Source organism: Rathayibacter sp. AY1F2, assembly GCF_002930885.1.
GTDB lineage: Bacteria > Actinomycetota > Actinomycetes > Actinomycetales > Microbacteriaceae > Rathayibacter.
On the sequence record NZ_PSVG01000015.1, the window covers coordinates 1 to 82,720 of the forward strand.

Sequence of the window (82,720 nt, forward strand, 5' to 3'; positions counted from 1 at the left end):
GCGATGAAGAGGACGTTGCGGCGCGCGGTGATCTCGCGGACGGCCGGGAGGTAGTCGGCCGGCGGCACGACGATGCCCGCCTCGCCCTGGATCGGCTCGATCAGCACCGCCACGGTGTCGTCGTCGATCGCGGCCTCGAGGGCTTCCGCGTCGCCGAACGGGACCGTGCGGAATCCGGGCGTGAACGGAGCGAAGCCGTCGCGCGCCTCCGCGTCGTCGCTGAACGAGATGATCGTGGTCGTGCGACCGTGGAAGTTGCCCGCCGCGACGATGATGTTCGCCCGGCCCGGAGCGACGCCCTTGACCCGGTAGCCCCAGGCGCGGGCGACCTTGATGCCCGACTCGACCGCCTCCGCGCCCGTGTTCATCGGCAGGACCATGTCCTTGCCGGCGAGCGCGGCGAGCGCCGTGACGAACGGGCCGAGGCGGTCGTTGTGGAACGCGCGGCTGGTCAGGGTGACGCGGCCGAGCTGCTCGCGGGCCGCCTCCAGCAGCACCGGGTGCGAGTGGCCGAAGTTCACGGCGGAGTAGGCGGCGAGGCAGTCGAGGTAGCGGACGCCCTCGACGTCGGTGATCCAGGCGCCGTCGCCGGTGGCCGCGACGACGGGCAGCGGGTGGTAGTTGTGGGCGGCGTGCTCCTCCTCCGCGGCGATGAGGGCGGCGGAGCGGGCGGTGTCGGTGTCGGTGATGCTCATGTCGTTCCTCCTGAGGGGACGATCGACTCTCCAGGAGTCGTCGCACTCGGCGTCGAGTGCGACGGATCGTGGACAGTGGAGGGTGGGTCGGCGCTGCTGGTCGCCGACCACGGGGAGTGGGTCAGCGGCGCAGCTCGAGCGTGCAGCACTTCACGCCGCCGCCGCCGAGCAGCAGCTCGGACAGGTCGACGCCGATCGGGTTGTAGCCGCGCTCGCGCAGCTGGCGCTCGAAGCCCGTCGCACGGGACGCGATGACGACGTTGAGGCCGTCGGAGAAGGAGTTCAGCCCGAGCACGGACGCGTCCTCCTCCGAGACGAGGATCGCGTCGGGGTAGAGCTCGCGGAGGGTGCGGTTGCCCTCCTCGCTGAACGCGCTCGGAAGGTAGGCGATGTTCGTGTCGTCGAGCACGGCGATCGCGGTGTCGAGGTGGTAGAACGACGGGTTCACGAGCTCGAGCGTGACGACCTCGCGGCCGAAGACGCGGGCGACCTCGGCGTGCGAGTCGGAGGCGGAGCGGAAGCCCGTGCCGGCGAGGATCCGCTCGCCGACGAGGAGGAAGTCGCCCTCGCCCTCGTTGACCTCCTCGGGGACGCGGACGTCGAAGCCGGCCGAGCGGAACCAGTCCATGTACGCCGGGCCCTCGGGCTGGCGCTCGGGGTAGGTGAAGGAGGCACCGTAGGCGATGCCGTCGATCACGAATCCGCCGTTGGCTGCGTAGACCATGTCCGGCAGTCCGGCCTCGGGCTCGATCAGCTCGATCGTGAAGCCGAGGTCGGCGTAGGTGTCGTGGAGGGTCTGCCACTGCCGGACGGCGAGGGAGGTGTCGGTGGGGACCTGCGGGTCCATCCACGGATTGATGCGGTAGACGACGGTGAAGTGCTCGGGACGGCACATCAGGATCGTCTTCGCGACGGGGGTTCGGGCGGGTGCCTCGGCGAGCACGGCGGTATCGGTCATTCGAGTCCTCCTGCGAAAGGATGCGGATGAGCGGACCGGGTCCAGTGGCTCCGTGCCCCGCGCATGACGCAACGGGATGGAGCACGCTCGCGCCCAGTCTTGCACGCGCCGATCGTGCGGTTCTCGCCGCGGGGCGCACGGAACGCGCGTGAACGGTGGGTGCGGCGCGGGAAATCACCGCCGGTCTTCCGCGGGGCGCTGTGATGCCGCCGCGACTCTCGCCTTGAGGCGGCTTCCGGAGGGATGACGCGGCGCCTCTCGGAGGAAGAGCCTTATCCCTCGCTTGTCATCGCGCTGATGACATCTGTGGAATCCGTCGAATTCCGCCCTGAATGGGGGACTTAGGGCAGCGATAAGCGGCATGGGACGATCCCTCCGGCCCGACAGTCGTCGGCCTTCTCGCTCCGACGAATCCGGATGCCCTCCTCCATGCGAACGAAGACCCTCAGCGTCTCCCTTTTCCTCGCCCTGCTCCTCTCCCTCTTCGTCGCGACCCCGGCCCAGGCCGCGGGTTCGCCGGCTGCGCCGACGAACGTGACCGTGACCGACAACGACTGCACCGATGCGGTCACCGTCTCCTGGACGCCGTCCGCGTCGGCGACGGCCGGATATCGGATCCACGTGTATAGCCAGTATTCGGGTTACTACGAAGACGGTGACGTCTACTCCGCAAAGCTGATCGAGACGGGGCGTACCACGACATCGACGTTCGACCTTCCGCGGTCCTGGGACTACTACTACATCGAGGTGTCCAGCGTCTCGGACCTGAACGCTCCATACTCCGGCGGGACGGACGGGGAGTCTCTGGTCGCCTCTTCCACCCAGAGCGCCCCCGCCGAGGAGTCGCTCTACCACTTCTGGGACGTCCCCGCGCCGGGCGATCTGAGTGTCGCGGCAGATCCGACCTCGTCTCTTGCCACGGCGCGCTGGGAGAGGCCTTCCGCCGGTGGTGAAGACTGCAATTTCGACCGGTACTACTACGACCTCGACAACCTGAACTCGCAGTACGACTGGGACCAGTACCCCGATTACGATAGCTACCTCGACGCCGACGCCACGTCCGTCGACCTGAATATCGCCCCGTTCCAGCGGTACAAATTCTGCGTGTGGGCAGCGTCGCTCAGCGAGCGCCCTTACAACGAGTCTCCTGATTTCTCGCACTCCCCGGAGTCGTGTGTCACCTTCGGCACCGGAACATCGGCGGCTTTCTCGCCCGACTACGTCGATGGGTACTCCTCGGGCACCGCGATCACCGTCACCTGGGCTGCCCCCTGGAACGACGGCGGTAGCGATATCACCGGCTACCGGGTAGCCCGCAACGGCACCGATTCGTCCGGCAGCGGCCCCTGGTCGACCGTCGTCTCCGCCGACCGCCGCTCGCAGACGTTCACGAACCTCCGCCCGAACACCTCCTACACCTTCACCGTTCAGGCGATCAACGCGATCGGCACCAGCGAAGCGGCAACGGTCACCCGCACCGCCGACCCGTACGAAGCCCCGTCCGTTCCCACGCGCGTCGCCGGCACCACGAACGACAGCGTGCGATCCGCGACGATCTCATGGTCTCCTCCGGAGTCGGCCGGCAACCCGGCGATCACCGGCTACCGCGTCTCGCGCAACGGCGTCGACAACGCGGGCGCCGGTCCGTGGTCGACGACGGTCGCCGCCACCGCCCGCTCCTTCACGTTCACGCACCTGGCGGCGGGCGCCACCTACACGATGAGCGTCAGCGCGATCAACGCCGGAGGCGACAGCGGGGCGGCATCGACCGTCGTGCGCATCGGCGGCACCGCCCTCACCGCCGCGACGCCGACCGTCACCGGCACCGCCGCGGTCGGCTCGACGCTCACGGCGAGCGCCGGCACCTGGGGTCCCTCCCCCGTGGCACTCGCGTACCAGTGGCGCGCGAACGGCACCGCGATCAGCGGGGCGACCGGCACCACGTACCGTCCGGTCGCGGGCGACGCGGGCAGGGTGATCACCGTCGCCGTCACGGGCTCGAAGTCGGGCTACGTCTCGACCACGCGGGTCTCCTCCGGGACCGCTGCCGTGACCGGCGGCGCGATCACCGCCGCGACGCCGACCATCAGCGGCACGGCGAAGGTCGGCTCGACCCTCACCGCGAAGCCCGGCACCTGGGGTCCCTCCCCCGTCGCCCTCGCCTACCAGTGGAAGGCGAACGGCACCGCTCTGAGCGGGGCGACGTCCGCGACGTACACGCCGACCGGCGCCACTCTCGGCAAAACGATCACCGTGACGGTCACGGGGTCGAAGTCCGGATTCACCGCTGTGACGAAGACCTCCGCGAAGACGAGCGCCGTGGTGGCGGGCACCCTCTCCGCCGCGACCCCGACGATCACCGGCACCGCGAAGGTCGGCTCCACCCTGACCGCCAAGCCGGGCACGTGGGGTCCCTCGCCGGTGGCCCTCACCTACCAGTGGAAGGCGAACGGCACCGCGATCTCCGGGGCGACCTCCGCCACCTACAAGCCGACCAGCGCCACGGTGGGGAAGAAGATCACGGTGACCGTCACCGGCAAGAAGGCCGACTACACGACGGCGACGCGCACCTCCGCCGCCACCGCAGCGGTCGTCAAGTAGGGGATCCGACCCGGGCCGCCGGGGGAGCCTGCTCGCGCGGACTCCTCCGGCGGCCCCGGGAATCCACCACCATCGTCCCCCGGACGGGGGCCCATCCCGCCGACACCCGCCCTCGCCCGGAGGCGGGCGGCGGCTAGCATTCAGACACCGTGTCCGCCGCGGCCTCCCGCGGATCCTGCCGAAAGGCCCGCCGTGCCCGCACGCCCCCTCGCCGCGATCGGCGTCTCCGCTCTCCTGCTGGCCGGCCTCGCCGCCGGTCCGGCCGTCGCCGCCCCCGATCTCCCGGGCGCGAGCGCCGCGCAGGAGGCGGCCGCCGAGGTCGTCCTCTCCGGCACCATCGCGCTCCGCGACGCCGACGAGGAGCACCCCGCCCCCGAGAACCCGTACTTCTACGTCCAGGTCGAGGACGCCGAAGGGGACGTGGTCGCCCAGGCGAACACGGGCGCGGACTTCTCCCTCCCCGTTCCCGGCGGCGAGCCCCTCACCGTCCGCGCGAACCTGATCGGCAGCGACGACTGGTACCCGACCTGGTTCGGCGACACCCCGGTCGCCGAGGCCGCGAGGACGACCCGGGGGACCGACGAGTCCGTCGCCATCTCCCTCCTGCGCACCGCCGAGCTGTCCGGATCGGTCACCGCCGACGCGGTCCCGGGCGTCTCCTCCCCCTCCTTCGACGTGCAGGCCTGGTGGGTCGACGGAGGGACGTACTCGCTGCTCGACACCGTCCCCGTCACCGGAGCCCCCGACGCCGCCCGCGCGTGGGACACGGGCGACCTCGCCCTGCCCGCCGGCGACTACCTCCTGCGCCTCGTGGAGCCGGGGTACCCCGCCTACGACGACCAGTACTTCTCGCGCCTGGCCCGCCTCGACGAGCGCGCGGTCGTCACCGTGCCGGCGGGCGGCCGCAGCGGCATCGACTTCTTCCCGTCGGCCTACTCCTCCGACGTCGCCCGCCTCGCCGGGACCGACCGGTACGCGACCGCTGTCGCGGTGACCGCCTCCGGATTCGCCGACGGCGCCCCCGTCGTCTACCTCGCCAGCGGAGCGAACTGGCCGGACGCGCTGAGCGCCGGCCCCGCCGCCGCGAAGCAGGGCGGCGCCCTCCTGCTCACCGACCCGAGCGTCCTGCCCGCCGTGGTGGCGGCCGAGCTGCGCCGCCTCGCCCCGCAGCGGATCGTCGTGGTCGGCAGCGCCCTCTCCGTGAGCGAGTCGGTGCTCCAGCAGGTGAAGGCCCTCGGGATCCCGACCGAGCGCATCGAGGGCGTCGACCGCTACGACACCTCGCGCCGGATCGTCGAGGACGCCTTCCCCGACGGCAGCTACGAGAACGTCTTCGTCGCGACCGGCACCAACTTCCCGGACGCCCTCTCGGTCGCGCCGATCGCCGGCCGCCGCGCCGAGCCCGTCCTCCTCGTCGACGGCGCCCGCTCGCGCCTCGACCAGCCGACCCGCGACACCCTCGCCGGACTCGACCCCTCCTCCGTGCAGCTGCTCGGCGGCGCGCCGTCGATCTCGACCGCCGTCGAGGCCGACCTGCGCGCCGCGAAGATCGCCGACACCGTGTCGCGCATCGCCGGGACGGACCGCCACGACACCAGCCGACACCTCAACGACGTCTTCCCGCCGTCCGAGCTGGGCGACACCGTCTACCTCGCGACCGCCACCGGCTTCGCCGACGCGCTGGCCGTCGGCCCGGTCGCCGCGAAGCAGGGCGCCCCGCTCTACCTCAGCGAGCCGACCTGCCTGCCGCGCAGCACCCGTGTGAAGATGCAGGGCCACGACCTCGATCAGGTGCTGCTCCTCGGCAGCCCCCTGACCCTGTCGGCGCAGGTGCGCTCGCTGTCCGCCTGCTGAGACCCGAGACGCACCGCACGAGCCCTGGAGATCCATGAGCGCCACCGCCGACCGTCCCCTCCTCGTCGGCATCGAGACCGGGGGCACGAAGGTCGTCGCGGCGGTCGCCGACGCCGCTGATCCCGAGCGGATCCTCGCGACGACGACCCTGCCGACCCGCGGGCCCGCCGAGACTCTCGCCGATCTGGCCGGCTTCGTCAGCGGCCACGGAGTCGACGGCACCGTCGCCGCGGTCGGCGTCGCCTCCTTCGGCCCGCTCGACATCGACCCCGGCTCGCCGACCTATGGGCACCTCACCTCCACGCCGAAGCTCGGCTGGGAGGGCACCGACGTTCTCGGCCCGATCGGCGCGGCCGCACCGGGCGCCCGGCTCGCGCTGGTCACCGACGTCAACGGAGCCGCCCTGGGCGAGGCCCGCTGGGGCGCCGGGGCCGGAGTCGACGACTTCGTCTACCTGACCGTCGGCACCGGAGTCGGCGGCGGCGTGATCGCGGGCGGACGGCTCCTCGCCGGCAGCGGCTGGCCCGAGGTCGCGCACCTGCTGCCCCGCCGCCACCCCGAGGACGGCTTCGCCGGCACCTGCCCGTTCCACGGCGACTGCCTCGAGGGCCTGGTCGCCGGTCCCGCGATCTCGGCGCGCTGGGGCGTCGACGGCTCCCGCCTCGGCACCGAGGAGGCGGCCGCGAACCTCCGCTTCAGCTCCTACTACCTCGCGCAGCTGGTCACGACGCTCGCCTACGTCGCGGGCGTGCGGCTCGCGGTCGTCGGCGGAGGCGTGTCGAAGACGCCGGGGCTCGTCCCCGCGGTCGAGGCCGAGGTCGAGCGGCTGATGGGCGCGCCCGGAGCGACGGGGACGGGCGGCGGGCGGATCCGCATCGTGCGCCCGGCCCTCGGCGACGAGTCCGGGGTGCGCGGGGCGATCTCGCTGGCGGAGTCCCTGCTCGCCTGAGCTCTACCCTCGTCCCATGAGCGACCGACCCGTCGACCCCTCCGCCCCCGACTCCGGTCGCGACGAGACGGTGGAGGAGCGATCCGACCGCAACTGGAACGAGATCCTGCAGGAGCTGCGGGTCGTGCAGACCGGCACGCAGATCCTGGGCGGCTTCCTGCTGACGCTGTGCTTCCAGCAGCGCTTCGCCGACCTCGCGCCGCCCGACGTGGCGCTCTACCTCGTGCTCGTCCTGCTCGCCGCGTGCGTCACGATCCTGGCGCTGGCGCCCGTCATCGCCCACCGGCTGCTGTTCCAGCGGCGGAGGAAGGCCGAGCTGGTGCGGTTCGGCAACCGGGTGGTCACGGTGTGCCTCGCGGCGGGATCGCTGCTGTTCGTCGGAGTCGTGGGCTTCGTGTTCGACGTCGTGCTGGGCGGGCCGGCGGGCCTCTGGGCGGGCGGAGGCGTGCTGCTGCTGCTCGCCGTGGTCTGGGCGACCGCGCCGGTCCTCCTGCGGAGGCGCTGAGGGCGGTGGAGTCTGCCCGCCCCTCCCCCGCGAGTCAACGGGGTACCCGGGTCCGCCGCGCTCTTCCTACCGTGGCCGCGAGGCGCGCACCGCGCCGACGCGAGAGGAGCACCATGACCGACCGGACCGAGCAGCCGCAGGAGAACCCGCAGAACCACGACCACGTCGACGACGCGGGCGTCGACAAGCCCTCGCAGGCCGAGGGCGACGACACCGAGGGATCGGCCGGCTGATCGCCGCCTCGATCCCCGTCCTCCCCGCGATCGACAGCAGCGCGGCCGTCCTCGCCGACGGCTACCTCTTCGGGACGCGGCGCTTCGACGACGTGGGCTCGGACGCGTTCCGCACCCGGATCCTCGGACGGCCCGTGATCATGGCGCGCGGCATCGAGGCGGCGCGCTTCTTCTACGAGGGCGGGCGCTTCGACCGCGAGGGCGCGCTGCCCGGCTCCGTGCTGCACCTCCTGCAGGACGAGGGCAGCGTGCAGACCCTCGAGGACGAGCCGCACCGGAGGCGGAAGCGCATGTTCCTGGATCTGGTGGAGACGCCCGAGCAGCGGTCGAGGCTGGTCTCGGCCTTCGCGCGGGAGTGGCAGGCGTCCGCCGCCCGGCTGACGGGCGAGCGGGTCCGCCTCCAGGACGTCGCCGCGGAGGTCCTGGGCCGCGCGGTCCTGTCGTGGGCCGGCATCGAGGCCGACGAGGAGGAGGTGCTGCGGCGCACGGACGAGCTCCGGGCGATGATCGACAACGCCGGGCGCTTCGGCCCGCCCAACTGGGCCGCGCGGCTCCGCCGCCGCTCGACCGAGCGATGGGCGCGCGGCCTGATCGAGGCGAGCCGGACGGCCGGACCCTCCCCGACTCCCCTGCACCGGATCGCGCACGAGAAGGAGGACGGCGGCCTCCTGCCCGTCGAGGTCGCCGCGGTGGAGCTGATCAACGTGCTGCGGCCCACGGTCGCGGTGGGGCGCTTCGTGGTGCTGGCGGCGCTCGCGCTGCACCGGCATCCGGAGTGGCGCGAGCGGCTCGCCGACCAGGAGGAGCGCGTCGCGTTCGCGAACGAGGTGCGGCGCTTCTACCCGTTCTTCCCGATGGTCGGAGGAAGGGCCCGCCGGGAGCTGGACTTCCGCGGCGAGACGCTTCCCGCGGGGCAGTGGATGCTGCTCGACCTCTACGCGACGGACCACGGCTCGCACTGGGAGGTGCCGGGCCGCTTCGATCCGGAGCGGTTCCGGTCGCCGGTCGACCGCAACGGCTTCATCGCCCAGGGCGGCGGGCACTACGGAGGCGACCACCGGTGCCCGGGCGAGCCGGCGACCGTCGACCTGCTGTCCGCGGCGCTGGAGCTCCTGGCCGCGGGGCACCCGTACGACGTCGAGGACGGGCAGGATCTGCGCGTGAGCCTGCAGAGCTTCCCGACCGGGCCGGAGGACGGCTTCGTGGTGAGGTTCCGCTAGGGGCGGGCGGGCCCGGCTCGCGGCCTCGGCGGGCGGCCTCGGTCGGCGGCCTCCGCGGGGGCGGTCCTCCTCCACAGGCCGCGGTTCCGCGCGCTCTCCCCGGATCCGCTCGGGCACTCCCCGCCCGCCTCGCCCGACGAGCACGCTCGGGGGATGCAGAAGCCGAGTCAGTCCTCCGGAGCGTCGAGCTCCTCGAGCGCCCGCAGCGCCTCGCGGGCGCGCTCGAGCCGATCGGCCTCGGGCTCGTCCCACCATGCCGGTCCGCGCTCGCCCAGCCCGTGCTTGGCGAGCCCGACCCTCCTGCGCGCCAGCGCCTCCGCCTCCGCGTCCTCGTGCATCCTGGCCGAGCGCACTCCCGAGCGCCCGCGCCCGAGGTGCGAGGTGAGGACGGCGACCACGTCCTCCGGCAGCGAGGGGTCGGTGCGCCGCCATCGGCGGCCCTTCACCACGAGCCAGCGCTCGTCGTCCTCGTCGCTCACCCCGTCACCGCCGCCTCGGGTTGAGCCGGTCACCGGTGCTCGTGAGGTCCACCTGATCCGGCAGGAGGAGCGCCTCGATGCGCCCCGCGGCGGAGAGCCGCAGCAGGTCGTCGACGAGGGCGCGCGAGCCGCCGATCAGCGTCGAGTCGAAGTCGACCTCGCTCGCGAGGTACCAGGCCCGGTCCTCCGGCCAGAGCGCGAGCGGAGTCTGCACGACGAGCCCGGAGGCGTCGGCGAAGCCCGCCGCGCGCGCCCACGCGGTGTCCTCGAGCACCCTGACGTCGAGCGAGAGCAGAGGCCCCTCCCGCCCCGGCAGCTCGACCGTCGCCGCGGCGGCGGTCTCGGGGTGCTCCCAGCCGGTCGGCCGGGTGTCGCTCATCCACTCGGGCAGCTCCTCCGAGGCGTCCGAGCGGGAGATCAGGATCCGCGACCCGCCGCTCAGCACGCCGAACCCCTCCCAGAACACGGCGAGGCAGTCGTCGGGGGTGCTCGTGTGCTCCGCGAGCACGGCGGCGACGGCCGCGAGCTCGTCGAGCGGGAGCACTCCGAGGCGGGGCTCCGGGTACTCGTCGGGATGCTCGCCGGTGAGCGAGTACCACTGCGCGAGCGGATGCAGGAGCGTCCCCTCCCGCTCGGCGACCTCGCGCCAGCGCCGGGGCGGGTCGTCGGAGGGGTGCAGGATCCGCACGGCCGCCTCGAACAGCGGAGGGACGATCCCCTCGAAGCGCCCGAACGCACCGAGAGCGCCCAGCATCGGCTCCGCCCGCCCAGCGTCCCGCTCGGCGCGCAGGGGCGCGTCCTGGGGTGTCGGCTCGACCATCGGCCCAGGCTAGCGCTGGACTGTCGCTCCGCTCAGGGCGGAGAGGGCCCGTTGCGGCCCCGTCTCGCGGGCGAGGCCCTCGGCGAGCGCCGTCAGCCGTTCCCGGGCGGGAGCGTCGAGTGCGAGCATCCGCCGCGCAGCCTCCGCGAGCTGTCCCGCGGATGCGGCGTTGGGGTCGAGCACGGCGGCGAACCCGGCGTCCTCGAGCGCGGCCGCCCCCGCGAACTGGTCCGTCGAGAACGGCAGGACGACGAGCGGCACGCCCGCGGTCATCGCCTCCGTGACGCTGTTGTTGCCGCCGTGGCTGACCGCGAGCGCGGCCCGGCGCAGGAGCGCGACCTGCGGCAGGAAGCCGCGGACCAGCCAGCCCTCGGGGATCTCGCCCAGGGCCGAGCGCTCGGTCGCGCCGGAGGCGAGAGCCACGCGGACGGGCCTGCCCCCGACCTCGACGCAGGCCAGGGCCTCGACGACCCGGGCGAGCACGTCGTCGCGCACCGAGAGGAAGCTGCCGAAGCTCACGTAGACGACCGGATCGTCGGACGCGGCGAGCCACTCCTCGACCTCCGCGTCGTCGGGCTCCTCGCGGACGGCGGAGCCGAGGAACGCGTGCGGCGGCAGCTGAGCGGTGCGGGCCGAGTCGTGGAGCTCGCCCGGGTAGTTGAGCAGCAGGACGTCGCCGCTCTCGGCGAAGGCGTCGGCGCTGGGCGCCGCCCCGGGGTCGAGGGTGGTGAGGGCGGCGTTCCACTCCGCGGTGAAGGAGTCGCGCACCTGCTCGCAGAGGGCGCGGAGCGCATCGAGGTCGTCGGGCTCCGGAGCGAAGGCGTCCGGCCAGACCGGGGGGAAGCCGTAGACTTCGCCGGGCACCGTGAGCGCGCTGGGGTGGCCGAGCACGACGTCGCCGTAGGGCACGCGGAGTGCCTTCAGCGCCACGCGCGCGGTGAAGGCGAGGTGGTCGACCACGATCGCGTCGGGCTGCACCTCGTCGAGGATCACGCGCAGGCGCGCGGCGACGCCGGCCGGATCCCAGAGCAGGTCGGTGAGCCGCTCCCGCGCCTGGTAGGCGAGGGTCGGGACCATCCCGCGCCGGGTGGCGTCGAAGAAGCCGCGGAGGGACGCGCCCTCGTCGGGCGCCTGCTCCTCCGCGCGGATCGTGCCCGGGTTGGAGCCGCGCCCCAGCCGGAGCGCGATGTGCTCGAATCCGAAGCCGTCCACGATGGAGCGCGTCGCGTCGCCGGTGGCCACGACGACGCGCTCGCCCGCCTCCTGCCACGCCGTGCCGAGGGTCGCCAGCGGCAGCAGGTGCGACGCGTAGTCGGGGCTGATGATCAGCAGGGTCACGAGGCCCCCAGCACGAGCGGCGAGCGGAGGGGACGCTCCTGGTCCGCGGTCGCGTGCGCGTAGACGCCCGAGAGGGCATGAGCCATGGCCTGCACCGTGTAGCGCTCGGCGACCATCGCACGCCCGCGGGCCGCGGCGTGCTCGCCGAGAGGCCCTCCTGCGAGATCCAGTGCGGCGGCGGCGCCGGCGGCGAGTGCCGCGGGGTCGGCGGTGTCGACCAGGAAGCCGGTCTCCCCCTCCTCGACGTAGGTCGCGGGCCCGCCTGTCGCCGGAGCGACGACGACCAGTCCTGCGGAGAGCGCCTCGAGGAGGGCGATGCCGAACTCCTCCTTGACGCTCGCGCAGACGTAGGCGCCTCCCGGAGCAGAGAGCCCCGGTCGGCCGTGCCGGATCGCGCCGAGCCAGCGGGCCACGGTCCCGTTCGGGCGGTGGCCGGCCAGGAGCAGCCCGTCGGACGCGACGGCGCGGACGCGGTCGAGCTGCTCACGTTCGTCGGGGCTCGGGTCGGCGAGGTCGCCGCCGACCAGGAGCAGGTTGGCGCGCTCCCGGAGCGAGGGGTCGGACGCCCAGGCCTCGGCGAGCGCCGCCATCCCCTTCACCCGGTGCAGGCGGCCCACGCTGAGCAGCAGCGGGAGGCCGCGGCGGTGCTCGGGCAGCTCCTCCAGCAGGAGGTCGAGCGAGGCCAGGTCCCCGCCCTCGTCCAGCGCGACCGGCTCACCGGCGGCGGAGGCCCGTGCGGCCGCCTCGCCGCGCTCGACCAGGCCGACGTCGATCCCCTCCGGGACGATCGTGTGCCGCTCCGGGTGCGCGGTGATGTCGACGCCGATCAGCTCGCGGATGGTCGCCGCCAGCTCCTCCCGCGGGAACAGGACGGTGTGCGCGGCGTCGGCGGCCAGGCGCTGCACCAGGCGCACGCGGAACCAGAAGTGCTCGGCGGCGTCGCGCTCACCGAAGTCCGCGCGGGTGAGGGCGCCGGAGGCGTCCAGGCCCGCGATCAGGGCGTGCGGGTCCGGAGCGAGGGTGAACACGACGGGGATCTCGAGCTCCCGGGCGACCGCGGCCGCCGCGAGGGATCCGACGTCCGCCATGCGCAGGTGCAGCACGTCGACCCGGCCGGCCGCGCGCAGGATCCGGCGGATGCCGCGCTCGGCGGCGATGCGACGGCTCCACGCCTGAGGCATGGCCACGGGCGGCCCCACGAACGGGACCGGAGCGAAGCCGTGGCCGGAGTCGGGCAGCTCGCCGAGCGCGCGCTCGGCCTCGGCCGGAGTCCCGCGCGAGAGCGTGAGCACCCGGTCGATGCCCTCCTGCTCGACGAGCGAGTCGCCCAGGCGCACCAGCAGGGTCGCGATGCCGCCGTTGTCGCCGGCGCCCACCCGCGTCAGGGTGCCGTCGATGTCGGCGTGGACGAAGAGCTGCGCGACCGTCGGCCCTGCCTCCACGGCCGGTGCGGGGGCGAGGTCGCCGAGGGCGAGCCGGGCGAGGGGCCCGATGGGCGCCGCCTCCTCGGCCAGGCCGGTGAGCAGGAGCTCGGCGTCGTCGGAGCCGCGCTCGCCGAGCGCGTCCGTCGCGGCGGCCCGCGCCTCCAGCCCCTCCGCGCGATCGGCGGCCACGTGCAGGAGGGTGCGCTCGGCGATCGTGCCGGGCACGAGGCCCAGGGTCTCGACGAGCCGTGCCCGGGCCGCCGCTTCGCGCTCGCCGAGCAGCGCGCCCTCGAGCGCGACGGCGACGAGGTCGGGGGTCGAGGAGGCCCAGAGCAGGACGGTGCGCTGCGCGAGCATGCCCGAGAAGCCGCCGTCGCGGACCAGGCGCAGCAGCGGTCCGAGCGCGGCGGGGCGGGGCAGGCGCCCGCCGAAGGCCCAGGCGGCGTGCTCGCGGAGGTACGGGCGCTCGTCCTCGAGCAGCATCAGCAGCGCGAGGTCGGCCTCCTCGTCGAAGACCTGCGCGAGCGAGTGCACGGCCGCGATCGCAGTGAGCTGGTCCGAGGGGTCCAGGGCTGCGCGGGTGAGCAGGCGCACCGCGCGGCCACCACCGTCGCTCACCGCGGCGACCGTCAGCTCGTCCGCCATCCGGACGGCCTCGAGCAGAGTGGGAGCGGCGCGCACGGCGTCGAGAGCGGTCTGCGTGGCCATGGTTCACCTGGTCTGTCGGAGCGGAGAGTGCGACGGAGCGCGACTCCCGACCGCTGGAGCGGCCCAGGAGGAGCGGACCGGTACCGAGCATGCCGCGTGGGCGGCTGGGATTTCGCCACTTGCGTCGGATCTCCTCCCGCGGTACGGCCTCCTGTCAAGGGGGTGATGGCCGCAGTTCGTTTGCGCAACGCGCGAGGATCCTCAGCCGCGGGTCCACTCCAGGAGCCGCTCGACCGGCCAGGTGGTCACGATCCGCTCCTCCGGGACGCCGAGCCGCTCCGCCCGCTCGGCTCCGTAGTCGAGCAGGCCCAGCTGGCCCGGAGCGTGCGCGTCGCTGTCGATCGAGAACAGGCAGCCCTCCTCGAGCGCGAGCGCGATCAGCTCGTCCGGCGGGTCCTCGCGCTCGGGGCGGGCGTTGATCTCGACCGCGGTGGAGTGGTCGGCGCACGCCCGGAACACGGCCCGGGCGTCGAAGGTCGACGGCGGGCGGGTGCCGCGCTCGCCCGACACCAGCCGCCCCGTGACGTGGCCGAGGACGTCGGTCCGCGGATCCGAGGCCGCCGCGACCAGCCGGGCGGTCATCTCGCGGGAGGGCAGCCGCAGCTTCGAGTGGGCGCTCGCGACGACCACGTCGAGGCGGTCCAGCAGCTCGTCCGTCTGGTCGAGCGCGCCGTCCTCGAGGACGTCGACCTCGATCCCGCTGAGCAGCCGCAGGGTCCCGGTGTCGAGGCCCGCGAGATGGGCCAGCTGCTCCTCCAGCCGCTCCGCGCTGAGACCGTGGGCGACACGGAGCCGCGGCGAGTGGTCGGTGAGCGCCAGGTACTCGTGGCCGAGCGCGCGGGCCGCGTCCACCATCGCGAGGACGGGCGTCGCCCCGTCGGACCACTCGCTGTGGCTGTGGAGGTCGCCGCGCAGCCGTCCCCGCAGCGCGCTCGCGGGCGGAGGAGCCGAGCCGCGCAGCTCCGCGAGGTAGTCGGGCACCCGGCCCGACCGCGCCTGCTCGATCACCGTGAAGGTCGTGTCGCCGATCCCGGAGGCCCGCCGCACGAGGGCGAGGTCGTCCCGCTCGGCGGACGCCATCCCCTCCAGCACCGCGGCCGCCCGGCGGAACGCCTTCGCCCGGTAGCGGGAGGCCCGCTCCCGCTCGAGCAGTGCGGCGATCTCCTCGAGTGCCGCTATCGGGTCCATGCGCCCGGTCTACCACGGCGCCCGCCGCGCCCTCACCCCCTCGACGGCGGCCTCGGCTCCGGCCCCCGGCCTCATCCCGCCTCGGCCCCGCCCCGGTCCCGGCCCCTCGACGCTGGGAACCGGCCGAGCCCCGTTGCCGGCCGCAGCGATCGAGATATATCGTGACTCTCGTCCACTCGCGATGTATCGCGTTTCAGAAAGGCACCCCGGTGCAGGAGGAGGAGCTCATGTCCCTCGAGAAATGGCTCGTACAGGCCGGCGAGACGAAGGTCATCGACCTCGACGTCGTCCGCTCGGTCAAGGTCGCCCTCGTCGGCGGCCAGATCGACGTCATCGCCCACGACGAGCCGACCGCTCGCGTGGAGGTCCACAGCGTCGACGGTCGCCCGCTCAAGGTCTCGATGGACGGCGACCGCCTCGAGATCGACCACGTCCAGCTCCGCTGGGACACCATCGTCGATGTCGTGAAGGGTCTCGGCCGCCGCGGCGACCGCGCCGACATCAGCCTCCTCGTCCCCCGCGGCGTCGACCTCAAGTTCGACACCGTCTCGGCCGACGGCCTGGTCTCGGGTCTCCACAGCGACGCCCGCGTCTCGACGGTCGGCGGCGACATCGTCGTCGACGGCCTGCACGGCGACATCGAGGTGAACACCGTCCACGGCGAGCTCTCGGTCCGCAGCCACACCGGCCGCGTCACCGCGCGCACCGTCTCCGGCGACGTCACCGCGACCGGCGAGCTCACCCGCTTCACCGTCGACGGCGTCTCGGGCAGCGTGTTCGTCGACGCCGAGGGCACCCCCGACCGGATCCAGGCCAACACCGTCAGCGGCGACCTCACGATCCGCGTCGACGAGGGCCTCGGCGCCCGCTACCGCATCAACACCGTCTCGGGCACGCTCCAGCTCGACGGCTCCGTCGTCAAGGGCACCTTCGGCCGGGGCTTCACCTCGACCACGGGCTCGCTCGACTCGAAGTGGGTCGACGTCGCCGCCAACTCCGTCTCGGGAGACGTGGTCGTCGTCCGCCGGTCCGTCGCCGCGTCCTCCGCCTCGGTGGGCGAGGGCTGGGGCTCCCCCGGCGCCGGCCCCGCCGACGGCCGCCGCCCGATGGACGGGAGCTCGCTGTGAGCCCCGTCTTCGCGCACGGCCGCCTGCGCCTCTACCTGCTCAACCTCCTCGCCGAGTCGCCGCGTCACGGCTACGAGCTGATCCAGGCGCTCAGCGAGCGCTTCGGCGGCACCTACGCGCCCAGCGCCGGCACGGTCTACCCGCGCCTCGCGAAGCTCGAGGAGGAGGGACTCGTCACGAAGGAGGCCGACGGCCGCAAGACGGTCTACTCCATCACCGACGCCGGCCGCGCCGAGCTCGCGAACCGCGCGACCGACCTGGGCGACATCGAGGAGGAGCTCACCGACTCCGTCCGCCGGCTCGCCGACGAGGTCCGCCTCGGCGTCGCGGAGGCGATGAAGAGCCTCCGCGCCGACCTGGCCAGCGCCGCCCGCGACTCGCGGGAGCCCGGACGCCGACCGGAGCACTCCGCCGAGGAGCCGCGCCCGCAGGACACGTCCGGCACCCCCTCCGAGCAGCCCGCGCCGGAGCAGGCCGCACCGGCCTCGCCCGACGCGCGCACCGCCTCGCGGATCGCCCTGCGCGACGCCGAGGTGCTGCTCACCGAGTTCCGCGACGAGCTGCGCGCGGAGCTGCGCTCCGCCGCCTCCTCGGGATCCGTGACGACCGCGAGCGTCGACGCCCTGCGCGCCGCGCTCGACGAGGCCCGCGCCTCGGTCCGCTCCACCCTGGACTGAGCCCGGACACCGTACCGCCGGGAGGGCGGGGATCCCGCCCGGGGTCCCCGCCCTCCCGGCGCTACTGCCGCCCGACCGCCAGCGCTTCCTCCTCCACGTCGAGGAACGCCAGAGCGCTCACCACCGCCGGCTCCTGGTACCGCCCCTCGGAGCGCGCGCGGAGCACCGCCTCCCGCTCGGCCGCGATCATCACGCGCCGGAGCCGGTTGTAGGCCTGCGGGAGCGGCTCCACACCCTCGCCCTCCGGCGGGTTCTCCAGGGCGTCGGCGAGGAACGTCGCGTTCCGCCGCAGCCGGTCGAGCACGCGGTCCTCCACTCCGTCCTGCGGCTCCGCGTCGAGCCGGGCGAGCCCGGCGGCCTGCGCCTCGGCGAGCAGCATCTGCTTCTCGACGTGCTCCTGCATCTCGTTCGGGGCCGGCAGCTTCAGGGCGCGGACGAGCCGCGGGAGCGCGAGCCCCTCGACGAGCGTCCCCGCCACCACGATGAAGGCGAGGAACTGCAGGAACGCGCGCTGCGGCGTCTCCGCGGGCAGGAGGAACGCGGCGGCGAGGGTGACCACGCCGCGGATGCCCGCGAACGACACCCCGATCGCGGTCGGCCAGGTCCACCCGCGCTGCTGCAGCCGGCGCGGACCGTGCCGGAACAGCAGCGTCGTCATGCACATCCAGGCCACGCGGCTCCCGACCAGCGCCGCGAGCACGGCCGCGCCGATGCCGACCGTCTGCCAGACCCCGATGCCCGAGTCGGCCGTCGCCTCCACCACCGACGACAGGCTCAGCCCGATGAAGAGGAACACCGCGTTCTCGAGCAGGAACTGGATCGTCCGCCAGTTGAGCGACTCCGCGATCCGCGCCTGCGCCGACTGGATGACCGGCGCCCGGTAGCCCAGGTAGAGCCCCGCGACCACGACCGCCAGCACCCCGGAGCCGTGCAGCAGCTGCGCCGGGATGAACGCGACGTAGGGCGTCACCAGCGAGAGGCTCGTGTCCAGCACGGACGACTGCACCTGCTTGCGCACGAACCCGAGCAGCACGGCGATGCCGATCCCGACCCCGCCGCCCACCGCCACGGCCAGCACGAAGTCGAGCGCGATGCGCCCGGGAGTGACCGTGCTGACGATCGCCAGGAGTGAGGCGTTCAGCGCCACCAGTGCGGTCGCGTCGTTGAGGAGGCTCTCGCCCTCGAGCACCGTGAGCATGCGCCGCGGCAGGCGGAGCCGCCCCGCGATCGCCGTGACCGCCACCGCGTCCGTGGGCGCCACGATCGCGCCGAACGCGAGGGCCGCGGCGACCGTGATCGCCGGGACGACCATCCAGGCCACCGCGCCGACCACCGCGACCGTGAAGACGACGAGCCCGACCGACAGCAGGAGGATGCTGTCGCCGCGGGCGCGGACGTCGAGGACGGAGGTGCGGATCGCCGCCGCGTAGAGCAGCGGCGGCAGGATCCCGAACAGCACCACGTCCGGCTCGACCACCACCTCCGGGATCCCGGGGACGAAGGAGGCGAGGGCTCCGACGGCGACGAGCGCCACGGGAGCGGACCAGTTCACCCGCCCCGACAGCCCGGTGACCAGGACGGTCACCACCACGAACGAGACGATCCAGACGATCGCGACGACGGGCTCCTCCATCGCGTCACTCCTCCCGGGCGTCCGCGCGCCACGGCCCCATTGTGGCCGCCCGGAGAGCAGCCCGGACAGCCGCCGGGAGGATGCGGCTAGCGGCCGGCCTCGTGGATGTCGCGCGCCTTGGTGACCTTCGCCGGGTCCACCGGGTTCATGCCGAGCACGATCTTGCCGCGCGAGTGCCGCTTCTCGAGGTCGTCGAAGGCGTCCTGCACCTGGTCGAAGGGGTAGAAGCCCGAGACGAGCACCCGCAGCTTCTGCTCGCCGACGAGGCCGACCAGCTCGCCGAGGATCTCGGTGTCGCGCTGGGCGGTCTCGGCGTCGGGCCAGACGGCGCGCAGCTCGATCTCCTTGCGGTCGTCGCTGGAGTGGAAGCGGCCCGCCGCGATGCCGAGCTCGTCGGCGAGGGCGTCGTTCTCCCCGCCGAAGTTGTCGAGGAACACCGTGACCCCGCCGGGCGCCGCGGCCCGGATGCGGTCGGCGATCCCGTCGCCGTAGACCACCGGCTTCACGCCGATCTGGCGGAGGTAGTCGAAGTTGCGCTCGCCGCAGGTGCCGATCACCGTCGCGCCGCGGAGCTTCGCCAGCTGGATCTCGAGACTGCCGACTCCTCCGGCCGCCGCGGAGACGAGGACGGTGTCGTCGGGTCCCACATGCGTGGCCTCCAGCGCGCGCCACGCGGTCACTCCGGCGAGGAACAGCGCGCCGCCGACCTCCCAGCTCACGGAGGCGGGCTTGGCGACGAGGTTGCGGCGCGGCACCACGACGTGGGTCGCGTGGGAGCCGACGAGCGCGTGGCCGACCACGTCGCTGCGGAGCTTGATGTCGGTGACGCCCTCACCGAGGGCGACGACGACGCCCGAGAAGTCGGTGCCCTGGCGCATCGGGAAGGCCGCGGAGTGGTCGGAGTCGAACTGGCCCTGCCGGATGAACGCCTCCATGTGGTTCACCCCGGCGGAGAGCACCTCGACCAGCACCTCGCCCGCCCCGGGCTTCGGCCGCTCGACCTCGGCGATCTCGAGGACGTCCGCGTCGCCGAAACGGCTGTACTGGACGACGCGGGCGGCGGTGGGGCTCAGACGGGACATGCGCTCATCATCCGCCCCCGCCGCCCGAAGCCCCCGACCCCCGAACGGGGGCGTGCGACTCAGGAGGGGTCGCTCGGGCAGTACAGCTGGGTGCGCGGACCGGAGCGGTCGATGACGTGCTCGGACATCGGCCGGCCGCAGAGCGGGCATGCCTGCCCCGCGGGCGCCTCCTGCTCGGGCTGGTCGTACGGGCCGAGCGGCGGCGGGCCGATCCAGGGGAACAGCCGCGCGTTGAAGCGCTGGTAGAGGGAGCCGGTCTTCTTCCGCGTCATATCCTTAGTGTACTAACCATCAGGGCACGATGAGAGGATGACGCCGTGGAAACCGACCCGCTCGCCCTCCAGAACCAGGTCTGCTTCTCCCTCGCCGTCGCGGCGCGCACCGTCATCGGGCTGTACCGCCCCGTGCTCGAGCCGCTCGGGCTCACGCACCCGCAGTACCTCGTGATGCTCGCGCTCTGGGAGCGGAGCCCCCGCTCGCTCGCCGACCTCGGCTCCGCGCTCCGCCTCGAGCCGGCCACGCTCAGCCCGCTCGTGAAGCGCCTGGAGGCGAGCGGCCACGTCACGCGCGCCCGGAGCAGCGACGACGAGCGCCGCCTCGACGTCGCGCTGACCCCCTCCGGAGCGGCCCTCCGCGAGCAGGCCCTGCAGGTTCCTCCGCAGATCGTGGAGCGGCTCGACGTCCCCCTCGAGGAGCTCACCGCGCTCCGCGACAGCCTCACCGGCCTGATCGGAGCCGCGACCCGCGACGGCCGCTGACCCCCCGCTCGGGGCGCCGGCCGCGAGGACGCCGGCCGTCGCTCCCCGCCGCACCGGGAAACTCCCGGTCACAGCGCGGGATCAGCCTCCGCTCGGCCCGCTCCCGGCCGTCTTGACTGCCCCCTCGCACGGAGTAGTGTCATCGCTCGTGACACACGAGGGCCCCCCGTCCGCCGCGGACGGATCATCGGCCGACGCGACCGAGCTGCGCACCGCCAAGCACTTCTTCATCGGCGAGCCGCTCCCCAGCGACAAGCTCGAGGGACAGCTGCTGCAGAAGCGGCTCGCGCTCCCCATCTTCGCCAGCGACCCGCTCTCCTCCGTGGCCTACGCGCCGCAGGAGCTGCTGATGATCCTGCTGCTCGGCGGACTCTCCTTCCTCACCTTCGCCCCCTGGGTGGCCGCGTGCGTGGTCGTCCTCCTCGTGGTGGTGGTGCTGAGCTACCGCCAGCTGATCCGGGCCTACCCGTCCGGCGGCGGCGACTACGAGGTCGCCCGCACCAACCTGGGCGAGACGGCGGGCCTCACGGTCGCCGCCGCCCTCCTCGTGGACTACGTGCTCACCGTGGCCGTGTCGGTCGCCTCCGGAGTCGACAACATCATCTCCGCGGTGCCCGAGCTGGCGCCGCTGCGGGTCGAGCTGGCGATCCTCTTCGTCGTGCTGCTGGCGGCCGTGAACCTCCGCGGCGTCTCGGAGTCGAGCCGCGCCTTCGCCGTCCCGACGTACCTCTTCGTCGCGAGCGTCTTCGTGATGGTCGTCGTCGGCCTGGTCCGAACCGCCTTCGGCGACACCCCGGTCGCGGAGTCGGCGGGCTTCACCGTGCAGGGCGAGCAGCTCACGCAGGCGGCCGTCGTCCTCCTGCTGCTGCGCTCCTTCGCGAGCGGCTGCGCGGCGCTCACGGGCGTCGAGGCCATCTCGAACGGTGTGCCCGCGTTCCGCGCCCCGAAGGTCAAGAACGCCCAGCGCACCCTCGTCGCGATGGGCACGATCGCGATCGTGCTCTTCGTCGGCCTGACCGCCCTCGCCCTGCTCTCGAACGTGCACTACGCCGAGAACGCCTGCCACCTGGTGGGCTTCGCCGACTGCGCCACGACCCCGCAGCGCTCCGTGATCGCGCAGGTCGCCGCCGCCACGTTCGGCAACAACACGATCCTGTTCTTCATCATCCAGGCCGCGACCGCCGCCGTCCTGCTCCTCGCGGCGAACACCGCGTTCAACGGCTTCCCGCTGCTGGGCTCCGTGCTGGCCCGCGACGGCTACGCGCCCAAGTCGCTGAACACCCGCGGCGACCGCCTCATCTACTCCAACGGAGTGATCATCCTGGCGCTCGTCGCCGCGATCATCCTGCTCGTCTACCAGGCCTCGCTCACGAGCCTCGTGCAGCTGTACATCATCGGCGTCTTCGTCTCGTTCACGCTCGGGCAGTCGGGCATGGTCAAGCACTGGGTCCGGATGATCCGCAACGGCGAGGGCTCGCGCACCGTCTACACGAGCCTGGCCATCAACCTGTTCGGCGCGACGCTGACGTTCGCGGTGCTCGTCGTCGTCACGATCACGAAGTTCACCCACGGCGCCTGGCTCGTCTACCTGGTGATGCCGATCCTCGGCGTCCTGATGGCCGGCGTCTACCGCTACTACCGCGACGTCGAGAAGGAGATCGAGGTCGACCCGACCACGACCTTCGGCGCCAACGGCGACCACGCGATCGTGCTGGTGGGCCGGATGAACAAGCCCACGCTGAAGGCGCTCGACTACGCCATCGCGGCACGGCACGAGACGCTGGAGGCGGTGCACTCCTCCATCGACGACGCGCAGACCGCGCAGCTGAAGGCCGACTGGGCGCAGATGGACATCGAGGTGCCGCTGCGCTGCGTGGCCTCGCCCTACCGCGACATCTCGTACCCGCTGATCAAGTACATCAAGGCCCACCGCCTCGAGCACGGCTCCGAGATCACCACCGTCTACATGCCGCAGTACATCGTCGGGCACTGGTGGGAGGCGTTCCTCCACAACCACAAGTCGCGGCGGATCCGCCAGAAGCTCCTGCTGGTGCACGGAGTGACGGTGGCGCTGGTCCCGTGGCTGCTCGACTCGTCCGAGCTCATCTACGGGCGCCGCTCCCGGCCGATCCCCGGCCAGACGCGCCGCGGCGAGCCGGTGCGCCCGGTGACCCGCCGCCCGATCCCGCCCGCGTCCTCGCTCCCCCAGGGTGCCGCCGGCGAGGGCGCTCCGCGCATCCCGCAGCGCCCGGCCGCGCAGAACCGGCCGCGCTCGAAGCGGCGCTGAGGCGGCGGGAGCTCCCGGCCGGCGGGGCCCGGAAACGGGTAGAGGGCCCGCGGCGTGTGCCGCGAGCCCCCGATTTCCCCTTAGTGCCTTCCCCCGAAGGCGGCCCGCCCCAACGGGCCGTGTCCGACGCTATCGGTGGGCTATGCACCGGCGCATCCTCCTCGCGACGGATGCCCGTGCTCCCTTCAGACGACAGGCTCGTCCTCCGCCGTCTCAGACGACGGCCCCGCGCGCCCCTCGGCCGGTGAGCCACCAGACCGCCGCGACGGCGACCGCGGCCGCCGCGCCGCCGCCCACGAGCAGGATCGCCGCCCGCACCACGTGCGCCCGGTAGGCGGCGTCGAGCGGATCGATGCCCGCCCCCGCCAGCACGATCCCGGCGGGAACCACCGCGGCCGCGAGCACCACGGCCGCGGCCGCGATGCGCACCGGCTGCCGGCCGTCGGAGCGGAGCTTCCGGGGACGGCGACCGACGTACCAGACCACCGCGCCGATCCCGAGCCCGAGCAGCCCGAGCACACCGCTCGCGTACTGCGCCCACCGGAAGCCGGGGAAGGGCCCGAGCTCCTGTTGCAGCAGCGGGATCGCCGAGACGAAGAGGCCGCCCCGGTGGGTGAAGCCGTCCCACATCACGTGGCTGGCGGCTCCGATGGCGATGCCGGCGGCCGCGAAGACGAGCACGCGGATCCACGCGGCGGCCCCGCGGGGCGGCGAGCGCCGGGGACGCAGGCGCGAGCGGACCAGCGCGGGCGCGAGGTCGCGCCAGGCCGGAGCGACGACCGCGCTCCACAGCGCGAGGCCGAGCATCCCGAGCAGCAGGTCGACGGTGACGACGCCGAGGAGGGAGTGGGTGGACTCGCGGGCGACGGCGATCGGGAGGTACATGCCGATGTCCGGGACCATCGCGCCGATGGCCACGGCCGCGGCGGGGATCCGGCCGTTCGAGAACGCGAGCGCGACGACGGCGTGGCTCGGCGTGAAGGGCATGACACGCACGCTATCCCGGCGACGCGACCGGCGAGTGTCCGCGTCGCGAAGCGCGCGTCACCGATCGCGGTCCGGCTCCTGCGCTCCGCTCCGGCTCGTCGGCCTCCCGGGGCCGGCAGCCCGAGGAACGTGATCCCCAGGACGAGGAACACCGGCCAGACCGGATTCCCGAGGACCGCGAAGACCGCTCCCGCCGCGAGGAACAGCGGACCCGTGACCGCGTTCCAGCGCCGGGACGCCTCCTCCGACGAGATCCGACCCGAACCCTTCCCGTGCTGTGCGCGCGCCATCCCTCACGCTAGATCGCCTCCGCGGGGCCCGCCTCCCCCGTCCGGCGGAGCCGCGCGCTCGGGGAGCTCCGAGCGCGGCGACCGTAGAATCGTCCGGAAGTCCGGCCCTCCGGGCCCAGCGGCGACGGATCGGAGCGGGTGTGCGGAAGGCGTTCGCGATCCTCCGCCTGGCCCTCGCCGGGCTGGGCGCGGTCGGACTCGTCGGCGACTTCTTCTACACCCTGGGCTTCCGCGCGTTCCAGATCGACAACTTCTTCGCCTACTTCACGACGCAGTCGAACATGGCCGGGGTCGTGGTGCTGGGCCTGTCCGGCCTGGTCGCCCTCGCGCGCGAGCGGGAGCCGCGCTGGCTCAGCACAGTGCGGGCGCTCGTGCTCACCTACATGGTCGTGTCGGGGATCGTCTTCGGGCTGATCGCGGTGGAGGCCAACAACCGCGGCGTGCGGGTCGACGTGCCCTGGTCGAGCGCGCTCCTGCACTTCGTGATCCCGACGCTCGCGATCCTCGACTGGATCCTCGGACCCGGCCGCCGCCCGGTCGCCTGGCGCGGGGCGCTGACCGTGCTCGGCTTCCCGATCGTCTGGGGCGTCATCACCCTGGTCCGCGGGGCCCTCATCGGCTGGTACCCGTACTTCTTCCTCGACCCCGGCCAGGTCGACGGCCCCGTGATGTTCGTGCTCTACGACGTGATCGTGCTGAGCCTGATCTCCGGCATCGCCGCGTTCGTCCTCGCGCTCAGCCGGGTGCGGCCGCTCGGGGCGGCGCACGCGTCGGAGTGGCGGGGCCCGCTGGCGCGGCTCCGCGAGCTCGTCAGCCGGGGACGACGGCGAACGGCTCGAGCGCCGTCTGCGCGAGGGTGACCAGCTCGTCGTCGCTGAGGTCCTGCAGCGAGAGGGCCTGATCCGCTCCGACCAGCCCGACGAGCACCGCCTCGCCGGTCGACGGCTGAAGATTGAGCCACTCGGTGATGCCCGCCTCGGAGCCGACGAGCGACCAGCGCGCGGGGGCGTCGGCCTCCCAGAACGCCTCGTCGAAGCGCAGCCACAGCGTCTCGACGACACCGGAGCCGAGGGCTGCGACGGCCGCGCGCTGCGCGAACGGGAGCGGCGGGTCGAAGGCGATCGCGTCCGTCTGGAGCACCCCGATCGGCACGGTGACCAGCACCCGGTCGGCTGTGAACGACTCGCCGGTGCCCAGGCGGATGCTGACGCCGGTCTCCGTGTAGCCGATGCCGCTCACCACGGCGCGCAGCGAGACCTCGACGTCGGCGAGCAAGGTGTCGACCAGGGGCGCGAGCCCGTCGGTCAGCAGCGCGTCGCCGGAGTCGTCGCTCAGCTCCTCCGCGGTCGTGGCGGCGGAGGCGTCGCCCAGTCCGTACCAGGAGGAGAGCTCCTCGGGAGCGGCGCCGGTGCGCAGCGCGGTCGTCCCGGCGAGGTGCGCCGCCACGCGGACGGCGTCGCCGTCGCCGGAGCCCGGCTCGGCCTCGGCGGGATCGGGCGCTCCGGAGCCGGCGAACGACTCGGCGAGCGCCAGATCCTCCGGCTGCTCCGCTCCCCACTCGAGAGCACGGGTCAGGGCGTCGGCACCCGTGGTGCCGGTGTCGAGAGCCGCGCCGTCGGCGTCGCTCGAGCGGACGTCGGCGAGGTCGACCGCGGTCGTGACCACGCCCGCGTCCGCGATGCTCTCGCGCAGGGCGGCTCCCGCGCCGGTGAGGGCCCAGGCTCCGGTCTCGACGGCGATCGGCCAGCCGTCCGGAGTCGCGGTGGCGATGCGGCCGCCGGTGCGCTCGCGCGCCTCGACCACGGTGACGTCGAAGCCCGCGTCGGACAGGCGCCGCGCGGCGACCGCTCCGGCGAGACCGGCCCCGACGATCGCGATCCGCTCGCCCTCGTCGGCGACGGCGCTGATCTCGGCGGCCGCGCGGACCCCGGAGCTCCAGGCGCCCTGAAGCGTGCCGGGCGCCTCCGTGTCGGTGGCCTCGCCCGCGAGGAAGACGCGGTCGAGGACCGCGGTGCCCAGGTCGGTGCGGTGCTGCGGCGTCGCGCCGACGGGCAGGTAGGAGACGGAGCCGAGCGCGTACGGATCCTCGGCCCAGGCGGAGCGCACGAAGGCGGCCGGCGCGGGGACGGCGGTGGTGCTCGGCGTGGGCACGGGGGCCTTCGTGACCGAGCGGGTCGGCGTCGGACGCGACGGCGTGCAGCCCGCGAGGGCCAGGAGCCCGACTCCCGTGGCGGCTCCCGAGAGGAAGAGGCGGCGTCCGATCGTCATCCCGGACATCCTACGTTCTCGGCGTTCGGCCGGGGCGGCGCGGGCGGCGTGGTGCTGACGCCACCCTGGCACGCGGCCCGCTTCGAGGTGCGGGGTGACGGCGGAACGGCGAGCGGATAGCGTCGGGGCAGCGCGGACCGGGCCGCGGCGACGGGGGACGCGGCATGGACACGACACGGACGCGGACCGCGACGACGACGACCGGGGCCCCTCCCCGCAGTCACCTCCATGCGGTGCTGCTCGGCGCACTGGGGATGATCGTGGCCCCGCTGCTCATCGTCCTCGCGACCACGGCCTGGTCCTCCCCCGGACCGGAGGAGTACGTCCGCATGGCGCTCGGCTCGGTGGTCGCGGCGTGCGTCTCGGTGGTCGGCGCCTGGTGGCTCGCCTTCGAGCGGCGCAGCGCCGGGGCACCCGGTCGCACCTGGTTCTGGGGAATCGCCTGCCTCGTCACGGTCAATGCGGTCTCGACCGTCGGAGCCGCCGCCGACCGCCTCACCGGCCTGATCACGGGCTGAGCGGGTGGACGTCCAGGCGCGGTCACCGCGCTCGCCTCACTCCTCGGCGACCGCCCCGATGGCCCCGAGTCCCGCCTCGAGCGAGCGGCAGCAGCATCGGCGCCGGTGATCGCCCCGACGAGACGACCGAGCGGCTCCGGCTGTTCCGTCCCGCCGAGAGCGATCTGGACGAGCTGTGGCGGCTGTACTCCGACGAGCGGATCGCGGCGGGCGACCCCCTCCTCCGACACGGCTCCGTCGAGCAGACCCGGGCGGTGCTCGCCCGCCGGACGGCGCAGTGGGAACGGGACGACCTCAGCAGCTGAGCCGTCCGGCTGCGGAGTCCCGAGGGCGGCGCGGACGGTGCGATCGGGATCGGCGGATGCACCCTCCTCACCGACACGGCCTGGAACGTCGCGTTCACCGTCCATCCGGACCACTGGGGCAGGGGGTACGCCCAGGAGGTCGCCTCCGCAGGGATCGCTCGGGCGCGGCGGCTCCGGCCGGAGCTCCCCGTGACCGCGGTCGTCGCGGAACGGAACGAGCGATCGCACCGCACGGTCGCTCGACTCGGTCTCGAACGGAGGTGGGCGGGCCCCGACGCGCACAGCCCTGACCCCGCGGCTCGCATCGTGCTCTCCTCCGACCGCCTCCTCTCCGACGATGAGATCGGCCGCCTCACGAGCTGAAGGCGCCGCGTAGCGCTGATCGCCGCAGGCAGCAGCGGAGCCGAGACGCCTGCGCGAGACCGGGACGTCACGTTCCGGTGCGCCTCCTGGCCCCATCTTTCTTCCCGGCGGGCGGCGCTGCGCACGAGTGGGTGGGTGGGCGGCGCGGCACTCGCGCTGACCCCTCTCGCGATCGCGCTCGGCTGGCGAGTCGGGGCAGGAAGGGCGCGGAGGTACTCGCCGGACCGGGCATCCGAAGCCGGTCGCCTCGAGGGGCATTAGCGTCGTCGGATGGCGAGCATCACGTACCCCGCACCCCTCCGCGCCGGAGGCCGGGTGGAGGTGCCCGCGCCCTCGATGGGAGTCCCCGCGCACCTGCACGACCGGCTGCAGGACGCCGCGCGCCGACTCGGCTCGGCGGGATACGACGTCCGGGTCCGGCCGCACGCCCTCCTCGGCGGACTCGCTCCGGCGTCCGCCGCGGATCGGGCGGCCGACCTGCACGACGCCTTCCGGAGCGGGGACGCGGTCCTTCCTCCATGGGGCGGCGAGCTCGCCGTCGAGCTGCTGGAGAGGCTCGACTGGCACGCCCTCGCGGAGGCCCGGCCCTGGTTCGTCGGCTGGTCGGACGTCTCGACGCTGCTCCTGCCCCTGACGACGACGACCGGGCTCGCGACGATCCACGGCGCCAATCTGATGGACGAGCCGTGGGAGCTGCCGGTCGGGTTCCACCGCTGGACGGAGGTCGCCGGCCTCGAGCCCGGAGCCGCGTTCACGCAGCACGCCGCGCCGCGACGCCGGAGCCGTCCGTGGGGTGCGTGGGCGGACGAGCCGCTCGACCGCGATCGGGCCTACGAGGAGCCGGCCCGCTGGCGCTCGCTCGACGGGGCAGCGGACGCGGCGATGTCCGGCCGCTTGATCGGCGGATGCCTCGAGACGGTGTCCCTGCTCGCGGGCACGCCCTACGGCGACGTGCCGGGCTTCGCTCGCCGCTACGCGCCGGAGGGCACCGTCGTCTACTTGGAGGCGGCCGGGTCCGACTCCGTCTCGGTGCTCCGGATGCTCACCTCCCTCCGCCTCGCGGGCTGGTTCGAGCAGGCGACCGGCGTCCTGATCGGCCGGACCGAGGGCGCGTCCCTGCCCGAGCTGAGCCAGGAGGACGCGGTGCAGCGCGCTCTCGGCGATCTCGGCGTGCCGGTGATCCTCGACGTCGACACCGGGCACCAGCCGCCGCAGATGCCCCTGGTCAACGGCGCGCTCGCCGAGATCGCGCTGAGCGGGCCGACGGCCTCGATCACGCAGCGGCTCGTGCCCTGACGGCGCGTGCGGAGAGATCCCGTCGAGCAGTGCCAGCGCCTCGCGGCCCGGTCGTTGCCGCTCCCGGCCCTCCTCCGCCCGCCGAGCGCAAGGCCGAGCGGCGGGGAGGCGCCGAGTGGTAGACCTGGGGGCATGAGCAACGACATCCGCGCACTCGCCGAGGGCGAGAGCTACCTCGCCTTCTTCCAGGGCGGGCCGTTCGACGGCCAGACCGAGAACCGCGTCAGCACCGAGGGGGGCTACGAGAAGGAGGTCGACGTCTACGCCGCCGTCGACGGCCAGGAGACGCACCTCGTGTACAACGCCGTCTCCGCGAAGGAGGTCGGCGAGGCGGTCCACGTGACCTACTCGATCGACACTCCCGACTCCGACCCGATCGAGGACCCGGAGGACCGCGGCGGCGGATTCCAGTAGTCCGCACCACCCTTCGGATGCCGCTCCGGCGTCGCGCTCAGCGCGGCCGGGGCGGCATCGGCATGTGAGGACGCGCCACTCCGGAGACCACGCCTCCCGCCGCTCCTAGGATGATGGTTCCTCACTGTCTCGGCCGATTCAGGTCCGCGTTCCTCGGGAGCCGCCGTGTCCGATCCGCTGATCCGCCCGATGCCCCTCCGCGGCGACTCCGCCCGGCACTGGCTGCGGGCCCGCCACGCCGAGGCCGGGCCCGACCCCGCGTTCGCCGTCACCGGGCAGGAGGCGGCCGCCGAGGGCGTGCTCCTCCGGCGGATCTGGCACACGGCCGGCACGATCGACTTCCGCCCGAGCCCCCGCGCCGACCCGGGGTCGGTGGTGCTCCTGCTCCCGCTCGAGGGCGCGTTCACCGTCACCAGTCGGGAGGAGCGGGAGTTCGTCGGCCGCGGCACCCTCGCGGTGCTGCCCGCCCGATCGGGAGCGTCGATCAGCACGAGCGCACCCAGCTCCCGGCTCGTCCTGGTCGTGCGGCCCTCGGGCGACGCGGATCCGCCCGCCGGCCTCACCGTGGTCTCCTCCCCCGCAGCACCGGTGCTGGTCGCCGCCGCGAACGCCGTGCTCGACGCCGGGCTGCCCATGAGCCCCGGGCTGCACACCGCCCTGCGGGGCCTCGCCGCGGCCGTCGTCGCGGAGTGACGGGAGCTGTCAACCCTCCCCGCCCCGGCCATCCGCTCGCAGGGACGTCCTCGAACATCATGTGACGCCGATCGTCGGCGCCGGAAGGAGCACTCGCCATGGCCGAGATCACCGCCCACCACGGACTCTTCAAGGACACGGACCTGCACGTCGACGACACCGGCGGATCGGGCCGCCCCGTGGTCCTCATCCACGGCTGGCCCCTCTCGGGCGAGTCGTGGAAGGAGCAGGTCCCCGCGTTCGCCGAGGCCGGCTACCGCGTCGTCACCTACGACCGCCGCGGCTTCGGGCGCAGCGACAAGCCGCTCACCGGCTACAGCTACGACACGCTCACCGAGGACCTGCACACCCTCCTCACCGAGCTCGACCTGCAGGACGTCACCCTGGTCGGCTTCTCGATGGGCGGCGGCGAGGTCGCCCGCTACTTCACGAAGTACGGCGCCGATCGCCTGCACAGCGTCGTCTTCGCCTCGGCCGTCCCGCCGTACCTGATGAAGACGGACGACAACCCGGACGGCCCGCTCGAGAAGGCGCAGGCCGCGCAGATGACCGCGGGCCTCACGAAGAGCGAGGACGACTTCTACGACCAGTTCACCACCGACTTCTTCTCGGTCGACGGCGTGCTGAAGGTGACGGAGGAGCAGCGCCAGGAGGCGATCGCTCTGGCGAAGCAGTCGGCCAAGCACGCGGCCCTCGCCTGCATGACCGCGTTCGCGACCACCGACTTCCGCGAGGACCTGCCCAACGTGTCGGTGCCCGCGCTCGTCATCCACGGCGACGGCGACGGCACGGTTCCGTTCGAGGGCTCCGGCGCCCGCACCCACGCGGCGATCCCCGGCTCCGAGCTGCACGTCGTCCACGGCGCCCCGCACGGAGTGACCGTGAGCCACCCGGAGGAGTGGAACCGCGCCGTCCTGGAGTTCCTCGCGAAGTAGCGGCGGCACTCCCGCATGCTGGTCGAGCAGCCCCGCAGGGGCGTATCGAGGCCCGTCGCACGGACACGGATCTCGATACGCGCCCTGTGCGCTGCTCGATCAGCAGGAACCGGTCACCCACGCGCGATGCTCGCTCAGCAGGAGCCGGAGCCCCCGCGTCAGCCCTTCTCCGCGCCCTCGGTCGTGTTCATGATCCGCCGCTGGAAGACGAAGAACAGCACGGCCACCGGGATCGACATCAGCACCGCGGCCGCGAGCTGCAGCGGGTACTGGTTGCCGGTGCCCAGCTGCCCCGACACGAGCGACGCGACTCCGGTCGTCAGCGTGTTGAGCTCCGGCGACTGCCGAGACACCACGAAGTGCGAGAACTCGTTCCACGAGCCCTGGAACGACAGGATGAACAGCGTCACGATCGCCGGACGCGCCATCGGCACCACGATCGAGCGGAAGGTCCGGAACACTCCGGCCCCGTCGATCCGCGCGGCCTCCTCGATGGAGAGCGGGATCGAGTCGAAGAACTGCTTCATGATGAAGATCCCCGCCGCGTCCACGATCAGCGGGACGATCATCCCCGCGTAGCTGTCGTAGAGGCCGAGCTGCTTGAGGATCAGGAACCGCGGGATCAGCAGCACCACCGCGGGCACGCTCATCACTCCGATGAACAGCGCGAACAGCAGGCCCCGTCCGCGGAAGCGCAGCCGCGACAGCGCGTAGCCGGCCAGCGAGTCGAAGAAGACCCGGCCGACGGTGACGAACACGGTGACGATCACCGAGTTGAGCGTCCACAGCGGCAGCGGGACGTCGGTGAACAGCCGCTCGTAGGAGGCGAACGACCAGGTCGCGGGCAGCAGCGACAGCGGGTTCGCGGTGGCGTCGGCGTCCGACTTGAACGACGACGCGACCGAGATCAGGAACGGGTAGATGTACACCAGCGCCAGCGCGATCAGCAGCAGGTAGCCGCCGATCAGCGACGCGCGGCCGCGGGCGCCGAGGCGGATGCGGCGGTGCGGCACCGGTGCGGCGGGCTCGGGGCTCTCGGGGGCGCGGGTGCCGGGCTCGGTCAGCGTGCTCATCGGATGCCTCCCGTGGTGAGGGTCGTCGCGGCGTCGGCGCGGGCGGCGCGGCGGGGGCGCCGGCGCGGCTCCCCCTTCTCGCGGAGGAGCGCCCTCTGCAGGAGCGTCAGCACGACGATGATGAAGAAGAGGATGAAGGCGATCGCGGCGCCCTGACCCCAGCGGAGATCCGTGAACGAGGACTCGTAGGCGAGGTACGCCGGGGTGAGCAGCGTCTTGCCCGGCGCCCCTCCTCCGGTGAGGTAGATCTGGTCGAACACCTGCCAGGTGCCGATCAGTCCGAGGGTCAGCACGGTGAAGAGCGTGGGCTTGAGCATCGGCAGAGTGACCGAGAAGAACTTCCGGAGCGGGCCGGCGCCGTCCATGAGCGCCGCCTCGTCGATCTCGGCGCCGATGTTCTGCAGCGCCGCGAGGAACAGCAGCATGAACGTGCCCGAGGTGGTGAAGATCGCCATCGTGATCAGCACGCACATCGCGACGGACGGGCCGGACAGCCAGTCCCACCAGGTGAGGCCGAGCGGGGCGCCCGCGGCCAGCGGCCCGGAGCCGTCGACGCCGACGGCGCCCAGGAGCGAGTGCAGGACACCGGTCGGGTCGGCCATCCAGGTCGGCCCGTCGGCGCCGAACCAGCCGAGCACCGCGTTGACGACGCCCGAGGCGGAGAAGAGGAACAGGAAGATCACGGTGATCGCGATCGAGGAGGTGACGGAGGGGAAGTAGAAGGCGGTGCGGAAGAAGCCCCGGCCCCGCAGGATCCGCCGGTTCACCTGCACGGCGAGGAAGAGCGCGAGCGCGGTCTGCAGCGGCACCACGAGCAGCACGTAGTAGACGTTGTTGCGGATCGCGGTGCCGAAGTCCTTCTGAGCCAGGCCGGAGTCGGTGAGCACCGCGCGGTAGTTGTCGGCTCCGACGAACTGCGCGGTCGGCCCGAGGGGCGAGCCGAGCCCGTTCCAGTTGCTGACGCTGACCCAGAGGGCGAGGCCGATCGGGACGACGAGGAACACGCCGATCACGACGATCGCCGGGAGGGTGAAGAGCCAGCCGTAGCGGGCCTCGTGCCCGCGGATGCCGGAGCGGCGGCTCCGGGGGGCGGCGGTGGTGCTCATCGATGCGTCTCCTTCGACTCACGTGCGCGGGGTGGGCGTGCCGGTCGGGCACGGGGAGGCGGCGGTCGGGTCCGCCGCCTCCCGGCCGGGCTACTTCGCGTTCGCGGTGTCGAGCGCGTCCTGCAGGTTGGTCTGCAGGTCGCCGAGGATCGACTCCGGGTCGCCGGTCGCGAGGCCCTCGAGCGCCGAGTTGAAGTCGGTGATGACGGTCGCCGCGCCGGCGAAGGCCACGGGGCTCACCGCGTAGTCGTTGCCGGAGACGAAGGCGGCGTTCTCGGGGTACTTCGTCGCGTACTCGGCGGCTCCGGTCTCGGTGGAGGGGATGACTCCGAAGGCGTCCGAGAAGGCGAGCTGCTGCTCGTCCGAGGTCAGGGCCGACACGAGCGACTCCGTCTTCTCGGCCGTGGCGCTGCCGACGGGGATGCCCCAGCAGTTGCTGAAGGTGAAGGTCGACTTCCCGCCGGGGCCGGCGGGGAGCTCGGCGACGCGGTAGTTCACGTCGGGGTAGTCGGCCGCGAGCGCTCCGTTGATCCACGGGCCCTCGATGACCATCGCCGCCGCGCCCTTGCCGAACGCCTCGCCGGACCAGCCGGAGTCGAGCGCGGCCGGGAACTTCAGCACGCCGTCGGTGAGCAGCGTCTTCACCTCGGTCAGGCCCGCGACGTTCTCGGGGGTGTCCGCGGTGACGGTGGTGCCGTCCTCCGAGAGGAGCGATCCGCCGGCCTGGTTCATGAAGGTGCCGATGCGCGCGTACTCGGCGCCGAAGGAGAGCCCGGTCACTCCGTTCGCGGTCAGCTTCGTCGCCGCCGACTCGAGCGAGGCCCAGTCGGTGGGGACGTCCGCGTCGGTGAGGCCGGCCGCCGCCCAGAGGTCCGTGTTGATCACGAGGCCGAGCGTGGAGAAGTCCTTGGGCTCGCAGTAGAACCGGTCGTCGTAGCTGAACGCGTCGCGCAGCGCCGGGTAGAAGGCGTCGGCGTCCCCGGCGTCCTGGGCGTACGGCTCCAGGTAGCGGTTGCTCGCGTAGGTCTGGAACTGGTCCCAGCTCATGTAGAAGAGGTCGGGCGGGTTGCCGCCGGAGAAGCCCTGGCCGAGCTGCTGCGTCAGGTCGCTGGCGGCGACCACGTCGACCGTCGTGCTGTTCTGCTCGCCCCAGGCGTTCACGGCGTCGGTGACGGCGGTCGTCTCGGCGTCGCCGGACGAGCCGATCATCACGGTGAGGGCGGAGTCGCCGCCCGCGTCACCGGAGTCGGAGCCGCTCGAGCAGGCGGCGAGCGGGAGCAGCAGGCCTCCGGCGAGGATCGCGGCACCCCAGCGTGCCGCGCGGTGGGTGGGGGTCATGGTCTGGCCTTTCGTGGGGAGGGGCGCCGGTCGGAGTGACGGCGCCTCAGTCGGCGGGGTGGTGGAGGGGTGTTCGGAGCACGAGGTGGGGCTCGATCAGGCGGTGGGCCTCGCCCGGCGCGAGCGAGCGGTGGACGACGTCGTCGCCGCGCTCGCCCAGCAGGAGCTCGAGCGCGCCCGCGGCCACCGCGTCGAGGTCCTGCTCGATGCTCGGCAGGCCGACGGCCGCGGCGACGGGGGTGTTGTCGAAGCCGACGATCGGGAGGGAGGGCCGGCCGACGGCCACGGCTGCCATCGAGGCGCCGAGCGCGAGCGAGTCGGAGACGCAGACCAGCCCGTCGAGCTCCGGGGTCGAGCGGAGGAACTCGATGGCCGCGATCCGGGCCTGCTGGACGTCGTCCTCGGAGGAGGCGGCGAGCAGTGGCGCGTCGCGGAACCGCTCGCGGTGCACCCGCTCCCAGCCGCTGCGGCGGTCGTCGCCGGTCGCGGATCCGCTCGGCCAGCCGAGGAAGCCGATGCGGGAGCAGCCGCTGTCGGCGAGGTGCGCCGTGGCCTGGGCGAGCCCGGCGGCGCCGTCGACGTCGACCCAGAGGTGCTGCGGGTCGTTGCGGTCGTCGACGCCCCAGGGACGGCCGAAGGTGACGAAGGGCACGGCCTGCTCGATCAGCCAGGCGGTCCGGGGGTCGCCGTAGAAGGTGGAGGTGAGCACGAAGGCGTCGACGTCGGCTCCGTCGCGGAGGCGCCCGATCCGCTCGATCTCCTCCTCCGGGCTCTTCGCCGTGTAGAGGAGGATGCGCATGCCGCGCGCGTCGGCCTGCTCGGTGACGGCGTGGAGGAAGCGGTCGAGCAGGCTGCCGGAGATGCCGTCGAGCACGCGGTCCATCCGGACGCCGATGGTGCCGGACTTGCGGGTGCGGAGGCGGCGGGCCGAGGCGTGCGGCCGGTAGTTGAGGTCGCCGATCGCCTTCTCGACGCGCTCGCGGGTGCTGTCGCGGACGATGTGCGGGCTGTTGAGCACGTTCGACACGGTCTGGCGCGAGACGCCGGCGGCACGGGCGACGTCCTCGACGGTCGGCAGTGCCATGCGTCCTCCTCGACGTGCTCTTGATCGTTCCAATCCGGCGGGATCCACCGGTTTGATCGATCAAATCCTTCGGTAAGGTTACCTCCGACGACGCCGCTGTCAACCGTCCGCCACGCTCCGGCACCTCCGGGGCCGGCGGAGGACGATCGGCGGCACGCCCCCAGCACCGACGATCCAGTGAGGAGTCGACCGTGACGACCGAGCGCGACGACCGACAGACCCCGCCCCGCCAGCCCCTCCTCCACGACTCCCTCGTCCTGCTCCTCGCACCCGTGCAGCTGTGGTCGGACGAGGCGGGCGAGGTCGGCTCCCGCCCCGTGCACGGGCTCTACCTCGGCGACGTGCGCGTGCTCGCGGGCGCCTCCCTCCGGGTGGGCGGCGCGGCGCTCGAGGCGATCGCGACCGGCCGCGACGGCGCCTCCTCCGCCCGCTTCACCGCGCTCGCCCGCCATCTCGACGACGCCGCCGCGGACCCGCGGATCCGCGTGGTCCGCTCGCGGGAGGTCTCCGCCGGCGGCGTCCGCGAGAGCATCCGCCTCGAGTCGGCGCTGCCCGACGAGGTCGCGACCACCGTCGAGCTGACCCTCGACCCCGACTTCTCGCTCGTGCACGTGGTGAAGGCGGGGCTCCGCGACGAGCCCTCCTTCGCGACCGCTCTGGTGGACGGCGGCCTCGACTGGACCCACGGCCCGGTCCGCGCCGAGCTGCGCGCGCCCGGCGCCTCGATCTCGGGCACGGTGCTCACCTGGAGCGTCGTGGTCCCGGCCCGCGGGAGCGTCGAGGTCGTGTGGAGCGTCGCCGCGGAGGACGCCTCCGCCGTGGTCGCCGCCGCGTCCGGACCGGCCGAATGGGCGGGGACCGCGCTCGAGACCGGCGACTCCCGCCTCGCCTCCTGGTGCCGCGCCGCGCTCGACGACCTCGACGCCCTGCGCATGGTCACCGTGGAGCGCCCCGGCGAGCCCTTCCTCGCCGCGGGAGCGCCGTGGTTCTTCACCCTCTTCGGGCGCGACTCGATCTGGGCGGCGCGGATGCTCCTCCCCCTCGGGACCGGGATCGCCGCCTCCACCCTCCGCGTCCTGGCCGGCCTGCAGGGCACCCGCCACGTCGCGGACACCGCCGAGCAGCCGGGCAGGATCATGCACGAGCTGCGCGCCACGACCCTCGAGATCCCCGGCGAGGGCGTCTCGCTGCCCCCGCTCTACTTCGGCACGGTCGACGCCACCGCGCTCTGGGTCTGCCTCCTCCACGACGCCTGGCGCTGGGGGCTCCCGGACGACGAGGTCGAGGAGCTGCTGCCCGCTCTGGAGGCGGCGCTGCGCTGGCTCCGCGACGACGGCGACTCCGACGGCGACGGGTTCCTCGAGTACGTCGACACCACGGGGCACGGCCTCGCCAACCAGGGCTGGAAGGACTCGGGCGACTCGATCCAGTGGCGCGACGGCACGCTCGCGGAGGGTCCGATCGCGCTCTGCGAGGTGCAGGCCTACGCCCACGAGGCCATGGTCGGCGGAGCGGCGCTGCTCGAGCACCTCGGCCGTGACGGCTCGGAGTGGCGCGAGGCGGCGTCGACGCTGAAGGCGCGCTTCGCGGAGGCGTTCTGGATCGACGACGCCGACGGCGGCTACCCGGCGATCGCGCTCGACGCGGCCGGGCGCCCGGTCGACACGATCACCAGCAACCTCGGCCACCTCCTCGGCACCGGCATCCTCTCCCCCGAGCACGCCGCCCGGGTCGCCGAGCTGCTGGTCTCTTCCGGGCTCGACTCGGGCTTCGGCCTGCGCACCCTGGACACCGGCTCGGGCGGCTACTGGCCGCTGTCGTACCACGGCGGCTCCGTCTGGGCCCACGACACCGCGATCGCCGTCACCGGGCTCGCCCGGGAGGGCTTCGGGGCGGAGGCGACGACCCTCTCGCGCGGACTGATCGCCGCGGCCGAGGGCTTCGGCTACCGGATGCCCGAGCTCCACTCGGGCGACCCCGCCGCCGAGGTGCACGCGCCGGTGCCGTACCCGGCGGCCTGCCGACCGCAGGCCTGGTCGGCGGCCGCCTCCGTCGCCGTGCTGTCGGCGGCGCTGGGGCTCGCTCCCGGAGGCGACACCCTGGTCGTCGCGCCGCTCTCGCCCGCGCTCGCCGGGCCGATCCGCGTGGACGGGATCCGCTACCGCGGCTCCGTGGTGCCGGTGGACTGGGACGGCAAGATCTGAGGCGCCGCGCCGCTCAGGGCGGACCGGCTCAGATCAGGCCGGCTCAGGGCAGGCGCGCTCAGGGCAGGCGCGCCACGACCGCGCGCGCGATGCGCCGGCCCGAGCGGTTCGCCCCGATGGTGGAGGCCGTCGGGCCGTAGCCGGCGAAGAAGACGCGCGGATCCGTCAGCGAGGCTCCGTCGGCGACCGCGATGCCGCCCTCGCGCTCGCGCAGCCCGAGCGGAGCGAGGTGGCGCAGCTCCGGCCGGAAGCCCGTCGCCCAGATGATCGCGTCGGCGCGCGTGAAGGAGCCGTCCGGCCAGCGCACGCCCTCCTCCTCGATCGACGAGAACATCCCCCGCTCGTGCAGGAGCCCGCGCTCGATCCCGGCGACCACCCGGCGGGTGCGCTGCACGCCCGTGCCGCCGACGATGCTCGGGAGGGGCAGCCCGGCGCGGGCGGCGCGGTCCTGCTCGGCCACCGCCTCCACCGCCGACTCCATCGCCAGCTGCTCGCCGTCGTGGTAGACCACCGGTCGCCGCGTCGCCCACGTCAGTGAGCGCGCCACCCGCTCGAGCTCCAGCAGGAAGCCGATCGCCGAGGTGCCGCCGCCGACCACGAGCACCTGCTTCCCGGCGAAGTCCTCGGCGCGGACGTACTCGGTCGGGTCGATCTGCACGCCGCGGAAGCGGTCGCGCCCGGGGTAGTGCGGTACGAAGGGCGATCCCCAGGTGCCGGTCGCGTTGACGAGCAGGCTCGCGCGCTCGACCGCGCGGTCGGACTCGACGACGAGCGGCGACCCCGTGTCGTGCGGCGTCGCACTCGTGACGCGCCGCACCGACTCCGGACGGCGGATCTCGAGACCGAGCTCCTCCTCGTAGCGCCCGTAGTACTCGCGGACCACGTCCCGTGCCGGTCGCCGGTGATCGGCCGTGCGGAACGACAGCCCCATCCGCTCCATGCCCGGGAGATCGTGCACGCGGTGCGCGGAGCCGAGCCGCAGGGCCTCCCAGCGGAACTGCCAGGCCCCGCCGGGCTCCGGACCGCGGTCGAGGACGATCAGGTCGCGCCCGGGGACGAGGCCGAGACGGCGCAGGTAGTAGGCCACGGACAGACCCGCCTGGCCCGCGCCGATCACCACGACGGGACGCGGTGGGGCGACGCTGTCCACGGTGCTCCTGACGCGGTCGAGGATGGGCGGCCGTCCGGCAGATCGAGGCCCGGGGTGGCGTGTCCCCCGTCTGCTAAACTACCGCGTAGATTTCAACTTTCCCTGTCTGCTCTTTTCCCCAGCCGGCTCACTGCCCGTCTGGCCTGTCATCGTGAGGGGGTCACCCATGGGGCGCGGCCGTCAGAAGGCGAAGAACACCAAGATCGCCCGTGAGCTGAAGTCGTTCAGCCCGGCGGTCGATTACAGCGCGCTCGAGCGCGAGCTCAGCCACCCGGACGAGCCGGACTACTCGAAGTGGATCGACGCCGAGGACGACGGCGACGACACGGACCTCGTCGAGGAGCCGCACCAGAAGCGTGCGTGACTCCTCCCGTGAATCGGGGCCGCTCCCTCGGGGCGGCCCCGATTCGCGTGCGGGCGACGATCCGGCGGGTGAGGGACCCGACCTGGAGCGCGGGTCGCTCGGCTGAGCACGTTCTCCCGCTTTCCGCCACTGAGTGCAGAATGTCGGTGCCCCCTGGGACACTGACCGGATGAGCACTTCCCCGTCCGCACGGCTGCCCGTGTGGCAGTCGGAGCGTCGCGGGAACGACCTCGACGAGGCGCGCGACTTCTACGCCGGCTCGTACAACGGCTCCGGCTTCCGGGCCGAACGCTCGGTCGTGCCGTTCGCGTTCCGCTACACGACGACCGGGCCCGGGCCCGTCAGCCTCCACTCCGCCTCCTTCCTGGGCCGGGTGCGCGGCACGGTGGCCCCGAGCGACGTCTACGTCGCCCTCTGGCTGACCGCCGGGCGCGCCTCCCTCGATCTGGGGCGCGACGAGCACCGCCTCGTCGTCGGCCGCCCGGCCATGTTCCCGAGCGGCCGGCCCTTCGGCTTCGAGGCCCTCGAGTACCGCGACGCGCTCGTGCACTTCGAGGCCGCCCACCTCGAGGCGATCGCCGCGGAGCTGCACGGCACCGAGCCCGGCCCGCTGCGGTTCGCCCCTGTGGCGCGCGACACGACCGCCTGGTGGGCGGCGATCCGGCTCCTGCGCGACACCCTCGCCTCCGCGCACACGCCCACCGTGCTGCAGCGCGACGGCGTCGCCCGCATCGCCGCGCTCGCCGCCCTGCAGACCTTCGCCCACCGCATCGCCCCGCTGCCGGCCGTGCCGCCCTCGGTCAGCGCGCGGCGCCTCCGCCGGGCCGTGGAGTTCGTGCAGGCCAACGCCGATCTGCCCCTCGGAGTGGCCGACATCGCCGACGCAGCGGGGCTCACGGTCCGCGGCGTGCAGCTGGCGTTCCAGCGCGCCTTCGGCGAGACCCCGCGGCACTACCTGCGCGACGTCCGCCTCGAGCGCGCGCACGAGGAGCTCGTGTCCGGGTCGGCCGGCTCACTGGTGGTCGGCGACGTCGCCGCCCGCTGGGGGTTCATCAGCGGTGGCCGCTTCGCCCAGCACTACGCGACGCGCTTCGGCGAGCTCCCGAGCGAGACCCTCCGCCGCTAGTCCCGCCGATCCCCGACGGCGGTTCCGCCGAGGGGCGTTCGGGCGTACTGTCCGAGGACCGCCCGCTGCCCCGCGGGCCCGCGTCGATGGAGTCGCGAATGTTCGAACCCGGAGGATCCGCGCGGCCTGTCGCGCGGGTCGGCTACGTCACCGCCGCCCTGCTGGTCGGCGCGATCCTGGTGGGCGGCGCGGTCGGCGCCGCCGTCGCCCTGGTCCTCTACCTGCCCGGCGTCCTCGCCGCCGACGGCCCGCCCGGGCTGGTGAGCTTCGGCCTGCTCATGGGAGCGGCCTCCGGCGCGGGCATCGGAGTCGTCGGAGGCGCGGGAGCGGTCGCCGGCATGGTCGCGGTGCGCGTCGCGAGCCGCCGCGACGGCCCGTTCGTGCTCGGCACCAGCGCGGGCGCCGGTCTCGGCGTGCTGGTCGCCTCCGCGAACCTGCTCGTCAGCCGCGACGCCCCGACCTGGGCGACCGCCCTGCTCGCCACCGCGGCCGCCTGCGCCCTCTGCGCGGCGGGCTCGTGGCTGCTGACCCGGCACGAGCACTCCTGGGAGCGCGCGCACGCCGCACCGCGCTGATCCGCGGCGCCTCCGGGGATCAGCCCGCGTAGGACCCGACCAGGCGGACCGCTCCGCCGTCGACGCCCTTCGCGCCCTGCTCGAAGCCCTCGAACCCGCGCGCGGCGGTCGAGACGCGGCCCGCGACCCACGACGGGACGCCCGAGCGCTCGAGGCGCGCGATCACGCCGTCGGCCGCCTCCGCCGCGACCACGGCGAACATGCCGATGCCGAGGTTCCAGGTGCCCTCGGTGCTCTCGAGCGTCGCGCCGGACATCGCGGCGAGCGCGCGGAACACGTCGGACGGGCTCCAGCTCGCCCGCTCGACCTCGACCCAGGAGCCGCGCGGCAGCACCCGCGCGAGGTTCGCCGCGATCCCGCCGCCGGTGACGTGGCTGATGGAGTGGACGGCCGGGCCGAGCTCGACGTCGTCGAGCAGGTCGAGGAGGGGCCGGGTGTAGAGGCGGGTCGGCTCCAGCAGCACCTCGCCGACCACGCCGCCCAGCTCCTCGGAGCGGTCGGTGAAGCCGATGCCGCGCTCGGCGAGGATGTGGCGCACGAGCGAGTAGCCGTTCGAGTGCAGTCCGGAGGAGGCCATCGCCACCACGACGTCGCCGTCGCGCACGCGGTCGGCGCCGCGCACCTGGTCGGCCTCGATCGCGCCGACCGCCGCGCCCGCCACGTCGTAGTCGTCGGGTCCGAGCAGGCCCGGGTGCTCGGCCGTCTCGCCGCCGACGAGCGCGGTGCCCGTCTCGGAGCAGGCGCGCGCGATGCCGGCGACGATGTCGGCGATGCGGGCCGGGACCACCTTGCCGCACGCGATGTAGTCGGTCATGAAGAAGGGGCGGGCGCCGACCACGACGATGTCGTCGACGACCATGCCGACGAGGTCCTGCCCGATGGTGTCGTGCTTGTCGATCGCCTGGGCGAGCGCGACCTTGGTGCCGACGCCGTCGGTCGAGGTCGCGAGGAGGGGGGCTCGGAAGTCGCGGAGGAAGGAGACGTCGTACAGGCCCGCGAAGCCGCCGACCCCGCCGAGGACCCGGCTGTCGTGCGTCGCCGACACCGCCGACTTCATCAGCTCGACGGCGAGGTCCCCCGCCGCCGTGTCGACTCCTGCGCGGGCGTAGCTGCTCGTCTCATCACTCACGCGACGACCCTACCGACTGCCCTCTCCCGCCGCGGCGCGGATCCGGGTCCGCCGCACCGGCGGCTCCCGCTCCGCGCCCGCGGTCACGCGTCCCAGGCCACGTAGTGCAGCTCGGCGCGGTCGCGGCTGCGGTGGAGGTCGAGGTAGGACCGGGCGATGACCTCGGCCGCCGCGTCCGGGTGGCCGCCGTCGATGAGCGCGGTGATCGCCACGTGGGCGGCGTAGACGCCCCGGGGCTCGAGCGCGGAGTGGAGGTTGAGGACCCAGTTCCGCAGGCCCGCGGCGGCGATGTTGATGTTCGCCAGCGCCGCGTGCGGGGAGACGGAGCCGCCGCCGGTGGTGACGAGGATCGTCCCGCTGCCGGCGGCGATCATGTCCGGAACCACCTCGCCGACGGCGCGGAGCGCGCCGCCGAGGTAGAAGTCGATCTGCGGCTGCAGGTTCTCGGGCGTGACGTCCAGGACGCCGACCGGGGTGAGAGCGGAGTCGGCGGGGGAGAACTCGAGGACGTCGATCGGACCGAGGTCGGCACGGATCGCCCGCAGCGCGGCGGTCAGGGTCTCGGGCTGCGCGGTGTCGGCGGCGAACCCGTCGCCTCGATGCCCTCCTCGGCGAGGCGGGCGGCCAGGCCGTCCAGCTTCTCCTGGTTCCGCGAGACGAGGGCGACGGTGAAGCCGGCCCGGCCGAAGACGCGGGCGATCTCGAGGCCGAGGCCGGGGCCCGCGCCGACGACGGCGAGAAGGGGCATGGGAGGTCCTGTCGTCGTGCGCCCCGGGGCGCGATGAGCGGGGCTGCTAAGTTGAGGTCAGCCTCAAGACTCATTGGACCATAAGTTGAGTGGCACCTCAAGATCATCGGGAGGATCGCGTGGACGAGCAGAAGGTCCTGCGCCGGGACGCGCAGCGGAACGTCGAGAAGCTGCACGCCGCCGCCCTCGAGGTCTTCGGCTCCCGCGGCCTCGCCGCCCCCCTCGAGGACATCGCCCGTCACGCCGGCGTGAGCATCGGCACCCTCTACAACCGCGTCGGCTCCCGTGAGGAGCTCATCGACGCCGTCGTCCCGGCCGTCGCCGGCGAGAAGCTGAAGGGCCTGACCGAGCGCGCTCTCGCCGAGCGGTCCTCCCGCGGACGCCTGGAGCGCTTCGTCTCCGGGATGATCGACCTCCAGCTGGAGGACCCCGCCCTCAACGACGCGATGCTGCGCCGCTTCCCCGACGCAGTCGCCCTCATCGAGGCCTGCGACCGCTCGATCGAGCTCGGCCGGGATCTCGTCGAGGCCGCCCACCGCGACGGATCCCTCTCCCCCGACTTCACCCACGACGACCTGATGGCCCTGCTCTGGATGGCGGGCACGACCAGCCGCGAGTCCGCGGCTCCGCAGGGCTGGCGCCGCGTCCTGGACCGCAGCCTCGCCGGAGCCTGGACGGCTCCGAGCAGCTGAGCGGCCGCGCGGCTCCCCGACCGACCGACCGGCCGATCCGCCGGTCGACGCCGCCCTGAGCACCCCCGCGACCACGGATCCGCCCACGGCGAACCATTAGGGGATGAGTCCCCCGCGTGCCAGGATGGACCGTCAAACCCCCCTGCTATCCCCTTGGGAGCCCCTCCGGCATGTGCGGAATCGTTGGGATCGTGTCCTCCGGACCGGTCAACCAGTCCATCTACGACAGCCTCTCCCTCCTGCAGCACCGCGGCCAGGACTCGACCGGCATCGCGACCGCCGACGGCAGCACCCTGCACATCAAGAAGGCCGCGGGACAGGTCCGCGAGGCGTTCCGCACCCGCGACATGCGCTCGCTGCTCGGATCCATGGGCCTCGGCCACGTGCGCTACGCGACGAAGGGCAACGCCGAGCGCGAGGAGGAGGCCCAGCCGTTCTACGTGAACGCGCCGTACGGCATCATCCTCGTTCACAACGGCAACCTCACGAACACGCGCGAGCTCACCGAGGAGCTCTTCCGCATCGACCGCCGCCACCTCAACACCACCTCCGACACGGAGCTGCTGGTCAACGTGCTGGCGAACGAGCTGCAGGCCTCGATGTCGGGCCGCGACCTCGACGCCGACGAGGTGTTCGACGCCGTCGCCCGCGTGCACGAGCGCGTCGAGGGCTCCTACGCCACCATCGCGCTGATCGCCGGCGTCGGGCTGCTGGCGTTCCGCGACCCCTTCGGCATCCGCCCGCTCATCGTCGGCCGCCGCAGCAACACCGGCGCGCCGGACGACTGGGTCGTCGCCTCCGAGTCGCTCGTGCTCGAGGCGCAGGGCTTCGAGATCGTCCGCGACGTCGCTCCCGGCGAGGCGGTCTTCATCACCCCCGACGGCCGGATGGCCAGCCGCCAGTGCGCGAAGGATCCGCGACTCATCCCGTGCTCGTTCGAGTACGTCTACCTCGCCCGCCCCGACTCCGTGATGTCCGGCATCTCGGTCTACGAGGCGCGCCTGCGCCTGGGCGACCGGCTCGCCGACACCATCGCGCAGTACACCCCGGGCGGAGCGATCGACGTCGTCATGCCGATCCCCGACTCCTCCCGCCCCGCCGCGATGCAGGTCGCGCAGAAGCTCGGGATCGAGTACCGCGAGGGCTTCTACAAGAACCGCTACGTCGGCCGGACGTTCATCATGCCCGGGCAGGCGGTCCGCAAGAAGTCGGTGCGGCAGAAGCTCAACGCGATGTCGAGCGAGTTCAAGGGCAAGAACGTCCTGATCGTCGACGACTCGATCGTCCGCGGCACCACCTCCAAGGAGATCGTCGACATGGCCCGCGCGGCCGGCGCGAACACGGTCACCTTCGCGTCCGCCGCGCCTCCCGTGCGGTACCCGCACGTGTACGGGATCAACATGCCCTCGCGCCAGGAGCTCGTGGCCCACAACCGCCGCATCCCCGAGATCTCGGAGGCGATCGGCGCCGACCAGCTGATCTACCAGGAGGTCGCCGACATGAAGGCGGCGATCCTCGAGGGCTCGGACGTCACCGACCTCGAGACCAGCTGCTTCACCGGCGAGTACGTCACGGGCACCGTCACCCCGGAGTACCTCGACTGGGTGGAGCGCACTCAGCTGAGCTGAGCTCTGCACAGCGCCGGGCGCGGCGCAACGGGTGCCGCGGATCCGTGCGCCGCTCCATGATCGGAGGGTGCGCGGCCCCGCGCGCATGCACCCGAGGAGTCCCCCGTGATCTACCGAATCCTGCCGTTCCTGCTCACCTTCGTGGCCAAGAAGATCTCGAAGTCGCAGAAGGCCAAGCGCGCCGCCGCCAAGCGCCCGACGTCCACCCCGAGCAGCAGCCGCCGCTCCTCGTCGCGCCGCGGACGCTGACGCCGCGGTCCCGTCCACGAGCGCGAGCCGCGGGCGGGACCCTCAGCGCAGGGCGGAGTGCCGCGGCCGCAATGCGGCCCGCCTCCGCCGGCTAGACCCGGTCGGACCCCGTCCGCGGGTCGTCCTCGTCGGACGTCGTGCGCACGTCGGGCAGGGCCTCCTCGGCCACGGGCTCCTCGGCCGCGTCCTCGCGCTCGACGATCCGCTCGGCGGTGGTCCGGACGACCTTCCGGCCGACGACCCGGTCGAGCAGCACCACGACGAGCCCCGCGAGAGCGCCGAACAGCGTCACGAAGAGCAGCAGGCTGAAGCCGAAGACCTGCCCGCGGGAGAAGCCCTGAGTCTCGGGCAGCGCGAAGGTCAGCACGAAGGCCGCGATCGCTCCGAGCCCGACGCCGAGGGTCAGGATGCGCCAGACGCGCGGGGAGCGGCGGACGTCGACCTCTTCGCGGGTGACCTCGGGGCGGGCGGGATCGCTCATGCCTCCATTCTCCCCCGCGCGGGCGAGGGCGAGGCACCGTGATCGCTCAGAGCGCGTGCACGAGCCGGCCCGCCTGGGCGCGCAGCTCGCGGACGACGGTGCGGACCGAGAGCCGCTCCGCCCGGTCGGGCCGCATCAGCGCGACGATGTGCCGCACGGAGTTCACTCCACGGAGCGGCTTCACCACCACTCCCGCGCCGCCCGCCGTGTAGCGCGGGAGCACCGCGATGCCCAGGCCCGCCGCGACGAACGCCTCCGTCACGCGGGTCGACGCGAAGCGCTGCTCCACCCGCACCGCCTCGCCGGACGCGGTCTCGATGTCCTGCATCACGCGCTCGAACGGGAACCCGTCCGGGACGCCGATCCAGGTCTCGCCGACCAGATCCGCCGCCGAGACCGTCGCCCGGTCCGCGAGGCGGTGCCCGGCCGGCAGGCCGATGTCGAGAGGCTCGATCATCAGCTCCGCCATCGCGAGGCCGCGGCCGGCCCAGGCGCTTCTGCCGGTGGGCGAGTGGGCGAGCACGATGTCGAAGTCGGCGGTCAGGTCGGCGAACTCGTCGGTGCCGGGGTCCGCGTCCTCGCATTGCACGACGAGTCCCTCGACGCTGCGGAGCGCGACCAGCGCGTTCGGGAGGAGCATCTGGCCCGCAGTGGGGAAGGTCGCGATGGTGACCTCGCCGATCGGGTTGTTCTTGAACGTCTGCCAGACGGCGTCGGCCCGCTCGAGCGCGATCGCGATCTCGGTGGCGCTCCGGGCGAGCTCGCGTCCCGCCGCCGTGAGCACCACGCCGCGGCCGGAGCGCTCGATCAGCGGCACGCCGGCCTCGCGCTCGAGCACCTTGAGCTGCTGCGAGACCGCGGAGGGCGTGCGGTGCGTCGCCTCCGCCACGGCCGTGATCGAGCGGCGCATCGAGAGCTCGCGGAGCAGTTCCAGCCGTCGCACGTCCATGTAGAGAAACTACACGTCAGGGCAAGAACAGTTCGATTGTCCTACGGAACACGGGGCCGGACACTGGACGTTGTACACAGCATCCCGGCGGATGGATCAGAAGCCGCCGCAACGAAAGGCAGAACACTCATGAGCATCGCAATCCTCGTCGTCCTCAGTGGCCTCGCCGCATGGGGCACGGTGTCGACGGTGCTCGTCGCCAGCCGCGACGGCTACCGTCAGGTCCCCGCGCAGCACTGAGCCCCGCCGCTCCGCGACAGCACCTCATCGCGTTCCGACGCCGTCTCCCGACCGGGAGGCGGCGTTCTCGCGTCTCCGGGGGCTGGTGCCGCTCCTCGGGGAGCGCCTCCCCGCCGCGGCTCCCGGGGGTCGACCATCGGCTCGCCCCGCACACGACGACGGGCCCCCGACCGGAGTCGAGGGCCCGTCGTGCGCGCGGTGCGGCTACTTCGCGGCGGTGCGGCGGCGCAGGCGCGCGACCGTCATGCCCAGACCGAGCAGCAGAGCGGCGATCCCGGCGGCGAACGCGGGGGTCGCGTCCACTCCGGTCTCGGCGAGGTGGTGCGAGCCGGCGACCGGAGCAGTGGTCGGCGTCGGCGCGGGGCCCGTGGTGGGCGGCGTGGTCGGCGCGGGCGTCGGCTCCGTGGTCGGTCCGGGAGTCGGGGTGCCCGCTCCGGCACCGGCCGCGACGGCGAAGCCGACGCTGATCTCGGTGCCGGTGGTGTCGAGCGCGAACGTCGCGGTGTGCGCGCCGCCCGCCAGGCTCTCGTCGATCGGGACCGAGAACGAGGCGCGGCCGGTCGAGTCGTCGGTGACGGCCCGGGTCGGATCGATCGTCGCGGTGCCGACGACGGTGCCGTCGACGCTCGCGGTCACGGTGGTGTCGGCCGCGGCTCCGGTGCTGAACAGGAGCGAGGAGAGGTCGACGGTCATGGTGTCGCCGACCGCGTACTCGCCCGAGTCCGGGACGTTGTCGGTCAGGCCGATCGTGCGCTGCACGGGGTCGGGGCTGACGGTGCCGAGGTCCTGGATGTAGCCGACGAAGGCGTCCAGGTCGATGCGGCCGGAGTCGGCCGTGCCGGTGCCCTCGGTGAAGGTGCTGAAGCCGTCGCCGCCGCTCGCGAGGAAGCTGCTGGTCACGACGGTGAAGGTCGCGGCCGGGTCGATCGGCTCGTTCTGGAAGAACACCTGCGAGATGCGCGAGCCCTCGGGCGCCGTCGCGTCGAAGACGTAGGTGAGGTCCTTCGAGGTGGAGAGGTTCAGCTGCGGGTGGCTGGAGCTGCCCACCCACTGCTCCTCGAGCAGGTCGGAGATCTGCTCGCCGGTCAGCTGCAGGGTCACCAGGGTGTTCGCGAAGGGCTGGGCGTCGGAGGCCTCGGCGTAGGTGACCACGCCGTCCGCGTCGCCGGGCTGGTCCGGAGTCGCGGTGTAGGAGAGGTCGTCGCGCAGGCCGCCCGCGTTCGAGAAGGCGATCTGCGTGCCGAGCTCACGGGTGGCCCAGAGCTGGGCGTCCGAGACGAGGTTGCCGAGGGTCGACTCCGAGCCGCGGTTGGTCGTGGTGCCGTCCGGGCGGTAGGCGCGCGAGATGTCCTCGGTGATGGTGCCGACCTTCACGCTGCCCTCGCGGACGGCGACGGCCTGGGCGTCGGCGACGATGGTCTCGACCTCGGGGTCGGGCTCGAAGGCGCCGACGACGATCGTCTTGGCCGGGTCGTCCGAGGCCGGGTCGTCGACGACCTTCGTCAGCGGCACGACCTCGCTGGTGAGCGAGGTGAGCTGCTTGGTCGCCGGGTCGACGGTCAGGGACATGCGGCCGATGTTCTCGGCGTAGCTGCCGGTCTGCGACACGACGGTCGGGAAGGCCCGGCCCGCGTCGATGCCCGCGTCGTACTCCTGGTGGCTGTGGCCCGAGACGATCGCGTCGACGTTCGGGGCGACCGCGTTGACGATCGCGCCGAACTTGGGGTCCGCCTCCGGAGTGTTCAGCTCGGCCGCGTCGGCGTCGGCTCCCTCGTGCAGGAGCAGGACGACCACGTCGGCCTCGTCGTTGGCGGCGTCGCCGTCCTGGAGCTGCGCGGCGACCTCGTTGACGTTCTCGGCGATGGGCTCGATGGAGAGCGTCGAGATCGTGGCGGGGCTGACGAGCTTGCCGAGGTCCTCGGTGATCGCGCCGATGAAGGCGACGGAGACGCCGTCCTGCTCGGTGATCACGTACGGGGAGTAGGCGCGCTCGCCGGTCGCGGTGTCGTAGAGGTTCGCGTTCACGTAGGGGAACGCCGAGGCGTCCACGACGCGGCCGTCGACATCGGCGCGGCCCTGGTCGAACTCGTGGTTGCCCAGGGTGCTGACGTCGAGGCCCATCGCGTTCAGCGAGTCGAGCGTGGGGATGTCGCCCTGCACCTTCGACACGAAGGTCGAGGCGCCGATGTTGTCGCCGGCCGAGACGAACAGCGTGTTCGGGTTGGCGGCGCGGTAGGAGTCGACGGCACCGGCGAGCACGGCGGCTCCGGCGACGGCGCGGTCGGCGGCGAGCCGCCCGTGGAAGTCGTTGATCGAGAGGATGTCGATGGCGACATCGCCCTCGGCCGCCGCGGCGGGCGTGGCGCCGAGGAGGGCCGCTCCGGCGACGGCGCCGACGGCGGTCGCGGAGAGGAGTCGGGTGAGGCCGCGTCGGCCCGGGGAAGTACTGCGCATCGTGAAGGGGACTCCAAGCATCGAGCGGTGGATCCGGAGAGGATTCGTGCCGCGTGAGGGGGTTATTCCCAGACAACCCGACGGCGGAGCCCAGGTCAAACGTTCTGGAGACGGCTCGCCGCCGCGTTTACGAGAAGTTAACTCGCCGACGCTCAGCCGACGCGCAGGATGGGAAGGAACGGCGTGAGGTCCGCGCGCACTCCGGAGGCGTGAATCCGCCCGCTCGCGAGACCCTCGCTCCACGGCAGCGAGCCGGTCGCGAGCGGCAGCCAGGTCGCCGCGTCCATCTCGATCACGTTCGGCGGAGTCCCGCGGGTGTGGCCCGGGCCCTCGACGCACTGGGCCGCGCCGAACGGCGGAACGCGCACCTCGACGCTGCGCCCGGGGACGTTCGTCTCGATGATCTGCAGGAGGAACCGCACCGCCGTCGCCGTCGTGTTCCGGTCCGCTCCTCCGGCGAGCGCCGCCCGCACCGCGGACTGCCCGCTCGCCTCGTCGATCCTGCCCTTGGCCATCCACCCATCCTGCCGCCGCCGCTCGCTCCCGGAGGCCTCCGCGGGGCTCCGCCCGGCGTGTCGGCGTCCGCAGCGCCGCCCTGCGGAGGAGGACGTCACAGGGACCAGCCCCGGCGCGGGGCGCCCTATCCTGTCAGGGTGAAGATCCTCGTCCTCGGTTCGGGTGCCCGTGAGCACGCCATCATCACGGCTCTCCTCGCGGAGGAGGAGCACCACGAGATCATCGCGGCGCCCGGCAACGCCGGCATCGCGCGCGACGTCGAGGTCATCCACTTCGACACGAACAGCCCCCGGCTGGTCAGCGACTTCGCGGTGGAGCAGGGCATCGAGCTCGTCGTCATCGGCCCCGAGGCGCCCCTGGTCGCCGGAGTCGCCGACGCGCTCCGCAAGCGCCGCATCCCCACCTTCGGCCCCGACCGGGCCGCCGCCGCACTCGAGGGCTCGAAGACCTTCGCGAAGCGCGTGATGGACATGGCCCGCGTGCCCACCGGCCGCGCGACCCGCGTCTCCACCCTGGTCGACGCCACCCGCGCCATCGACGAGTACGGACTCCCCTCGGTCGTCAAGGCCGACGGCCTCGCCGCGGGCAAGGGCGTCCTGGTGACGGAGTCGCGCAGCGCCGCGATCGCGCACGCCGAGTTCTGGCTGCAGTCCGGCGACGTCCTCATCGAGGAGTTCCTCGCCGGCCAGGAGGTCTCCCTCTTCCTCCTCTCCGACGGCCACGACGTCGTCCCCCTCTCCCCCGCGCAGGACTTCAAGCGCCTGAGCGACGGCGACGAGGGGCCGAACACCGGCGGCATGGGCGCCTACTCCCCGCTCCCCTGGCTCGCCGACCGCTGGGAGAGCGAGCGCGCCTTCGTCGACGAGGTGATCGACACGGTCGCCATCCCGACCATCCGCCAGCTCGAGCGCGAGCGCACCCCCTTCGTCGGACTCCTCTACTGCGGCCTCATCGTGACCGACGCGGGCCTGCGCGTGATCGAGTTCAACGCCCGCTTCGGAGACCCCGAGACCCAGGTCGTCCTCCCCCGCCTCGCCTCCCCGCTGTCCGCGCTGCTGCACGCGGCGGCCACCGGCGCGCTCGCCTCCGTCCCGTGGCCCGCGTTCACGGACGAGGTCGCCGTCACCGTCGTCCTCGCGAGCGAGGGCTACCCCGAGAACGCCGTCACCGGACGGACCATCACCGGACTCGACGCGGCGGCGGACGTCCCCGGCGTCACCATCGCCCACGCGGCGACCCAGCTGGTCGACGGGAGCTTCGTCGCCACCGGCGGCCGCGTGCTCAACGTCGTCGCACGCGGCGCCGACTTCGCCGAGGCACGGGAGCGGGCGTACCGCGCGCTCGACCTGATCCACCTCGACGGCGGGCTGTATCGGAGCGACATCGCGTCGAAGGTCGCGCAGTAGCGCGACCTTCGACGTGATGTCGGCCACGCCGATCCCTGCGCGGCGTGGCGCGGTCGGCTCCGAGGGCGGCCGGGTCTCGGAGACCGGGGAGCGTTCGGCGCGTCCGAAACGCTCGGCACGCGTTCCGGTCGACGCCTCGAGGGTGGCCGGGGGTGGGGTGGATCCGCGCTCGGACTCGGACCTCCGCAACACGGGCTCGCGGCGGAGGTCGGTCGCCTCGCGGGGGGCGGGTCAGGCCAGGGTGCGGAGGGCCTCGGCGAGGTGGGGGTGCGCGAAGGTGAAGCCGGCGTCCTCGAGGCGGGCGGGCACGACCCAGCGGGACTTGAGCAGGAGCTCGGACTCGGTGCGGAGCAGGAGCGTCGCGGGCTCGAGGACGAAGCGCGGAGCCGGCACTCCGATCCGGCGGCCCACGGCGGCGCGGAGCAGCCGGGAGAGCTCGGTGTTGTCGCTCGGATTCGGCGACGCGAGGTTCACCGGCCCGTCGAGGGTCGACTCCTCGAGGAAGCGGATCGACCGGTGGACGTCCTCCACGTGGATCCAGCTGAAGTGCTGACGGCCGCAGGTGCGCCGGTGCTCGTGGTGCACACCGGCCTCGCGGCGCGCGCGCGTCGAGGGCCACGGCCCGTCGAACTGCGGACCGCCGAGGCCGAGCCGCGCCAGCCGCAGCAGGATCGCCGTCGCCGGACCGTCTCCGAGCACGATGGACATCCGCAGCGCCACGCGCCGCACGCCGGGCGTCTCCCCGGCGAAGAACTCCGACTCCCACGCCCGCGCCACGTCGACCGAGAAGCCCTCGCCGAGCACGCCCTCGTCCTCGGTGTTCGCCCGCTCCTCCTCGTGCCGGTAGATCGTGGCCGTGCTCGCGTTCATCCAGACCGGCGGAGGAGTCGCGGCCGCCTCGACCGCGCGGTGCAGCTCCGCGGTGGTCGCCACGCGCGAGCGGAGGATCTCGGCGCGGTTCGCCGCGGTGTACCGGCAGTCGACGCTCTTGCCGGCCAGGTTCACCAGGAGGCGCGCACCGTCGAGCACGCGGGTGATGCCGACGGTGTCGCCCCAGCGCGCGTCCGGCCCGGAGCGGCCGATCCTCCGCACCGTCCAGCCGTCGGCGGTGAAGCGGCGGGCGAGGTCCGTCCCGAGGAATCCGCTCGCACCGGCGAGGACGACGACGGGGTCAGCGGTGCTGCTCATCGCCCCATCGTGCCGCACGGCGCCGGAGTCACGGGGAGGACTCGTCGCAGGCGCGCTGCCGGGACGCGGAGTGGGTGGAGGCGGGCCTCGATCAGCCGCCGAGCGACCCCGCATCGCGGAGGAGACGCGCCGCGGCGAGCGCCCCGGCCAGCCGCTCGGCGAACCCCGGCGGCACCTCGGCGGGCAGCGCGTCGACCGGCCACCAGGCCACGTCGTCGCTCTCGTCGCTGACGGTCACGGGAGCGTCCGGATCGGCGATCGCACCGTAGCCCACGTCCCAGTGGCGGGAGCAGCGGCCGAAGCCGTCGCCGAGCGCGTGCCGGTCGAGGTCGAGGGGCAGGACGCCGAGCGGCTGCAGTCGTGCCGCTCCGCTCTCCTCCTGCGCCTCGCGGAGGGCCGCGTCGGCCGTGGAGTCGTCACCGGGCTCGACATGACCGCCGAGCTGCACCCAGAACCGGCCCTTGCGGTGGAAGCAGAGCAGCACCTGCGCCAGATTCGGCGAGAACACGAAGCAGCTCGCCGTGACGTGCTCGGGGCCGCCGTCGCGCTCGAGCGCCGGCTCGCCGCGCTGCTCGAGGAACGCCAGGTACTCGTCCCGCAGGTCCGCGAGCGCGCCCGCGTCCCACTCCCGCAGCTCGTCCGCCAGCCGCGTCCCTCGCTCCCCCGTCACGCGATGGACCCTACCTCCCCTCCGTGAGCTGCCCCTCCGGTGCGCGACACGGCGTGCGTGGCGTACCGGAGCGGCAGCTTCCGGGGAGGGAGGAGGGACGGGAGCGTCAGACGGAGAGGCCGGAGAGGCCCTCGCGGTCGACGCGGCGGTGGAAGCGCATGCCGGCGAGACCGCCGAGCACGGCGCCGACCAGCGCGACGACCAGGGCGGCGAGCGCCGTCACGACCGCCGCGGCCGTGGCGTCGCCGGCGTCCAGGGGGATCGTCGGGAAGCCGCTCACCGCGGAGAGCGCCTGGCTGCCGCCGGTGATCGCCGAGACGATGCCCACGACGATCGCGACGACGACCGCCCAGGCCCACACTCCGACGCCCTGCTTCGCTCCGCTGAAGCGGGCCATGCGGCCGGCCACGTAGCCGCCGCAGTAGTAGGCGACGAGGAGGATGACCAGCAGTGCGATCGCGCCCGCCCAGCCGAACGCGGCGGGGTCGGCCGCGAGGTCGCCGGTTACGTCCTGGGTGCCGATGACGGCGGCCCCGATCGCGGTGACGAGGGCGGTCAGGAGGACGGCGAGTCCGGTGGCGGCGAGCCAGCCGAAGAAGGCGCAGCCGATCTTGAAGCCGCCGAAGCGGTCGCGCTCGCGCTGGTGGATGTCCTTGCGCGCGGCCGCACGGGCCTGCTTCGCCTCGGCGGAGTCGGGGTCGACGGGCGCGCGGTGCTCGGGAGCCGAGTGGGCCGAGTCGGATCGGTCCGTCGAAGCGGAGCGGTCCGTCGAGGCGGAACGGTCCGAGGAGGCGGAGCGGTCCGGAGTCGCGGAGCGGTCCGTCGCCGCAGCCGCTCCCGTGTCCCCCGCCGAGTCGATGCGCGCCGTGCCGCCCGCCGCCGAGCCCTCTGCGCGTCGCGGCAGTCCGCCGTCAGCCGGATCCCTGTCTGTCGTGCTCATGTCGAACCTCCTGGCCGAGCGCCCCGAAGAAGGGCGACACGCTCAGTCAATACCCAGGGAGCCCTCGGTGTCGCGGGCTTGACGACAGGACGGAGCGGTCCGGGCGTCAACCCCCTGCGCCCCCTCCCTCCCACCCGCTTGCATGGAGGCACCGACCGACGACACGAGAGGGAGAGTCATGACTCCGGAATCCCCCGAGCAGACACCGCCCGGCACCGAGGCCGAGCTGACGCCGAAGGCCGACCACGGCGAGACCAGCTACCGCGGCACCGGCCGCCTCAGCGGCAAGGTCGCCCTCATCACGGGCGGCGACAGCGGCATCGGAAAGTCCGTCGCGATCGCGTTCGCGCGCGAGGGCGCCGACGTGGCGATCTCGTACCTCGACGAGCACGACGACGCCGAGGACACCGCGACGTGGGTCCGGGAGGCCGGCCGCGAGGCGCTGCTCCTCCCCGGCGACCTGCAGGACCCGGCGCACTGCCGCGCCGTCGTCACCGAGACCGTCGAGCGCTTCGGCCACCTCGAGGTGCTCGTCAGCAACGCCGCCTTCCAGATGAGCCGCGAGAGCGTCACCGACATCCCGGACGAGGAGTGGGACCGCACGATCGCGACGAACATCAGCGCCTACTTCCACCTCGTGAAGTCGGCGCTGCCCCACCTGAAGGAGGGCGCGTCGATCATCGCGACGAGCTCGGTGCAGTCCGACCAGCCGTCGTACCAGCTGCTCCCCTACGCCGCCACGAAGTCGGCGATCCTCAGCCTCACCGCCTCGTTCGCGCAGGCGCTCGGCGAGAAGGGCATCCGCGCCAACTCGGTCGCGCCCGGCCCGATCTGGACGCCGCTGATCCCCTCGACCATGCCGGAGGAGGCCGTCGCCGAGTTCGGCGAGCAGGTCCCGCTGGGCCGCCCCGGGCAGCCGGCCGAGGCGGCCCCCGCCTACGTCCTCCTCGCCTCCGACGAGGCGAGCTACATCAGCGGGTCGACGATCGCCGTCACCGGCGGGAAGCCGATCCTCTGATCACGCTCCAGGGCACCGCTCACCCGCAGGATTCCGCGATAGGTTCCTGCGGGTGAGTGTGCACATCCGCAGCATCGAGACGGCGGTGCCGACCACGGTCCTGCGCCAGTCCGAGGTGCGCGACCTCTTCGCGTCCCAGCCCGCGATGACCCGGCTCGGGTCCCGCCTGATCGGCGCGGCCTTCGACGCGTCCGGGATCGACACCCGCAGCACGGTGGTCGACGAGCTCGACCGGGTCGAGCGGGAGGGTGCGAGCGTCTTCTACGACGCGGGGAGCGGCCTGGTGCTCGACCCGGGGACGGCCGCGCGCAACGCCGTCTACACCGAGCGCGCTCCCGAGCTCTTCACGGAGGCGGCCCGCCGCGCCCTCTCGTCCGCGTCGATGACCCCCGAGGACGTCACCCACGTGGTGACGGTCTCCTGCACCGGCTTCTACGCCCCGGGGCCCGACTACCAGCTGGTCCGCCGCCTCGGCCTCGCACCCTCGACGCAGCGCTTCCACCTCGGCTTCATGGGCTGCTACGGCGCCTTCCCCGGCCTGCGCGCCGCCCGCCAGTTCTGCGAGGCCGACCCGGAGGCGGTCGTCCTCGTCGTCGCGGTCGAGCTGTGCACCATCCACCTCACCAGCTCCAACGACCCGGAGCAGATCGTCGCGACCTCCGTCTTCGCCGACGGCGGTGCGGCGGCCGTCGTCACCGCCCGCGAGGCCGCGCCCGGCACCCCGGTGCTCGAGCTCGACGCGCTCGCCACGACGCTCACCGACGAGGGCGAGACCGAGATGGCGTGGACGATCGGCGACCACGGCTTCTCGATGCGGCTGAGCACCTACGTGCCCTCGATCATCGGAGCGAACATCGAGGCGGCCGTCGCCCCGCTGCTGGCCGGCGCCGAGGTCGAGCGGAGCGACGTGCAGCGCTGGGCGATCCACCCCGGCGGCCGCAGCATCCTCGACAAGGTGCAGGCCTCGCTCGCCCTCAGCGACGAGCAGCTGGCCCCGTCGCGCGAGGTGCTGCGGACCAACGGCAACATGTCGAGCGCGACCGTCCTCTTCATCCTGCGGCGCCTGCTGCACGGCGAGGCGGCCGACGGCGAGCGGATCGGCGCGATGGCGTTCGGGCCCGGACTCACCGTCGAGCTCGCGCTGCTCACCAAGCGGGGCGGGGAGTGACTCCGCGCGCCCCTCTCGCGCCGGATCTGCGCCACCGCGAGGTCTCCGAGCAGGAGCTGATGGACGACCCGGACTGCGACCGGGCCCTGCTCGATGCCACCTACGCCCGCTTCGGCACCGTGAACCGGCTGGTCTCGGGGTGGCGCGGCCTCTACCGCTCGCGCCTGCGTCCGCTGCTGCGGCCCGACGAGCCGTTCCGCCTGCTCGACATCGGATCGGGAGGCGGCGACGTCGCCCGGTCCCTCGCCGGCTGGGCCCACGAGGACGGCCTCCGCCTGGCGATCACCGCCGTCGATCCGGACGAGCGCGCCTCCGCGTTCGCCACGTCCACGCCCGCGCCGCCCGGAGTCGAGTTCCGCCGCGCGAGCAGCGCCGACCTGGTCGCCGAGGGCGAGCACTTCGACCTGGTGACCTCCAACCACGTGCTGCACCACCTGTCGCCGGAGTCGCTCGCCGACCTGCTCGCCGACAGCGAGCGCCTGGCCCCGCGCGCCCTCCACAACGACATCGAGCGCTCGCGGCTGGCCTACACGGCCTACCTGCTGGCCACGCGACCGATCGCGGCCGGCTCGTTCCTCCACTACGACGGGTCGCTGTCGGTGCGGCGCAGCTTCACCGCCGCCGAGCTGCGGGCTGTGGCGCCCGAGGGGTGGCGGGTCGAGCGCGCGGCGCCCTACCGGCTGCTGCTCGCGCGGGGCGAGGTATGAGGACGCGGCGGAGGGCGAGCGCTTCCGGTCCGCTCTGGCTGCGCGCCGCCGCCGTCAGCTACTCCGCCAACTGCGCCCTCGGCACCGCCGTCGCCACCGGCGCTCTCCGCACGGGCCGCTGGCACTGGATCCATCACGCGCTCTACATCTGCACGTCGACGCTCACCGCTCTGGCCTGGGCGACGCTGCGACGGTCGGACACCCGCGCCGCGTCCGCGCTGGCTCCCGCCGCCGTCCCGCTGGCGGTGATCCCCTTCGCGGGGACGCACGGACGTCGGCACCCGGCGATCGCGCTGGCGGCGGCTCCGTTCGTGCTCGCCGCTCTCGGGCGGACGCGGCGGCCGGCGCGGCGCCGAGGAGTGCTCCAGCGTCTCAGAGCCGGGTCAGCCCTGCGCTGACGCGCCCCGGCTTCTAGCGCGGGGGCTCGACGTCGCGGTCGGGGTCGGAGCGGTACGAGCGCAGCGCCTGCCAGCCGGCGATCGCGAGGATCAGCGCGCCGCAGAGCATCGTCAGCAGGTTCGGCACCGAGAAGCCGCTGCCCACGACCGAGTTGATGCCCGCGCCGAGCACGAACACACCTCCGAGAAGGTAGAAGATGACCCTCGTCTTCACCGTTCCACCGCTTCCCTCGAGCCTGCACAGGACCCTCGATGCTACCGCGCGCGCCCCGGGCCGCCGCCGCTCCCCCCTCTGCGCGATCGATCGGGGCAGGATCGAGGCATGGAGTTCCTCGATGTCGTCCGGCGCCGGAAGACCACCAACGGCGCGTTCCTGCCCGACCCCGTCTCCGAGGAGCACCAGCGGCTCCTGATGGAGGTAGCCGGCCGGGCGCCCTCGCAGCTCAACAGCCAGCCGTGGCGGTTCGTGCTCGTCGAGGAGCGCGAGACGATCGACCGGATCGCCGCGATCAGCGGCGAGAGCATGACCACCGCGATGTCGAACGGCACGTTCTTCGAGCGCTACAAGCCCTACTTCCGCTTCAGCAGCGAGGAGATGGAGCAGCGGCGCGACGGGATGCTGTTCGACAAGCTGCCGGCTCCGCTCCGCCCCTTCACGAAGCAGGTCTTCACGAAGCGCGGGCAGTTCCTGATGAACTCCCTCCGCGTCCCGCAGACGCTCGGCGAGGAGAACCGCCGGCTCGTCGCGGGATCGCCGCTGCTGCTCGGGGTGATGCTCGACCGCTCCGAGTACCGGCCGGGCGAGCTCTCCTCCTTCTACTCGGTGTTCAGCATGGGCGCCGCGATGGAGAACGTCTGGCTGAGCACGGTCGAGCTGGGGATGGGGATCCAGTTCGTGTCGTTCCCGATGGAGGTGCCGGGAGCGTGGGCGCGGATCGAGTCGCTGCTCGCCGTGCCCGACGAGCTGGAGCTGATGGCGGTGTACCGGCTCGGCTACCTGCCTCCGGAGCAGCGGCGGCCGGCGATCGACTGGTCCTCGCACCAGCGGAAGCTTCCGTCGCAGTACGTCTTCCGCGGCACCTGCGCGACTCCGCAGGAGGGGTGGGACGCGCCGGCCGGGCCGTGACGGGATCCTGAGCGGCGCGGCCGGCAGCCGGAGGTGCCCGCGCTCGCTCCCGGGCCGGCCCCGGCCGACGGGAGATCCGCGACGGAGCATCGACTCTCGCTACATGCGTCGGCTAACGTGGCGCCCAGCACGCCCGGCAGTGCTACGTCCCGTCCGCGGGACTGTCAATGGGGGTCCGGCGTGTCTCCCGCCCGATTCCCCGCACCGGGGTCCGAGCGGATACCGTCCCCCGAGGAGCCGTCCGCCAGGGCCGGCCCGATGAACGAAGGGGGCCCGTGGCCACGCTCATCTACGGACCGCAGAACCTCGAGATCGAATTCGAGGAGCGCGTCCTCGCGCACCTGAAGGTCGCCGTCCTCTCGAAGCTGCGCCGCAACGAAGCCTTCTCGCTCTCGTGGATGGAGGACGCCTCCACCGGACACGGCCGGAGCTCCGTCTGGCTGCACCCGTCGGTGCCGCTGCACTTCCGCTTCACCGAGGCGCACCAGCCCAAGCTCAACCGCGCGTGGATCGAGCAGATGCTCAGCGTCGCCAGCATGCACGGCGAGCTCTCGGTCCTGCCGGAGCCCGAGGAGCAGCGCCAGGGCTCCTGAGCTCCGCCGCTCCTGGGCCCCGCTGCCCCCTGATCGCACGGCCGTCAACCCCGTCCCCTCTGCGGGGGACGCGAAGTACCGTCGAGAAGACGTCCCCGGAACCATCGGCGGACGTCGACGGACGGAGACGACCATGACGGACACCGCGCGAGCGACCGGCCTGCCCACCCTCACCCCGGTGCGGACGCTCCGCAAGGAGCAGCCGATCGAGCCGCGCCGCGTGCCGGACTCCGTCTCCGTCGGCTCCCAGCCGGTCATCGGCTGCCGGATCGACGTGAGCGGCCGCTCCTTCGTCGTCGAGCTCGACATGGCCGGCATCTTCCTGCGCCAGGTGCGCCGGAGCCTGCGCGAGGGCGAGGGCGGCCTCGTGCTGCTGCGCCACGTCGACGGGATCGAGATGATCCCGTTCTCGCGCGCGACGCCGTTCGACGTCTCGGACATCGTCTGCCCCGAGGGCGTCGAGCCCGCGGACGCCCGCTCGGCCCTGGGGCTCCGCGACCGCTGAGCCGCGACGGGTGGCGTGCTCCGCCCCGCGCCCGCCGCTGAGCGGGATCAGGCGGGGAGCGACGCCTCGATCAGGTCGACGATCCGCGGGTCGTCGGGCTCGACCGTTGGGCGGAACCGGTGGACCGTGCCGTCGGCCGTGATCAGGAACTTCTCGAAGTTCCACTTCACCCGGCCGGCCTTGCCGTTCTCGTCCTCCGCCTTGGTGAGCTCCGCGTAGAGCGGGTGCGCCGAGCGGCCGTTGACGCGGACCTTCTCGAACATCGGGAAGGTGACCCCCCAGGTCGTCGAGCAGTACGCCTTGATCTTGTCCTCGTCGCTCAGCTCCTGGAGGAACTGGTTGCTCGGGAAGCCGAGGACCGTGAATCCGCGCTCCCCGTAGCTCTTCTGCAGGGCCTCGAGCTTCTCGTACTGCGGGGCGAGGCCGCAGCGGGAGGCGACGTTGACGATCAGCCGCACGGGCGGGTAGTCGGCGAGGGTCGACGTGGTGCCGTCGATCGTGGTGAGGGGGATGTCGGCGATCGTGTCGGGCACGGAGGGCTCCTTCGGACGTGGTGCGTCGACGCTACTCCCCGCCGCCGAGGGAACCCCGAGTCGTGGAGGCGGCTCGCTGCGGGTTCCCGCGACGGTCCGGGGTTCCCTCGGCGCGCACCTGCCTCCACCATGGGGGGATGGCCGCCTCGCAGCAGATCGTCTCGGTCGGCGGGCGGAGGCTGCGGCTGACGAACCTCGACAAGGTCGTCTACCCGGAGACGGGCTTCACCAAAGCCGATGTGCTCTCCTACTACGCCTCCGTCGCCTCCGCGATGCTGCCCCATCTCGCGCGCCGCCCGGTCACCCGGAAGCGCTGGGTCGACGGAGTGGGCACCGCCGAGCATCCGGGCGAGGTCTTCGTCGAGAAGAACCTCCCCTCCTCCGCCCCCTACTGGCTGAGCCGGACCCGGCTCGCGCACTCGTCGCGCGACGTCGAGTACCCGCTGGTCGACGACGTCGCCGGGCTCACCTGGCTGGCGCAGCAGGCGGCGCTCGAGCTGCACGTCCCGCAGTGGCGGGTGGGCTCCGACGGCGAGCGCCGTCCGCCCGACCGCCTCGTGCTCGACCTCGACCCGGGCGAGGGGGCGGGCCTCGCCGAGTGCGCCGAGGTCGCGTTCCTCGCCCGCGACCTCCTGGAGGGGATGGGGCTGGCTCCGCTGCCGGTGACCAGTGGGAGCAAGGGGATCCACCTCTACTGCCCACTGGACGCCTCCGCCTCCAGCGACCAGATCTCGGCGGTCGCGCACGAGCTGGCGCGCGTGCTCGAGTCGGACCACCGCGACCTCGTCGTCTCGGACATGAAGAAGACCCTGCGCGAGGGCAAGGTCCTCGTCGACTGGAGCCAGAACAGCGCGGCGAAGACGACCATCGCCCCCTACTCCCTCCGGGGGCGCCTCCGGCCGGCCGCCGCCGCGCCCCGCACGTGGGAGGAGCTGGGTGCCGACAACCTGCGCCACCTGTCGCCCGACGAGGTGGTGGAGCGGCTGCGGAGCGACGGCGACCTCCTCCGCCCGCTGCTCGCCGCCCGGGGTGCCGGGCTCGAGCCGACCCCGGAGCGGATGGCGGGCTTCGCCGCGACGGACGCCTCCTCCGACCGCCTGGCGACCTACCGCAGCATGCGCGACGCGTCGAGGACGCCGGAGCCGGTGCCCGAGGCGGGGTCCGCGGGCTCCTCCTCGGGCGACTCCTTCGTCATCCAGGAGCACCACGCGCGGCGCCTGCACTACGACTTCCGGCTCGAGCACGACGGCGTCCTGGTCAGCTGGGCGGTGCCGAAGGGCCCGCCGCTGGAGGGCGACCCGAACCGGCTCGCGGTGCAGACCGAGGACCACCCCCTCGAGTACGCGACCTTCGAGGGCACGATCCCGGCCGGCGAGTACGGCGGCGGCGAGGTGCGCATCTGGGACGAGGGCACCTACGCGCTCGAGAAGTGGCGCGAGGGGAAGGAGGTGATCGCGGTGCTGACCGGCCGCCCCGACGGCGGGCTCGGCGGCGAGCCCCGACGCTACGCCCTGCTGCACACGGGCTCGAGGGAGGGCGCCGAGAAGAACTGGCTCCTGCACCTGATGGCGCCGGGTCCCGCTCACGGGCACGGGACGCAGCGACGGGGCCGGGCGGCCGCGTCCGCCGCGTCGCCCGCTCCCCGCCCCGCACCCTCCGCAGACCGCCCGGCCGAGGACTCCCCTCCGCGCCGCCACCGCCCCATGCTCGCCACGGCCGGACGCCGCGGCGACGTGGACCCGGGGGCCGCGATCGAGATGAAGTGGGACGGCTACCGCGCTCTCGTGCGGGTGCAGGGCGGCACCGCGACCCTCACGAGCCGCAACGGCAACGACCTGACCGCGGCGTTCCCCGACCTGCTCGCCCCGCTCGCCGAGGCCGCCGCCGACGCCGTGCTCGACGGCGAGATCGTCGCCCTCGACGCTCGCGGGCGCCCCGACTTCGGCGCCCTGCAGACCCGCGGCGGGCTGACGAAGCCGCGCGAGATCGAGGCGGCCGCCCGGTCCACTCCGGTGCACCTGATGGTCTTCGACCTGCTCGAGCGCGCAGGAGAGGACCTGACCGGGAGCGACTACGACACCCGTCGCTCGGCACTGGTCGAGCTGGTCGCCGAGAACGAGCGCGTGCACGTCCCATCCGTGTTCGACGGCGACCTGGAGGAGGCGATGGCCACCAGCCGCACCCTCGGCCTCGAGGGCGTGGTCGCTAAGCGCCGCGACTCGCGCTACCAGGAGGGCAGCCGCTCGCGCGACTGGATCAAGCTCACCCACCACCGGCTGCAGGAGGTCGTGATCGTGGGCTGGCGCGAGGGCGAGGGCGGCCTGCAGGGGTCGGTCGGGGCGCTGCTGACCGCGATCCCAGGCGAGGACGGGCTCGCGTACTCCGGCCGTGTGGGCACCGGCTTCAGCGACCGCGAGCGCCGCGGACTGGTCGACCGCCTGGCCGAGCACGCCACCGAGGAGCCCGCCGTCTCCGTCCCTCCGCTCGAGTCGCGCGGCGTGCACTGGGTGTCGCCCGTCCTGGTCGGCGAGGTCCGCTACCGCGAGCGCACCGCCTCCGGCACCCTCCGCCAGCCGGTCTGGCGCGGCTGGCGCGCCGACAAGGCCGCCGAGGACGTCCGCGTGGAGGAGCCGGGCAGCTGATCCTCCGGTCTTCCCACGGAGATGCCCGGGAACGCGGCGCGCGCCGGCGATCCGCTGCGCCCCCGGCACCTCAGTCCAGGCGCACCCCGCGCAGCAGGAGGAGGGTCGCGCCGACCGCGGCACCGGTGCCGATGAGGACACCGCCGGCTCCGGCCGCCGCCGCGAGGACGCCGAGCAGGCTGGGCAGGGCGATCAGCCCGAGGCGGTTCCCGGCCAGGCGCAGCGCGAGGGCGCGGCCGTGGCGGTCGGCGGGGGTGCGCTCGATCAGCCAGGACATCGTGATGGGCTGGCCGATCCCGAGGCCCAGGCCGAGGGCGACGACCGCGACGAAGAGGAGCACGGTCGGCGCGGGCAGGGCGACCAGCACCAGGCAGAGCGCCGAGATCAGGATGCCGCCCACCATCACCCGGGTGCGCCCGAGCCGGGCGGTGGCCGCGCCGAGGAGGAGCCGCGAGGCCATCGACGCGAGCGCGCGCACGGTGAGCAGGGCTCCGACGACGCCGGCCGGGAGCCCGCGCTCGGCGCCGAGGGCGGGGAGGTAGACGACGGTCAGGTCGACGGCGGCGACGACGGTCGCGCTGGTCAGCAGGGCGCGCGCGAGGCCCGGCACCCGGAGGAGACCGAGCGTCGAGCCCGGAGCCGCCGCCCCCTCCGCCGCGGGTCCGCGCGGGGACGGGCTGCGGATCCCCGCCGTCGAGACGAGCAGCAGCACCGCGAGGATCCCGCCCACGAGGAACAGCGGCGCCGGGTCGGGCCGCACCGAGCCGCCCGCGAGCACCGGGATGAATGCGGGCCCGATCGCCTGCCCGAGCGACGCGGCGAACGTGTAGTAGCCGAATCGGCTGTCGAGCCGCGTCCCTCCGGTGCCGCCCGCGACGACGGTCTGCTGCCCGACCACGCAGCCCAGGTGCCCCGCGCCGAGCAGGGCGATGCCGAGGAGCAGCCCCGCGACGCTCCCGCCCGCCAGGAGCAGCACCGCGGCCGCTCCCACCGCGACGAGCGAGCCGACGGCCATCACGGCCCGGGCGCCGACCCGGTCGACCAGCCCGCCCACCGGCAGCGCGATCAGCAGCGGCACCAGCGCGAACGAGGCGCCGAGCGCCCCGAGCGCCCAGGCCGGCACGTCGAGCCGGATCGCCTGGTAGACGGCGGCCGGCCGGAGCAGGAACGCGACGGCCTGGATGAGCACGGCGTGCGCGAGCAGGGACGGAGTCGCCAGGCGGTTCCGCACGCGCGCTCCTTCCCGCGGCGCTCGGCCGAGCACCCGCTCCCCCATCCTCCTCCCGGTGCCGCCGCCGAGCCGCCCGGAAAGGATCGTCCTGCCCCCTCGAGAACGGGCCTTCTCGTGCGACTCAGCCCTGCGGCGGCGGCGAGGGGAGCGCGTGCGCGGGCAGGGTGCCGAGGCGGTGCCGGCCGCGGAGGAGGAACCAGGCCAGGCCGATCCCGACGACCGCGGCGATCACGACGACCGCGCTCCAGCGCAGCTCCTCCCCGTAGACCTCGACGCGCGGCCACGCGAGGTCGACCGTCATCGCCGCGCCCCAGAGCACCGCGACGACGTTCACCGGCAGGCCCGCGCGGCCGAGCGAGAAGCGCCCGGGCGCGGCTGCGGGCCACCGGCCGCGGAGCCGGGCGATCAGCAGCGGCACCGTCACCAGCAGGTAGGCGAGGTAGATCAGGATGACCGCCACGCTCGTCACGGCCGTGAAGATCGCCGGCGTCCCGATGTTCACGACCAGGATCAGCACCGCGAGCACCCCCACGACCAGCGCCGGCGCCACCGGTGTCCCGCGCCGCGGGTCGACGCGGGCGAGCACGCGGCTGCCGGGCAGGGCGTTGTCGCGGGCCATCGCGAAGATCAGTCGGATGGCCGCCGTGTGCACCGCCAGCGCGCACACCGTGATCGCGACGACCACGCAGAGCAGGAGGACCGATCCGAGGGGGCCGCCGAGCACCTGCAGCACGATCCGCTGCAGCCCGCCCGACGCCTGCCCGAGCGCCGGGTCGGCGAGGTCGGGCGCCGAGAGGATCCCCAGCAGCAGGATGAGGCCGCCGAGGACGAAGGAGGCGGTCACCGCCCGCAGGATCGCCGTCGGCGCGGTCCGGCGCGGATCGACCGTCTCCTCGCCGAGCGAGCCCGCGGTGTCGAACCCGTACATCACGTACGCCGACGCGATCGCGGCGATGAGGAACGCGCCGGCGTACCCGCCCGGCGTGCTCCCGCCGTAGCCGCTGGTGTCGAGCAGCACGGTCGGCGGATGCACCACGTTCACCGCGAGCACCGCCACCAGCAGCACCGCCGCGACGAGCTCGATCAGCACGCCGACGCTGTTGATCCGGGCCATCAGCCGCACGCCGCGCGCGTTGACCGCGGTGGTGAACGCGATCAGCAGCGCTCCCCAGACCACCGCGCTCACCCCCGCGGAGCCGCCGAGCTGGAACCCGCTCCAGATCTGCGGGAGCGTCGCCTGGTACGCCAGCACGACGGCCGCGAGCGTGACCACGGACGCGGTGGCCATCAGCCAGCCCGCCAGCCAGCTCACCGTCGGCCCGGCGAGGCGCTTGCTCCAGTTGTAGACGGAGCCCGCGACCGGGTAGCGGGCGGCGAGCTCGGCGAAGCACAGCGCGACCATGAGCTGCCCGGTGAACACGATCGGCCAGGACCACCAGTAGGCGGGACCGCCGAGCGCGAAGCCGAAGGAGAAGAGCTGGAACGTGCCGGTCAGGATCGAGATGTAGCTCACGCCCGCGGCGAAGCTGCCGAAGCGGCCGATGCCGCGGGTGAGGGAGGGGCGGTACCCGAACTCAGCGGTCCCGTCGTCGACGTCCTCGGTGGTGCTCATCGGGCTCCCCCTCGCGGGCGCGCTCGTCGCACCGAGGTCAGGATGCCAGCCGCCGCCCGGCCGCACGACTCCCCCGTCCCGGGCGTCCGTCAGCGGGTGCTCAGCGCTCGCCCCGCTCCCGGTGCACAGGACTCGGGCGGCCCCCGCGGACGGGAGCGGCGTCAGCCGTGCGCCGCGAGCCGGGTGCGCTGGGGCACCAGGAGCTCGAGCAGCTCCTCGACCCCGTCGACCCGCTGCGGCTCGACCGGGTGCCCGGGTCCGCACGGCTTGTAGGCGGGCGGATCCACGTTCAGGACGTGCCCGACGGGCCGCCCCTTCTCCCAGACCGTGAGGAGGAAGGCGCCGTCCCGCTCGTCGGGGGCGCCGATCTCGAAGACCCGGCCGCGCACGATGGCGCACTGCGGCTCCTTGCGCGCGAGGCGCACCCAGAAGGGATGGTCTCCGGTCATGGTGTCCGTCCTCCCCGGCCGACCCGCGGCCGTGCCCGTAGCGGTCGACCGGTGATCGTGTCGTCGGCGACCCGCAGGGCCACGGTACGTCCGCCTCCCCTCAGCCGATCAGGGGGTTCACTGCGGAGCCTCGCAGTGGTAGCGGACGCCGGTCGCGCCCGGACGCGCACCACGGGGAACCACTCACTGCTCGTAGGAGTCCTCGTAGTCGGCACCACTGGTCAGCTCGCCGTCGCCGGGTTGCACGGGATGCTCGCCGGTGAGCGCGTCGATCCGCTCGCGCAGCCGTGCCACCTCCGCCGCGTTGTCCGGTTCGGGCAGGTCGCTCGGCGTGGTCTCGACGATGAGGGCGGCCGCGGCGTTCACGAGGAAGGTGGCGTCGACCGTCCCGCCGTCCGCGCCGATCCCCGTGTACTCGACGGTGTCGGCCGCGCCTTTCGCGGCGAGGGCGACGGCGTACTCGACGAGCGCGTCGGCCGCCTCGTCCCCCACGAGGATCGTCTTGTCGGCGAAGAGGATGTGCTTCATGCCGTCCATGCTCGGCAGCGCCGGCTGCGTGGAGGGAGGAGGTTGACAGAGGACCGCCGCTGACGGAAGACCTGGACAGATCGAGCAGAGAATGGCAGGCCGGGTTGTCGGATCCCTCCGGTCTGCGGAAGGGTGGTGGCAACGGCGGGCGCCTGCCGGCCGGAGATCAGGGGCTGGAGACGCCGATGGGGAAGCTGCACTACGACGGGACCGTCGAGATCGATTTCGAGGACCGCGTGCTCGCGCACCTGCAGATCGTCATCACCGCGAAGCTGCGGCGCAACGAGTCGTTCCTGCTCAGCTGGCGCGACGACCACAGCATGGGCGACGGCCGCAGCGCGATCTGGATCCACCCCTCCCACGCGCTCCGCTACAAGTACTTCGGCGGCCGGATGCCCCGCATCAACCCCGCCTGGATCTCCGCGCTCACCGACCTCGCGAACTCCGCGGGCGGGCTGTACGTGATCTCGGAACCCGCCGAACCGGTGCGTCCCCCGGCGAAGGGCGACCAGCTGTGAAGCGCATCGACCTGATCTACAACGGCACCGCCTACACCGTCAACAACAGGAGCCTCGACGAGTTCCGCGCCGAGGTCGAGGCCGCCCTGGCCTCCCCGACCCCGCAGTGGCTGACCGTCAACTACGGCGAGGGTCGCGCGAACCCGGCGCTCCTCCTCATCACGCCGTACACCCCGCTGTCGATCATCACGAACGACTTCGACGAGCTCAACGCAGAGCACGAGTAGCGGCGGACCTCGGGGAGGTCAACCACGTCGTCCGGTCGATCCGCGCCCCGTACCGTCGTGCAGGACCTCGTCGACGTCGTGCGCGGACCCCGCACGGCGACACCCGATCGACACCTCCCGCGCCTCGGCGCACGACAACGGCCGCGGACACCCGGCCAGGAGCCGTGATGACAGATCCCGCCTTCGCCGTCCTCGACGACCTCATCGCCGCCCTCGAGCGTCCCGGCTCGATCGACCCCGGCCTGAGCCGCTCCGTCGCCGTGCAGGCCGCCGTCCTCCGGCTCCCGTCGCCCCGCACCATGCACCGTCCGCGCCCGACGAGCCGCTTCACGGGCCGTCGCCTCGTGCGCCCGGGCAGCGCAGCCAGGCGGGCTCCCGCGCGTCACCGCGTCGTGGTCCCCGCCGGTCCGGCGGAGCGTCGCTCCGAGCGGAGCCGACGGCTAAAATGGGCGCGGTGACCGACTCCGACGCTCTCTGCGACCCGTATTTGCGCGGGTATCCGATCGACGGCGTCGCGATCTCCACGCTCGGCAGCCCCTTCGGCGGCGAGACCGTCGCCGCGAGCGACAGCACCGCGAGCCGGCTGGACGAGATCCAGATCGACCTCGGCGAGGGCCCGTGCTGGGAGGCGATCCGCGCTGCCGGCCCCGTCTCGGTGCCGGACACCGGCGCGGAGGAGCGCTGGCCGCTCTTCACCGAGGCGATCGGCCCCACGGCGGTGCGCGCGGTCTTCGCCTTCCCGCTCTCGATCGCGGGGCTCTCGATCGGCGCGGTCGACCTCTACTCCCGCCGCCCCACGTCGCTCAGCGACTCCCTCCTCGGCCGGATCAGCGCCTCGACCACCGCGACGGCGCTGCTGGTGCTTGCCGCGGTGCTGCGCGACAACGAGGTCGAGGAGAGCACGAATCCGCGCTCGCGACGCGTGGTGCACCAGGCGACCGGCATGATCATCGCGCGCTACGGCAGCACGGCCGAGGAGGCGCAGCTGCTGCTGCGCGCCCACGCCTTCGCCCAGCAGCGCTCCGTCGTCGATGTCGCCTCCGGCATCGTGGCCCGGCACGACGGGTTCCCCGACCGCCCTCTCACCGCCCAGGACGACACATGGTGACGAACTCCCGCGAGCGCAGCGTCATCCAGACGTTCGTCGCCCTCTCCGACACGCTGGTCGACGACTACGACGTCGTCGACTTCACGCAGACCCTCGTGGAGAGCAGCGCGACCCTCTTCGACGCCGTCTCGGCGGGGCTCGTCCTCGCCGACTCCTCCGGCTCCCTCGAGGTGCTCGCCTCCACGGACGAGGACACCCGGCTGATCGAGCTGCTCCAGCTCGACAGCGGGTCGGGCCCGTGCATCCAGTGCTTCGAGACCGGGCGGCCGGTGATCGTCGAGGACGCCCGCGCCGTGGGCGAGGAGTGGGCGGAGTTCCGGACGCTGGCGGTCGAGCTCGACGTGCTCTCGGCGCACTGCGTGCCGATGCGCTCGGCGGGGACGACGATCGGCTCCCTCAACCTCTTCCAGGCCCGGCCGGGGCGGCTCGATCCGGACGACATCGCGGTCGTGCAGGCGTTCGCCGACGTCGCGACGATCGGGATCCTGCATCAGCGCGCGCTCCAGCAGAGCACGGTCACTCAGGAGCAGCTGCAGCACGCCCTCGACAGCCGGGTGCTGATCGAGCAGGCGAAGGGGATCCTCGCCTACGCCCACCGCACCACGGTCGAGCAGGCCTTCGAGGTGCTGCGGGTCCGCGCGCGAGCGACGTCGACCCCGATCACGACGCTCGCCCAGGAGATCATCCGCGACTACCGGCGCTGACGCTCCGCGCGCGCGGAGCAGGAGCGGGGCGGATCCGCGCCGGCGGCGCCGCGGCTCAGAGCTCAGTACTCGTTCTCGAGCTCCCACGTCGCGCGGGGGTCGACGTCCGAGGCGGGCACCGGTCCGCCCGCACTGTCGAGCGCGTCGAGGCGCTCGAGGATCTCGGTGCTCGACTCCGCCGCTGCGCTACCGGCCCCTGCGACCACCAGGGGGACGCCGAGCCCGACGGTGAGCGTCACGACGGAGGAGGGGGCCGAGTCGTCGGCGACGCTGACCGTGCTCATCCGGTGCCGCTGCGCGAGCGCGAGCGAGTAGCGGACGACGGCGTCGGCGGTCGCGTCGTCGAGGGAGAGGGAGCCACCGGTGTGGAAGAGCGTCGTCATGGTCAAGTCCTCGCAGGGCAGGCGGATGGGCATGGTTCCGTCACCGGGGGCCAGGATGCGGTGGGCTCACGCTACGCCCTGGGCGCTCGGGGGTGCAGGTCTTGCGCCGAGGCGTGCCCCTGGCGCATGGTTCGCTCCCGACGCCGGAGCAATTCCCCCATGGCTCTGAGGCGGCTCACACGTTAACGTGAACACACGCGTCGGTCCCCTCGGCTCGACGCATCCCTCCCCTGAAGGAAAGGTCTCGACGATGAGACGACGCTCCCCGGAGCCCCCTGCCGCCGCGCCTCGGCGCCGCGTGCGATCCCTCTTCCTCTCCGCTCTCGCCTGCACGAGCGTCGCCCTCACCGGCGCTCTCGTCCCCGTCTCGGCGCAGGCCGTCGACGTCCCGGCGCCCACCGCGCACTACGACATGTCGCACGCCGGCTCGGCCCTGCTCGACATCTCGGGCAACGGACGCAACGCCACCCTGACCGGCCTCACCGACGCGTCCTTCGCGAACGCCAGCGGCGACCAGGTCGCCCGGTTCAAGAACGACGGCTACGCGAGCCTCCCCCAGGGCCTGGTCACCGGAGCCGACAACGCCTTCGCCGTCGAGTACACGGTGAAGACGCAGACCACCGCCAACCAGTTCGGCTGGGTCATCGGCGACGGCGTCGGCCCGTGGAACACCACGCAGCTCGGCAACCACGTCTTCGTGAACCCGCGCAACCCCGACGGCTCGCCCAGCGGACAGGTCCTCGCGGGCATCCGCGTCAAGGAGCCCACCAACAACGGCGAGACCCGCATGCCGTTCGGCGGCACGCTGAACCCCGGGTTCACGACCCTCACGCTCGTCGGCACCGGCACGGGGTCGAGCACCGTGCTGACCCTCTACCGCGACGGCACGCAGATCTCGACGGCGAACACCACGAAGTCGATGGCGAGCATCGTGCCGACCGGGTCCACTCTCGGCTACCTCGGCCGCTCGCTCTACTCCGGCGACGCGCTCGTGACCGCCGACGTCACCGACGTGAAGTTCTGGGACACCTCCCTCACCGCCGAGCAGGTCGCCTCGAGCATGCCGACCGCCACGGCGAAGGCGTCCGCGACCTCCGCCCTGCTGCGCTCGGACATCCAGCCCGTCCTGCTGGCCGGCAACCCGTCGCTGACCCAGGTCTCCTCGAACCTGACGCTACCCGCCTCCAGCAGCGGCGTCCCGCTCACCTGGACCTCCTCGAACAGCGCGGTCGTCTCGGCCACCGGCGTCGTCTCGCGCTCGATCGCGCAGAACACCCCGGTCACCCTGACGGCGACCACCGCCCAGGGCGCGACGATCGCCTTCGAGGTGGTCGTGCTCGCCCCGAGCATCAACGACGACCTCGACGCGCTGAAGCTCGCCACGCGCACCACCGAGAACCTCCCCCTCGCAGTGAAGGGCGCCCGGAACGGCACCGACATCACCTGGACCTCCTCGGACCCGGCCCTCGTCACTCCGACGAACACCTCCTACGCGGCTCCGGCGGTCGGCGCGGCCGACCCCTACCGCGGCGGCGGCGTCGTCACCCGGCCGGCCTACGGCTCCGGAGACAGGACCGTCACCCTCACCGCGACGGCCACCCTCAACGGCGTCGCCGAGACGCGCGCCTTCACGCTGACGGTCGCCGAGCTCGGCCGCACCGCTCCCGACGCGGGCTACGCCTCGGCGTACTTCAAGTCGGACGGCGACGAGAAGATCTACCAGGCCGCGACCTCGGGCAACGACTTCTTCACCTTCTCGCCGGTCAACGGCGGGAAGGCGGTCATCACCTCGACGACCGACACGAAGGGCCTGCGCGACCCGTTCATCCTCCGCTCGCACAACGGCGACAAGTACTACATGGTCGCCACCGACCTCTGCATCTCCTGCGGCACCGGCTGGGGCGACGCCCAGTCCAAGGGCAGCCTGAAGATCGAGGTCTGGGAGTCGACCGACCTGGTGCAGTGGACCCGCACCAACGGCGCCGACACCGGCATCACGGTGAACCAGCCGGCCGCCGGAATGACCTGGGCGCCCGAGTCGTACTGGGACGACGCCCTGCAGTCCTACGTCGTGTTCTTCTCCTCGCGCCTCTACTCCGACGCGACGAAGACCAACAACGACAAGCTCTACTCCCGCGTCTTCTCCGTGATCACCCGCGACTTCCGCACCTTCACCGCTCCTCCCGCCACCTGGCAGGACACCGGCTACGCGCGGATCGACTCGACGATCACGAAGATCGGCGACTACTACTACCGCTTCACCAAGAACGAGGAGGGCGGCGCCGCCGGCACCCTCGAGGCCGGAAAGGACATCTTCCTCGAGAAGTCGAAGGTCCTGACCGCCGGGACGACCTCCTCGAACTGGAGTGCCGACCCGAACACCACCTGGCAGCTCACCGACACCCGGATGACCTCGCTCGAGACCGGCCAGGCCGGTGAGGGACCCGAGATCATCAAGCTGAACGCGGGCGACCCGAACGACACCACCGGCGCGGGCGACGGCTACGCGTTCCTCGTCGACAACTACGGCGACGGCGGCTACAAGGCCTTCATCACCTCCGGAGCGGCCATCGCCGGCAGCTCGCAGACGAACCGCCTCTCGCAGTCGGCCGACTGGAACGTCTCGCCCAAGAGCCGCGCCGGCCTCCCGGCCAGCCCGCGGCACGGTGCGTTCGTGAGCGTCCCGCAGACGGTCCTCACCGCCATGAAGAACTGGACCGGCGTCACCGCCGTCGACTCCACCACGATCCTCACCGCCGACGGCCGCACGGTCACGGCGACGGTCGCGGCGGCCGACAAGGGCGACGTCGTCGGCTCGGTCACCTTCACCGGCGGCTCGTGGACCTCGACCGTCCCGCTCTCCGGCGGCTCGGCGAGCGTCTCGGTCCCGGCGGGCGTGACCGCCGTCACGGCCTCCTACACCGGGTACGCGGACAAGCTGGTGCGCACGTCGGTCTCGGCCGCCGTCCCGCTGGACACCCTCGAGCTCGTCCCCGCCGTCGCCACGCGCTGCGTCGCCGGCAAGATCGTGCTCACCGCGACCGTGAAGAACACCGACACCGCTGCCGCGGACGTCACGATCACCTCGGCCTACGGCTCGAAGTCGTTCACCGCGGTCGCTCCCGGCTCGTCCGCCTCCGCCGCCTTCACCACCCGCCTGGCCTCGATGCCGGCCGGCACGGTGACGGTGACCGGATCGGCGACCGGCCAGCCCGCGTTCACCGCGACGGTCCCCGTCGCCGCCGCGCGCTGCTGACGCACTGACGACGAAGGGCCCCCTCCTGCGCTCGCGCGGGAGGGGGCCCTTCGTCGTTCCCGGGTCAGACGGTGGGAGCGAGCAGGTCCGCGTGGTGGGCGGCCGCCACGTTCGGGTGGGCCCGGAGGCGGTAGCGCAGCGCGTTCTCGCCGTAGGTCTCGAGGATCGGCGCGTTCGTCGGGTCGACCGAGAGGCCGGACTTGAGCTCCTCGGGCAGCGGGAGCGAGGGCATGGTGGCCGAGAGCGCGGGATTGAAGAAGAACGGGATCGAGATCCGGTCCGTTCCGATCAGCGGCGAGATCACGCGGTGCAGCGTGGCCTTGAGGTAGCCGCCCGTGGCGAGCTCCAGCATCTCGCCGATGTTGACGACGAACGCGCCCTCCATCGCGGGTGCCTCGATCCACGAGCCGTCGTGCTCGACCTGCAGGCCGCCCTTGCCGGGCTCGACCAGCAGCAGCGTCAGCACGCCGCCGTCGCGGTGCGCGCCCACGCCCTGCTTGGGCTCCGGGTCGGAGGTGCCCGGGTAGCGGACGACCTTCACCAGCGAGAACGGCCGCTCGGCGAACGCCTCGTCGAACACGTCCTCCGGGGCGTCGAGTGCGACGGCCCAGGTGCGCAGCAGCCGGATGGCGACCGCAGCGAGCTCCGCGTGCCAGCGCTCGAAGACCTCGCGGAACTCCGGCAGCGCCTCGGGCCAGAGGTTCGGCCCCTCGAGGCGCTCGTAGTCGGCGACGCCGGGCCCGGCGGGAACGGCCGGTCGGTCGATGCCGATGTCGACCTGCTCGCGGTAGTCGACGTCGCCGTTGGTGAGCTCGGCGCCGAAGCGGGTGTAGCCGCGGAACTGCGGGCTGAGGGTGTTCTCGATCGCGAGCTTCTCCTCCTCCGGCAGGTCGAAGAAGCGGCGGGAGACGGCGACGACGTCGTCGAGGAGGTCCTGTGGCACGCCGTGGCCGACGAGGTAGAAGAAGCCCACGTCGTGCGTGGTCTCCCGGAGGTCGCGGCGGAAGGCGGCGGCCTCCGCCTCCCCCCGGTCGAGGCGGGACAGGTCGAGGATCGGCAGGGAATCGGTCATGCACCGACTCTCGCGCACGAACCTGCACAGCAGTCGATTGTTACGACAACCAAAACGGCGGGCCCCGCCACGGCGCGGAAGAGGTTCCTCCGCTCCGCGACCGGGCCCGCCGTGAGCGCCGAGTGTTACGGCGTGGGCATGCCGCCGTTGACGTGCAGCGTCTCGCCGACGACGTAGCTCGACTCCGGGGAGGCGAGGAACACGTAGGCGGGAGCGAGCTCGGCCGGCTGGCCCCAGCGTCCGAGCGGCGTCTGCGAGCCGACCTCGGGCAGCTTGTCGGACGGCTGGCCGCCCGCGGTCTGCAGCGGCGTCCAGATCGGGCCCGGGGCGACGACGTTCACGCGGATGCCCTTGGGCGCGAGCTGCTGCGCGAGCGCCTTCGAGAACGTGTTGATCGTGGCCTTCGTGCTGGCGTAGTCGACCAGCATCGGCGACGGCTGGTAGGCCTGGATCGACGAGGTGCTGATGATCGCGGAGCCCGGGGCGAGGTGCGGCACGGCCGCCTTCGTCATCCAGAACATCGCGTAAACGTTGGTCTTGAAGGTCTCGTCGAACTGCTCGTCCGAGAGCTCGAGGAAGTCCTCGACGTGCTGCTGCTTGCCCGCGTTGTTGACGAGGATGTCGAGTCCGCCCAGGCCCTCGACGGCCTTCGCGACGGCGCCCACCGCGAAGTCGTGGTCGGTGATGTCGCCGGGGATGGCGACGGCGGTGCGGCCGGCCTCCTCGATCAGCGCGACGACCTTCTTCGCGTCCGACTCCTCCTCGGGGAGGTAGACGATCGCGACGTCGGCGCCCTCGCGGGCGTAGGCGATGGCGACGGCCGCGCCGATGCCCGAGTCGCCTCCGGTGACGAGCGCCTTGCGCCCGGTCAGGCGGCCGGAGCCGCGGTAGGTCGACTCGCCGCGGTCGGCGGGGTCGTCCATCTTCGAGTCGAGGCCGGAGCCCTCCTGGTACTGGGCCTCCGTGTCGATGTCGGCGAACATCGCGGTCGGGTCTTGGAACGTGTACTGGTCGTTCTGCGGAGTCTGGTCGTTCTGCGAAGTCATGTCTCGACGCTAGGCGCGCGGGATCGGCGGCCGCGCGTGCTTGACAGCCCCGATCCGCCAGGACACAGGAGGTCTTCAGGAGCCGCGAGGCTTCCCGGATCGGGGAGAATGGTGCGGTGACCCGCGACGACTCCCTGTCCTTCGACACCACGGCGCCGCTGCCCGGCTGGCAGCACGCCTACTCCGGCAAGGTGCGCGACCTCTACACCCCCGACGACGCCGACCCCGTGCTCGGCGCCGACCGCATGCTCGTCGTCGCCAGCGACCGGGTCAGCGCGTACGACGCGGTCCTCGAGCCCGGGATCCCCGGCAAGGGCGAGCTGCTGACCACGCTCTCCCTCTGGTGGTTCGCGCAGCTCTCCGACGTCCCCAACCACCTGATCCCCGGCGACATCCCCGAGGCGGTCCGCGGCCGGTCGATGCTGGTGAAGACGCTCGACATGTTCCCGATCGAGTGCGTCGTGCGCGGCTACCTCTCCGGCAGCGGCTGGAAGGAGTACCGGGAGACGGGCTCCGTCTGCGGCGTCCCGCTCCCCGAGGGCCTCCAGGACGGCGACGCACTCCCCGAGCCGATCTACACCCCCGCGTGGAAGGCCCCGCAGGGCGAGCACGACGAGAACATCACCTTCGAGCGCACGGTCGAGATCGTCGGGGAGGAGGCCGCGGAGGCGCTGCGCACCCTCTCGCTCGCGGTCTTCCGCGAGGCGTCCACCATCGCCCTGGCCCGCGGCGTGCTGCTGGCCGATACGAAGTTCGAGTTCGGGGTCGACCGCGGGACCGGAGTCGTCACCCTCGGCGACGAGGTCCTCACGAGCGACTCCTCCCGCTACTGGGACGCCGACGACTACGACGCCGGCATCCGCGGCCGCTCGTTCGACAAGCAGATCGTGCGCGACTGGCTCTCCGACAACTGGGACGGCCAGGGCCTCCCGCCGACCCTCCCGTCCGAGATCGTCGAGCGCACGGCCGCGCGCTACCGCGAGCTCATCGAGCGCCTCACGCGCTGAGGCACCGGAACGACCTGTGGACGATCACCACCCTCGCGTCCGGCTGGAGGCCCGCGGCGAGGATCCGGACGAGGCGCGGCACAGCCTCGCGCGGCTCTACAACGGCGACGAATGGCGCGCCGCCACCACCGCGGCCGACTTCAGCTACCGCTACGCCGCCATCGGCGACGGCGGGATGACCCTCCGCACCTCGCGGATGTCCGGGCGCCTCGCGGGCGGCGTGGGCGACTCGGACGACGTCGTCGTGCAGTGGATCGTCGGCGGCTCCGCCCGGATCGATGTCGGCCGCGCCTCGATCGCGATGGAGGAGAACCGTCCCGTCCTCTTCCCCGTCGGTCGGCCGTTCGCCTTCGATTACGTCGACTTCGACCAGCGCCTGGTGCACCTCGACCGGGGAGTCGTCGACCGGGTCGCCGCCGAGCGCGGCCTCGTCGGCTCCCTCGTCTTCGACTCCGAGCACCGCCCCGACGCCGCGGCGATCCGCCGCTGGCGCACGGCCGTCGCCGACTCCGCCCGCGCGCTGCGCAGCGAGCGCGTCGAGCCGCTGCTCTGGGACGAGCTCACCCGTGCCACGGCCTCCGCGCTGCTCGACCTCTACCCTCCGGAGTCCGCTCCGGTCCCGCCCGAGCTCCTCGCCCCCCGGAACGCACGGATCCGCACGGCCGTCGAGTACGTGCACGCCCACTGCAGCGAGCCGATCGGCCCCGCCGAGATGGCGGCGGCGTCGGGCCTGACCGTCCGGGGCCTGCAGTCCGCGTTCCAGCGGGTGCTCGGGATGCGCCCGATCGCCTACCTGCGCCTGGTGCGGCTCGACCGCGCCCGGGAGGAGCTCGCCGTGAGTCCGCCCCTCGGGACGACGGTCGCCGCCGTCGCCCGGCACTGGGGCTTCGGGAACGCGGGCCGCTTCAGCGCGGCCTACGCGGAGCGGTTCGGCGAGTCGCCGAGCGCCACGCTGCAGCGCTGATCAGTCGACGAGCTCGGGCGGCGGCTGCCCCTCGAGGATGCGGCTGAGGCCGTCGAGCAGCACCGCGACGGTCGCGGCCTCCGATTCGGGCACCTTCGCGACCATCGCGCGGATCTGCTCGTAGGTCGGGTCGTCGGTGCCGACGATGGCCTTCTGCGCGCGCTCCGTCAGGCAGAGGATGCGGCCGCGGCCGTCGGACGGGTCGGGAGTGCGGTCCACGTAGCCGGCGCGGGCGAGGCGGTCGACGAGGAGGGAGACGGCCGCCGTCGTGATCGACAGGGCCGCGGACAGGTCGACGGCGCGGACGATCTCGTCGCGCCGCTCCCCGACCCCGATCAGCCGCAGGGCCGCGAGATCCGTGGCGCCTATGCCCAGGCGGCGCTCCACGCGGCCGTCGTAGTCGCGCTCCGCCGTGCGCAATCGCGCGAGCAGAGCGAACAGGTCTGGCCGAGCGTCCATCGAGGTGCACCTTCCGAGCGGCAGGCGCCCCGGACGGGAACTCGCTGCCCCCATCGAACCACTTCTCCGGCGATCGGACGGCGTGTGTCCCGAAAGCGCAGTCGGCGCCGAGACTGTTAGTCAACCGACTTAGCAATACCTAGTGTCGACGGTGCGGCACGCCTTCCGTGCGCCGCCGACGGTGAGGAGGTGCGCGCGATGGGACGACTGCTCTACGGCGCACCCGCCAGCTCGCACTCCTTCGAGGACCGCGCCCTGGCCCACCTCCAGACCGTGATCACCTCGCGGTTCCGCCGCGGCGAGGGCTTCCTCCTGACGATCGAGGACGCCGAGGGCCGCCGGTCCGAACTGTGGCTCCACCCCGGCATCCCCACCCGCTACGAGTACGACGGCACCGCCGCGATCGAGCTGAACCCGCACTGGCTGCGCGAGCTCTCGAACGCCTCGAACGGCCGCCTCGGCCTCCACCTCCTCCCCGAAACCTCGTCGCCCGACGACCTCTCCGTGAAGAAGATCCCCGCATGAGCGACCACAACGGCACACTGTTCCGGCGCGGAGGCACCGTCCGCTTCGTCCGCTGGATCTCGTCCCGCGACGGCGGCTGGGCCCCCGAGATCGTGCAGGGGCGCTACCTCGAGCGCGACGACCGCGGCTGGCTGGTCGAGATCGAGGGCACCCCGACGGTGCTCGCGAAGGACGACTGGGCCGTCTACCGCTGACCGGCTCTGCGCTCGGCGTACTGTTGAGCAGGTGCGTTCTCGTGATCGCCGCGGCGTCACCTCGGCTCCCCTCCTCCTGACGACCATCGGAACGACGAGCCTCGTCTTCCTCTGCGCGTTCGAGTCGCTCGCCGTGACGACGATCATGCCGATCGTCAGCGCCGACCTCGACGGCCGCGCCCTCTACCCCCTGGCCTTCGCGGCGACGCTCGCCGCCGCCGTGGTCGGGATGGTCGCGGCCGGCTCCTCGGCCGACCGCCGCGGCCCGACGCCGTCGCTCGTGGTCGCGATCCTGCTCTTCACCCTGGGTCTCGTCGCCGCGGGTGCCGCGCAGTCGATGCCGGTCTTCGTGGCGGCCCGCCTGCTGCAGGGGCTGGGCAGCGGAGGGATCACCGTCACCCTCTACGTGCTCGTCGCGCGGGTCTACCCGAGCGAGCTGCATCCGAGGATCTTCGGCGCCTTCGCCGCGGCCTGGGTCGTGCCGTCGCTGGTGGGGCCGCTGGTGGCCGGAGTCGTCGCCGAGCTCGCGAGCTGGCACTGGGTCTTCTTCGGAGTCGTCGCCCTGGTGGCCCTCGCGAGCGCTGCGATCGCGCCGACGCTCCGCTCGCTCGAGCCGCGCGAGCGCCTCCCCTTCGACCGCCGGGCCGTGGGCCGCATCGCCCGCGCCGTGGTCGTCTCGGCCGGAGTCGTCGTGCTGAGCACGAGCGCCGAGCTCGCGCCCGACCTCGCCGGGCTCCTGGCCGCGGCCGCTGTGGTGGTCGTGGTCGTGGCGGTTCGCGCGCTCCTGCCCGCCGGCACGCTGCGCGCCCGGGGCGTCCTGCCGTCGGTGATCCTCCTCCGCGCCCTCGTCGCCGCCGCGTTCTTCGGCACCGAGGTCTACCTGCCGCTGCTGCTCTCGGAGCAGTACGGCCTGCCGCCCTGGCTCTCGGGCGCCATGCTCACCGCGGGCGCCGTCTCCTGGGCTCTCGGCTCGAACATCCAGGGACGCCCGGGTACCCGCCTCAGCCACGGCGGAGCGATGCGGCTCGGCACGTCGCTCGTGCTCGCCGGCATCGGAGTCGTGCTGCTCGTCACCGTGCTCGCCCTCAGCCCGATCGTCGCGGGCGTGGGCTGGTTCCTGGCCGGCGGCGGCATGGGCACGATGTTCCCGCGGATGGGGACGATGACGCTCGCGCTCTCCGCTCCGGGCCGGGAGGGCTTCAACAGCTCGGCCCTGCAGATCGCCGACTCGACCGGCGCCTCGGTCTCCCTCGCGCTGACGGGCCTCCTCGCGGCGGCGGTCACCGGCCTGATCGGGGCCGGGACCGGGGTCTTCGCCGCGACCTTCTCGTACGCCGCGCTGATCGCGATCGTCGCGGTCGGTCTGGCCGGCCGGCTCGACGGGCTCCTGCGCCGCGAGGGACGCCGGGAGCCCGCCGAGCAGGCTCAGCTGTAGAGCGACTCCGGCACGTCGAGGCCGTAGATCGCGCGGCCGGACGACCAGATCACCGAGCAGGCGGCCCGGAGCAGATCGGTCGCGTCGTCGCCGGCGTCCACGATCACCACGGAATCGCCGTCGAGGCGGACCTTGGCGCCGCGGACGGCGTGCGTGCCGTTCCGCGAGACCGTCGTCGCCGGGTAGGGCAGGTGCAGCTCGCGCAGGTCGCCGAGGATGTACGTCGGCCGGAGCTTGGGCTCCGCGGCGAGGAGCTGCTTGGCCCGGTCGATCCCGGTGAGCACATGGGCGCTCTCCATGTCGGCGCCGTTCGCGCCGGCGATGTCGGTGTCGAGCCGGTCGCCGAGGAACAGCGGGTTCGTCGAGCCGAAGCGCGCGGTCGCCGCGTCGAAGATGGCCCGCTCGGGCTTGCCCGCGACGACCGGGAGTCGGCCGACCGCGGTGTGCACGGCCGAGACGAGGGTCCCGTTGCCCGGGGCGATGCCGCGCGCGACGGGGATCGTCCAGTCGGTGTTCGTCGCGACCCACGGGATCCCCGTGTGGAGCGCGAACGAGGCCTCGGCCAGCTGCTCCCAGCCGACCGTGGGCGCGAAGCCCTGGATGACCGCCGCCGGCGAGTCCTCCGCGCTGCGCGTCACGGTGAACCCGGCGCGCTCGACCTCGGAGGTGAGGCCCTCCGCCCCGACGACGAGGATCGTCGAGCCGGCCGGGACCAGGTCGGCGAGCAGCACGACCGCCGCCTGCGGGGAGGTGACGACGTCCCCGGGCCGGACGCTCAGCCCCAGCTCGGAGAGGTGCCCGGCGACGGAGGCGTCCGTGCGCGAGGCGTTGTTGGTGATGTAGCCGACCCGCAGCGTCTCGGCCGCTCGGTTGAGGCTCTCCACCGCGAAGGGGATCGCGTCGGCACCCTTGTAGACGACCCCGTCGAGGTCGGCCAGGACGGAGTCGCGGCCGTCGAGCGGGGTGGGCTCAGTCCTGCTGCTGCGGAACATCGGCGTCCTCCTCGGTGGTGTCGGCGGGTTCGACCGACTGGTCGGCGGTCGGCTCGGCCGAGTCGAGAGCCTCGTCCGCGTCCGTCTCGGCGAGATCGTCGGACTCGAGGGACTCGTCCGCGAAGGTCGGCTCGTCCGTGTCGACGAGGTCGGCCTCGGCGTCAGCGCTCGCATCGGCGTCGTCCGCGTCCGCGTCGTCGTCGTCGTCGATCTCCTCGGACACAGTCCGGTGGACCTCGTCCTCGTCCGCGTCGTCGCCGGCGGTCGGGCCGTCCTCGTCGTCCAGGTAGTCGTCCGCGTCGTCGACCGCGGTCCCTTCCTCAACGCGATCGGGAGCGGACTCGGCCTCCGCCGACTCGTGCTCCTCCTCGATCACCTCGATCGTCTCGTCGTCACCGCCGCCCTCGGCCGCGAAGACGGCCTGCGCCGCGATGTCAGCGCGACGCTGCCACTCGGCCGCCTCCTCGGAGCGGCCGACCTCCTCGAGGACGAGCGAGTAGGCGGCGAAGAGATCCGGGCTGTACGAGAACGCGCGGTCCGGGTCCAGCTGCGGGATCTCGAGCTCCATGAGAGCGAGCTCCGCCTGCCCGAGGTCGAGGCGGGCGCCGGACATGGCGATGGCCAGCGACACCTGCGCGCCGGGGCTCAGCGTGGTGCGGTCGATCGACCGACCCAGCTCGAGCGCCTTGTCGGGCCGGCCCACGCCGCGCTCGGAGTCGACCATCAGCGGCACCTGCTCGTCCGAGCCGGAGATCCGACGGAAGGTCCGCAGCTCGCGCAGCGCCAGGGCGAAGTCGCCCGTCGCGTACGCCGAGATGGCCAGCGACTCGCGGACAACGGCGATGCGTCCCGCGCGGCGGGCCGCCGAGAGCACGTGGCGGTGCGCCAGCTCGGGGTCCTCCTCGAGGAGGCGGCCGGCCATCACCAGGTGACGGGCGACCCATTCGGCGTTGTCCTTCGAGAGCGTGCGCAGCTCGTTGCGGGCGACCTTGTCGAGGTCCTTGGCCTGCACGTCGTCCGGAAGGTCCGGGTCGTCGTGGCGCGGACGCACCGACTGGAGGGAGCGCCGCTCGCGCTCCTCCTCGGTGAGCTCCGGCTCCTCGCGGGGGCCGCCGCGTCCGCCGCCGAAGCCCTCGCGTCCGCGTCCGTCGCCCTGGCGGTCTCCGCCGCCCCGACGATCGTCCGACCACGGCCTGCTTCCCCCATCGCGCGATCCACCGCGGAACGGCGGACGCGAGTCCCCGTCACGCTGCGGACGAGAGTCGCCACCACCACGGTAGGAAGGACGGGAGTCACCATCACGCTGCGGACGCGAATCTCCACCGCCACGGTAAGGAGGACGGGAGTCCCCGTCACGCTGGGGACGCGACTCGCCACCGCGATAGGGAGGCCGAGAGTCACCGTCCCGCTGCGGACGCGAGTCGCCACCGCGATAGGGAGGACGCGAGTCACCGTCCCGCTGCGGACGGGAATCCCCACCGCCACGGTAAGGAGGACGGGAGTCCCCATCCCGCTGAGGACGGGAATCCCCACCCCCGCGGTAAGGAGGACGAGAGCCACTGTCACGCTGCGGACGAGAGTCGCCGCCACCGCGGTAAGGAGGACGCGAGTCCCCATCACGCTGCGGACGCGAATCGCCACCGCCACGGTAAGGAGGACGGGAGTCCCCGTCGCGCTGCGGACGGGAGTCCCCACCGCCACGGTAAGGAGGACGGGAGTCCCCGTCGCGCTGCGGACCCGAATCGCCACCGCCACGGTAAGGAGGACGAGAGTCCCCATCACGCTGCGGACGCGAATCCCCACCGCCACGGTACGGAGGACGGGAGTCACCATCACGCTGCGGACGGGAGTCCCCACCGCCACGGTACGGAGGACGAGAGTCCCCATCACGCTGCGGACGAGAGTCCCCACCACCACGGTACGGAGGACGAGAGTCTCCGTCGCGCTGCGGACGGGAATCGCCACCACCGCGGTACGGAGGACGCGAGTCACCATCACGCTGCGGACGGGAGTCGCCACCGCCACGATAGGGAGGACGAGCATCACCGTCGCGGCGGGGGCGGGAATCGCCCGAGCCGCCGCGATCGTTCGAGGAGCGGCCGGGGCCGCCGGCGCGAGGCGGCCGCTCTTCACGACGTCCGGAGTCCCGGTCGTTGCGGTCGGATCCTGAGTCGTCCATGCGTTCCTCGCCTGTCGTGGTGATGCTCTGTGGAGTTGACCCGCCCGAGGGCGGGGAGGACGGCCGCAGCCGTCGCACCACCCTAACCCGCACCGCGCTCCAGTGAGCAGCGGGGATCCGAGGTGGTGGTTAAACAGCGATGGCCACCCATTTCTGGGTGGCCATCGTGAATGGTGTCCGGCGGTGTCCTACTCTCCCACAGGGTCCCCCCTGCAGTACCATCGGC

Annotated in this window: 80 protein-coding genes and 1 pseudogene; 43 read left to right on the top strand and 38 right to left on the bottom strand. The window is 73.2% G+C overall.

What is annotated here, in order from left to right:
• The coding region (locus C5C54_RS11835; RefSeq protein WP_181127884.1) for an aminotransferase class III-fold pyridoxal phosphate-dependent enzyme at positions 1–695 on the bottom strand (695 nt) is incomplete at its 3' end.
• Positions 696–816: 121 nt separating this feature from the next.
• Entirely contained in the window at positions 817–1,653 is an 837-nt protein-coding gene (gene ddaH, locus C5C54_RS11840) for a dimethylargininase (RefSeq protein ID WP_104260862.1), read from the bottom strand.
• 429 nt (positions 1,654–2,082) lie between these two features.
• Here ddaH and C5C54_RS11845 point away from each other — a divergent pair, with 429 nt between their 5' ends.
• From C5C54_RS11845 to C5C54_RS11865, 5 genes are all read left to right on the top strand, one after another.
• The gene (locus tag C5C54_RS11845) at positions 2,083–4,254 is read left to right on the top strand and encodes a fibronectin type III domain-containing protein (RefSeq protein WP_181127885.1); all 2,172 of its coding nucleotides are present in this window, start codon (positions 2,083–2,085) and stop codon (positions 4,252–4,254) included.
• 192 nt (positions 4,255–4,446) lie between these two features.
• Positions 4,447–6,108, top strand: coding sequence for a cell wall-binding repeat-containing protein (locus C5C54_RS11850; RefSeq protein WP_104288424.1), 1,662 nt, complete (start codon positions 4,447–4,449; stop codon positions 6,106–6,108).
• A 34-nt stretch (positions 6,109–6,142) separates the two neighbouring features.
• A complete protein-coding gene (locus C5C54_RS11855) occupies positions 6,143–7,057 on the top strand; it encodes an ROK family protein (protein ID WP_104247415.1) in 915 nt (304 codons plus the stop codon).
• A gap of 16 nt (positions 7,058–7,073) precedes the next feature.
• Positions 7,074–7,562 (top strand): DUF6328 family protein, encoded by a 489-nt coding sequence (locus C5C54_RS11860; protein WP_104223741.1) that lies wholly within the window; start codon positions 7,074–7,076, stop codon positions 7,560–7,562.
• A gap of 325 nt (positions 7,563–7,887) precedes the next feature.
• Complete coding sequence (locus tag C5C54_RS11865; RefSeq protein ID WP_219812196.1) at positions 7,888–9,015, top strand: cytochrome P450; 1,128 nt, start codon at positions 7,888–7,890, stop codon at positions 9,013–9,015.
• A gap of 167 nt (positions 9,016–9,182) precedes the next feature.
• Here the strand turns inward: C5C54_RS11865 and C5C54_RS11870 are convergent, their stop codons facing one another.
• From C5C54_RS11870 to C5C54_RS11890, 5 genes are all read right to left on the bottom strand, one after another.
• Positions 9,183–9,494: a biopolymer transporter Tol gene (locus C5C54_RS11870; protein ID WP_104273215.1), complete on the bottom strand. Its 312-nt coding sequence runs from the start codon at positions 9,492–9,494 to the stop codon at positions 9,183–9,185.
• Positions 9,495–9,498: 4 nt separating this feature from the next.
• Positions 9,499–10,314: a hypothetical protein gene (locus C5C54_RS11875; RefSeq protein WP_104288426.1), complete on the bottom strand. Its 816-nt coding sequence runs from the start codon at positions 10,312–10,314 to the stop codon at positions 9,499–9,501.
• A gap of 9 nt (positions 10,315–10,323) precedes the next feature.
• The gene (locus C5C54_RS11880; protein WP_104288427.1) at positions 10,324–11,652 is read right to left on the bottom strand and encodes a glycosyltransferase; all 1,329 of its coding nucleotides are present in this window, start codon (positions 11,650–11,652) and stop codon (positions 10,324–10,326) included.
• The gene (locus C5C54_RS11885) at positions 11,649–13,784 is read right to left on the bottom strand and encodes a glycosyltransferase (RefSeq protein ID WP_104288428.1); all 2,136 of its coding nucleotides are present in this window, start codon (positions 13,782–13,784) and stop codon (positions 11,649–11,651) included. Before C5C54_RS11885 ends, C5C54_RS11880 begins: the two co-directional genes overlap by 4 nt.
• 201 nt (positions 13,785–13,985) lie before the next feature.
• The gene (locus C5C54_RS11890) at positions 13,986–14,972 is read right to left on the bottom strand and encodes a PHP domain-containing protein (RefSeq protein ID WP_104288429.1); all 987 of its coding nucleotides are present in this window, start codon (positions 14,970–14,972) and stop codon (positions 13,986–13,988) included.
• Positions 14,973–15,199: 227 nt separating this feature from the next.
• Between C5C54_RS11890 and C5C54_RS11895 the strand changes: the two genes are divergently transcribed.
• Together C5C54_RS11895 and C5C54_RS11900 are read left to right on the top strand one after the other, a co-directional pair.
• Complete coding sequence (locus tag C5C54_RS11895) at positions 15,200–16,099, top strand: hypothetical protein (RefSeq protein WP_258063310.1); 900 nt, start codon at positions 15,200–15,202, stop codon at positions 16,097–16,099.
• Positions 16,096–16,776 (top strand): PadR family transcriptional regulator, encoded by a 681-nt coding sequence (locus tag C5C54_RS11900; protein ID WP_104288430.1) that lies wholly within the window; start codon positions 16,096–16,098, stop codon positions 16,774–16,776. The genes C5C54_RS11895 and C5C54_RS11900 overlap by 4 nt, the downstream gene beginning before the upstream one ends.
• A gap of 61 nt (positions 16,777–16,837) precedes the next feature.
• Here C5C54_RS11900 and C5C54_RS11905 read toward each other — a convergent pair whose 3' ends face one another.
• The 3 genes from C5C54_RS11905 to C5C54_RS11915 all read right to left on the bottom strand — a co-directional run bounded on the left by C5C54_RS11905 (position 16,838) and on the right by C5C54_RS11915 (position 19,763).
• Positions 16,838–18,409, bottom strand: a complete 1,572-nt coding sequence (locus C5C54_RS11905) for a sodium:proton antiporter (protein WP_104223748.1) — start codon at positions 18,407–18,409, stop codon at positions 16,838–16,840.
• Between the two features lie 86 nt (positions 18,410–18,495).
• Positions 18,496–19,491, bottom strand: a complete 996-nt coding sequence (locus tag C5C54_RS11910; protein ID WP_104238704.1) for an NADP-dependent oxidoreductase — start codon at positions 19,489–19,491, stop codon at positions 18,496–18,498.
• A 59-nt stretch (positions 19,492–19,550) separates the two neighbouring features.
• Positions 19,551–19,763 carry a hypothetical protein gene (locus tag C5C54_RS11915; protein ID WP_104223750.1) on the bottom strand — a complete coding sequence of 71 codons (213 nt, stop codon included), beginning with the start codon at positions 19,761–19,763 and terminating at the stop codon, positions 19,551–19,553.
• 45 nt (positions 19,764–19,808) lie between these two features.
• Between C5C54_RS11915 and C5C54_RS11920 the strand changes: the two genes are divergently transcribed.
• Both C5C54_RS11920 and C5C54_RS11925 read left to right on the top strand, forming a co-directional pair.
• Complete coding sequence (locus tag C5C54_RS11920; protein ID WP_104223751.1) at positions 19,809–20,249, top strand: MarR family winged helix-turn-helix transcriptional regulator; 441 nt, start codon at positions 19,809–19,811, stop codon at positions 20,247–20,249.
• 205 nt (positions 20,250–20,454) lie between these two features.
• Positions 20,455–22,536: an APC family permease gene (locus C5C54_RS11925; protein WP_104223800.1), complete on the top strand. Its 2,082-nt coding sequence runs from the start codon at positions 20,455–20,457 to the stop codon at positions 22,534–22,536.
• 213 nt (positions 22,537–22,749) lie between these two features.
• On the opposite strand, the gene C5C54_RS11930 is transcribed toward C5C54_RS11925, so the two are convergent.
• Positions 22,750–23,523 carry a DUF4184 family protein gene (locus C5C54_RS11930; protein WP_104288431.1) on the bottom strand — a complete coding sequence of 258 codons (774 nt, stop codon included), beginning with the start codon at positions 23,521–23,523 and terminating at the stop codon, positions 22,750–22,752.
• Positions 23,524–23,953: 430 nt separating this feature from the next.
• On the opposite strand from C5C54_RS11930, the gene C5C54_RS11935 reads away from it, so the two are divergent.
• Positions 23,954–24,673: a Pr6Pr family membrane protein gene (locus C5C54_RS11935; protein ID WP_104233845.1), complete on the top strand. Its 720-nt coding sequence runs from the start codon at positions 23,954–23,956 to the stop codon at positions 24,671–24,673.
• On the opposite strand, the gene C5C54_RS11940 is transcribed toward C5C54_RS11935, so the two are convergent.
• The gene (locus C5C54_RS11940; protein WP_181127886.1) at positions 24,624–26,081 is read right to left on the bottom strand and encodes an NAD(P)/FAD-dependent oxidoreductase; all 1,458 of its coding nucleotides are present in this window, start codon (positions 26,079–26,081) and stop codon (positions 24,624–24,626) included. The genes C5C54_RS11935 and C5C54_RS11940 overlap by 50 nt on opposite strands.
• A 164-nt stretch (positions 26,082–26,245) precedes the next feature.
• On the opposite strand from C5C54_RS11940, the gene C5C54_RS11945 reads away from it, so the two are divergent.
• The 6 genes from C5C54_RS11945 to C5C54_RS11970 all read left to right on the top strand — a co-directional run bounded on the left by C5C54_RS11945 (position 26,246) and on the right by C5C54_RS11970 (position 30,605).
• The gene (locus tag C5C54_RS11945; RefSeq protein WP_146078830.1) at positions 26,246–26,599 is read left to right on the top strand and encodes a hypothetical protein; all 354 of its coding nucleotides are present in this window, start codon (positions 26,246–26,248) and stop codon (positions 26,597–26,599) included.
• A gap of 347 nt (positions 26,600–26,946) precedes the next feature.
• Entirely contained in the window at positions 26,947–27,267 is a 321-nt protein-coding gene (locus tag C5C54_RS18525) for a GNAT family N-acetyltransferase (RefSeq protein ID WP_374953286.1), read from the top strand.
• Between the two features lie 270 nt (positions 27,268–27,537).
• On the top strand, positions 27,538–28,563 hold the full coding sequence (locus C5C54_RS11955) for a S66 peptidase family protein (protein WP_104288434.1): 1,026 nt from the start codon (positions 27,538–27,540) through the stop codon (positions 28,561–28,563).
• Between the two features lie 132 nt (positions 28,564–28,695).
• Entirely contained in the window at positions 28,696–28,977 is a 282-nt protein-coding gene (locus C5C54_RS11960; protein ID WP_104223758.1) for an oligoribonuclease, read from the top strand.
• 165 nt (positions 28,978–29,142) lie between these two features.
• Positions 29,143–29,670, top strand: a complete 528-nt coding sequence (locus C5C54_RS11965) for a hypothetical protein (protein WP_104288435.1) — start codon at positions 29,143–29,145, stop codon at positions 29,668–29,670.
• 98 nt (positions 29,671–29,768) lie between these two features.
• Positions 29,769–30,605: an alpha/beta fold hydrolase gene (locus C5C54_RS11970; protein WP_104288436.1), complete on the top strand. Its 837-nt coding sequence runs from the start codon at positions 29,769–29,771 to the stop codon at positions 30,603–30,605.
• A 158-nt stretch (positions 30,606–30,763) separates the two neighbouring features.
• On the opposite strand, the gene C5C54_RS11975 is transcribed toward C5C54_RS11970, so the two are convergent.
• From C5C54_RS11975 to C5C54_RS11990, 4 genes are all read right to left on the bottom strand, one after another.
• Complete coding sequence (locus tag C5C54_RS11975; protein WP_104238713.1) at positions 30,764–31,678, bottom strand: carbohydrate ABC transporter permease; 915 nt, start codon at positions 31,676–31,678, stop codon at positions 30,764–30,766.
• A complete protein-coding gene (locus C5C54_RS11980; RefSeq protein WP_104238714.1) occupies positions 31,675–32,784 on the bottom strand; it encodes a carbohydrate ABC transporter permease in 1,110 nt (369 codons plus the stop codon). Before C5C54_RS11980 ends, C5C54_RS11975 begins: the two co-directional genes overlap by 4 nt.
• A 90-nt stretch (positions 32,785–32,874) precedes the next feature.
• On the bottom strand, positions 32,875–34,122 hold the full coding sequence (locus C5C54_RS11985; RefSeq protein WP_104250796.1) for an extracellular solute-binding protein: 1,248 nt from the start codon (positions 34,120–34,122) through the stop codon (positions 32,875–32,877).
• Between the two features lie 46 nt (positions 34,123–34,168).
• Positions 34,169–35,206 (bottom strand): LacI family DNA-binding transcriptional regulator, encoded by a 1,038-nt coding sequence (locus tag C5C54_RS11990; protein ID WP_104247390.1) that lies wholly within the window; start codon positions 35,204–35,206, stop codon positions 34,169–34,171.
• Positions 35,207–35,397: 191 nt separating this feature from the next.
• On the opposite strand from C5C54_RS11990, the gene C5C54_RS11995 reads away from it, so the two are divergent.
• Positions 35,398–37,410, top strand: a complete 2,013-nt coding sequence (locus C5C54_RS11995) for a glycogen debranching N-terminal domain-containing protein (protein WP_104288437.1) — start codon at positions 35,398–35,400, stop codon at positions 37,408–37,410.
• A 58-nt stretch (positions 37,411–37,468) separates the two neighbouring features.
• On the opposite strand, the gene C5C54_RS12000 is transcribed toward C5C54_RS11995, so the two are convergent.
• Positions 37,469–38,560 carry an FAD-dependent oxidoreductase gene (locus C5C54_RS12000; protein WP_104226818.1) on the bottom strand — a complete coding sequence of 364 codons (1,092 nt, stop codon included), beginning with the start codon at positions 38,558–38,560 and terminating at the stop codon, positions 37,469–37,471.
• Between the two features lie 166 nt (positions 38,561–38,726).
• Here C5C54_RS12000 and C5C54_RS12005 point away from each other — a divergent pair, with 166 nt between their 5' ends.
• From C5C54_RS12005 to C5C54_RS12015, 3 genes are all read left to right on the top strand, one after another.
• Positions 38,727–38,924: a DUF3073 domain-containing protein gene (locus tag C5C54_RS12005; RefSeq protein ID WP_097167615.1), complete on the top strand. Its 198-nt coding sequence runs from the start codon at positions 38,727–38,729 to the stop codon at positions 38,922–38,924.
• Between the two features lie 169 nt (positions 38,925–39,093).
• On the top strand, positions 39,094–40,050 hold the full coding sequence (locus C5C54_RS12010; protein ID WP_104288438.1) for an AraC family transcriptional regulator: 957 nt from the start codon (positions 39,094–39,096) through the stop codon (positions 40,048–40,050).
• A 98-nt stretch (positions 40,051–40,148) separates the two neighbouring features.
• Positions 40,149–40,625 carry a hypothetical protein gene (locus tag C5C54_RS12015; protein WP_104226816.1) on the top strand — a complete coding sequence of 159 codons (477 nt, stop codon included), beginning with the start codon at positions 40,149–40,151 and terminating at the stop codon, positions 40,623–40,625.
• 19 nt (positions 40,626–40,644) lie between these two features.
• Here the strand turns inward: C5C54_RS12015 and purM are convergent, their stop codons facing one another.
• Positions 40,645–41,754 carry a phosphoribosylformylglycinamidine cyclo-ligase gene (gene purM, locus C5C54_RS12020; RefSeq protein ID WP_104288439.1) on the bottom strand — a complete coding sequence of 370 codons (1,110 nt, stop codon included), beginning with the start codon at positions 41,752–41,754 and terminating at the stop codon, positions 40,645–40,647.
• Between the two features lie 83 nt (positions 41,755–41,837).
• A pseudogene (locus tag C5C54_RS18530) lies at positions 41,838–42,502 on the bottom strand (SDR family NAD(P)-dependent oxidoreductase).
• Positions 42,503–42,621: 119 nt separating this feature from the next.
• Here C5C54_RS18530 and C5C54_RS12030 point away from each other — a divergent pair.
• The 3 genes from C5C54_RS12030 (at position 42,622) to C5C54_RS17990 (ending at position 45,071) form a co-directional block, all read left to right on the top strand.
• Positions 42,622–43,194 (top strand): TetR/AcrR family transcriptional regulator, encoded by a 573-nt coding sequence (locus C5C54_RS12030; RefSeq protein WP_104233833.1) that lies wholly within the window; start codon positions 42,622–42,624, stop codon positions 43,192–43,194.
• A 170-nt stretch (positions 43,195–43,364) separates the two neighbouring features.
• Positions 43,365–44,822: an amidophosphoribosyltransferase gene (gene purF / locus C5C54_RS12035; RefSeq protein WP_104223766.1), complete on the top strand. Its 1,458-nt coding sequence runs from the start codon at positions 43,365–43,367 to the stop codon at positions 44,820–44,822.
• A gap of 105 nt (positions 44,823–44,927) precedes the next feature.
• Positions 44,928–45,071, top strand: coding sequence for a hypothetical protein (locus C5C54_RS17990; protein ID WP_159940146.1), 144 nt, complete (start codon positions 44,928–44,930; stop codon positions 45,069–45,071).
• A 91-nt stretch (positions 45,072–45,162) separates the two neighbouring features.
• On the opposite strand, the gene C5C54_RS12040 is transcribed toward C5C54_RS17990, so the two are convergent.
• From C5C54_RS12040 to C5C54_RS12055, 4 genes are all read right to left on the bottom strand, one after another.
• Positions 45,163–45,552 carry a hypothetical protein gene (locus C5C54_RS12040; protein ID WP_104233832.1) on the bottom strand — a complete coding sequence of 130 codons (390 nt, stop codon included), beginning with the start codon at positions 45,550–45,552 and terminating at the stop codon, positions 45,163–45,165.
• 46 nt (positions 45,553–45,598) lie between these two features.
• Positions 45,599–46,501 (bottom strand): LysR family transcriptional regulator, encoded by a 903-nt coding sequence (locus C5C54_RS12045; RefSeq protein WP_104223768.1) that lies wholly within the window; start codon positions 46,499–46,501, stop codon positions 45,599–45,601.
• 444 nt (positions 46,502–46,945) lie between these two features.
• Entirely contained in the window at positions 46,946–49,195 is a 2,250-nt protein-coding gene (locus C5C54_RS12050; RefSeq protein WP_181127887.1) for a bifunctional UDP-sugar hydrolase/5'-nucleotidase, read from the bottom strand.
• Between the two features lie 152 nt (positions 49,196–49,347).
• Entirely contained in the window at positions 49,348–49,710 is a 363-nt protein-coding gene (locus C5C54_RS12055; RefSeq protein WP_104223770.1) for a sterol carrier family protein, read from the bottom strand.
• Between the two features lie 138 nt (positions 49,711–49,848).
• On the opposite strand from C5C54_RS12055, the gene purD reads away from it, so the two are divergent.
• A complete protein-coding gene (gene purD, locus C5C54_RS12060) occupies positions 49,849–51,117 on the top strand; it encodes a phosphoribosylamine--glycine ligase (RefSeq protein ID WP_104288441.1) in 1,269 nt (422 codons plus the stop codon).
• A 231-nt stretch (positions 51,118–51,348) separates the two neighbouring features.
• Here the strand turns inward: purD and C5C54_RS12065 are convergent, their stop codons facing one another.
• The 3 genes from C5C54_RS12065 to C5C54_RS12075 all read right to left on the bottom strand — a co-directional run bounded on the left by C5C54_RS12065 (position 51,349) and on the right by C5C54_RS12075 (position 53,915).
• Entirely contained in the window at positions 51,349–52,305 is a 957-nt protein-coding gene (locus C5C54_RS12065; protein WP_104288442.1) for an epimerase, read from the bottom strand.
• Between the two features lie 91 nt (positions 52,306–52,396).
• Positions 52,397–52,975: an NUDIX hydrolase gene (locus C5C54_RS12070; protein ID WP_258063313.1), complete on the bottom strand. Its 579-nt coding sequence runs from the start codon at positions 52,973–52,975 to the stop codon at positions 52,397–52,399.
• Positions 52,976–53,081: 106 nt separating this feature from the next.
• Entirely contained in the window at positions 53,082–53,915 is an 834-nt protein-coding gene (locus C5C54_RS12075; RefSeq protein ID WP_244229549.1) for a hypothetical protein, read from the bottom strand.
• Between the two features lie 178 nt (positions 53,916–54,093).
• Between C5C54_RS12075 and C5C54_RS12080 the strand changes: the two genes are divergently transcribed.
• From C5C54_RS12080 to C5C54_RS12095, 4 genes are read left to right on the top strand one after another with little or no spacing between them, the layout of a single operon-like run.
• Entirely contained in the window at positions 54,094–54,933 is an 840-nt protein-coding gene (locus C5C54_RS12080) for an SDR family oxidoreductase (RefSeq protein ID WP_104288443.1), read from the top strand.
• A gap of 52 nt (positions 54,934–54,985) precedes the next feature.
• Complete coding sequence (locus tag C5C54_RS12085) at positions 54,986–56,101, top strand: type III polyketide synthase (protein WP_104288444.1); 1,116 nt, start codon at positions 54,986–54,988, stop codon at positions 56,099–56,101.
• Positions 56,098–56,808 carry a class I SAM-dependent methyltransferase gene (locus tag C5C54_RS12090; protein WP_258063314.1) on the top strand — a complete coding sequence of 237 codons (711 nt, stop codon included), beginning with the start codon at positions 56,098–56,100 and terminating at the stop codon, positions 56,806–56,808. The genes C5C54_RS12085 and C5C54_RS12090 overlap by 4 nt, the downstream gene beginning before the upstream one ends.
• The gene (locus C5C54_RS12095) at positions 56,805–57,206 is read left to right on the top strand and encodes a hypothetical protein (protein ID WP_104288445.1); all 402 of its coding nucleotides are present in this window, start codon (positions 56,805–56,807) and stop codon (positions 57,204–57,206) included. The genes C5C54_RS12090 and C5C54_RS12095 overlap by 4 nt, the downstream gene beginning before the upstream one ends.
• A gap of 13 nt (positions 57,207–57,219) precedes the next feature.
• Here the strand turns inward: C5C54_RS12095 and C5C54_RS12100 are convergent, their stop codons facing one another.
• Positions 57,220–57,420: a hypothetical protein gene (locus tag C5C54_RS12100; RefSeq protein WP_104223776.1), complete on the bottom strand. Its 201-nt coding sequence runs from the start codon at positions 57,418–57,420 to the stop codon at positions 57,220–57,222.
• A gap of 108 nt (positions 57,421–57,528) precedes the next feature.
• On the opposite strand from C5C54_RS12100, the gene C5C54_RS12105 reads away from it, so the two are divergent.
• From C5C54_RS12105 to C5C54_RS12115, 3 genes are all read left to right on the top strand, one after another.
• Positions 57,529–58,332: a nitroreductase family protein gene (locus tag C5C54_RS12105; RefSeq protein WP_104256039.1), complete on the top strand. Its 804-nt coding sequence runs from the start codon at positions 57,529–57,531 to the stop codon at positions 58,330–58,332.
• A 275-nt stretch (positions 58,333–58,607) separates the two neighbouring features.
• Entirely contained in the window at positions 58,608–58,925 is a 318-nt protein-coding gene (locus tag C5C54_RS12110; protein ID WP_244229547.1) for a hypothetical protein, read from the top strand.
• Between the two features lie 133 nt (positions 58,926–59,058).
• Positions 59,059–59,430, top strand: coding sequence for a hypothetical protein (locus tag C5C54_RS12115; RefSeq protein ID WP_104223778.1), 372 nt, complete (start codon positions 59,059–59,061; stop codon positions 59,428–59,430).
• Positions 59,431–59,477: 47 nt separating this feature from the next.
• Here C5C54_RS12115 and C5C54_RS12120 read toward each other — a convergent pair whose 3' ends face one another.
• A complete protein-coding gene (locus C5C54_RS12120) occupies positions 59,478–59,963 on the bottom strand; it encodes a glutathione peroxidase (protein ID WP_244229546.1) in 486 nt (161 codons plus the stop codon).
• Between the two features lie 137 nt (positions 59,964–60,100).
• On the opposite strand from C5C54_RS12120, the gene C5C54_RS12125 reads away from it, so the two are divergent.
• The gene (locus tag C5C54_RS12125; RefSeq protein ID WP_104288446.1) at positions 60,101–62,605 is read left to right on the top strand and encodes an ATP-dependent DNA ligase; all 2,505 of its coding nucleotides are present in this window, start codon (positions 60,101–60,103) and stop codon (positions 62,603–62,605) included.
• A gap of 70 nt (positions 62,606–62,675) precedes the next feature.
• Here C5C54_RS12125 and C5C54_RS12130 read toward each other — a convergent pair whose 3' ends face one another.
• The 4 genes from C5C54_RS12130 to C5C54_RS12145 all read right to left on the bottom strand — a co-directional run bounded on the left by C5C54_RS12130 (position 62,676) and on the right by C5C54_RS12145 (position 66,425).
• Positions 62,676–63,836 carry an MFS transporter gene (locus C5C54_RS12130; protein WP_258063316.1) on the bottom strand — a complete coding sequence of 387 codons (1,161 nt, stop codon included), beginning with the start codon at positions 63,834–63,836 and terminating at the stop codon, positions 62,676–62,678.
• A gap of 121 nt (positions 63,837–63,957) precedes the next feature.
• On the bottom strand, positions 63,958–65,448 hold the full coding sequence (locus C5C54_RS12135) for an APC family permease (protein ID WP_104260839.1): 1,491 nt from the start codon (positions 65,446–65,448) through the stop codon (positions 63,958–63,960).
• A gap of 161 nt (positions 65,449–65,609) precedes the next feature.
• Positions 65,610–65,897 carry a hypothetical protein gene (locus C5C54_RS12140; protein ID WP_104223782.1) on the bottom strand — a complete coding sequence of 96 codons (288 nt, stop codon included), beginning with the start codon at positions 65,895–65,897 and terminating at the stop codon, positions 65,610–65,612.
• A 183-nt stretch (positions 65,898–66,080) separates the two neighbouring features.
• Positions 66,081–66,425 carry a hypothetical protein gene (locus tag C5C54_RS12145; protein WP_104226802.1) on the bottom strand — a complete coding sequence of 115 codons (345 nt, stop codon included), beginning with the start codon at positions 66,423–66,425 and terminating at the stop codon, positions 66,081–66,083.
• 185 nt (positions 66,426–66,610) lie between these two features.
• On the opposite strand from C5C54_RS12145, the gene C5C54_RS12150 reads away from it, so the two are divergent.
• From C5C54_RS12150 to C5C54_RS12170, 5 genes are all read left to right on the top strand, one after another.
• Positions 66,611–66,943, top strand: a complete 333-nt coding sequence (locus tag C5C54_RS12150; RefSeq protein ID WP_104223784.1) for an ATP-dependent DNA ligase — start codon at positions 66,611–66,613, stop codon at positions 66,941–66,943.
• A complete protein-coding gene (locus C5C54_RS12155) occupies positions 66,940–67,170 on the top strand; it encodes a hypothetical protein (protein WP_104250777.1) in 231 nt (76 codons plus the stop codon). Before C5C54_RS12150 ends, C5C54_RS12155 begins: the two co-directional genes overlap by 4 nt.
• A gap of 167 nt (positions 67,171–67,337) precedes the next feature.
• On the top strand, positions 67,338–67,628 hold the full coding sequence (locus tag C5C54_RS12160) for a hypothetical protein (RefSeq protein ID WP_104233816.1): 291 nt from the start codon (positions 67,338–67,340) through the stop codon (positions 67,626–67,628).
• Entirely contained in the window at positions 67,625–68,278 is a 654-nt protein-coding gene (locus C5C54_RS12165) for a GAF and ANTAR domain-containing protein (RefSeq protein ID WP_104351715.1), read from the top strand. Before C5C54_RS12160 ends, C5C54_RS12165 begins: the two co-directional genes overlap by 4 nt.
• Entirely contained in the window at positions 68,272–68,982 is a 711-nt protein-coding gene (locus C5C54_RS12170) for a GAF and ANTAR domain-containing protein (protein ID WP_104260835.1), read from the top strand. Before C5C54_RS12165 ends, C5C54_RS12170 begins: the two co-directional genes overlap by 7 nt.
• Positions 68,983–69,044: 62 nt before the next feature.
• Here C5C54_RS12170 and C5C54_RS12175 read toward each other — a convergent pair whose 3' ends face one another.
• Positions 69,045–69,365 carry a hypothetical protein gene (locus tag C5C54_RS12175; RefSeq protein ID WP_104223789.1) on the bottom strand — a complete coding sequence of 107 codons (321 nt, stop codon included), beginning with the start codon at positions 69,363–69,365 and terminating at the stop codon, positions 69,045–69,047.
• A 298-nt stretch (positions 69,366–69,663) separates the two neighbouring features.
• Here C5C54_RS12175 and C5C54_RS12180 point away from each other — a divergent pair, with 298 nt between their 5' ends.
• The gene (locus tag C5C54_RS12180; protein ID WP_258063317.1) at positions 69,664–72,621 is read left to right on the top strand and encodes an immunoglobulin-like domain-containing protein; all 2,958 of its coding nucleotides are present in this window, start codon (positions 69,664–69,666) and stop codon (positions 72,619–72,621) included.
• A gap of 64 nt (positions 72,622–72,685) precedes the next feature.
• Here the strand turns inward: C5C54_RS12180 and C5C54_RS12185 are convergent, their stop codons facing one another.
• Together C5C54_RS12185 and C5C54_RS12190 are read right to left on the bottom strand one after the other, a co-directional pair.
• A complete protein-coding gene (locus tag C5C54_RS12185) occupies positions 72,686–73,693 on the bottom strand; it encodes an isopenicillin N synthase family oxygenase (RefSeq protein ID WP_104233812.1) in 1,008 nt (335 codons plus the stop codon).
• 125 nt (positions 73,694–73,818) lie between these two features.
• On the bottom strand, positions 73,819–74,739 hold the full coding sequence (locus C5C54_RS12190; protein ID WP_104223791.1) for a glucose 1-dehydrogenase: 921 nt from the start codon (positions 74,737–74,739) through the stop codon (positions 73,819–73,821).
• 116 nt (positions 74,740–74,855) lie between these two features.
• On the opposite strand from C5C54_RS12190, the gene C5C54_RS12195 reads away from it, so the two are divergent.
• Positions 74,856–75,746: a phosphoribosylaminoimidazolesuccinocarboxamide synthase gene (locus tag C5C54_RS12195; RefSeq protein WP_258063318.1), complete on the top strand. Its 891-nt coding sequence runs from the start codon at positions 74,856–74,858 to the stop codon at positions 75,744–75,746.
• A gap of 16 nt (positions 75,747–75,762) precedes the next feature.
• A complete protein-coding gene (locus C5C54_RS12200) occupies positions 75,763–76,710 on the top strand; it encodes a helix-turn-helix domain-containing protein (protein ID WP_104288448.1) in 948 nt (315 codons plus the stop codon).
• On the opposite strand, the gene C5C54_RS12205 is transcribed toward C5C54_RS12200, so the two are convergent.
• Positions 76,711–77,169: a MarR family winged helix-turn-helix transcriptional regulator gene (locus tag C5C54_RS12205; protein ID WP_104326055.1), complete on the bottom strand. Its 459-nt coding sequence runs from the start codon at positions 77,167–77,169 to the stop codon at positions 76,711–76,713.
• 198 nt (positions 77,170–77,367) lie between these two features.
• Between C5C54_RS12205 and C5C54_RS12210 the strand changes: the two genes are divergently transcribed.
• The 3 genes from C5C54_RS12210 to C5C54_RS12220 are packed head-to-tail and all read left to right on the top strand — an operon-like array spanning position 77,368 to position 79,323.
• Complete coding sequence (locus tag C5C54_RS12210; protein WP_104223794.1) at positions 77,368–77,694, top strand: hypothetical protein; 327 nt, start codon at positions 77,368–77,370, stop codon at positions 77,692–77,694.
• A complete protein-coding gene (locus tag C5C54_RS12215) occupies positions 77,691–77,888 on the top strand; it encodes a hypothetical protein (protein WP_068256013.1) in 198 nt (65 codons plus the stop codon). Before C5C54_RS12210 ends, C5C54_RS12215 begins: the two co-directional genes overlap by 4 nt.
• Positions 77,889–77,919: 31 nt before the next feature.
• Positions 77,920–79,323, top strand: coding sequence for an MFS transporter (locus C5C54_RS12220; protein WP_104269343.1), 1,404 nt, complete (start codon positions 77,920–77,922; stop codon positions 79,321–79,323).
• Here the strand turns inward: C5C54_RS12220 and C5C54_RS12225 are convergent.
• Positions 79,314–80,315 carry an HAD-IIA family hydrolase gene (locus tag C5C54_RS12225; RefSeq protein ID WP_104288449.1) on the bottom strand — a complete coding sequence of 334 codons (1,002 nt, stop codon included), beginning with the start codon at positions 80,313–80,315 and terminating at the stop codon, positions 79,314–79,316. The genes C5C54_RS12220 and C5C54_RS12225 overlap by 10 nt on opposite strands.
• Entirely contained in the window at positions 80,293–81,366 is a 1,074-nt protein-coding gene (locus tag C5C54_RS18355) for a hypothetical protein (protein WP_258063319.1), read from the bottom strand. Before C5C54_RS18355 ends, C5C54_RS12225 begins: the two co-directional genes overlap by 23 nt.
• Positions 81,367–82,720: the final 1,354 nt, after the last annotated feature.

Excerpts from the sequence above, each read along its gene's own strand:
- ddaH (WP_104260862.1), bottom strand. The coding sequence starts at position 1,653 with ATGACCGATACCGCCGTGCTCGCCGAGGCACCCGCCCGAACCCCCGTC.
- C5C54_RS11845 (WP_181127885.1), top strand. The coding sequence starts at position 2,083 with ATGCGAACGAAGACCCTCAGCGTCTCCCTTTTCCTCGCCCTGCTCCTC.
- C5C54_RS11855 (WP_104247415.1), top strand. The coding sequence starts at position 6,143 with ATGAGCGCCACCGCCGACCGTCCCCTCCTCGTCGGCATCGAGACCGGG.
- C5C54_RS11860 (WP_104223741.1), top strand. The coding sequence starts at position 7,074 with ATGAGCGACCGACCCGTCGACCCCTCCGCCCCCGACTCCGGTCGCGAC.
- C5C54_RS11875 (WP_104288426.1), bottom strand. The coding sequence starts at position 10,314 with ATGGTCGAGCCGACACCCCAGGACGCGCCCCTGCGCGCCGAGCGGGAC.
- C5C54_RS11885 (WP_104288428.1), bottom strand. The coding sequence starts at position 13,784 with ATGGCCACGCAGACCGCTCTCGACGCCGTGCGCGCCGCTCCCACTCTG.
- C5C54_RS11890 (WP_104288429.1), bottom strand. The coding sequence starts at position 14,972 with ATGGACCCGATAGCGGCACTCGAGGAGATCGCCGCACTGCTCGAGCGG.
- C5C54_RS11895 (WP_258063310.1), top strand. The coding sequence starts at position 15,200 with ATGTCCCTCGAGAAATGGCTCGTACAGGCCGGCGAGACGAAGGTCATC.
- C5C54_RS11905 (WP_104223748.1), bottom strand. The coding sequence starts at position 18,409 with ATGGAGGAGCCCGTCGTCGCGATCGTCTGGATCGTCTCGTTCGTGGTG.
- C5C54_RS11910 (WP_104238704.1), bottom strand. The coding sequence starts at position 19,491 with ATGTCCCGTCTGAGCCCCACCGCCGCCCGCGTCGTCCAGTACAGCCGT.
- C5C54_RS11915 (WP_104223750.1), bottom strand. The coding sequence starts at position 19,763 with ATGACGCGGAAGAAGACCGGCTCCCTCTACCAGCGCTTCAACGCGCGG.
- C5C54_RS11930 (WP_104288431.1), bottom strand. The coding sequence starts at position 23,523 with ATGCCCTTCACGCCGAGCCACGCCGTCGTCGCGCTCGCGTTCTCGAAC.
- C5C54_RS11940 (WP_181127886.1), bottom strand. The coding sequence starts at position 26,081 with ATGACGATCGGACGCCGCCTCTTCCTCTCGGGAGCCGCCACGGGAGTC.
- C5C54_RS11945 (WP_146078830.1), top strand. The coding sequence starts at position 26,246 with ATGGACACGACACGGACGCGGACCGCGACGACGACGACCGGGGCCCCT.
- C5C54_RS11955 (WP_104288434.1), top strand. The coding sequence starts at position 27,538 with ATGGCGAGCATCACGTACCCCGCACCCCTCCGCGCCGGAGGCCGGGTG.
- C5C54_RS11960 (WP_104223758.1), top strand. The coding sequence starts at position 28,696 with ATGAGCAACGACATCCGCGCACTCGCCGAGGGCGAGAGCTACCTCGCC.
- C5C54_RS11970 (WP_104288436.1), top strand. The coding sequence starts at position 29,769 with ATGGCCGAGATCACCGCCCACCACGGACTCTTCAAGGACACGGACCTG.
- C5C54_RS11975 (WP_104238713.1), bottom strand. The coding sequence starts at position 31,678 with ATGAGCACGCTGACCGAGCCCGGCACCCGCGCCCCCGAGAGCCCCGAG.
- C5C54_RS11980 (WP_104238714.1), bottom strand. The coding sequence starts at position 32,784 with ATGAGCACCACCGCCGCCCCCCGGAGCCGCCGCTCCGGCATCCGCGGG.
- C5C54_RS11985 (WP_104250796.1), bottom strand. The coding sequence starts at position 34,122 with ATGACCCCCACCCACCGCGCGGCACGCTGGGGTGCCGCGATCCTCGCC.
- C5C54_RS11990 (WP_104247390.1), bottom strand. The coding sequence starts at position 35,206 with ATGGCACTGCCGACCGTCGAGGACGTCGCCCGTGCCGCCGGCGTCTCG.
- C5C54_RS12005 (WP_097167615.1), top strand. The coding sequence starts at position 38,727 with ATGGGGCGCGGCCGTCAGAAGGCGAAGAACACCAAGATCGCCCGTGAG.
- C5C54_RS12010 (WP_104288438.1), top strand. The coding sequence starts at position 39,094 with ATGAGCACTTCCCCGTCCGCACGGCTGCCCGTGTGGCAGTCGGAGCGT.
- C5C54_RS12015 (WP_104226816.1), top strand. The coding sequence starts at position 40,149 with ATGTTCGAACCCGGAGGATCCGCGCGGCCTGTCGCGCGGGTCGGCTAC.
- purF (WP_104223766.1), top strand. The coding sequence starts at position 43,365 with ATGTGCGGAATCGTTGGGATCGTGTCCTCCGGACCGGTCAACCAGTCC.
- C5C54_RS12040 (WP_104233832.1), bottom strand. The coding sequence starts at position 45,552 with ATGAGCGATCCCGCCCGCCCCGAGGTCACCCGCGAAGAGGTCGACGTC.
- C5C54_RS12045 (WP_104223768.1), bottom strand. The coding sequence starts at position 46,501 with ATGGACGTGCGACGGCTGGAACTGCTCCGCGAGCTCTCGATGCGCCGC.
- C5C54_RS12050 (WP_181127887.1), bottom strand. The coding sequence starts at position 49,195 with ATGCGCAGTACTTCCCCGGGCCGACGCGGCCTCACCCGACTCCTCTCC.
- C5C54_RS12055 (WP_104223770.1), bottom strand. The coding sequence starts at position 49,710 with ATGGCCAAGGGCAGGATCGACGAGGCGAGCGGGCAGTCCGCGGTGCGG.
- C5C54_RS12065 (WP_104288442.1), bottom strand. The coding sequence starts at position 52,305 with ATGAGCAGCACCGCTGACCCCGTCGTCGTCCTCGCCGGTGCGAGCGGA.
- C5C54_RS12075 (WP_244229549.1), bottom strand. The coding sequence starts at position 53,915 with ATGAGCACGACAGACAGGGATCCGGCTGACGGCGGACTGCCGCGACGC.
- C5C54_RS12080 (WP_104288443.1), top strand. The coding sequence starts at position 54,094 with ATGACTCCGGAATCCCCCGAGCAGACACCGCCCGGCACCGAGGCCGAG.
- C5C54_RS12095 (WP_104288445.1), top strand. The coding sequence starts at position 56,805 with ATGAGGACGCGGCGGAGGGCGAGCGCTTCCGGTCCGCTCTGGCTGCGC.
- C5C54_RS12105 (WP_104256039.1), top strand. The coding sequence starts at position 57,529 with ATGGAGTTCCTCGATGTCGTCCGGCGCCGGAAGACCACCAACGGCGCG.
- C5C54_RS12115 (WP_104223778.1), top strand. The coding sequence starts at position 59,059 with ATGACGGACACCGCGCGAGCGACCGGCCTGCCCACCCTCACCCCGGTG.
- C5C54_RS12125 (WP_104288446.1), top strand. The coding sequence starts at position 60,101 with ATGGCCGCCTCGCAGCAGATCGTCTCGGTCGGCGGGCGGAGGCTGCGG.
- C5C54_RS12135 (WP_104260839.1), bottom strand. The coding sequence starts at position 65,448 with ATGAGCACCACCGAGGACGTCGACGACGGGACCGCTGAGTTCGGGTAC.
- C5C54_RS12140 (WP_104223782.1), bottom strand. The coding sequence starts at position 65,897 with ATGACCGGAGACCATCCCTTCTGGGTGCGCCTCGCGCGCAAGGAGCCG.
- C5C54_RS12145 (WP_104226802.1), bottom strand. The coding sequence starts at position 66,425 with ATGAAGCACATCCTCTTCGCCGACAAGACGATCCTCGTGGGGGACGAG.
- C5C54_RS12150 (WP_104223784.1), top strand. The coding sequence starts at position 66,611 with ATGGGGAAGCTGCACTACGACGGGACCGTCGAGATCGATTTCGAGGAC.
- C5C54_RS12160 (WP_104233816.1), top strand. The coding sequence starts at position 67,338 with ATGACAGATCCCGCCTTCGCCGTCCTCGACGACCTCATCGCCGCCCTC.
- C5C54_RS12170 (WP_104260835.1), top strand. The coding sequence starts at position 68,272 with ATGGTGACGAACTCCCGCGAGCGCAGCGTCATCCAGACGTTCGTCGCC.
- C5C54_RS12175 (WP_104223789.1), bottom strand. The coding sequence starts at position 69,365 with ATGACGACGCTCTTCCACACCGGTGGCTCCCTCTCCCTCGACGACGCG.
- C5C54_RS12185 (WP_104233812.1), bottom strand. The coding sequence starts at position 73,693 with ATGACCGATTCCCTGCCGATCCTCGACCTGTCCCGCCTCGACCGGGGG.
- C5C54_RS12190 (WP_104223791.1), bottom strand. The coding sequence starts at position 74,739 with ATGACTTCGCAGAACGACCAGACTCCGCAGAACGACCAGTACACGTTC.
- C5C54_RS12205 (WP_104326055.1), bottom strand. The coding sequence starts at position 77,169 with ATGGACGCTCGGCCAGACCTGTTCGCTCTGCTCGCGCGATTGCGCACG.
- C5C54_RS12210 (WP_104223794.1), top strand. The coding sequence starts at position 77,368 with ATGGGACGACTGCTCTACGGCGCACCCGCCAGCTCGCACTCCTTCGAG.
- C5C54_RS12215 (WP_068256013.1), top strand. The coding sequence starts at position 77,691 with ATGAGCGACCACAACGGCACACTGTTCCGGCGCGGAGGCACCGTCCGC.
- C5C54_RS12225 (WP_104288449.1), bottom strand. The coding sequence starts at position 80,315 with ATGTTCCGCAGCAGCAGGACTGAGCCCACCCCGCTCGACGGCCGCGAC.